Consider the following 112,745-nt stretch of genomic DNA (forward strand, 5'->3'; position numbering starts at 1 on the left):
GTTGTATCTGGGCGTGGACAACGAGCCCGCCGAACTCGGCGAGGTGTTGCGCTTCCTGGCGGTCGAGCTGGGACTCCCGGAGCCTCGTCTCGAAGCGGGGGCTGCCTCGGCCGGCGAGCCCGGGCGGACAGGCAGCGGCGAGCCGTCCCGCGGCGGAAACAAGCGTGTCAGCAGCGCGCTGCTGCGCTCCACCGGCTTCGAGTTCGAGTATCCAAGCTTCCGCGAGGGCTACCGAGCGATCCTCGCCGGCGTCGGCGAGCGGCACCCGTGATGCCGTTTGCTCGCTGACCACTAATTTTCACACTCGACTCCTCCAAGGGGCAGCATGGATTTTCAGCACATCATCGAGACGGTCGGCCGGTTCATGGACTTCGCCGGCGTGGCCATCATGGTCATCGGCGCCCTGGTGTCCATCCCGATGGCCCTGAGGGGATTTCAACCGCGGCAGCTGCCGGCCGGGTCCGAACCGCTCTCGGTCTACCGGTCCTACCGGCAACTGCTGGGCCGCTCCATCCTGCTGGGCCTCGAACTGTTGGTGGCCGCCGACATCATCCGAACCGTCGCCGTCACGCCGACCTTCGAGAGCGTCGGCGTGCTGGCCATCATCGTGCTGATCCGAACCTTCCTGAGCTTCTCGCTCGAGCTCGAAATCACTGGGCGCTGGCCCTGGCAAAAGCAACCGGCGGCCGCCCAGACGGCCTCGACGGCCGGCTGACCCAATGGGTAATGATCCTTGGCCGGAGGCGGGCGGTTGGCCAGAGGCGCCCGAGCTGCCGCGGCCGGTCATCATGGACCAGCGCTGGACGGACGCCGTATTCCTGCACTGGCGCATTCCGCTGGCCGTGGCGGCTGCGTTCATGCCCGACGGCGTGGAGCCGGACGAGTGCGACGGCTCGGCCTGGGTGGGACTCATCGGCTTCCGCATGCAGGGCGCCGGCCTGGGCCACGGACCCGGCATTCCCTACTTCGGCAGCTTCAACGAGATCAACGTGCGGCTCTACTCCAGGGAACCGGACGGTACGCGGGGCGTTGTTTTCCTGACCCTGGATGCTTCCCGGCTGGCGGTGGTCCTGGCAGCACGCGCGGCGGGGATCCCCTACGTGTGGTCCCGGGACCGTTTCAGAGCTGCCAGCCCGAACGACCCCTCGACGGGCTATTCCGTCCGTCGCTTTCGGGGCGGAGCCCGGAGCGAGTTCGCGGCGGTCCCGGAGCTGGACACCGAAGCAGCCGATCCCTTGTCAGTCCACCTCACGGCACGATTTGGCCTGCACAGCCCGTTCCGCGGCAAAACACTCTACATTCCCAATACCCATGCGCCTTGGCCGCTCTACCGGGCTCGGGTGACGGTGTTGCAGGATCAACTCGTCGCAGCCGCCGGCATCACCGTTACAGGACCGCCTGAATCCGTGTTGTTCTCCCCCGGCGTGCGGACGCAGTTTGGCCGGCCGAGGGCGCTGGCCGGCGGGAGCTGAGCCCGTGGCCGTTCTGTTGCGGATAGTTGCTCGGTGCGCCTTCGACTGCGGCCAATAATGTCGTAGGTCTCTGATGAACTTGGTTCATGGGAATCAGCGCAGCTCTCATCGCTCGTCCGCCCGGCTGGCCGGGCGGCAATGCGGGCGGGGTTCCGTGGATGGACATCATTGCCCGGCAGTTGCGGGAGTTGTGTACGACGGCGGCGCGGGACGCGGCGCTGCTCGGATTCCGGGGCGCGGCGGAGTTCGCCGGCCGGGTCGAGGAGATCTCCCGGGCGGTGGAGTATCTGCAGGTGGTTGCCGCTGAAGCCGTGGACCGGACCCGCAAAGAAGCCGCCGCCGATGCGCTCCCGGCCGCCGGCGACGGGTACCGCAAGACCGGGGACTTCCTGCGCGCCCGGCTCCAAATCAGCGCCGCCGAGGCCCACCGCCGGCTCTGCCTCGCCGGGACCGTGCTGCCCCGCACCGGGATCACCGGGCAGGTCCTTCCGCCCCTGCGCGAGGAACTCGCCGCGGCCGTGGCCGCCGGCGCGGTGCCCTCCCGGTCGGCGACCATCATCAGCCAGGCACTGGACCGGGTCCGTCCGGTGTGCGACCCGGACACCGCCGCCCGGATGGAACACGCCCTGACGGCCACCGCGGCGGAGCACGACCCGGACTTCCTGGCCCGGATCGCCCGCCGCTGGGTGGACGCGATCGACCAGGACGGCGCCGAACCCAGTGAGGAGCTCCTGCGCCAGTTACAGGGCGCGTTCATCCGCAAGCCCCGCCACGGCCTGCAGCACCTGGAAATCTTCGCCACCACCGAACAGTTCGAACACCTCCTCACCGTGATGAACACCGCTACCAACCCCCGCGCCGGCACCCCGGCAAACGACTCCGGTGACTCGGCAACCGGGCGTGCGGGCAGCGAACCCGGCGGAGAGGCGGCCGCCGGAGAAACAGTGCTCGACCGGCGGTCCCGGCCGCAGAAATCCCTCGACGGGCTGGTCGGCGCCTGCAAAGTCGCCCTCGCCTCCGGCGGACTGCCCGCCACCGGAGGCCTCCGCCCCCAGGTCATGGTCACCATCGACTACCGCGACCTCCTCGACCGCCTCCGAGGCCTCCAACGTGACACCGACGCCGACGGACGCAGCCCCGGAGCGGGACCGCTCGGGTTCGCCGGCACCGGCACGATGGCGTTCACCGGACCCGTCACCGCCGCGACCATCCGCAAAATCGCCTGCGACGCCGACACATCCCCGTCCTCCTCGGCACCGACGGCAGGGTCCTCGACATCGGCCGCACCACCCGGCTCTTCCCGCCCCACCTCCGCAAAGCCATCACGGCCCGCGACCAAGGCTGCGCCTTCCCCGGCTGCACCATCCCCGCACCCTGGTGCGAAGCCCACCACATCACCTACTGGTCCCAAGGCGGCACCACATCCGCAGACAACGGAACCCTCCTCTGCTCCCACCATCACCACCTGACCCACAAAGAACAATGGACCATCCAACCCCGCAACGGCATCCCCTGGTTCATCCCACCACCCCACCTCGACCCCACCCAGATACCCCGAAGAAACCACTACTTCAGATGCTGAACGCGGGCATCAACATACTGGTGGCTTTATCAGCCGAAATCGGCCCGGCTCTGGACTCAGAATGTCACTGAGTTCTCGAAGGAGCATGCTCAGTCGTTCGCGATCAGGCCTTATCAAAGCTGCTGAACCGTGGTGTGATAGCGACCAGATGGCCTTAGTTAAAGATTCAGAGGAGACTTCCCATGACGCGGGACAGAAGCTTTACGTCTCTTAGGACCAGCCGCTCCGGCTCGGCGCATGCTCTGGCGATCATTTCTGCGTTCGTCGCGGCTCTCTGCTGGTGGATAGGGCTGAGCGGGTATGTCGTGGTCGGCGGTCCCGCCAGCAGAGGGGTAGGACTGCTTGTCTTTATCGCAGTACCTGCGGTGGCGACACTGGGAACTTACTTCGTGGCACGCCGTACCAGACGCACTGTTGGGGGAGCAGCGTTTGCGGTTCCTCTGCCGACCGGGCCCGGATACTCACACCCCGCCCGCCATCGTGCAGCTGTGGCGTCGGGCGCGGTGACCCGTCCACGAAATCCCTCGAAATCTGGCTCCCGCGTGCCGAATCATTTGGAGGCTCGTGGTGCCCTCGTCGTCGCAGTTTTCGCGGCGGCCCTTTTGTGGTGGATTGGGCTCACGGGCTTCCTCGCGGTCGGCGGCGCGGCCAGTGGCGCAGCTGGGGCAGGAACCTTCCTCGCCCTCCCGGCCGCCGCAACCGTCGGAACATACCTGGCCGCCCGCCGTCGTCGCGGGGTTCCAGGGTCGCCCTAGGGTCGCGTGCGCTGGAACTCAGTGACAGACGTCGTCGGACCCATGAACTGCCGCTTCGGTGCGTAGCCAATGGCCTTCATCGCGTTGCGCGCGCTGGTTTTCGTGGTGATTTCCACAACCCAGACAGTGTCGTACTTGAGGATTCGATTTCTTGCCGTCTTCACGTCGTATCGTCGGTCGAAGATGCGTCCCCACTGGGCGGCCGGTCGGGCCATGGTGGGATCATTCAGGCCTTGGAAGTCGTCGGGGTAGGCCTTGAACGCCATGTCCCGGTCGTTGCTAATCACGAAGGCGTCGCCGGGCTGGGCAGACTTGTGGATGGTTTGGGCGATGAAACGGAAGTCGTCGCCCTCAATGCGTCCGTATTCGGTCCGCTGTCCCACATATGACGGCAGCGAGATCGCCAGCGCAGCTGCCAATGCGACGGCCAGCCAGCCCTGGTGGAGACGACGTCCCAGCGGCCTGGCCAAGAGCGGCGCGGCGGCCAGCATGGGAAGGCTTGCCAGCTCGAACGAAACATACCGCGGCAGGTAATAGCCTCGGCCCATGATCGCCGATCCGATAATTACCAATGCCGGCGGCAGCACGAGCCACGGCAAAGCCAGCTTTATTGCAAAGTGCTTCCGGGCCAGAATTGCGCCGGCAAGGGCAGCGACCCAGACAAGCGAGGCCAGGCCGTACATCGAAAAATCCTCGCCCGGTGTCGGTTTGGGGCTGGAGACCAAGTTCGCCGTGGAGTAATAAGCGTCGCTGAAAAACTGGACGAAGGCGACCTCATAGGGGGTGGACTCGCCGATCGGAGGCACCCAGGCTATTTGGAATTGTTGCCTGGAGGCGATGGCGGCGACAATGGCTGCCGGCGCCAGCCAACCGATCGAGGCCAGTGCCATGCCTCGCCATTGTTTGCGGAGACGGCCGTCGACGAGCAGGGTGACCCCGTGGGCCGCCACCACCAGCACGGCGTAAAACGACAGGCTGACGGTCAGCAGGCCGGTGAGGCCGTACCAGAGCCAGCGCAATTTGGACGGGGATGCGCGGATCAGCACCAGCAGGTAGCTTGCCAGCACCGCGCCCAGCACGGTCATGGCGTACGAGCGGGCATCCGTGGCCACGTATTGCACCCTGGGCAGGATTACGAAAATGAACGCAGCGCTCACGCCATAGGCGGTCCCTCCCAGCCTGCGGCCGAGAGCCATCAGCAGTCCGGCGGCCACCGCCACCGCGATCAGGCTGGGTGTGCGCAGGGACAATTCGGAAAGCCCAATTATTCTGGTCCAGCCATACATCAGCATGTAGTAGACACCGTGAACCGCATCCACTTTTCCCAGCATGGTCAAAAGCTCGGGAAAGTCCCGGTTGACCGCGCTCACGGTGGCTGCCTCGTCAGTCCAGAAGCTCGGGACGGACACCCCAACCATTGAATAGAGAAAGGCAAGCAATCCCACGATTACTGGGACGCGGCTGGTTCTATTCACCAAATAATCTAAGCATGGATGCGGACCGGCAATTGTTGTCCCGCCGGAGCCCGCTAGAGCCCGCCTCGAGTCGCCCTGGCGTTACCGCCCTGCTGCGTACCCTTGGGCGCCCCGCGGATTGGCGGCAGCCTGCAGCACTCCCGTCGCAGGATCCCGCACGACGGCGGACAGCCGGCCGAGGGTCCAGCCGCCGGCCACGGTCACAACATGGCCTCGGCGCTTGAGCCCCTCGATCACGTCCTCACCCAGCCGCTCTTCGACCACCGCGCCGCCGGGTTCCCAGGTGCGCGGCCAGAACGAACCGGGCATCGACGTCGTATGGAACGTCGGCGCGTCGATGGCCTGCTGCGGGGAGTAGCCGCCCACGATTGTCCGCAGCAGGTAAGGCAGTTGCCACTGGTCCTGCTGGTCTCCGCCGGGCGAGCCCAGCGCGGTCACCGCCCGGCCGCCGCGGAGCACCAGCGTCGGCGTCAAGGTGGTGCGGGGCCGCTTGCCCGGCGTGAGGGTGGACGGTGTGCAGGGCTCCAGCCAGGTCATCTGCAGGCGGGTGCCGAGGCAGAAGCCCAGCTCCGGAATCGCTGGCGAGGACTGCAGCCAGCCCCCGGACGGTGTAGCCGAAACCATGTTGCCCCAGCGGTCCACGACGTCGATGTGGCAAGTGTCGCCGCGGGTCTCCCCGCTCGGCGCAACGGTCGGCTCACCCACGCCCAGTGCCGCCGGAGCGGACACGGCGCCGCTGCGAACCAGGGCCGGCGGCGTGTACTCGGTCCGCAGTTGCGGCACGTAGGGCTCGCGCCCGGGGACCTTCCCCGGCCGGAAGTCGTGTGACGCCTGCTCGGTGATGAGCTCCCGGCGGCTTGCGCAGTAGTCCTCGGACAACAGGTACTCCAGCGGCACGTCCGTGTCTCCGTAGTACGCCTCGCGGTCAGCCAGCGCGAGCTTCTGGGCCTCCAGGATCGTGTGCGCCCCGAGCTCGGTGGATGGATCAAGGTATTGGTCTTCGAACCCGTCGAGGATGGCCAGGGTCTGCAGTAGCGCCGGCCCCTGCCCCCACGGCCCGGTCTTGGCGATTGTGTGCCCGCGGAACTCCACGGTGGCGGCCACGTCGTAGCCGGCCTCGAAACCGGCCAGGTCGGACAACGCCAGGACGCCCCGGTGGTCCGTCCCGGATGAGTGCCGGTGCGGGGTCTGCACGGAGTCGGCCATGGCGCGGGCGACGAATCCTTCGCGCCATTCCCGCCGGGCCGCGTCGATGCGCGCCTCCCGGGAGCCGCCAGGGCCCAGCGCCGTGCCGGCTTCGATGAGCCTTTCCAGCGTCCGGGCGTAAGCCGGATTGCGCACCACTTCGCCTTCGGCCGGGATTCTGCCGCCGGGCATCCAGAGCGCCGCCGAACTGGGCCAGTGCTCCTGGAACAGCTCCGCCACCGTGGCAATCGTGAAGCCGACGCGGCCCAGCAGCGGATGACCGTCGCGCGCGTAGCCGATCGCGAAGTCCAGCACCGCTTCCAGCTCCCAGCTGCCGTGGTCGCGCAACAACAGGAACCAGGCGTCGACGGCGGCGGGCACCGCGGCGGCCAGCGCCCCCGAGCCCGGCACGAGGTCCAGTCCTTCGGACCGGTAGTGCTCCACCGTGGCCGCGGCCGGCGCTGGCCCCTGGCCCATCAGCACCACCGGCGTCCCGGGGTCCGACGCCGTCACAAAGACGCCGGTCATGTCCCCGCCGGGGCCGTTGAGGTGGGGCTCCACGACGTGCAGCACGAACGCGCCGGCTGTGGCGGCGTCGAACGCGTTACCTCCGCGTTCGAGCACCGCCTGCGCCGCCGCCGTCGCGATCCAATGCGTGGATGCACTCATCCCGAAGGTGCCCTGCAGGGTGGGCCGGGTGGTGAACTGCTCAGGAGCGGTAAAGATCATGGATCAGCCGAACAGCGCCGCCACGCGGGTCAGGGTCTCGTAGACCCCGTAAGCCAGCGGCACGCCGACGAGGGCCCACGCCACCGCCAGTTTGCCGGTGGACGCTTTGACTGCGACCTGTGCGCCGGGGTTGTGTGCTGTGCTCATCTCAGGCCTCCATGGCGGGTTCGGCCGACCGCTCGCGGTCCGGTCGTGGTTCGTGGAATCGTGCGTCGACCGGCTTGACCAGGAGGTTGGCCACAAAGCCGACCACCAGAAGCGCGACCATGGTCAGCAGTGCCGGCTGGTACGACGCGGCGTTCAGCTGGCCGGGCTTGCCCTGGGCGTCGAGGAACGCATTGACGATCAGCGGTCCGGCGACGCCGGCAGCGGACCAGGCGGTCAGCAGCCGGCCGTGGATGGCGCCGACCTGGAAGGTGCCGAAGAGGTCCCGCAGGTAGGCCGGAGCCGTGGCAAAGCCGCCGCCGTAGAAGGAAATGATGAAGAACGCGAGCGCCACGTAGAGGAAGGTGGTGGAGGAACCGGCCAGTGCCAGCACCGTGTAGAGCACCGCGCCGACGCCGAGGTAGACCATGTAGATACGCTTGCGGCCGGTCAGGTCGGAGGTGGCGGACCAGGCGAAGCGTCCGGCCATGTTGCCGATGGAGAGCAGCCCAACGAAGCCGGCGGCGACACCGGCGCTGACCAGGGACGCGCCGTCGGACTTCCGGAAGAAGTCCTGGATCATCGGCGCGGCCTGCTCCAGGATGCCGATGCCGGCGGTGACGTTGCAGAACAGGGCAATCCAGACCAGCCAGAACTGCTTGGTCTTGACGGCGTTCTTAGCCGAGACGTTGTCCGTGGTGACCAGCTTGGACGCCTTGACCTTGGCGGGGTCGAAGCCGGCAGGCTTCCAGCCATCGGCAGGGACCTTGATGGTGAAGGCGCCGAAGAGCATGTACGCGAGGTAGACGACGGCGAGGGTCAGGAAGAGCTTGCCGACCGAGTCGCCGCTGGCCACCCAGCCCTGCGCACCCGAGTTCGGGTCGTATGCCTTGAGCAGGGCGGTGGAGACAGGGCTGGCGATCAGCGCGCCGCCGCCGAAGCCCATGATGGCCATGCCGGTGGCGAGTCCGGGCCGGTCCGGGAACCACTTGATCAGGGTGGACACCGGCGAGATGTAGCCGATGCCCAGGCCGATGCCGCCGACCACGCCGTAGCCAAGGTAGACGAGCCACAGCTGGTGCGTGAAGATGCCGAGGGAGCCGATCAGGAAGCCGCTGGCCCAGAACATGGCCGAGGTGAACATCGCCTTGCGAGGGCCGTTTTTGTCCACCCAGGTGCCCATGATCGCGGCGGACAGGCCGAGCATCACGATTGCGATCGAGAAGATCACGCCGATCTCGGTCAGGCTGGCGCCGAAGTGCTTGACCAGGGCGGTTTTGTAAACACTCGTCGCGTACGCCTGGCCGATGCACAGGTGGACGGCGAGCGCCGCGGGCGGCACGAGCCACCGGTTGAACCCCGGCGGGGCGATGGTTCGTTCACGGTCCAGCCAACCCATTACTGCTCCCCTTGCTTGTCTGACGACGTCGATGTCCCAGTGATCTAGAGGCTAAAGCCCTAAATGAGGGCAGTTGCCTCCGGCAATCATGGTGCAAATCGTCAGCAAACGTACCATCCGAGCGCCGAGCGGTAGGGAATCCGCGCTGAACGGTAAACGGCGAGTCGGTCTAGTTTCCGAGTCCGGCCCTGCGCAGCGCCTCAGCCATCGCCGTGTTGGCCGGTGCAGGCTTGGGTGCGGCCTTGGCTGCTGCTTTGGGTGCTGCCTTTGGTGCTGCTGCTGCCTTGGGTGCTGTCTGACCGGCCCCGGCCTGGCTGGCCCCGGGTCGCTTCCCTCCCGGGCGCGGCTGCTGGGACGCAGGCCGTCCGGCAGGGGCCGGCCGCCCACCGGACCCCGTACGCCCTGCCGCCGCCCCCGGTTCGTCGTCGAGCCTCAGCGTCAGCGAGATGCGCTTCCGTTCCGGGTCCGCCTCCAGCACCTTGACCCGAACCACCTGGCCGGACTTCACCACCTCGCGCGGGTCGGAGACGAACCGGTTGGCGAGCGCGGAGACATGCACCAGCCCGTCCTGGTGCACGCCGACGTCAACGAACGCACCGAACGCGGCAACATTCGTGACCGTGCCCTCCAGCACCATGCCCGGTTTGAGGTCGGAGATCTTCTCAATACCTTCCAGGAACGTCGCCGCTGCGAATTCGGGCCGCGGGTCCCGTCCGGGTTTTTCCAGCTCGGCGATGATGTCCCGGACGGTCGGCAGGCCGAACGAGCCGTCCACGAAGTCCTGCGGGTTCAGCGTGGCCAGGGCGCCGCCGGCATCGGCCGCGGCCTTGATCTTGCGCGCCAGCGGGTAGGCCTCCGGATGCACGCTGGAGGCGTCCAACGGCTCCGCTCCCCCGCTTATCCGCAGGAAGCCCGCGCACTGTTCAAAAGCCTTCGCGCCCAGCCGGGGCACCTTCTTCAGCTCGCTGCGCTTGGCGAACGGGCCGTGTTCGTTCCGGTACGCCACGATGTTCTCGCTCAGCAGCGGACCAACGCCGGCAACCCGGCTCAGCAGCGCGGGTGAGGCGGTATTGACGTCCACCCCCACGGCGTTGACGCAGTCCTCGACCACGGCGTCGAGGCTGCGGTCCAGCTTCGCTGCGGTCACGTCGTGCTGGTACTGTCCGACGCCGATCGACTTCGGCTCGATCTTCACCAGTTCCGCGAGCGGATCCTGCAGCCGCCGGGCAATCGAGACCGCGCCGCGCAGCGAGACATCCATGCCGGGCAGTTCGGCCGCGGCAAGCGCCGACGCCGAGTACACGGACGCTCCGGCTTCGGAGACCACGAGCTTCTGCGGGGCGCGGCCAGCCTCCGCGCCGAGCTGTTTGATCAGCTCCCCCGCGAGCTTGTCCGTCTCCCTAGATGCCGTGCCGTTGCCGATCGCCACCAGTTCAACGCCGTGCTTCCGGGCCAACGCCACGAGCGTGCGCAGAGCCTCGTCCCATTTCCGTACCGGAGCGTGCGGGTAGACCGTGTCCGTCGCGACCACCTTGCCGGTTCCGTCGACGACGGCGACCTTCACGCCTGTGCGCAGCCCGGGGTCCAAGCCCAAGGTGGCACGGTTGCCGGCCGGGGCAGCGAGCAGCACGTCCCGGAGGTTGGCCGCAAACACCCGCACGGCCTCGTCCTCCGCCGCGGCGAACATCCGGCTGCGCAGATCCCCGCTCAGGCGGCTGAGGACCCGGGAACGCCAGGCCTGCTGCGCGGTCTGAAGCAGCCACGCGTCGGCGAGCCGGCCTCGGTCGGCGACCCCGAGGAACCGGGCCACGGCGGCCTCATACCGGCCGCGGGCGGCGGCCAGGGCGGCGTCGTCGTTCGGTTCCGCCTCACTGAGATCCAGCTCCAGCACACCGTCCTTTTCGCCGCGCAGCAGCGCGAGGACCCGGTGCGAGGGCATCCCGGAAGGGGCCTGGGAGAACTCGAAGTAGTCCTTGAACTTCTGCCCCTCGGCTTCCTTGCCCTTCTTGACGCGGGAAACCATCCGGCCCTGCGTCCAGAGCCGCTCACGCAGCGTGGCGGCCAGGTCAGCGTCCTGGGCGACGCGCTCGACCAGGATGGACCGGGCTCCGGCCAACGCCGCGGCGGCGTCCCCGATGGCATGTTCGGCGTTGAGGTAGCGGGCAGCTTCGCGGTCCGGGTCCAGTTCCGGGCGCTGCAGCAGCGTGTCCGCGAGGCGCTCGAGGCCGGCCTCGCGGGCGATCTGGGCCTTGGTGCGCCGTTTCGACTTGAACGGCAGGTAGATGTCTTCCAACCGCGACTTGGTGTCCGCAGCGACGACGGCGGCCTGCAGTTCCGGGGTCAGCGCCCCCTGCGCGGCGATCGCTTCAAGGACGGTCCGGCGGCGGTCCTCCAGCTCGCGGAGGTAGCGCAGCCGCTCCTCAAGGGTTCGGAGCTGGGTGTCGTCCAGCGTCCCGGTGGCTTCCTTGCGGTAGCGGGCGATGAAGGGGACCGTGGATCCGGCGTCGAGCAACTCCACGGCGGCTCTCACCTGCCAGGGCTTCACGCCGAGCTCGGCGGCGATCTGGGTCTCGACTGGGGAGGTTACGGCGGGGTGCTGCGGGAGTTGGCTCACCCCTCCCATTTTGCCTTACCGGCTCAGGCGCCGGGCGTTCCCGCTGCGGCAGCAGGCTCCTGTACGTCCTGCACAACCTCGTTGCGGCGCAGGAACCATGGCTTGAACGGCGGGTCAAAGCGGGCGAACCGGGGCGGCCCCACTGCGGTTAGTCCCGCGAGGGTCAGCGCCGCCTGCAGCCCGTCGTTGCGCCGTGCAAAGGCTGCCGCCGAGCTGTTTCCGGAGAAACGCAGGACGGCGGCCAGCGAGCCCGGTACCGCCCTGATTTTGACGTCCGGGTTCGTTGGAACCGGTGCCGTCTCAGCGGTCACACCGTCGGGCAGAACGAAGGCAACCACAAAGTCGGCGGGCGCATCGCTTCCCGGCATCGCCCCGCTTTGGATCACCGGAGCCGTCATGGCCAGCTTCTGCGAGGCGCCGCTGCCCTGGCTTCCAGGGTCTTGGGTTTCACTTCCTTGGATCACCGGAGCGGTCATCGCCAGCTTCTGACTGGCGGTGTTACTGCCGGCGATGTAGTTGAAGAGGTGCCGGAAGGCAGCGTTGCCGGCGCGGTCAAAGGTCGCGCGTACGCGTACCTCGGCCACGACGTAGGCAGGATAGCGGCGCAGTTCGAAGTGCGGGTAGCTGCGAACCAGCTCATAGGGTTGCTGTTCGGTCATGGTCTTCACGACCTTACGCCGCTCCGACGTCCGCGGCCAGAGGTCACTTTCTTCTGGTCGCCCGTACCGTTCCAGTGTTCGACGCTTTCGTGTCAGAGGGTTTTGGTAGCTTGGCAGAAGAGACATCCACCAGCCAGCACAACGGGGGCGCAGTGTTTTTTCTTGAACCGGAAGTACCGGGCGCGGCGCCGGACCTGGTCTACTCCGCGAGCGACCTCGTGGTGGCCGTCGGCTGCGAGTACCAGTTGCTCCGAAAGCTCGACGAGAAGCTCGGCCGCACTCCCAAGGCCGATTTCGGCACCGACGAGATGCTCCAGCACGCGGCTGTGCTGGGGGATGTCCACGAGCGCAAGGTCCTCGACGGTTTCGTGGACCAGTTCGGCGATTGGGACCCGGTCCGCGGGCGCGGTGTGTACGACGTCGTTCCCGCCCCGGCAATGGACCGCGCCACCTTGGTTGCCAAGCACCGCGAGTCCATCGAGGCGCTCCGTGCCGGGGCCGACGTCGTCTTCCAGGCCGCCTTTTTCGACGGACAGTTCCACGGCCGCTCCGACTTCCTGGTGCGGCAGGCCGACGGCGGCTACGCGGTGTTCGACACGAAGCTTGCCCGCCACGCCAAGGTGACCGCACTGCTGCAGCTCGCCGCCTACGGCGACCAGCTGCTCAAGGCCGGCATCCCGGTGGATCCGTCGGTGACGCTGGTCCTCGGCGCCACGGAGCAGGTGGCCGACGGCGGCTTCGACTACGTCCGGAGCCACCACAAACTCGCCGAAGTCCTGCCGGTTTTCCGAGAGCGGCGGGAACGCTTCCTCGCCGTGACGGCCGGGCACATCGCGCAGGCCGACGCCGTCCGCTGGGGCGCCGACGGCATCAGCGCTTGCGGCCGCTGCGACTACTGCCAGGAACAGGTGAAGGCCACGGACGATCTGCTCCTGGTGGCACGGATGAACGCGGTGCAGCGCAAGAACCTGCATGAACTGGGCATTCACACCGTCAAGGAGCTGGCGCAGGCGACGCTCGCCAAGCCGACGCCCGCGCTCTCGCGGCTTCAGGAGCAGGCCCGGATGCAAAGCGGCATCGGCGCTGCGGACGGCGAGGTCCAGTACCGCAAGGACGGCGAGCTGCATACCTTGCGTTACGGCGTCTTGCCGGAGAACACCCTGGCGGAACTGCCCCCGCCCAGCGCGGGCGACATCTTCTTCGACTTCGAGGGCGACCCGCTGTGGCAGGAGAGCGCCTCCGGGGTATGGGGACTCGAGTACCTCTTCGGCGTGATCGAGGCGCCGACCGGGCCTGGGATTCCGGGGGTTTTCCGGCCGTTCTGGGCGCACAGCCGGCCTGCGGAGAAAAAGGCCTTCCTAGACTTCCTGGACTATGTGGAGAAGCGCCGGCGCGACTACCCCGATATGCACGTCTACCACTACGCCGCCTATGAGAAGACGGCCCTCCGCAAGCTCTCGGTGCTGCATGTGGCCGGCGAGGACATTGTGGACGAGTGGCTGCGCGCGGGCCTGTTGATTGACCTGTACCAGACGGTCCGGAACAGCATCCGCATCTCCGAAAATTCGTACAGCATCAAGAAGCTCGAACCGCTGTACATGGGCACGAACCTCCGCTCCGGCGACGTGAAGGACGCCGGCGCCTCCGTAGTGGCGTACGCCCACTACTGCGAGGCGCGCGACGCCGGCCGGGACGAGGACGCCGCGAGGATCCTGGCCGGCATCTCCGATTACAACGAATACGACTGCCTCTCGACGTTGGAGCTGCGGAACTGGCTGCTCCAGCGGGCCAAGGAACGCGGGATCGGGCCCGGCGGCGGCGCTCCGGACGGCGGGTCGGGTTCAGGCGGGGACGACGGCGGGCCCGGCGGCGGGTCCGGGTCGGGCGGTCCGGGTTCAGGCGGGCCCGGCGGCGGGTCCGGGTCAGGCGGTCCGGGACCCGACGCAGGCTCCCCAGCCGCAGCGGCCGCACCTGCCCCGGCAGAGCTGGCGCTGCTGGCTTATGCCGAACCCGGGAGCGGCCTGCCCGAGGAGGACCGAAAGGCCGTCGCGATGCTGGCTGCGGCGGTGAGCTATCACCGCCGGGAGCGTAAGTCCTTCTGGTGGGCGCACTTCGACCGATGTGAGTACGGACCGGACACGCACGAGCGGGACCGGAATGTTTTCCTCGTTGATACCGCCGAAATTCTGGGCGACTGGCAACAAGAGGGCCGGAAGCTGCCCGAGCGGCAGATCCGGCTGACCGGCACCGTGAGCCCAGGCTCGGACCTGCGCGAAGGCAGCAAATGGTTCCGCATGTACGGTCATCCGCTTCCCGGCGGCCTGGAGGGCACCGGCAAGAGCAGCTCCGGCCGGAACGGCTGGTTCGGTACGGAGGTGCTGGAACTTGGCCACGAGGACGGCAAGGACACCGTCGTCATCCGGGACCGGCTGCACCGCAACGTAGCGCCCCACGACGAGGTGCCCATCGCGCTGACCGAGGACCAGCCGCTCGCCACCAAGAGCCTGGAGCAGTCGCTGGAGTCGCTCGCTGAACTGGTGGCCGACGGCTTGCGGTCCGGTTCCATCCCCCGCCACCCCGCCCTCGACCTTGTCCGGCGTTTGCCGCCGCGGCTGACCGGCGGCGCGCCGCTGCCGCAGCCGGGCGATGGTCCGGACCGCTTCGTCGATGCCATCACGACGGCGGTCCTGGGACTCGACCACTCCTACCTGGCCGTGCAGGGTCCCCCGGGCACCGGGAAGACCTATGTGGGCTCCCATGTCATCGCCCGGCTCGTAGCCCGCGGCTGGAAGGTGGGGGTGGTCGGCCAGTCCCATGCCGTCGTGGAGAACCTGCTGACCACGGCGGTCACCAAGGCCGGGGTCAAACCGGACCTGGTGGCGAAGGACGTGAAGCACGAGAATCCCTTGCCGTGGCAGGCTCGGACCGGCAAGGACGTTGCGGCCCTGCTCGGCTCGCCCGGCGGGGCACTGGTCGGCGGTACGGCGTGGACCATGACCGGCGCCAACGTCCCGGCCGGCTCCCTGGATCTGCTGGTGATCGACGAGGCCGGCCAATTCTCGCTGGCCAACACGCTCGCGGTCGCCCGGTCCAGCACGCGGCTGCTGCTTCTTGGGGACCCGCAGCAACTCCCCCAGGTCAGCCAAGGCAGGCATCCCGAACCGGTCGACGAATCGGCCCTAGGCTGGATCTCCGCCGGACATGCCACGCTCCCGGCGGAGCTTGGCTATTTCCTGGCCGACTCGTGGCGGATGAACTCCGAGCTGTGCGTGGCTGTTTCCGAACTGTCGTACGAGGGCCGGCTTCGGTCAGCTCCGTCGGCCGACCGGAGGCGCCTGGATGGCGTCCCGGCTGGAATCGAGACGGTGATGGTTCCGCACGGAGGCAACACGACGTCGTCCCCCGAGGAGGCCGCCGAGGTCGTCCGGCAGGTGCGACGCCATCTGGGTCTGCTGTGGCACACCGAGGAGGGGTCGCGTCCCCTCACTGCTGCGGACGTCCTCGTGGTGGCTGCCTACAACGCCCAGGTGAACCTCATCCGCGAAGCCCTGGACCGGGCTGGCTTGCCCGGCGTCAGGGTTGGGACCGTGGACAAGTTCCAGGGACAGGAAGCCGCTGTGGTGATCGTGTCCATGGCGTGTTCGGCGGTAGCCGAGGCGCCGCGGGGCATGGAATTCCTGCTCTCCCGGAACCGGATCAATGTGGCAGTATCTCGCGGGAAATGGCGCGCGGTCATCGTCCGCGCTCCGGAGCTGACCGACTACCTGCCTGCCCATCCGGAAGGCCTGGAACAGCTGGGCGGCTTCATCGGCCTCTGCCAGAGGTCCGTGTCCGCGGTTTCCTAGGGGACATGCCCGACCTTCGCGTGGCCCTCCGGACATGCCCATCGCGTTCAAACTGCGCCACCGGACATGCCCATCCTTAAACGCCAACAGTGGACAGAATGGGATTCTGTCCACTGTTGGCGTGATCTGTTGGGCAGGTCCGGCCGTGACTAGGCCGGCCATCCGCTCCTAGTTCTGGTAGACCGGGTAGTCGGTGTAGCCCTCGGCGCCGTCAGCGTAGAACGTCGACGCGTCGGGTTCGTTGACGGGGAGGCCTTCGCGCCAGCGACGGACCAGATCCGGGTTGGCGATGGCGGGACGTCCCACGACCACCGCGTCGGCGTATCCGTCCGAGACCAAGGCCTTGGCCTCGTCGCGAGTGGTGACGACGCCGAAGCCGGTGTTCAGCAGGAAGGTTCCATCGAAGCGCTTGCGAAGTTCCTGAACCAGCTCGCTCGTAGGCTCCTTGTGAAGCACGCTGAGGTAAGCCAGCTTCAGCGGCGCCAGGGCGTCCACCAGGTAGCCGTAGGTTTCACGCACGTCAGCGGCGTCCAACTCCAGGGCACCCTGCACGTTGTGCTCGGGCGAGATGCGGATGCCGACGCGGTCCGCGCCGATGGCATCGACGACAGCCTGGACGACTTCGATGACGAACCGGGCGCGGTTTTCGGGTGAACCGCCGTAGATGTCGTCTCGCTGGTTCGCGGCCGGGGTCAGGAATTCGTGCAGCAGGTAGCCATTGGCAGAGTGAAGTTCGACGCCGTCGAAGTCAGCCTCGACCGCGCTGCGGGAGGCCCGAACGAAGTCTTCCCGGATTGCGGGCAGCTCGTCTGTGGTCAGGGCGCGGGGAACCGGGAAGGCCTGCTTGCCTTCGTAGGTGCGGGTCTCGCCGTCGATGGCGATGGCGCTCGGCGCGACAACTTCGTGTCCACCGGTGGTGTCCTCATGCGTGACGCGTCCCGCGTGCATGACCTGGGCGAAGATCCTGCCGCCCTCGGCGTGTACGGCGGCGGTTACGTCGGCCCAGCCCTTGAGCTGTTCCTCAGTGACCAAGCCGGGCTGGCCCGGGAAGCCCCGTCCGGCTGGGCTGGGGTAGGTGCCTTCGCTGACAATCAGGCCGAGCGAGGCGCGTTGCCGGTAGTGCTCGACGACGAGCGGTCCGGGGACGCCTTCCTTGCCTGACCGGAGTCGGGTGAGTGGCGCCATCACGAGTCGGTTGGGAAGTTCCAGCTGGCCGAGTGTCATTTGGGAAAACAGCATGCGCGGTTCCTTTCGCGGTGGATTGTGTCCACTGGCAACAGCAATCCAGCGTCTGCAACTATTCCGGTTGAGACTCGAATCACGCGCTTGTTCAAGGCGCGGGCGGTGGCGCGCCCGGGCAACCCTGACCTTCTGGATTCTGCAGACAGTCGTCGGCATAGTTGCGTGTGATGGAGCGCCAGACGCTGATTGTCTGCGGCGGGGAGCTGAACTGTCCTTGACCCGGGATCGGCAATGGTGGTCCTCCATTGACGGAGTAGGTCCCTTGAAAGTACGTGCTCAGCGCAACCGAGAAGTCGCCGGTGCGGGTGTAGATATGGCTGGTGGCGGTCTTTTCGCCCCAACGGTCCTGCGGCAGTGGCCCGCCGGCCGAGTTCTGTGGGCCCAGCGTAGTGCCGTCACCATAGTTCCAGGCGTACTGAACGGGTTTGGCGTCGACGTGGACATCCTGGGCCAAGATCTTGATGTCGAACTGCTGCTCGGCTGCTTCGGCGAAGAAATTCGTCTCGGCGCCCCGCAGCGTATGAGGGCTGGGCTGCGCTGTTACGCGGCCGGCAACGATCGGCAGTTTCTGGAACTCTGTTTGGATCATGGCGGCGATGCGGGGCAACAACTCTTCGGGTCGCGCATCAAACAGGCACGTCGGCCCGGAATGGTAACTCCAGACCGGCTTAGGTACGCCGGCGGGAGCCTTGAACCAGGTGACGGGAATTCCGTCCTTGCCGCCGGGCCCGTTCTTGCATTCCAACACGGTCGCCAGGCAGTCAGCGTCGAAGTCGCCACCGCCAAGATGGCATTGGAGTTCGTACTTGTACTGGAAGGGATCGGCAGAAGAAGATCCCGGAGCGACACGCTGGAACTCCCCTGTGGACGGGTCAAAAGACCATGCGCCCCCGACGTTGACGGACCCTGGTCCCCAAGTTCCCTTGACTGGCGGCTCGGGGCTACCCCCGTCGGATCTGGCTGCGGGTCCGGAGAAAATGAGGAGCACAGAAAGAGTGGCGCCGAGCAGATTCCGGGCTCTCACTGCTAACCCACGATCGGCTGTATGTTGTTTACGAACCAGGATCCGTTCTTGAAAACGGCAAGCATCAGATTTCCGGAATCATCGGGTTTAGGGTCTTTACTACTCAAGGTGCCGTTTGGGTTGTAGTACGACATACCTTCTTGCGATATCTGCATGGCCACTTGATAGTTTCCATCTTGAGCCACGCGGAAGGTCGTCGAGACGGCGGGGGTCGTGACTCGGCCGCCAACGAGCCAACGACCGTCACTATTCCACCCGGTAATTACTTCTTTGGCATGAGCGCACGATTCGCAGCCCGTACTCGTGACAGCAGTGAGCCGCGACGTATCCCCGGTCTCGTAGCCATAACTGAGGAGCTGGAACCAATACCTCGCGAACGCTTCCAGCCCCGCCTTCGTCTTCGTCTTCGCCACGGCCGGCAACACCGGCACCGGGACGTTCTGCGCCCTGCCCTTGGCATCTGCGGGCTTGTAGCTGGCGGTCGGCGCCGGGGTCGCGGTGGCAGTGGCGGTGGGTGAAGTCGAGGGGCTGATCGACGCACCACTCGGAGAGGCACTCGGTGCCGCCTGGCTGCCGGTGCAAGCCGTCCCGATGAGGGCAACAGCGGTAAAGAGAGCGGCCGCGGCGGCGAGCCGACGGTTGGCGATTGGAGTGCGAGATGTCATGTTCAGCTAATCCCCCGATAGAAATCAAGACGCCTGAATCCAAACAATGCCTAAGGGTAACTGACACCGCACTCTCGCCGTAAGGGTTATCCACAGGGGCTCTATTCACTCCTGAAGCACGCGTCCCTAGGGAATCAGAGGCCCCACATGGCGCGCCGCCAGGGCAACATCCCCGGCCGCTAAACACCCTCACAATTCCTAATGCAAGCAGGGCGCCGCAGAAATCTTCCGCAACGCCCTGCCGCACCCCGGATTTTAGAATCGGCCGGGAGTCTTAGAACCGGTCCGCAATCCAGAACCCGGCCCACAGTCCTACTTCTTGCTATCGACCCCCAGGCCAGAGCCGCTGCAGCTCGCCATCGCGCCCTGGCCGCTGCCGGAGTTCTTTGAGATCGACTTGCCGTCAAACAGGATTTCGCAGCCGACCTTTGCCTCGGCATTGGAGTAATCCCCGGTGACAACCAAGGAGACGAAATCGGAGTTCTTCACGGCCTGCTCCTTTTTCCAGGCAGCGCTGACCTTTTCCGTGGACGTTCCGCCGCTGGTCCAGTAGCTGACCGAGGCCTTGCCGTTGGTGGTCACCACGTACTGGATCTTGTGCTCCGAGTTGAGCGCCTGGTCGGCCGACGAGACAGCAGCGGACAACACCGCCATCCAGATGGCCGCAATGACAATGCTGACGACGCCAAGCACGAGGCCCGCAATGGCGGCCCCCTTCTTGGCGAACTTGCGGGTGGCACCGATGATCCCGAACACAACCGCCAGCGGCCCCAGGACGAAGGCGACGACGCCCATCACCGGGATGAACGAGAAGACCACGGCCACAATGCCGAGAACCAGCGCGGTTACGCCCCAGCCGTTGCCCCGGGGAGCAACGGGAGCGCCGGCCATTGCCGGAACGGTGGAGGCGGGCGCGTCCGCGGGTGCAGTGCCGTGTGAATTGAAAGTACTCATGATTCCCCATACTCATGGCCAGGCGACGCCTGGCAGTTCGAAGTGTCCGGGCCCAAGCGCCCCCATGGCGCGGAGGGGCATCCCTTCCTGCGGCGCATATACCCTGACGGGCGGCCGCTGGCTGCGATGCAAACCGGACACGATGAACGTTAGGCAGGGGGTCTGACAATTTAGCGGCGGGAACGGGGCTGCGAACCCGGCAATCAATTCCGCAAGCCTCTGGCGTTTTTCTACACGGCACAGAACAATGAGCCCATGATGTTCGAACACGCAGACAACAGCCCGATTTTGACCCTGTCCCCGGATGAAACCTGGAAACTCATCGAAGGAACACAACACGGCAGGCTCGTCGTCACCGTGGCTGGGGAACCGGACATTTTCCCCGTGAACTACGCCGTCAGTAACCGCAAGCTCTACTTGCGCACGGCACCCGGCAACAAGCTCGCCGAGCTGACCATCAACTCCAAGGTGCTTTTCGAGACCGATGGCATCCTGTCCGAGGAGGCGTGGTCGGTGGTGGTTCGCGGGACAGCACGTGTTCTGGAGCAGTCTGCGGACATCGCAGCCGCCGAGGCGCTGGGGCTCAAACCCTGGGTGCCGACGCTGAAGGACTTCTACGTCGAAATCGAACCGACGGCGGTCAGCGGCCGGCACTTCCAGTTCGGCGAGCACCCGGAACGGGAGATTTAGGGCCAAATCCCCCAAAATCTGCCGCCGCCTAGACTTAAACCATGACGGACAGTCTCACCCCGGAGCGGCGCAGCTGGAACATGTCCCGCATCAGGGGTAAGAACACCAAACCCGAATTGCTGGTCCGGAGGATGCTGCACGCCAAGGGTTACCGCTACCGCTTGCACGGGACAGCCCGCGGCGGCAGGCTGCCTGGAAATCCCGATCTCGTGTTCGCGAGCCGCCATAAGGTCATCTTCGTCAACGGCTGCTTCTGGCATTTCCACGACTGCAGGGTGGGACAGCATGCGCCCAAATCCAACGCGGACTTCTGGGAAACCAAGCGCACCCGCACCCGGAACCGCGACGCCGAACAGCGCCGCGCGCTCGAAAGTTCCGGCTGGGAGGTGCTCACCGTTTGGGAGTGCGAACTCAAAGACCTCTCAGCCCTCGAGCAGCAACTCGACAGTTTCCTCAGCCGCTAGGCCTGGTGGTGGTCAATGAGCCACCCGGCCATCTCACGCGCCCGGCCCGCGGCAGCCCGGTCTCCCCCGGCCGCTGCGACAATCGAGCCTTTCATCAGGATGTACCAGGACCGGGCAAAACCCTCGGCGTCCCTCAGGTCCGCCTCCTCCGCGAGCTCCTGCACATGGCCGCGGATCTTGTCGAGGTAATCAATGCTTGCCCGGCCCAGCGGATGGGTCGGACCCATCTCGAGCAGAATGTTCACAAAGGAGCAGGCTTCAAAGTCGTCCCGCGCGAACCAATCGGCGAAGACCTCGAAGATGGCCAGCAACTGTTCCACCGGGGTGCGCCCCCGGCGTCGGGCCTCGGAAAGGATGGTGGCTACCGTCCACTGCCGGTCGCGTCGCTCCAGGAAAGCCAGTACCAGCTCGTCCTTTGAGCCGAAGTGCCGGTAGAAGCTGGCCTTCGCCACACCCGAGCGGCTGATGAGCTCATTGATGCCCACATCCCGCACGCCGCGACGCGAAAACAATTCGTACGCAACGTCCAAAATGCGCTCACGGATCCCGGTAATCTCAGCAGCACCGGCGTTGATGTCACCGCCGGACGCAGGAACGCCACCGCCGCCCGCACCTGGGGGCGGAGACGCAGCCTGGGAATTGGTTGAAACAGACATCGAAATTATCTTACCGCTACACGAGACAGACTGGTCTCCCTGAGCTAAGATCGAGACTCGGGGACTAGGACTCTATTGGTCAGTACGTGGGGATACTACTAACTCCGCAGGAGAGCACCATGCCACACTTGTTGTTGTCTACCGAGACGCGCACGCGGCACGCCGCCCGCAGCCCCGAAACGCATGAGGATCTGGAGCCGTTGCGCCGTCAGGTATCCGCCATCATCGATGCGATTCTCTCGGAAACCGAGCCGGGCGAGGCTCCGGTACGGGAGCAACTCCGTAGGCACGTGGCCAACAATCCCGGGGAGCCGGAAAAAGCGCTCCTCAACCACCTGCTGTCAGTCTCCACGGTCCTGCAGGACGACACCGCCTAGATAACCTCGCCGTCAGCGGCTGATCGTCGCCTGCCGGACCACTTCGCCCCACGACTGCTGCGCCAGGTCAGCGACGGACGCCAAGATTTCCGAGGGTGCCAGGGACAGATCAAGCGGGAATTCCACCACATCGATATCGGTGTTGAGGATCCGCCGCAGCTTGATCTCCCCCGCGCCAGGGTAAACCAGCCACGCCGTGGGCACCCTCAGCGAGGTGCAGTACGCGAGCATCCGGTAGTGGTCGCCGGAGAGCGAAGCGCCTGCGTCGGCGGCCGCCTTGTACTTGGCGTCGTACACCATAACGGGCCGGCCGCCCAGCAGGTGCACCGCGCCCGGTTGCACCGTGATCCGGTCCGAATCCCGGACCGCCTCATTCAGCAGGGAGTTGTAGCGCAAGCGCATCTCCCCCGGGTACGCGGCCATGGCCTCGCGCAGCGCCGTGCCGACAAAGTCCTCGAAGACCTTGGACATGTCCACCACGAACGACGCCGAGTGCTGCTTGCCGTCCCCGGCCTCGGCCGAGGCGTTGCGCAGGATGACCTCCGCGAGCCGCAACGCCGCGTGGTACCGCGTGTTCATCCGGTTGGCCCGCCACTGCGGCAGCGGGGCGCCGGACTGCAGCCGCATCACGGCGTCGAGCTTGCACTTCAGCCGACGCAGCCGGCTGAGCACGTCGGCCCGAACCCCCGGCACCTGCGACATCCGTTCGAGGGCCGCGCGCAGGATACGGTTTTCCGGGATGTCCTCGGTGAATTCATCGTAGGAGACCTCGAGCGGGACCAGCAGCCCGGGGCGGCGGGAGATCTGGTCCGAGATCCGGATCCGGCCCTTGACGGTGCGGAGCGACTCGTCAACGTTCAGGTAGCCCTGCAGCACGCCGCGGCTGAGGGCGCGGTCGGCGAGCTGGGCCAGGGACTCGGCCAGGGCACTCCAGAGGTCACTGTCCTCGACGGCGGCCACATCGTCGTCCCGGAAACCCTGGTTCTCCGCGTAACCGAGCAGGAACAGGAGCCGGCGCAGACCCAGCCGCTCCTTAGGCCGTACTTCGAGCTGCACCGAGGGGGTGCGGACGGAGCCCACCGTGCCGACCGGTTCGATCCGGAACAGGCCCATACCCAGTGGTGAGGCCTTGGCCAGGCCGCTGCCATTGATGTACGCGGCGCTGCCGGCGTCGATCCGTTCCACCACTCCCCCGGACAACTCATCCAGGACGATGTGCTGGACGGCGCTGCCTGGGGCAACGCTAGGCGCGCGCAAGGCGGGCCATCAGTTGCTCAAGGCCGAACCGTTCCTCCAGCTGGGCCCGGTTGAGCTGGCCGTGGTAGTGCTCCTCCAGCAGCGGCATCAGCTCGTACTTCCAGATCCGGCGCAAACCGGTGGGCGTCTGGGCGGCCTTCTTCATGAAGTAGGACGGACCAATCATCAGGTCCCGGTCCCACTCGTCGATGGCGTTGTTGAGCTCATCGAGCAGCAGCGCCGGCGTCGTGTCCAGGTCGCGGGCCTGCAGGAAGCGCAGCAACGATCCCTTGACCGGCTCGGTCTTGGGGTGCAGTTCAATGAAGGAGAACCGGCGGCGGATGGCCGCGTCCATCATCGCGATGGAGCGGTCGGCGGTGTTCATGGTGCCGATGATGTACAGGTTGTCCGGCAGTGAGAACGGCTCGGTCGGGCTGTACTGCAGGTAGATCCGGTCGTCGCGGTACTCCAGCAGGAAGTACAGCTCGCCGAAGACCTTCGCCAGGTTGGCCCGGTTCATCTCGTCGATGATCAGGAAGTACGGCTTGCCCTCGTTGCCCGGCTTGGCGGCTTCCTCGGCCAGCCGGCGCAGCGGCCCGGCCACGAGCTTGAACGACACTTGGCCTTCGTCGGTTTTGTCCGGCCGGTAGCCTTCGAAGAAGTCCTCGTAGGCGTAGGAAGGGTGGAACTGAACCAGTTTGACCCGCTCGTCGCTGGTGTCCCCGGCCAGTTCGGCGGCCAGGTGCTTGGCGAGGTAGGTCTTACCGGTGCCGGGCGGGCCGTAAAGCACCAACTGGCGGTTTTCCTCCAGCAATTCGGCGATTTCCTGCAGCGGTTCGAGGTCCATGTGCAGGGATGCGGCGAATTCCGCCGTCAGCGGGCGGAACCCCTCGCACGGTTCGACGGGGGTGTCCGGCTCCGCGCCGTCGCCGGCGTCGGCCTCGGCTTCGGCCGGGAGCAGGGTCTCGAGCGCTTGGATCACCCGGGTGACGTCCACGATCAGGCCGGAACTGGCCAGCTGGCGCTGCACATGGCGGGGCAGCTCCGTCATCGAGTGGACCTCGTCGAACCAGCGGACCTTGCGGCGCAGCCGGCGGTTGTCATCATGGTGTTCGGGTTCGCCCAGCACTACGCCCACGCGGACGCTGCCAGAGTTCTGGTACAGCGTGAGGTCGCCTGGCTTCATGACGGTCAGGAAGGCGAAGACTGCGGTCTTGGTGTCCTCGCGTTCCACATAGCTGAGGTGCTTGTAGTCCTCGTCCACGGCGTGCTGGACCAGGCCCGCGGTCACGCCCGGATCGAGCAGGCGGAGGTGTTCGACGTCGAGCGTCACCGCTTCCTCGTCCTGCCAGGCGGCGAGGACCTCGGCGTTGTCGTGGTGGCTGCGCAACAGCCAGGCGCGGCGGCCAGGGTCGCCCACCTTCCGCCACTGGCTGACCAGCTGGCGGGAATACCAGTCGATCCGCTGGCCGGCCTGTTCATCGAGGTGCAGCCGGATCCGGTGGATGTCCGCGGAGACCTCCGCGTCCGAGTCCCCCTTGGCCCCGCCGACCAGGGAAGCGAAGGCGTCGCGGATTTCCTGGCGTTCGACGTCGGCCACGACGGGTTCGAAGTACGCCGGCCAGACCAGGAATTCGATGCTGCGCCGGATGGCGGGCTGGTCCTCGGGGGTGCCAATGGTGAGTTCGTGGAAGGCCAGCGGATCCTTGATTGCGGCCTGGACGACGCCGGCCGGGCGCTGGGCGACATGCCGGACAAAGCGGCAGAGCCATTTGAGGTGGTCCCAGATGGTCCAGTTGAACTCTGCGGTGCGGTCCCGGATGACGCCGTGGTCCGTCATGCCCGCATAGAGTTCGTCGGGGAGCTCCAGCGGCGGCTCCAGCCAGGACGCGGCCTCGGCGACACGGGCCCGCTTGACCTTGAGCGACTTCACTTCATGGGCCAGCGGCAGCGACTGCAGGAACAAGAGCTCCACGGCCAGCTGCTTCGCCCCGCGGGTGGCGCCCTCCAGGTTTTCGCGGAGGTTGGTCATCATTGGCGCCTTGGGGTCCGGAATGCCCCGTTCCAGACGCTCCAGCAATTCCGAAGCCGCCGCGACCGACCAGGTCCTGGTCCGGCCATCCAGCGGCGACGCTTTGCCGAGCAGTCCCGGGCCAAGCACAAACCACGCCGCGTCTTCGATCTCTTTGGAGATGCCGAGGGCGCGGTGCATGGCGGGCTTTTTGTTGGGGGTCATGCCTTCAATTTACAGGCTTAAGCTGAACGTCCGCATCAAGGCGGTTCCCCACAGCGGAACTTAACTACCGGTGAGTAGCTTCCCTGGCTGCGGCCGATGGCGGGAGTTGAACGGCCGCCGGGGGCTACTTGGCGGCCGGGCGGCGTTTGACGCCGAAGGTGAAATAGGTGCCCGGTCCGACGAAGTTGATCAGGGTGGCTGCCCGCCACAACGCCTTGCTACCGCGGATCTCCTCCGCGGGGCGGCGCGAGATGTCGCGCTGGGCGGCGACCAGTAAGGAAAGCTGGACCACGGCGGCCGTGATGGTGCCGAATTTGGCCATCGGCGAGAGCTCTTTCCAGGTCTTCTTCCGCGCCTTCATCTTGCTTCGCTTGGCCATGATCCGTGCTCCTAGCTGTGATTATGCAGGCTTCCCGCGGGCGTGTTCAGTCTAGGACCGATCCCGCAGCTGAGATAGGGCCTAGTGGGTCTGGCGGGCCGCCACGAAGGGGGCGAGCTTTGCCTTCTGCTCCGTGGTCAGCCGCAGCACACGACCGGTGCCCTCGTCCACGAACGCGAGGTGGCTGCTCGCCTTGACGCAATCCTCGCCGGTGACGGGGTCCTTGACCACGTAATGGATGTCGAAACTGGCCCCCTTGACCGCGCCCACCCACAGTTGCACCACGGCGGGAACATTCCGGTATTCGAGGGTGCGGACGTAGCGGATCTTGTGCTCGACGACCAGCGCCAGCGTGCCCTCCGGGACGTCGTTGAATAGCGACACCTCGGGTTCAATCCCGGGCAGGCCCGCGCCCCGCGGCGGACCGAAGGCCGCGATCCGGGCCTCCTCCAGGATCCGAACGATTTGGACGTTGTTGATGTGGCCGTAGGCGTCCATGTCGCCCCAGCGCATCGGCACTTGGACCTCGAGAACCCGCGGTTCCACGTTGCCCGGGGCCGTCCCGACTCCGGCCCCTGCCACGACCCCGGTTTCGGCCCCGGTTCCGGCGGCCCCGGCGCTCAGCTTCGCACCGCCGTCGGCTCTTCCACGAGCGATTCCTCGGCGTCCTCGCCCGCGAACTGGGACATGTAGAGCCGGTAGTAGGCGCCGCGGAGTTCCAGCAGCTCCGCATGGCGGCCCTGTTCGACGATCCGTCCGGCTTCCATCACCAGGATGGTGTCCGCGTCCCGGATGGTGGAGAGGCGGTGGGCGATCACGAAGCTGGTCCGCTCGGTGCGCAATGCGGCCATGGCCTTCTGGACCAGGACCTCGGTGCGGGTGTCCACCGAGCTGGTGGCCTCGTCCAGGATCAGCAGCGAGGGGTTGGCCACGAAGGCCCGGGCAATGGTGATCAGCTGCTTCTCGCCGGCGCTGACGTTGTTCCCTTCCTCGTCGATGACCGTGTTGTAGCCTTCCGGGAGCGCCCGGACGAACCGGTCCACGAAGGTGGCCTTCGCGGCGGCCATGATCTGCTCTTCCGTGGCGTCCAGCTTGCCGTACCGGATGTTCTCGTAGATGGTGCCGCCGAACAGCCACGCGTCCTGCAGGACCATGCCCACCTTGGAGCGCAGCTCCGCGCGGCTGAGCTTGGTGACGTCGACGCCGTCGAGCGTGATGCTCCCGGCGTTCAGCTCGTAGAAGCGCATCACGAGGTTCACCAGGGTGGTCTTGCCCGCGCCGGTGGGACCGACGATCGCCACGGTGTGCCCGGGCTCGGCGGTGAAGGACAGGTCCTCGATCAGCGGCTTGTCCGGGGTGTAGCTGAAGGTCACGTGCTTGAATTCGACGTGCCCGTCCGTCTTGGCGGGGAGGTGCTCGACGGCGGTTTCGGCGTCCTGTTCGTCGGCGTCGAGGAACTCGAAGACCCGCTCGGCGGAGGCCACGCCGGACTGCAGCATGTTGGCCATACCGGCCATCTGCCCCAGCGGCTGGGTGAACTCGCGCGAGTACTGGATGAACGCCGTCGCGTCGCCCAGGCTCATCCCGCCCGAGGCCACCCGCAGGCCACCGACGACGGCGATCCCCACGTAGCTGAGGTAGGAGACGAACTGCATGACCGGCATGATCATCCCGGACACGAATTGGGCGCCGAAGCTGGCCCGGTAGAGCTCTTCGTTCCGCTCGTCGAAGCGGGCCAGCATGTCGGCGTCGCGGCCAAAGACGCGGACCAGGTCATGGCCGGAGAAGGATTCCTCGATCTGGCCGTTGAGCTCGCCGGTGTTCTTCCACTGCGCGGCGAAGAGCTTCTGGCTGCGGGCGCCGATGATGCCGGCGGCCACGCCGGAGAGCGGCAGGGCGATGAGGGCGATCAGGGCCAGCTGCCAGGACACGATGAACATCATGATCACAATGCCCAGCACGGTCAGGGCGGAGTTGACCAGCTGCGCGAAGGCCTGCTGCAGTGCCTGCTGGATGTTGTCGACGTCGTTGGTGACACGGGAGAGGGTGTCGCCGCGCTGGCGGGTGTCGAAGTAGTTCAGCGGAAGCTTGTTGAGTTTCTTCTCGGTGTCGTCGCGCAGCCGGCGGACCACCCGCATGACCAGCACGTTCAGGACGTAGCCCTGCAGCCAGAGGAAAATGTTGGCGACGAAGTACATCACCAGGACCACGCTGATCAGGAAGGCCAGTTTCTGGAAGTCGATGCCCACGCCGGGGACGACGTCCATCCTGGCCAGCATGTCCGCGAAGTTGTCCTGGCCCTGGGAGCGGAGCCCGGCGATGAACTGGTCCTTGGTGGCGCCGGCCGGCAGCTGTTTGCCGACCACACCGCCGAAGATCACGTCCATGGCCTGGCCCAGGATGCGGGGGGCAATCACGTTGAGGACGACGGCGACCGTCACCATCGCGAGCACGGCGGCGATGCCGGCGCGCTCGGGTTTCAGCAGCCCCATCAGCCGTTTCGCCGAGGGCCAGAAGTGTTGTGCCTTCTTCGCCGGGACCGCACCGAACATGCCGCCGTCGGCCTCGCCGGGGGTGAATTCCTCCTCGTAGAAGTCTTCGTCCGCGGCCTCAGGGGCAACGGCGGTGGCTTCGGAGACGGTTTCGGCGGGCTTCTCGAGGCCAACCTTTTCGTTGGTGCTCATGCGATGGCCTCCGCAGTCAGCTGGGATTCGACGATTTCCTGGTAGGTGCTGGAGCTTGCGAGGAGTTCTTCATGGGTCCCGCGGTCCACGATCCGGCCGTTGTCCAGGACGAGGATCTGGTCCGCGTCCGCGATGGTCGAGACGCGCTGGCCCACGATGATGACCGTGGCGTCCGCGGTCTTGGCCTTGAGCGCCTTCCGCAGCCTGGCGTCGGTGGCGACATCCAGGGCGGAGAACGAATCGTCGAACAGGAAGACCTTGGGTTCGGTGACGAGGGCGCGGGCGATGCAAAGCCGCTGCCGCTGGCCGCCGGAGACGTTCGTGCCACCCTGGGAAATCCGGGCGCCGAGGCCGTTCTTCTTTTCGCGGACGAAGTCGGCCGCCTGGGCCACGGTGAGGGCGTCCCAGAGTTCCGCGTCCGTGGCTTCGGACTTGCCGAAGCGCAGGTTGTGTTCGATCGTGCCGGAGAACAGGTAGGGCCGCTGAGGCACCATCGCGACGCGCCCGGTGATCTCCGCGCGGTCCAGCTGGGTGACGGGGACGCCGTCGAGCAGCACTTCGCCGGAGGCGGCGTCGAAGAGCCGCGGCAGCAGCGCCAGCAGGGTGGTCTTGCCGGCACCCGTGGAGCCGATGATCGCAACCGTCTGGCCGGGCTCGGCGGTGAAGCTGATGTCGCTGAGCACCGGCGCCTCGGCGCCCGGGTAGGCGAAGGAGACATTCCGGAACTCCACGCGGCCGGCCTTGGCGGCCGGCGCCACCGGGGCGAGCGGTTCGTGGATGGAGGGTTCGACGTCGAGCACCTCGCCGATGCGGTCCGCGCACACCGAGGCGCGCGGGATCATCATCGCCATGAACGTGCCCATCATGACGGCCATCAGGATCTGCAGCAGGTACTGCAGGAACGCCGTCAGCGAACCCACCTGCATCTCTCCGGCATCCACGCGTTGGCCGCCGAACCACAAAACGGCGGCGGTGGAGACGTGCAGGATCATGCCGATCGCCGGGAACATCAGCACGAACAAGGCGCCGATCTTGAGCGAGACGTCGGTGAGTTCCTTGTTGGCCGCCCCGAAGCGCTGCGTTTCGTGCGGCTCACGGACGAAGGCACGGACCACGCGGATGCCGATGATCTGCTCGCGCAGGATGCCGTTCAGCCGGTCAATCTTGGTTTGCATGGAGCGGAAAAGCGGCATCAGGCGGACCACGAGGTACCCCACCACAACCACCAGCAGCGGGACCGAGACCCAGACCAGCCAGGACAGGTTGAGGTCCTCACGCAGCGCCATGACGATGCCGCCGATGCACATGATGGGCGTGGCCACCATGAAGTTCAGCCCCATCAGCATGAGCATCTGGACCTGCTGGACATCGTTGGTGCCGCGGGTGATCAGCGTTGGGGCGCCGAAGACGTTCACGTCACGGGCGGAGAAGCTGCTGACCTTGCGGAAGACGCCGCGGCGCAGGTCCCGGCCGAAGGCCATCGCGGCCTTGGAACCGAAGTACACGCCCGCGATCGCCGTGACCACCTGGACCAGCGCTACCCCGAGCATCAGCCCGCCGGTGCGCCAGATGTAGTCTGTGTCGCCGCGGGAGACGCCCTCGTCGATGATCTGGGCGTTCAGGCTGGGGAGGTACAGGGCCGCAATGGTGGAGGCCAGCTGGAAGATGACGACGGCCGCAATATACGGCAGATACGGCTTGGAATAGCGCCGTATGAGGGTGACAAGCATGCCCACGGGTCCTTAGGAATTCATGAAGCGCAGAGGAGGAAAACAGGAGTTGATCAAAGTATTAGCGGATGGGGCCGACAGCCTCAGCTGTCCCACTCTACGAAATCCCCCGCCGGGGTGAAACCTCCGGCTTCGGATATCGGCCAATCGTTGTACATAAGTTTTTTGTTGGCCACCGTCAGGCTCCCGGGGAGGCCAAAAACGGCCCCGCTGCTCCCCTGCCGGGGAGCCGCGGGGCCGTCGTCGCTGGCGCGTCTACTCGCCGCGGTGCCGGCCGTGCGTGGCGATGTAGTCGGCCGCCGCGCGCTGCAGCTTGCGTTCCTTGGCGAGCTGGCGCCGCAGGGTGGTGAGCTGCTCGGCCACCCGGGCCTGCTCGGTGGCGATGGCGCGCTGTTCCGCCGCCTGCTCGTGGACGGCACGCAGGGCCTCCGCGAGCTGCACCTGCTGCTCGGCCAGCAGGTGCTGGGTCTGGAGCAGCAGCGGCACGACGTCGGCCTCGTCGGCGCGGGCCTCCGCCACCATGGTCCGGGCCCGCAGCCGGGCGCCTTCGCGCTCGGCCCTGGCTTCGCCGTCGCCGTTCTGGCGGTTCTCCTGGCCCAGCCGCGCGGCATCCGGGAAACGGGACCCGTTGGCGCGCTGCCGGCTCAGGACCTCGATGAACTCGCGGTCCAGGTCGACGATTCCGGTGGCGGGATCTTCTGTTCCGTCAGCGGCACCAACACGATCCGCAGCCGCCGCGTGGGCTGCCGCTCCGGCAGCAGTTTCGACGCCTGCGGCGGTTCCGGAACCGGTGACGGCGGCGGACGCGGCAGCCTCCGGCCGAATGTCCACCGTGCGGCGCAGCGGCTTTTCCTTGATGAACAGGATGGCCACAAGCGCCACCAGGCCGATGATGGCCGAGATCAGGAAGACCTCTGCAATCGCGTCACCGTAAGCGGCCCGCATGATGTCGCGGATCGGTGCCGGCATGTCCTTGAGGTCCATGCTGGCCCCGGCAGATCCCGCCGGGACCTTGATTCCGGCGGCGGCGAGGCCCTCGAGGGCGAGATCCTTGACCCGGTTGCCCAGCACGGCGCCGAGGACCGAGACGCCGATGGCGCCGCCGACGGAGCGGAAGAAGGCAACCGAGGCGCTGGCCGTGCCGATGTCCTTGGCCTGGACCGTGTTCTGGACGGCGAGGACGAGGTTCTGCATCAGCAGGCCCAGGCCGATGCCGAGGATGGCGGTGTAAATGCCGGTCAACCAGAGCTCGGTGGTGTGGTCCATAGTGCCGGCGAGGCCGAGGCCGCCGATCAGCAGGATTGCGCCCGCGATCAGGTAGCGCTTCCATTTGCCGGTACGGCTGATCAGCTGGCCGGAGAGCACCGAACCGATCAGGTTGCCCGCGATCATGGGAAGCGTGAGCAGGCCTGCTTCGGTCGGGGTGGCGCCGCGGGCCACCTGGAAGTACTGGCCCAGGAAGGTGGAGGAGCCGAACATGCCGACGCCGACAGCCACAGAGGCGAGGATAGCCAGGGCGGTGGTGCGCTCGGAGATGATCTTGAGCGGGATGATGGGCTGTGCCACCTTGGATTCCACCAGTACCAGCAGGCCCAGGAGCACGATGCCGCCGCCCACCATGGCAACCGTCTGCCAGGACCACCAGTCGTAGTAGTCGGGGTTGCCGGCGAAGGAAACCCAGATCAGCAGCAGGCTGACGCCGGAGGTCAGCAGGATGGAGCCGAGCCAGTCGATCTTGGCCGGGCGCTTGACGTGCTGGATCTTCAGCGTGACCTGCAGCAGGATCAGGGCGACGACGGCCAGCGGGACGCAGACGAAGAAGGTCCAGCGCCAGCCGAGCGGGCTGTCCACGATGAAGCCGCCGAGCAGCGGGCCGCCGGCGGTGCCGACAGCCATGACGCCACCCATGTAGCCGGAGTATTTGCCACGGTCACGCGGCGGGATCATCGAGCCGATGATCGCCTGGGCCAGCGCGGTGAGGCCGCCCATCGCGATGCCCTGGATGACGCGGGCGGTAAGCAGCAGCGGGATGGTCTCGGACAAACCGGCCATGACGGAGCCGGCCACGAAGATCACGATGCTGAGCTGGACGAGGACCTTCTTGTTGAAGAGGTCAGCGAGCTTGCCCCAGATGGGGGTGGTGGCTGCGTTGGCCAGCAGGGCGGCCGTGATCACCCAGGCGAAGTCCGTCTGGGTGCCCTTGAGCTCGGACATGATGGTGGGCAGCGCGTTGGCAACGATGGTGCTGCTCAGGATGGCGGTGAAGAACGCCGCCAGCAGGCCGGTCAGCGCTTCCATGATCTGCCGGTGGCTCATGGCCACCTGCGGCTCGGAATGGTGCTGGGCGGGTTGCGTCGGCGGGGTGGGGGCCGGGGATGGCCCGGCGGCGGCAGCGTGGCTGGCCATAGAATTACTCCTCAACAAAGTTGGTCGTGTCGGTGGATCCGGCCGTCTTTGCCCGGGCTGAAGTCCTGAGGGATTCAGCTAGTTTTTTCAGGGTGCGCGAGGTCTCTTCGACGTCGTCCTCGCTCCAGTCCTGCAGGAAGCCCTGCAGGGTCGCGGCGCGCTGCGCCTCGATGGAACGCAGCTTCTCAGTCCCGGCCGGCGAGAGCGCAATGAGCTGCGCGCGGCCGTCCTCGGGGTCCGGCCGGCGGACCACGTAGCCCTGCTCGAGCAGTTCCGAGAGGTGCCGGCTGAGCACGGGAGCGCTGACGCCGAGCCGTTCCGCAAGCTGCGTGGCACGGGTTTCGCCCTCCCCCACGAAGCGCAGCACGCCTTGAAGCGCGACGCCGGTATCGTCGCCGCGGAGGTTTGCCGCCGCGACGCACCGGACGGCGCGCTGAAGATCGAAGATTTGGTGGACCAGCTTGGCTGCAGTGGTCGATGCAACTGACATGTTTTGAAAGCCCCTTACTTACTTGCCCGAAGCAACAATACTATAAATTGATTGCTTTGGGAAACTAAGAAGCGATCCCTGTGGGGGCACCGCACACAAAAGGCCCCGGATCCGGGTGGATCCAGGGCCTGTTGAGTACCTCCGCGGGTTTAGACGTCCAGGTGCGTCGGGGCGAACATCTTGAGCAGCGTTTCGACGACGACGACGTTCGGCCCGTCGGCCTCGAAGCCCGCCTTCAACGCCTCCCCCACGTCCTCGGGCGCTACCCGGACGGCCGGGACGCCGAATGCCTCGGCCAGTTTGACGAAGTCGGGACGGGCCAGCTCGGTGGCTGTGGCCTTGCCGAAGGCGCCCACCATGTATTCGCGCAGGATCCCGTAGCCGCCGTCGTCGACGATCAGCCAGGTGACCGGGACGTTGTGCTGCTTGGCGGTGGCCAGTTCCGAGATCGAGTACATGGCCGAGCCGTCGCCGGAGACCGCGAGCACGCGGGACGAACCGCCCGGCGTCCCCGTGGTTTCCAGGCCCACAGCGCCGCCGATGGCTGCCGGGAAGCCGAAGCCCAGGCCGCCGGCGCCCTGGGCGGAGTGGAACTGGCCCTCGCGGGCGTCCCAGCAGCTCCAGGCCCAGTAGGCGGAGATGGTCATGTCCCAGAAGGTCTGCATTTGCGCGGGAACGGCTTCGCGGATGTCCGCCATGAACTTCAGTTCCTTGGCGAGGTCCTGGGATTCCAGCCGGGCCTTGACCTTGGCCAGGGTGTCCTTGACCAGCTCCTGGGGTGAGCTGCCGTGCCAGTCCGGGCGGGCATCGGTCGGCGAGGCAGCCAGGGCCTCGTCGAGCGCGGCAAGCGCCTGGCCGGCGTCGGCCCGGATGCCCAGGCCGGGTCGGTTGGACTCGAGGACGCGGGGTTCGGCGTCGATCTGGATGATCCGGCCCCGGGGTTCGAAGGTGAAGTAGTTGGAGGTGACTTCGCCGAGCGAGGAGCCGATCACGATCAGCACGTCGGCGTCCTCGAGCAGCTCCGTCATGTACTGGTCCTCGATCCAGGACTGGAGCGAGAGTTCATGATTCCAGGGGAAAGAGCCGTTGCCGCCGGGGGTACAGATCACCGGCGCGTGCAGCTTTTCCGCGATGGACAGCAGCGACTTCTCCGCGTGGCCGCGTCGGGTGCCGCCGCCGGCGATGATGGCCGGGCGCTTCGCCTCCGCGAGCCACTTCACGGCTTCGCGGACCAGCTCCACCCGGGGCGGGTTGTCCGCGGCTTCGGCGAGCGCATCCTCCACCGGCGGCACCATGATCGGGTCCAGCAGGACGTTCTGCGGGATTTCGATCCACACCGGCCCCTGCGGCGAGGAGATGGCCTCGGTCCAGGCATCCTGGATGGCCGAGGGGATGCCGGACGCGTGCTGGATCAGCCGCTGGCTCTTGGTGACGTTGGCGGCCGAGGCCTTCTGGTCATCGAGCTGGTGCAGCATGCCTTTGCGGCGCGCGCCGAGTCCTTCGAGCGGAATCTGGCTCGCCACGACCACCATCGGCACACCGGTGGCGTAGGCCTCCTGCAGCCCGGCCAGGGAGGTCAAGGCGCCGGGACCGGTGGAGAGGAAGAGAACGCCGACCTCACCGGTGGCGCGGGAATAGCCGTCCGCGGCGAAGGCCGAGTTGTTTTCCACCCGCGAGGAGACGAAGTGCAGGTTTCCCCGGCCCATGGCGTCGAAGAGTCCGAGCGCGTGCTGGCCTGGGATGCCGAAGACGGTCTTAGCTCCGAGCGCCTCGAGGGTTTCGACGACGAGGTCGCCGCCGTTGCGCACGCCGGTCACTGGGCTGCCCCGGCCTCGACCGGGGTGGCCGCCGATGCGGTGAAGCCGGCCGGCCGGCGGGTCTCGCGGCCGAGGGCCTGCGCCGCGTAGCCGTTCGGAGCGCCGCTCCGGTCGCCCTCGAGCGCGCTGTCCGCCATCAGGGTGACTAGTTCGTAGGCGACGTGGCTGGCGGCGACGCCGGTGATCTCGGCGTGATCGTACGCCGGGGAAACCTCGACGACGTCGGCCCCCACCAGGTTCATGCCGCGGAAGCCGCGGATGATTTCGAGCAGTTCGCGGCTAGTGATGCCGCCGGCCTCCGGGGTTCCGGTGCCGGGCGCGTGGGCGGGATCGAGGACGTCGATGTCCACGGAGATGTAGAGCGGACGGTTGCCGATCCGGTCGCGGACCTTGGCGACGGTTTCCAGCACGCCCTGGTAGTAGACGTCGGCGGAGGTGACGATGCCGAAGCCGAAGCGGTGGTCGTCGTCGAGGTCCTTCTTGCCGTAGAGCGGGCCGCGGGTGCCGATGTGGCTGATGGCCTCGGTGTCCAGGATGCCTTCCTCGACGGCGCGGCGGAAGGGGGTGCCGTGGGTGTACTCGGCACCGAAGTAGGTATCCCAGGTGTCCAGGTGCGCGTCGAAGTGGAGCATGGCGACGGGCTGGCCGGCGCGTTCGGCGGCGGCGCGCAGCAGGGGCAGCGCGATGGTGTGGTCTCCGCCCAGGGTCAGCAGCTTCCCGCCGGATGCGGTCAGGTCCAGCGCGTTCTGCTGGATGGTCTCGATCGCCTCGTTGATGTTGAACGGGTTGACGGCCATGTCCCCGGCGTCGGCGACCTGGATGTTCTCGAAGGGGCTCACGTCCCAGGCCGGGTTGTACGGGCGCAGCAACCGGCTGGCCTCGCGCACATGGTTGGCGCCGAAGCGCGCGCCGGGGCGGTAGGACACACCGGAGTCGAAGGGCACGCCGACCACCGTAACGTCGGCTTTGGCCACCTGGTCCAGCCGGGGCAGGCGGGCGAAGGTGGCGGCGCCGGCGTAGCGCGGGATGCGGGAGGAATCGATGGGGCCTAGGTTGCCATTGGCCTCGATGCGCAGCTCTTCCAAGGGAGGAGTCTCCTTCAAAGGTTTGTCCGACGGGTGTGACTGCCATCATACACTCGGAGTTGCCCGTCGCGCATCAGTTGTTTACAAACTACCGCGCGCTTCCACTGCCCTATTCCCCCCGGGCCGGGCGTTCCTCCCCAGTTACTCGCGGCTGCAGCCCCCGCCGCCCGGCCCGGCCCGCCGGGTTCCGCGGATTCCAGCCGCCCGGGGACGCCGGCCCGGTCGGTAACCGGGCGGGAACGCACATGGCCGGCGTCGCGGTGCCCTCGAAGTTGTCCAGATAGCCACATTTCCCCGTTCCACCCGGGGAGGCGGCGGCCTGCACTGGTCCTATGGATCCCTTGGCCTACCTGGCCCAGCTGGGCGGCGTCGCCCGGACCGGCCAGTTCTTGTCCGCCGGCTACAGCCGCCGGGATGTTGCCCGTCTCGCCCGGGTCGCCGGCCAGCCGCGGCGGGGCCTCTTTGCCCTGCCGAACTGCAGGCCCGAGTTCCTGGCCGCACTGCAGCACAATGCCCGAGTCAGCTGCGCCAGCGCCGCCAGCCACTATGGCCTGTGGCTGCGGGATGCTCCGGCCCAACACCACCTGGCGTGCAACCACGGTCACGGCGGCGGCTTCGTCCGGCACCGGACGGTACGATTCGAGGGGCCGGCAGAGCTCCCCGTGGCCGCTGTCGAAGATGTGGTGCTGCATGCCTTGGGCTGCCTCGCTCCCCCGGCGTCCACCGCCATCGCGACGTCGGCCATTCGGCTGCTTGGTGTCCCGCTGGAGCTCTTGCACGCCGAACTCACCGCAGACCGGTCCGGGACGGCCCGGCAGGCACTGCGGCAGCTGGATCTGCGGGCCGAGTCCGTTGTTGAAGTGGACGCCCAACACCTCTTCAGGACCAACGGCATCGGCTACGAGGCCCAGGTCTACCTGCCCGGCATCGGCCGGGTCGACTTCCTGCTCGAGGGGTTCTTGATCGTCGAGGTGGACGGTTTCGCGTTCCACTCAAGTCGCGAGGCGCTTCGCCGTGACCTTGGCCGGAACAATGCCTCGACACTCAGTGGTTTCGCCGTACTCCGGTATATGCCGGAGGACATCTGGTTCGAGCCGGAGCGCGTCCTGGCCGAGATCCGGGCGGTGCTGGCGGGGCCGCGGCACGTCCGGTAGGCCCGGAGTCAGGAGCTGCCGGACACTCCCGCCCAGTTGCTGGGCCGGCCGCGGCGGGACGTCCGCGGAATCCCGGGACCCCCGGGGCAGCAACCGCCGCGCTGCAAGTGGTAACTGGGCGGAAAGGCCCGGGGGCAAAGCGAAGTTAGCGGCTGGCGGCGGGAACCAGCACCCAGAGCACCTCGACGGGGTCGTCGGTGGGGTTGATCCAGGTGTGCGGCTCCCGGCCGGGGAAGGTGACGGTGTCGCCGGTTCCCAGCTCGAACTCCTCGTTGGTGAGGAGAAGCCGGATGCTGCCCTTGACCACGTGGAGCACGTCGACGTCGCAGTCAACGGCGTACAGTTCCGATTCGCCGCGCCCGCGGGGCTCGATCACGGCCTGGATGATCTGCACCCGGCGCTCGGAACGGGCGGTCAGCAAGCGTTCCACGATCCCTTCGCCGCCCAGCGAGATCCGGGGGCCCTCGCCCTTCTTGGTCAGGTGGGTTTCCGGGGCGGCAAACAGCTCGCCGATCGAGATCGAGAGGACCTGGCACAGCGTCACCAGCGAACTCACCGACGGCGAGGTGAGATCCCGCTCGACCCTGCTGAGGAAGCCCTTGGTCAGGCCGGTGGCATCGGCGACCTGCTCGATGGTGAGCCGCTGGGATTGCCGGGCGGCACGGATCCTGGAACCGATGGCAACGGGAACGTTGCTCGGTTCTACGGGTAGAGCCTTCATAAGGGAACCTTTCACGGCCGTCCGCGCGGCCCCATCATTGGAGCCAATCCTAGCCGCAGACCGGTGCCGGAAAGCCCTGAGGGACACGCCGCAGTCATATGTTGACTGTTACCGCGGTCACACCATATCTTTGGCAACAAGCGTTGCCTATAAGGCAATCATACGCGCGGACTATCCGCAGCCCGCCGCAATCCACCGCCAAGCAGCAACGGGCGCCGGCCGCAGTGCCGCGGACCGGTGATCACCCCTGCTTCGAACCGCTCCAAGGAGCCCTCAATGGACGCAAGTTTCGTCAACATCGCCATCGTGGTGGTGTATCTCATTGCCATGCTGGCCTTCGGCTGGTGGGGCAAATCCCGCACCAAGAACAACAGCGACTTCCTCGTGGCCGGCCGCCGGCTGGGCCCGTTCCTCTACACCGGCACCATGGCCGCCGTCGTCCTGGGCGGAGCCTCGACGGTGGGCGGCGTGGGCCTGGGCTACAAGTTCGGCATCTCCGGCATGTGGCTCGTGGTGGCGATCGGCGCCGGGGTGCTGCTGCTGAGCCTGCTTTTCGCCAGCACCATCCAGAAGCTCAAGATCTACACGGTCTCCCAGATGCTGACCCTGCGCTACGGCAGCCGGGCCACCCAGACCTCGGGGATCGTCATGCTGGCCTACACGCTGATGCTCTGCGCCACATCCACCGGCGCCTACGCCACGATCTTCGTGGTCCTGTTCGGCTGGGACCGTGCACTCGCCATTGCCGTCGGCGGCGCCATCGTGCTGGTGTACTCGACCATCGGCGGCATGTGGTCCATCACGCTGGCCGACCAGGTCCAGTTCGTCATCAAGACGGTGGGCATCTTCCTGCTGATGCTGCCCTTCACGCTCAACGCTGCGGGCGGCCTCGACGGAATCCGCAGCCGCGTTGACGCCAGCTTCTTCCAGATCGATGGCATCGGGGTCCAGACGATCATCACCTACTTCGTCGTCTACACCCTGGGCCTGCTGATCGGCCAGGACATCTGGCAGCGCGTGTTCACCGCGAAGACCCCCGCCGTCGCCCGCTGGGGCGGTTCGACGGCGGGCATCTACTGCATCCTCTACGGCGCCGCCGGCGCACTGATCGGCCTCGGCGCCCGCGTGGCCCTGCCGAACATCGACGTGAAGGCACTGGGCAAGGACGTCGTCTACGCGGAGGTCGCCACCAACCTGCTGCCGATCGGCATCGGCGGCCTGGTGCTCGCAGCGGCCGTTGCCGCCATGATGTCCACGGCCTCGGGCGCCCTGATCGCGGCCGCCACGGTGGCCCGCGCCGACGTCGTGCCCTTCGTGGCCAGCTGGTTCGGCAAGAACATCAACACCGATGACACCGACAACCCGGAACACGACGTCAAGGCCAACCGCCTGTGGGTGCTGGGCCTGGGCGTCGTGGCGATCGTGATCGCCATCATCACCAAGGACGTTGTCGCGGCGCTCACCATCGCCTACGACATCCTCGTGGGCGGCCTGCTGGTCGCAATCCTCGGCGGCCTGGTGTGGAAGCGCGGCACCGGCGTCGCCGCGGCCGCATCGATGGCGGTCGGGTCCGTCCTGACCCTCGGCACCATGATCGTGCTGGAGATCAACGCCGAGGTGCCGCTCGATGGCATCTACGCCAACGAACCGATCTACTACGGCCTGCTGGCCTCCGCGGTGGTCTACGTCGCCGTGTCACTGCTGACCAAGCCGACGGATCCCGCGGTGATGGAGAACTGGCACGAGCGTGTGGCCGGCGGAGCAACGGAAGAGCCGGAACAGGTTCCGGCGCTGAGCCACTAGCCCAGGCACGGCCCGGGTCCGCGCACGGGCTTGGGCACAGCCCGGCAGGACCGGGCCAATGACGGACGACGGCGGTGCCTCCCACACGGGGAGGCACCGCCGTCGTGCTGTCCGGACTATTGAGGAAGCTTGCCGAAGGCCGCGGCGCCTAGCCTTCCTCCTCGGGCTCGCGGAACTCGTCCGCATCGGCCGGCACGATCGGCTGCTCATCACCGAGGAAGTCTTCCGCGTCGAGCGGGACGAGCCGGTCGGCCTCTTCGAGCAACTCCTCGTCCACGGTCTCCGCATCCCCCACTGGGGCGTCCTCGGCGAAGTCGTAGGCAGGATCAGACTCGACGGAGTCCCTGGCCGGCTGGGCGGCCTGTGATCCGGTGTTGTCCATGGTGCGACCTCCGTGCGCTCGGGCTGCGGCAGGGTTCCTTAGACAGCCGCACCCGCACGCTGACGCCCGGTGCGCGGCCGGACGGGCCTGCCGCGGAAACCCGCCCTGACCCTTATTCGAACATCGCGGGCGGTGGGGGTCAAGGGCCGTCCTGCCCGGCCGACACCGGGCACTAAGGGTGCTTACTTTACGGCGTACCGAAACTTTCCACTGAGGATTGCCAGCCGAAAATCCGCGGAATTACAGGGTACGCTGGAGTCGCAATGGGGCCGGTCCATGCCCCATCAAGCCCAGGAGTTTACGTGTCTCAGCACGCCCCATCTGACCCAAACCATTCTGCCCAGAGCCCCGCCGCGGGCTCTTCGGCGAGCCCGGCAGCCGTTACGTCGGCCGGGCCCACGGTGAGTACTGCCACCCCGGCCGACATCAAGCGTTGGCGCCAATACCTCGCCGACGAACGCGCCGAGGCCTCTGTCTACCGCGACCTCGCACAGAACCGCAGCGGCGAGGAACGCGAGATCCTGCTCGCGCTGGCCGAAGCGGAAGGCCGCCACGAGGCGCACTGGCTGCAGCTCCTTGGCGAACACGCAGGCCGGCCGCGCCCAGCCTCGCTCCGCAGCCAGTTCCTCGGTTTCCTGGCCCGGCACTTCGGCTCCGTGTTTGTCCTGGCCCTCGCGCAGCGCGCCGAGAGCCGCTCCCCGTACGCGAACGATCCCAACGCCACGCCGGCCATGGTCGCCGACGAACAGATCCACGAAGAAGTGGTCCGCGGCCTCGCCACCCGCGGCCGGAACCGGCTCGCCGGGAGCTTCCGCGCCGCGGTGTTCGGCGCCAACGACGGGCTGGTCAGCAACCTGTCCCTCGTGATGGGCATGGCTGCCTCCGGCGTCGCCAGCTCGGTGGTCCTGCTCAGCGGTGTAGCCGGGCTACTGGCCGGAGCCCTGTCGATGGGAGCCGGCGAGTTCATCTCCGTGCGGTCCCAGCGTGAGCTGCTGGCCGCGACGCGCCCCACCCAGATCACCCTCGCGGCGGCGCCCTCGCTGGACATCGAACACAACGAACTCCTGCTGGTCTACCTGGCCCGCGGGATGTCCCGCGAAGCCGCCGAGCACCGCGTTTCCGAACGGATGGGGCTGCTGGACTGCGACTGCGATCCAAGCCTTTCCCTGCGCCCGGAACTCCCGGAGACCGAGGACCAGCACGAGGCCGTAGGCACAGCCTGGAGCGCCGCGGCGTCGAGCTTCTGCTTCTTCGCCTCCGGCGCGATCGTGCCGATCATCCCGTTCCTGCTGGGCATGACCGGGATCGGCGCCCTCGCCGTGTCGGCAGCCCTGGTGGGCCTCGCGCTGCTGCTGACCGGCGGCGTCGTGGGCCTGCTCTCCGGCACCTCCCCGGCCAGCCGCGCGTTCCGCCAGCTCGCGATCGGCATTGGCGCCGCCGCCGTTACCTATCTTCTTGGCATGGTGTTCGGCGCGGTGGTCGCCTAGTGGACGATTCCGGGTTCCGGGACCGCGGCCCGCGGCACAGCCGTGCCCGCAGTGCCGCCCGGGTCATCCGGAACCTCGCGGCCGTCATCCTGATCGCGGGAGCCGCCTTCCTGGCGGCCGGGCTGGTGTACGGCGACCCGCGTTTTGTTGGGCTGTTCGAGTTCAACGGCGGGGCCAACGCCCAGCCGGCCCACGCGCCGGCGAACCACCCGACGGCCAGCCAGGCGGGACGAAAAGCCGGAATGCCCGCAGACGGATCAATGGCGGTGCCCCCGCCCGGATTCGAAGAACAGGATCAGCCCCTGGGCGAACCGCGGACCCCGCCGTCGGCCAGCAAGTCCTACAAGTTCCTCGCCACCAACGCCGACGGCAGCCCGGTGGGCTACTCCCCCTGCCGTCCCCTGCACTACGTGGTCAATGCCGCTCTGGCCCCCAAGGGTGCCGGCGCCCTGGTGGAAAACGCGATCAAAACCATCTCTGAAGCGACCGGAATCAAGTTCGTCAACGACGGCTCCACCACCGAGGCCCCGAGTCAGAGCCGCGCTCCCTATCAAAAGGACAGATACGGCGAGCGCTGGGCTCCCCTGCTGATCGCCTGGACCACCCCGGGGCAGGCTCCGCAGCTCAAGGGTGCCGTGATCGGCACCGGCGGCAGCACCCACTTCAGTTTCGGCGACGGCCCCAAGAGCTTCGTCACGGGCAGCCTGGAACTGGACGCGCCGCAGATCACCGAGGACCTGAACCGCGGGGACAGCTCGGCCTACGCCACTGCCGTGATCTTGCACGAACTGGGCCACGTGATGGGCCTGGAACACGTGGACGACCCCACGCAGCTGATGTACCCCGAGATCGGCGCGCCGGATGGACTGGCCGCCGGGGATCTGAACGGCCTGTACCAGCTGGGCCACGCGTCCTGCCGCAAGGATCTCTAGGGCCTTGCGGGGCTGCAGGTGCCGCAGGTCCTAGCGTTCGAGCACGGCGAGGGCTTCCTCGACCGTGTCCACCAGGAAGATCCGGTTTTCCATCCGCCGGCCCGCGGCGAGGCTCTGCAGCAGGGGCCACGCGGGGTATCTGCGCAGCCAGTGCTCCTTGCCCACCAGCACCATCGGTGTGATGGTCTCCGGGGCGCCGTAGTAGTTTTCGCACGCGTCCTGGAAGATTTCCTGCACGGTACCGCCCGAGCCCGGCAGGAAGATGACTCCCCCGTTGCACAGCTCAAGCAGCACGGCCTCCCGGATGGCGTTGGCGAAGTACTTGGCGATGTGGGTGGCAAAGAAGTTGGGCGGCTCGTGGCCGTAGAACCAGGTGGGAATGCCCAAGGACGGGGTACCGCCGGGATGGAGTTCGACGACGGCGGCCGCGGCCCGCGCCCACGCGGACACCGAGGGCCGGAAGCCAGGGACGACGGCGAGGTCTGTCAGCGCCTGCTGGAAATCCGCTTCGTCCGCCGCGCTAAGGTAGGCGCCTAGGTTGGCCGCTTCCATGGCGCCCGGGCCGCCGCCAGTGGCGACCACCCTGCCGTTGCGCGCCAGCAGGCGGCCCAGCAGTGCCGCCTCGGTGAAGCCGGCCGAACCGCGGCTGGCGGCGTGGCCGCCCATCACGCCGACCATGGTTCGGCCAAGGCAAAGCTCCGAGCGGGTCAGTTCGTCCAGTGCATCCCCGATGGAGTGGTCATGCAGCGCCGCCGCGAGGGTGGCGTCCAGCCGGTGCCTCTGGCCGGGGCGGATGCTCCACTGGTAGACCCGGGCGTCCAGGGTGTCCTCGTAGCGGGTCTGTTCCACCCCCGCGTAGAGCTCCTGCGGGGTGTAGAGCTGGCCGCGGTAGGGGTTGAACGGTACCTTTTCCAGCTTGGGAAAGATCAGGGCGCCGCGGTCGCGCAGCGAATCCTCCACGCCGTCGTCGAAGGTGCAGCCCAAGAAAATGGCACCCTGCGAGTCGAGTGACTCCAGCGCTTCCCGGCGGCCACGCAGATCCAGCGACTGCACGTGCCAGCCGTGCATGGACCGTGCGCCGTCAGCGACCAGCCGGTCGAAACTGTCGACGCTTTCGACCTCCAGGGTGCGCGGACTCGGGTGCAGGCTGCGGGCGGCGCTCATCCGGGGGCCTAGTGGAGGTGGCCCGGGGCGGGACCGGAACCCGCTGCGGCCTCCGAGGTCATGTACGCGTCGAGCTTGGCTAGGGTCTGTTCGATGTTGGCCGGGTGGCGGCGGGGGTAGCCGGCCAAGCGGAGCAGGATCCTGGCCGGTACGGCACGGGCGTCCCACTGCTCGGTGACCAGGGTGCCCGGGTTGCCGTTGGCGTCAGCGATGGGGTTCAGCAGGTAGCGCCAGATGTGGCCGCCAAAGTGCCGCCACGCGATCCGCCGGCCCTCCTCGAACTCGCAGACGGTGTTGAGGATCTTGTAGTCCATCTTGATGTTCATTTCCATGCCGAACTTCGCGCCAAGGGCGAGGCGTTCCGGGCCACGCGGCTGGGCGCCCTTCACGGTGCCCGAACCGTCAATCACGCTGTGCAGGGCCGGGGTGGCGAGCACCTCGAAGATGGCTTCCGGGGCGGCCGCGATGAAACGGCTGCGGGACACAAGGTATCTGTTGCTCATCCGGCAATCCTAGCCCTGCGCTGCGATGCCGAACTTGTGGTGCAAAATGAGTCATGCAGATTCCAGCCCAGCCCTTCAGCGGCCGCCCCCGCATCGGCCTTCCGGTCCGGCTCAGCAGTTCCTTGGGCCCCGATCCGCGGGTGGCCGAGGCCAACGCGCTCTTCGACTACATCGTTGACCTGGTCCGCGACGGCGGCGGCGAGCCGGTACTGCTGACCGGCGCCGGGGCCCTCGACGGGCTCGACGGCGTCGTTCTTCCCGGCGGCGGCGACCTGGACCCCCGGCTGTATGGTGAAACGGACGGCGGGACGTGCTACGACATCCACCACGGGCAGGACGAGCTGGATCTCGCGGTGGCCCGGGGGTCGATCGACGCCGGACTGCCGGTGCTCGGCATCTGCCGCGGGCACCAACTGCTGAATGTGCTCTACGGCGGGACCCTGGTCCAGGACATGGCTACGGGTTCCGTGGCGCACCGTGAACCGCAGCCCGTCCACGGCGCGGGACCCTGGGCCTGGCACGAGGTCCGGATCACCGGGGGCTCGAAAGTGGCCGGGCTGTACGGCAGCACCGGTTCCGCCGGGGAATCCGGTGCTGCAGCCGCGGTCACGGTCAAGATTGCTTCCGGCCACCACCAGGCCGTGGCCCGCGTGGCCGAAGGGCTCGTCGTGACCGCGCTGGCCGACGACGGAACGGTGGAAGCCCTGGAAGATCCGCAGCGCTGGGTGGCCTCGGTGCAGTGGCACCCGGAGGCCCTGGAGCTCCCCGCCGAGGAGCGGCAGGCCCCGTTCCGGTCCTTTGTGGAGCTCTGCCGGAGCCACGCGGCAATGCGCTAGTGCGCTAGCTAGAGCCGCTGCAACTGCGCGTCGTGCGCGTCCTCGGCGTCGGTGGCCGCCGGAGCGTCGACCGCCGGTGCGGGCCGTCCGGCGTCGTCCATTCCTGCAGTCTTGGCACCCTTCTTGGCGGCAACGGCGGCGAAGGCCATCACCAGCAGGCCCAGCAGGGTGATGCCGGCGCCCGCCCAGATCGGCGAGGTGTAGCCGAGGCCGGCGGTGATGGTCACGCCGCCCATCCATGCACCCAGCGCGTTGCCGACGTTGAAGGCCCCGATGTTGGCGCCGGAGGCCAGGGTGGGCGCGCTGTCGGCGTACTTCATCACGCGCATCTGCAGCCCGGGCACGGTGGCGAAGCCGAAGCCTCCCAGCAGCACCATGGAGGCGATGGTCATCGGCTGGTTGGCGGAGGTGAGGGCGAAGGCGACCAGCACCACGACGAGGGCGGCCAGCACCACCAGCAGCGTGCGGTCCACGTTCCGGTCCGCGGCCTTACCCCCGAGGGTGTTGCCGATGAAGAGGCCGACGCCGAAGAGGATCAGCAGCCACGGCACGGTGGCCGCGGAGAAGCCGGTGACCTCGGTCAAGGTGAAGGCGACGTAGGTGAAGGCGCCGAACATGCCGCCGTAGCCGAGGATGGTCACGGCGATGGAGAGCCAGACCTGGCCGGAGCGGAACGCACGGAGCTCACCCCGGAGTCCGCCAGAGGCAGAACCAGCGTCGCTCTCCCCTGATCCCGTTTTCGGTACAAGGGTAAGGATTCCCACCAGGGCCAGCACGCCGATGCCGGTGATGGCCCAAAAGGTGGAGCGCCAACCGGCGGCCTGGCCGAGCATGGTGCCGAACGGCACGCCCAGGACGTTTGCCGCCGTCAGCCCGGTGAACATGATGGCGATGGCGCCCGCCTTCTTGGTGGGGGCAACCATGCTGGCGGCCACCACAGCACCGATTCCGAAGAACGCGCCGTGGGCAAGGGCTGCAATGATCCGGCCGACCATCATCAGGGCATAGTCCGGGGCGATTGCGGAGACCAGGTTGCCGGCGATGAACAGGACCATAAGCACCGCGAGGACAGGTTTGCGTTCGAAGCGCGTCACCGCGGCCGTCAGGAGCAGCGCTCCCACGACGACGGCGAGCGCGTAGCCGGAGATCAGCCATCCGGCGGTGGCTTCGGTGACGTGGAAGTCTGCCGCCACTTGCGGCAGCAGGCCCATGATGACGAACTCGGTGAGTCCGATTCCGAACCCGCCGAGGGCGAGTGCTATCAGGCCGATAGGCATGGATGAGCTCCTTCAAAACTGTACGGAGGGAATTGCGAAGCGTAAGCTATTAGTTGCAGACGCGTTCTTTATTGTTGCACACGCAACTATAGCGCGCAAGCAACTACTTTGTGGGCTGCCCGCCATCCGCCGTTCGGAAGGCGGCCGCCCGAGCTGGAAGGGAGCACAACAGATGGGCATCAAGGACGACGCTGTCGAGGTCCGGGCGCAAGGCTGGCGGACCCTCGCGGCGCTGCACGGGCTGATCGAGGCGGAGCTGGAACGCTCACTGCAGGCCGAAGCGCAGCTCTCGGTGGTTGAGTACACCGTGCTGGACGCGTTGAGCCGCCAGGACGGCTGGCACATGCGGATGCAGCAGCTTGCCCGCGCCACGGCCCTGAGCCCCAGCGCCACCACGCGGCTGGTCAACCGGCTCGAGGAACGCGGCCTGTTGACCCGGATCCTTTGCGCGGACGACCGCCGCGGGATCTACACCGAACTCACGCCCAGCGGGATCGAGCTGCTGGAGCAGGCACGGCCGGTTCACGACCACACCCTGGAGCGGGCCCTGGCCCAGGCCCAGGAGGTTCCGGAGCTCGCCGCACTGGTGGACGCGCTCCCCCGCCTGCACGCTGGGGTCTAAAGCCGGCTAAACCCTTGCCCGCCGGCCGGCTCGAGGCGTACCGTTAAACAACCAAGAGGTTGATCAACCAATCAGTTGAATAGTGAATACTGCTGGTTGCGTACCTCGATTGGTTGGAGAATACGGAGCTTCACCCATGGCCGACGACGACGAGCACCTCGACTCCGCCTTCCTGGCGCTGGCCGATCCCGTCCGCCGCCACATCATCGCCCGGCTCAGCCGCGGCCCGGCCACGGTTAACGAATTGGCGGAACCCTTCGCGATCACCAAGCAGGCGGTTTCGAAGCACATCCAGGTCCTCGAGCAGGCGGGGCTGGTCACGCGCACGCGGGACGCCCAGCGCCGGCCCGTCCACCTGAACCCCGCACGGTTGGAGGCGCTCACCGCTTGGATCGACCGGTACCGGCTGGTCCGCGAGGAGCAGTTCCGCAGCCTCGAAGCCGTGCTCCAATCCCAGGCCGCTGCGAGCGGCACCCAGGCAAAGGACTCATCATGAGCAACGCCCTGAAAATCACCGTTCCGGAAGGCTTGCCGTTCATCGACTTTGAGCGGGAGTTCGACTTTCCCGTGGCCGACGTCTTTCGCGCCCACAAGGAACCCGAGCTGGTCGTCCAGTGGCTCGGCCCCCGCCGGCTCGCGATGGAAGTGGACTACTACGATTTCCGCACCGGCGGCAGCTACCGTTACACGCACACCGGGCCCGACGGCGTCGCGCACCTCTTCAGCGGGGTCTTCCACACCGTCCGGGACAACGACTTCGCCGTCCAGACCTTCGAATACGGCGGATACCCGGACGTGGTCAGCATCGAGTACCTCACCTTCCGGGACCTGGGCGGCGGCCGCACCCGGCTGAGCGCGCATGCGGTCTACCCCAGCCTGGCCGCCCGCGACGGCATGGCTCAGTCCGGGATGGAAGGCGGCCTCACCGAAGCCTACGAGCGGCTCGAGGAACTGCTCGCCGGTGCGGGGGCCTGAAGGGCTTCATCCAGCACCCGGCCGAGGTTTCCGGCGTCGTGCGCAAAGCGGCCCAGGAAAAGCCCGTCCGCCGCTGCCAGCTCCGGCAGCAGCCCCGGCCCCGCGCTGCCGCCGTAAATGATGGGGCAGGCGGCCGCGCCGAGGCCTTCGCGGATGCGCCCGATCACCGCGTTGACGTACCCGGGGTCGGCGGGCTGGTCGGCGCCGATTGCCCAGACCGGTTCGTAGGCCAGGACGAGTCCGGGCGTCAGCGATTCGTCGCCTCCGGTCGCGGAGCGGACCTGCTCCAGGCAGAAGTCCGCAGCTTCCTCCGGGGCGAGCCTGCCGGGCTCGCCGATGCACAGCAGCGGCGTCAGCCCGGCGTCGACGGCGGCCCGGACCTTGCGGGCCACGACGCCGCTGTCCTCGCCGAACTGTGCCCGGCGCTCCGCGTGGCCGATCTCCACCAGCGAGACGCCAAGTTCCGCCAGCATCCCGGGGCTCACCTCCCCGGTTAGCGGCCCGTCACCCCAGGCGCAGTTCTGGGCACCAAGGAGCACCGGCGAGCCGGCCAGGATGTTCCCCGCCTCGGCCAGGACCGGGAAGGACGGGATGACGAACACCCGCACGTCCCGGTCCGCGGCCAGGGCGGGACGGCTGTCCACCACGGCGCGCACCTCCGACAGCCAGCGCAGGCTTTGCTGGTAGCCCAGGTACATCTTGGTGCTGACACCGATGTACAGGGGCGTGGCGCTGGCGCCGGAGGTGCGGCTCATGGGTCTCCTTCGGGTGGGGCGGCCGGCTACGGGACCGGACTTAGTCCAGCAGTTCGTCTGCCTTGTTCCGGAACCGCTTGGTGGCGAACATCATCGCCGCCGCCACGAAGGGCAGGACGCCCAGGGCGTAGACGCCCATCGAGCCGGTGGGCGACTGCGTGGCCTCGTTGACCGCGGTGCGCAGGATCGGGGCGACGAAGCCGCCCAGGTTGCCCAGCGAGTTGATCAGGCCGATGCCCGCCGCCGCAGCGGAACCGGCGAGGAACGCCGTCGGGTAGGACCAGACCACGGGGCCGACGGCCAGGAAGCTGCAGACTGCCAGGGTAATGAAGATCATGCCCAGCACCGGCTGGTGGTTGGTGCCGGCCCAGGCCGAACCGAAGATGCACAGGCCGGTGGAGATGAACAGCGCGGTGCCGAACTTGCGCCGTTTGGCCACGGTGTTGGCAGCCTTGCCGATGAAGTAGCAGGAGAAGATGCCGAAGAACCAAGGCACGGCGATCAGCAGGCCGACCGCAAGGCCCACCTTCTGTCCGGTCAGGGAGGAGACCTGCTGCGGCAGGAAGAACGTCACGCCGTAGACGGCGATCTGCAGGCAGAAGTAGATCGCGGTGAAGTACCAGACCCGGCCGTTGCGCATCGCGGCGAGGATGCCGCGGGGGCCGGTTTCATCCTTGATGTTGTCCTCCAGCGCCATGACTTCCTTGAGCGCAAACTTCTCTTCGCCGCTGAGGAACTTGGCCTTCTCCGGACCGTTGATCAGGAAGAAGAACGCCGCGATACCGGCCAGGACAGCGAGCAGGCCCTCGACGAAGAACATCACCTGCCAGCCACGCAGGCCCGGCACCTGGTCGCCGATGTTGATCAGCCAGCCGGAGAGCGGGTTGCCGATCATCTGGGAGAACGGCTGGGCCAGGTAGAAGATGGCGAACATCTGCACGCGCACCTTGTTCGGGAACCACTCGGCGAGATACATGATGACGCCCGGGAAGAGCCCGGCCTCGGTCACGCCGAGGAGGAACCGCAGGATCACGAACGAGGTCTCGCCCTGCACGAAGGCGAAGCACGCGGAGACGATGCCCCAGGTGATCGCGATGCGCGCCAGCCAGATCTTGGCCCCGACCTTCTTCAACAGCAGGTTGCTGGGAATCTCGAAGATGGCGTAGCCGATGAAGAAGATGCCGGCGCCAAGGGCGAAGGCTCCGGCGGACACGCCTTTGTCCGCGCCCAGGGCCGCTTCGGCGAAGCCGACATTGGTCCGGTCCAGGAACGAGACGACGTACAGAATGACCAGCATCGGCATCAGCCGGCGGGCCGCCTTGGAAATCGCGGACTTCAGGACCGGACGGGCCAGAAGCTCCTTGGATGTTGCGGTTGTTACGGACACAGCACTCTCCTTCGAGTGATGAGGTGGGGTGGTTCCCCCGCGGGCCGGCGGCCCGCGGTTTGGTGCATGCTCCCGGGATCGGGGGCCGTCAGTGCATGTACAGGCCGCCGTCGACGTTGAGCGTCTGGCCGGATATGTAGCCCGCATCCTCGCCGATCAGGAAGTGGATGGCCGCGGCGATGTCGCGGGTGCTGCCCACCCGGTTCACCACCAGGTCCTTGACGAGCTCTTCCTTGCGGTCCTCGCTGAGGGTGCCGCCCATGATGTCGGTGTCGATCGGGCCCGGTGAGATGGCGTTGACGGTGATGTCGTACTCGCCCAGTTCGCGGGCCGTGGCGCGGGTCAGGCCGATCACGCCGGCCTTCGCCACCGAGTACGGGGTCTTGCTGAAGGTGCCGCCGCCGCGCTGGGCGGAGACCGAGGAGATGTTGACGATCCGGCCCAGCCGGTTCTTCACCATCGATTCGGCGGCCCGGCGGGTGGCGTAGTGCACCCCGTTCATGTTGATGTTGAGCACCCGGTCCCATTCGGCGGCGTCCAGTTCGAGGTACGGCACCGGTGAGCTGACGCCGGCGACGTTGGCCAGGGCGACGAGTTGCGGCAGTTCGGCCTCGATCTCGTCGATCGCGGCGCGGACCGAGGCCTCGTCGCCGATGTTGGCTCCGGCGCCGTGGGCTTTGATGCCGTGCTTTTCGGCCAGGTCCTTGGCCAGGGCTTTGCTGGCAGCATCGTCCAGGTCGATCACGCCGATGTTCCAGCCGCGCTCGGCGAGGTAGTCCGCGGTGGCCCGGCCGATGCCGCGCTCGGAGACGGCGCCGGTCACGATTACGGTGCGGTCTGCGGGGAAGGTGGTCATGGAAGTCTCCTTGGGATTGTTCAGTGAGGGCAGGGCTTAGCCGAGGGGCGCAGGGCCGAGTTCCTCGATCAGCTTCTGCATCGCGACGTAGGCCTTGTTCCGGTATGCCACCAGGGCGGCGGTCCGGTCCGCGGGAACGTTGAGGAAGCCCGAGCCGGTCTTGGTGCCGAGCTGGCCGGCGTCGACCTTTTCCTGCAGGATCTGCGGGGTGGCAAAGCGCTCCGGGAAGCCGGTTTGCAGCGACTTGTAGCAGAAGGCGTACACGTCCAGCCCGGCCATGTCCGCGATTGCGAACGGGCCGAAGAAGGGCAGCCGGAAGCCGAACGTGGTGCGGACCATGGTGTCCACGTCCTCGGCCGTGGCGATGCCTTCCTCGACCACCTGCGCGGCCTCGTGGAAGAGGGCGTACTGCAGGCGGTTGAGCACGAAGCCGGTGACGTCCTTGACGGTCGCGGTTTCCTTGCGGGTCTCCCCCACGATGGCACGGGCGGTTTCGACGGTGGCCTCGGCGGTGCCGGCGTGCGGGATAACTTCCACGCCGGGGATGAACGGGGCGGGGTTGGAGAAGTGGACGCCCAGGAATCGTTCCGGGTTCGCCACAGCCTCGGCCAGCTTCGCGATGGAAATGGTGGAGGTGTTGGAGCCGATGATGGCGTCCGGTCGCGCGGCGGCGCTGATCCGGCCCAGGGTGGCGTGCTTGATCTCCAGGACCTCGGGCACGGCTTCTTCGATGTATTCGGCGTCGGCGACGGCCTCTTCGATGTCTTTCGCGGCCCAGAGGTTTTCCTTGAGCTTCTCGGCCGAGCCAGCCGGGAACAGCCCGGCCGCGACGAACTCGTCGGCTTCCTTGAGCAGCCGCTCGTAGTTGCTTTGGGCGATCTCGGCGGAGACGTCGGCGAGGGCGACGCGGGCGCCGGCGAGGGCCAGGACCTGCGCGATGCCGCCGCCCATGTAGCCGGAACCGACGACGGCGATGTTACGAGTGGTCATTTGATTTCAAGTCCTTCCGAGGCACCTTCATAGGAGTGGATTGCGTCCACCTTCGCCGCGGATGCGGAGGTGTCATCAAAGCGGTGGCCCAGCCATTCGCCGACCAGCTTCTTGGCCAGTTCCAGGCCGATCACGCGCTGGCCCATGGTCAGCACCTGCGCGTTGTTGGACAGCACGGAGCGCTCCACGGAGTAGCTGTCGTGCGCGGTGACGGCGCGGATGCCGGGAACTTTGTTGGCAGAGATGGCCACGCCCAGCCCGGTCCCGCAGATCAGCAGGGCACGGTCGGCCTCGCCGGCGGCAACCTTCCGGGCAGCCGCGACGGCCAGGTGCGGGTAGGCGGTGGTGTCGTCGGGTCCGACGCCGACGTCCTCCACCGAGGCGACGCGCGGATCCGCCTCGAGCAGTTCCCGCAGTGCGTTCTTGTATTCGACGCCGGCTTCGTCGTTGCCGACGACGATCCGCCAGCCGGGCTGGGCCTCGGCGCTGGTGGCTTGGGTGGTCTTTGTCATGTGCTGCTCCTTAGCTGCGTTCGATCGAGGCGGCGTAGTCGGCCACGCGGCCGGCGATCAGGCCGAAAGATACGGCGCCGGGGTCCGGGTGGCCCAGGCTCTTCTCGGCCAGCGGGCGGGCCCGGCCTTTCTTGGGGCTGAGCGCCGCCGTGGCCTCGGCAGCCTGGGCGGCCGCGTCGGCCGCGGTCCGCAGGCTGCGGGCCACGCCGTCGCCGTCGCCGATCGCGCGGTTGAAAACGTCGGCGAAGGGAAGCAAGGCGTCCACCATCGTCTTGTCACCGGCTTCGGCCTTGCCGAGGGTGATGATGGCGTCCCGGAGGGCGTCGACGGCGGCGGCTGCGTCCGAAGGGGTGTACGTATCCTTGCTGCCCAGGGCACGTCCGACGGCGGTGACCGCTGCTCCCCAGAGGGCTCCCGAGGTGCCTCCGGCGCGCTCGGCCCACTGCTCGCCGGCCGCTGCCAGGACTTCTTCCAGCCCGGCTCCGGCTGCGTGCGATTGTTCCGCCGCGGCGACGGCGGCGTCCACGCCGCGGCGCATGCCGATGCCGTGGTCCCCGTCGCCGGCAATAGCGTCGAGTTTGCCGAGGGCTTCCTCGTGCTCGACGACGACCGACTGGGCCACCTTCAGCACGCCGACCGCAGTGGCGGCCAGCGTGGTCGACGCCGCCGTGGCAGCCAGGACCGGCGCCGCGTCGGCGTCGGCCTGCGAGGAGACGGTCCGGGCCCGGCGCGGAGCGAGGTTGCCCTTGCGGAAGGCGGGGGTGTCTGCGGGGGCGGACCAGAACTTCTCCAGCTCCGGATCCAGCCAGAACAGCGTCAAGGACAGCCCGGACATGTCCAGGCTGGTGACCAGCTCGCCGCATTCCGGCTCCACGATCTCCAGGCCGGCGGCGGTCAGCAGGCCTTCGATCTTGCCGAACAGCACGAACAGCTCGTCGTATTTGACCGTGCCCAGGCCGTTGAGGATCGGCACGACCCGGCGTCCCGCAGCCTCCGGCTTGTCCTTGAGCAGTCCTTCCACCAGCAGCGCTGCCAGTTCGCTGGCCGTCGGCAGCGGCTGCTCGGAGATCCCCGGTTCGCCGTGGATGCCGAGGCCCACGGACATCATGCCCTCGGGCACCGTGAACAGCGGTTCCGCGGCGCCCGGCAGGGTGCAGCCGGCGAAGGCGACGCCCAGGGACCGGGTGTGATGGTTTGCCTTGATGGCCAGCCGCTCCACCTCGTCCAGGTCCAGTCCGGCCTCGGCGGCGGCGCCGGCGACCTTGAAGACGGTCAGGTCCCCGGCGATGCCGCGGCGCTTGCCGATCTCGGCCAGCGGGGCGCTGGCGATGTCGTCGGTGACCAGTACGGTGCGGGTCTCGATGCCCTCGGCGTTGAGCTTGTCCTGCGCCTGGCCGAAGTGCAGCACGTCCCCGGCGTAGTTGCCGTAGCTCAGCAGCACCCCGCCGCCGGTCTCCGCGGCCTTGGCCACGCGGTAAACCTGACCGGCGGACGGCGAGGCGAACATGTTGCCGCAGGCGCTGCCGGCAGCCAGTCCGGCGCCGACCAGGCCGGCGAAGGCCGGGTAGTGCCCCGACCCCCCGCCGATTACCAGGGCGACCTGGCCGGCCGGAGTCTCGGTGGAACGGACCACCCCGCCGTCCACCCGTGCCACGTACTGGCGGTGGGCGGCGGCAAAGCCGTCGAGGGCGTCGTCCGCGAAGCTCGCGGGATCGTCAAATATCTTGGTCATGATTCCTCGTTGAACCGGTTGGGACGGCGGCTTTGCGAGCCGCCGTCGTCCTAGACTGCGGGGACGGCCGCCGGGAGCTGCCGGCCCTGGGCTACCAGGGACGTGCCGAGGGCGTATCCGTCGCGCTTGGGCAGGACCTGGCGGCGCAGGTAGTCCTGGTTGGCGGCGGTGACGCTGAGTCCGTCGCCGCCGTAGTGCTCGGTGCAGATGATCCCCTGGAAGCCGACCGAGATGGCGAACTGGAAGGCCTCGCGGTAGCTGATGAGGCCGGATTCCATCGGTGCGGGCATGGCGACGTACTGGTCCTTGGCGCGGTTTTCGTCCCGGATGTAGTTCTTCACGTGCCAGTAGTTGGCGTAGGGCAGCGTCTTGTGGACCATCTCGCGCCAGTCCTCGATGGGACGGTGCAGGCGGATCAGGTTGCCGATATCCGGGTTCAGCCCGACGTTCGGCAGGTCGATGTCCTGGACCAGCTGCACCGAGGAGTCGGCGGTCCCGAGGTAGGTGTCCTCGTACATTTCGAGGGAAACCAGGAGGCCGAGTTCTGCGGCGTGCCGGCCGACTTCGCGGATGCGGGTGACGGCCTTGTTCCAGGTCTCCTTGTCCCCCACCGGATCCTTGTGGCCCTCCACGGTCCAGAACCAGAGCTGTTCGCGCTGGGCCGGGGTCAGGGCCTGGTGCAGGCCGATCGAAACGACTTCGCAGCCCAGCTGCGCGGCGGCGTCGAGGGTGCGGTGGGTGTAGGCCAGGTTGTCTTCCCAGTTGGCCTCATCGATCACGCTGCGGCGGATCGCGGAGATGGCCGGCAGGCCGACGCCGGCGTGGCGGGCGGCCGCCGTGAGTTCGTCCAGCCGGGCAGTGCTGAGATCACCCGGGCGTACCCAGCTGTCGGTCAGGTCGGCGTTGGCAAAGCCCGCATCGGCGACTTCCTCGAACACCTGCTGCCACTCGGCGGCAGGGGCATCCTGGACGGAGGTTCCGTCCGGGCGGACACCCGGGAACTGCAACAGGGCCGCGGTGATGGGCCAGTTTTCGGCGGTGTACGACATCGTCACTCCAAATCTTGAATCACATTTCCTATAGGATTCACCCGATAGGAAAGCTTGTCAAGGGTTTTTCAAGGAGTGGGCGCCTGGCTGCCGAGCCGGCCGCCTGGTCTGGGCTTGGCTGCCTGCCTAGCTGAGCACTTCCCTGTCGTGCTGCGAGCGCTGTTTGACGCCTTCGATGTGCGCGATCATCATCCGGCGCGCGAGGTCGGCGTCGCCGGCCTCAAAGGCCCGGAGGATCTCGGTGTGTTCGGCGATCGCGAAGTCCGCGTCGGTAACGCCGAGGCCGCCGAAGAAGCGGAAGCGCTGCACCTGGCCGCCGAGTGCGTTGTAGGCGGAAAGCAGGAACTGGTTGTTGGCGTGCTCGGCGATGAGCCGGTGGAACCGTTCGTCGGCCTCCCAGTAGGAGCGGAACTCGGCGAAGGACGGCCCCCGCGGGGCGGCTTTGAGGTCATCGATGGCTTGCCCCAACTGGGCGGTGAGATCGGCGTCGGCGTGGCTGCAGGCCATGAAGGCGTTGGCCGGTTCGATCACCAGGCGCGCGTCCATCAGGTCCGCCAGTTCGGAGGCGGTAAAGAGCGGCGCTACCCGGTAGCCGCGCAGGGCCATGCGCCGCACCATGCCGGTGGACTCGAGCCGGGCCAGGGCCTCCCGTACAGGCGTCGGCGAAACGTCCAGTTCCCGGGCCATCCCGTCGATGCTGACCGGAGTTCCGGCCTGCAGCCGGCCGTCCATCAACGCGACGAGAATCGCGTCGTAGACGTGGTCGGCCAGGACCTGCCTGTTAACGCCGCGGGGGCCCGGTTCCTTGATTGCCATACTGAAATCCTATAGCCGCCCCGCGACGATGGGCGTCCCGGCGAACGGCACAGCTCCCCGTTCGCCGGGCGCCGTTGGCTGGCTTTTACGCTCAAGGACGACACTGCTGGCGCCGGGGCATTTGCACACTGCGGCACGAGGGACCATCTTAGAAAGCATGCTTATATTGTCCTGATCGAGGCGCGGGCTCCCCTGCGGCTTTGTGCCGCCGTGCTTTGCGGGAGCTGGTGCCGGGGTGGTGGAAGACATGGAAGGTGGAAGAAGATGCCCACATGGGTGCAAGCCCTGTTATGGGGAACCGTAGCGGGCGCGGCCCTCGTCCTGGGGTCGGCCATTGCCTGGAAGTGGACCATCGCTCCGAAAGTCGTCTCCAGCATCATGTCCTTCGGCGCCGGAGTCCTGATCTCCGCCCTCTCGTTTGACCTGGTCGATGAGGCGGAACGCGGCGGCGGGCTCTGGCCGACCGTGGCCGGCTTCCTTGCCGGAGCGTTGGTCTATGTCGGGGCGAACGCCCTGCTGGCCCGGCGGGGAGCCAAACACAGGAAACGCTCCGGCGGAAAGCAGCCCTCTGAAAAGGACAAGCCGGGCAGCGGCACAGCCATCGCGATCGGAGCCCTGCTGGACGGCATTCCCGAATCCGTCGTCCTGGGGCTTGGTCTCGTCTCGGGCGGATCCGTCAGCGCGGCGGTGCTCGCGGCCGTGTTCATCTCCAACGTTCCGGAGGGGCTCTCCAGCACCGCGGGGATGAAAAAATCCGGCCGCAGTGCGGGCTACGTCTTCGGCGTGTGGGGCGGGATTGCCCTCATTTCCGGGCTGGCGTCGCTGATTGGCTATGCCAGCCTGCAGAACGCCCCGGCTGAAATGGTCGCTTTCATCACCGCCATTGCCGCCGGCGCGATCCTGGCCATGCTTGCCGACACCATGATCCCGGAGGCTTTCGAGGAACACCATGTCCTGACGGGCCTGATTGCTGCTGTCGGCTTCCTGGCGGCCTTCACCATCAGCCAGGCCGGGGGCTGAAAGAAGCCCCCGGCCCTTGGCCGCCGCTGGTCAGCGCTGGAGTCCGCGCAGCACCTCGATCACGGACGAATCGTCCCGCCGGCCCAGGCCCGCCCGCCGGCCGCTCAGGTAGAGCTGTTCGGCCGCGGCGGCGAGCGGAGCAGGGTAGGTGCTGTCCCGCGCCGCTTCCACCACCAGCCCCATGTCCTTGACGAAAATGTCCAGCGCGCTGCGGACCTCGGTGTTCTCCGGGTCAACCATGCGGGATCCCCGGTCATCGAACATGAACGACGCCGCCGCACCGGAGCGCAGCACCTCCCAGGTCTGCTTCGGGTCCAGGCCGAGCGCCTCGGCGAACGCCAGGGCCTCCCCCGCCACGGCGATGTGTACGCCGCAAAGCAGCTGGTTGACCAGCTTGACCTTCTGCCCGTCGCCCACGTTTGGGCCCACTACGGGAGCGGAGCTTGCCATCGCGTCCAGCAGCGGCCGCACCGCAGCCAGTGCCCGTTCGGAGCCGCTGACCATCATCAGCAGCTCGCCGGTGGCAGCACGCTTGGTGCCGCCGGAGACCGGCGCGTCGACCAGTTCGACGTCGAACGGCGCCAGCCGCTCTGCCAGGGACACCACGGCGGCCGGCCCAACGGTGGCCATCAGCAGGACCACAGTGCCCGGGCGCAGGGCCGCTGCCAGTTCGTCGGGGCCGAAGAGCACGGCGTCGGCCTGGGCCGGCGTCGCCACCATCAGGGCGACGGCGTCGGCCTCTGCCACGGCTTCCTTGGCTGTGGCTGCCGGCACGAGGCCGGGAACCGCGAGCGACTGCGCCCGTCCTTCGGCGACGTCAAAGGCCGCGACCTCGTGTCCGGCTTCGGCGAGGACCACCGCCATGGGTCCGCCCATTGCGCCCAGTCCGATCCATCCGACCTTGGTCATGGCGTTACTTCCTTTCCTGGTGCCGCGGACGTGGTGCCACGGAACAGTTCGATGGTGTCGGCGAGCGCGTTCTCGTCGCCGACATTGCCCGCGAAAACGACGTACGGCATGCCCTGCACGCCGGGGGCGGCTTCGTCGGGCCGGAGCACCGAGACCATGCCCGGGAAAAGCTGGCCCAGCACGGTGGCGCGCCTGATGCCGAGGCCGCGGACGGCGACGTCGTGCGATGTGATGCCGCCCTTGGCGATCACCCAGGCCGGGTTGGCGGCCAGGGCAGCCTGGACCACCTCGATCAGGGCGGCGGAGACGCTGCGGGCGATCTCGAGGCTTGCGGCGGCGTCCGCGCCCTTGAGCAACGACCGCGAGGTGTAGAGCAGGACATCGGAGTCGGCGAGGGCGCTGACCACCCGGGCCGCGGTGTCCGCGATGTGCGCGCCGCGGGTGGCAGGGTTGACGAGTTCTGCGACGGACAGTTCGACCTCGGTGACCCCGCCCCGGGCCTGCGCCGCTGCGACCTGGCGTGCCGTCTGGCCCACGTGGGAGCCCACGACGGCGAGCCCGTGGCCGGCCGGGCGTCCGGCGGGCCAGATGTCCTGCGCCTGCAGGACGGGCTTGGGGTCCAGCCCTGCGAGCGCGCGGACAAATGACGGTCCGGTGCGGTGCAGGAAGACTTTGCCCTCGCGCTGGACCTGCTGCAGGCCCAGGACGACGATTTCCAGGTCGGCGAACTCGGTAGCGTTGACGATGATGAGCTGCAGCCCGCTGGCAGAACGCAGGATCTCGGCAACCCGGTCCTCGCCGCCGGTCCGGATGTCCTCGAGGCTGATGCTGAGCACCTGCTCCGGCGTGACGGTGCCGCCGCTCTTTTCCGCGACGAAATACTTCAGGTCGGACGACTGGTACCCGAACGTCGCGTCCTTGGCGAACTCGGTGTCTCCGGCGGGGACGGGTTCCCCGCCGACGATGGCCCAGTGCACGTCCCCGGCGGTGAAACGTCCGGCCTCAAAGTAGGACGGCGCCAGCAGGACGCCGTCGAAGCCGTGCCCGGTGACCTCGCGCCGGACGGCGTCGAGGGTGCGGATTTCGGCCATCACGTGGCCGCGGAGCGTCGAGTCGCTGCGGCTGACCAGGTCCAGGGGTGCGCCGAGCCGCTGCTCGAGCTCGAAGAGGGCCCTGCCGGCGGCCTGGTTCAGGGCGACGGCGTCGGCCTCGTCGAGGCTGCGGGTGTTGGTCAGGATGAAGCAGGTCGATTCGGGCTGCGCCAGGGCCGCGGCGTATTCGTCTGCCTCAAGCACGGTGACGACGGAGACGCCGTGCACGGACTGCGAGCCGGTCGGATCGTCGTCGAGCACTGCGGTCCGCCGGCCGGTCGCGGCGCGGTAGTCGCGGATCCGTTGCCGGGCATCGGGCAGACGGACGGGCTCGGGGAAGGCTGCAGCGGGGGCGGCGTGTGCGCCCGGCTGTGCCGGCTGGTGTCCGTCGGAGTGGGTTTCGTGGGTCATGCTGTGGTCCTTCCGGGTGCCGTGCGGCCGAAGCCGCACGGCACGTCGTGAAGCATGCGGGGTCAGGAGACCTGCAGGCCGCCGTTGATGTCGTAGGTCGCGGCGGTGATGTAACCGGCGTCCTCGCTGAGCAGGAAGGCCATCAGGGCAGCGACTTCGTCGCGGGTGCCGACCCGGCCCATCATGATGCCCTCGGACATGGCGGCCTTGCGCTCTTCAGTCAGCGTGCCGCCCATGATGTCGGTGTCGATCGGGCCCGGTGCCACGGCGTTCACGGTGATGCCGAACTCGCCGACTTCGCGGGCCAGGGCACGGGTGAAGCCGAGGATCCCGGCCTTGGAGGCGCTGTATGCGACCTTGGAGAACGTTCCGCCGCCGCGCTGGGCGGAGATCGAGGAGACGCTGACAATCCGGCCGAGGCGTCGTTCGATCATGCCCTTCAGGACCCGCTGCGAAACGATGAAGGTGCCGCGCATGTTGATCGCGAAGACCTTGTCCCATTCGGCGACGGACGTTTCCATGAACGGAGTCGGTGAGCTGATGCCGGCCAGGTTGGCCAGGCCGACGATCGGCGGCAGCGTCTGCTCGACCTCGGTGATGGCCCGGTCCACGGAGGCTTCGTCCGAGACGTCGGCCCCCACGCCGATCGCCTTGACGGCCCGGTTGGAGCCGATCTCGGCTGCGGCGGCCTGGGCGTCCTCGGCGTTGATGTCCAGGATCGCGATCGACCAGCCGTCGCGGGCCAGTCGGTCTGCCGTGGCGCGACCAATGCCGCGGGCGGAGGCGGCGCCGGTGAGGACGACCGTGCGTTCGGCGGGGAAGGTGGTGTTTTCAGTCATGGGTGGTTCCTAGTGGCTTTCAGTGACGGAATGGGCCGCGGCGGCAGAGACGCCTTCCGGGCGGTTGCGGGCGTAGAGGTAGGTGGCGACGGCGGTGATCGCGAGGCAGGCGGCCAGGAAGACCAGTCCGCTCTGGCTGTTGCCCGTAGCGTCCTTGAGGATTCCGACGATGTACGGGGCGACGAAGCCGCCCAGGTTGCCGAGCGAGTTCACCATGGCGAGTCCGGCCGCGGCTGCCGCGCCGGTCAAAGCCGCCGAAGGCATCGCCAGGAACGGCGCAATGGCCGAGTAGATGCCCATCGCTGCGAGCGTCAGGAAGACCATGGCGAGGACCGCGTTGACCGGAAGCAGATAGCCTGCGCCGAGCAGGCCGACGGCGGCAAGCACCATGCTGGCGCTGGCGTGCCAGACCCGGTTGCCCGTACGGTCCGAGCGCTTGCTCCAGAAGTAGACGAACACGGCCGCGATGGCGTAGGGAATGAAGACGATGAAGCCAACCTGGACGGTATCGAACTTGCCCAGCGCCTTGACGATGGTCGGCAGCCAGAGGCCCAGGCCGTAGATGCCGCAGACCAGGCCGAAGTACAGGGCCGAGTACGCGAGGGTGCGCGGATCCTTCAGGCCGGCCAGGAAGTTGTGCTTGCCGGACTTCTGCTTGTCGGCCAGTTCCTTGCTCATGGTCGTGGAGAGCCACTCGCGTTCCTCGGGCTTGAGCCACTTGGCGTGCTCCGGCCGGTCGGTCATGACGAACGGGGTGATGATGCCCAGCACAATCGCCGGGATGCCTTCGATGATGTACAGCCACTGCCAGCCGTGCAGGCCGGCAACGCCCTCCAGACCCAGGAGCATGCCCGACACCGGCGCGCCGAGGGCGTTGGAGATCGGCTGGGCCAGGATGAAGATACCCAGGACGGTCACGCGCTGCGCGGCCGGGAACCAGAGGGTCAGGTAGAACAGGATGGCCGGGAAGAAGCCGGCTTCCGCCGCGCCGAGCAGGAAACGGACGATGTAGAAGCTGGTCTCGCCGTTGACCAAGAACATGGCAGTGGCGAAGATACCCCAGCTGATGAGGATGCGGGCGATCCACTTACGGGCGCCGTAGCGGTACATGCCGCCGTTGCTGGGGATCTCCAGCAGGGCGTAGCCGATAAAGAAGATGCCGGCGCCGAGGCCGTAGGCGGCTTCGGTAAGGCCGATGTCGCCCTGCATGCCGAGCTTGGCGAAGCCGACGTTGTTGCGGTCCAAGTAGGCGACGAAGTACAGCAGGACAATCAGGGGCATGAGCCGGCGGCGGACTTTGCGGAGGGTGGTCTGGCCGAGTTCGCTCAGGGCCGGGGCTGCGGTCAGGGAGGTCATCGCGGGCCTCCACCGGTAATCAGGGTGCCCAGGGCAGGGACGTGCGCGCGCATAGAGACTCCTTTGGCTTGCGGCATTCCGAGGTGATTGGGATGTCAGATGTCTGATATCTATCTGAGATTCTAGTCACACGGCTATGCGGCGTCAACAGGATTCGTAAAAATGCAGCGATGGAACGACGCCCCCGCGCAGCCGCCGGCTGGGGTGGGCCGGCTGCGGGTCAGCTGGCCGCGGCGCCGCGGCTGGAGACCGCGAGGTAGCGTTCGTAGTCCTCGAAGGTCTGCGTGATGTGCGCGTCCATCGCCGAGCGTGCCGCCGCCGGTTCGCCGGCCGCAATAGCGGCCAGGACCAGCTTGTGGTGGTGGATGGCGTGCCGCTGCACGTCCGGGAACGCCGAGGTCTCGCGCCGCATGGCGTAAAGCAGGGTCGAGAGCTGGCCAAGCAGGGCTGGCACGAACGGGTTGCCGGATGCCCGCAGCACGGTGTCGTGGAAGGAAATGTCGGCCAGGGTCAGCGCGTCGACGTCGCCGGAATGGTGCGCGGCCTCCATCAGCTCAACGCTTTCGGTCATGGCGGCGAGGTCGGCCGGGCTGTGGCGTGAGGCGGCGAGTTCGGCGGCGCCGGTCTCGACCATGCGCCTGACTTCGAGCAGGCGGAGGGCTACCTGGTCCGAGGCGACGCCGCGGGAGGCAGCCCGCATGATCGCGTCCAGGCCGGTCCAGCGCTCGGGCGGATTCACGAAGGTGCCGAGGCCCCGCTTGACGTAGACGACGTCCTGGGCCTTGAGCACCTTCATTGCTTCACGTGCGGTCAGGCGGCTGACGCCCGATTCCTTCGCGATGTCCGCTTCCGGCGGCAGTGCCTCGTCGGCCTTGATCTGGCCGCTGAGGATGTACTCGAGGACTTTGTCCACTACGACGTCGACCAGCGTCCGTCGCGCATCTGCCATCGTGATCCCCTGCCTGCGCACCCACGGGCGCGCTTTGCCTTTTCCCAACATTACTAGACGCACGACGCCGGTCCCTGCCGCCGTCGTACCTTAACGAAGAAACGCGGGGCCCCTCCGCGCCCATCCCGGTGAGGGGACGGGCCGGAGGTGACCCCGCATTGCCTTGGTGCTGGGGACCTAGAGTGCCGCGTAAACTTCGCGCAGCAGCTTGGCGGTCTCGGACGGCGTCTTGCCGACCTTGACGCCGGCAGCCTCGAGGGCTTCCTTCTTGGCCTGGGCGGTGCCCGCGGAGCCCGAGACGATGGCGCCGGCGTGGCCCATGGTCTTGCCTTCCGGGGCGGTGAAGCCAGCCACGTAGCCGACGACCGGCTTGGTGACGTGGGCCTTGATGTAGTCAGCCGCACGCTCTTCGGCGTCGCCGCCGATTTCGCCGATCATGACGATCGCCTTGGTCTCCGGGTCAGCTTCGAAGGCTTCGAGCGCGTCGATGTGGGTGGTGCCGATAACCGGGTCGCCGCCGATGCCGATGGCGGTGGAGAAGCCCAGGTCGCGCAGTTCGTACATCATCTGGTAGGTCAGGGTGCCCGACTTGGAGACGAGGCCGATGGGGCCATTGCCGGTGATGTTCGCCGGGGTGATGCCGACGAGAGCCTCGCCCGGCGTGATGATGCCGGGGCAGTTCGGCCCGATGATGCGGGTGACCTGCTTGCCATCGGCGTCGACCTTGGACTGGGCCAGGGCCCAGAACTCGGCCGAATCCTGGACCGGCACGCCTTCGGTGATGACGACGACCAGGCCGATGCCTGCCTCGATGGCCTCGACGACGGCGTCCTTGGTGAAGGCCGGCGGTACGAAGACGATGGAGACGTCAGCCCCGGTCTCGGCCATGGCTTCCTTGACGGTGCCGAAGACGGTGATCTCGTTGTCGCCGTGCAGGACGGTGGTGCCGGCCTTGCGGGCGTTCACGCCGCCCACAATGTTGGTGCCGGCCTTGAGCATGAGGGCGGTGTGCTTGGTGCCTTCGCCGCCGGTGATGCCCTGGACGATGACCTTGGAGTCCTTGTTCAGATAAATAGACATAGTCGTGTCCCTTTACTTCGCTGCGTTGGCGAGCTCGGCAGCCTTGTCGGCGCCCTCGTCCATGGTGGCGGCCAGGGTAACCAGCGGGTGGTTGGCCTCGGCCAGGATGCGGCGGCCTTCCTCGACGTTGTTGCCGTCGAGGCGGACGACCAGCGGCTTGTTGGCCGAGTGGCCCAGCTCGGCCAGTGCGCCAACGATGCCCTTGGCGACAGCGTCACAGGCGGTGATGCCGCCGAAGACGTTGACGAAGACGGACTTGACCTGCTCGTCGCCCAGGATGACGTCGAGGCCGGCCGCCATGACCTCGGCGGAAGCTCCACCGCCGATGTCCAGGAAGTTGGCGGGCTTGACGTTGCCGTGGTTCTCGCCGGCGTAGGCGACGACGTCGAGCGTGGACATAACCAGGCCTGCACCGTTACCGATGATGCCAACTTCGCCGTCGAGCTTGACGTAGTTGAGGTCCTGGGCCTTGGCCTTGGCCTCGAGCGGGTCCGCGGCGTCCTTGTCTTCAAGGGCGGAGTGCTTCGGGTGGCGGAAGTCGGCGTTCTCGTCGAGGGTGACCTTGCCGTCCAGGGCAACGATGTCCCCGGCGCCGGTCTTGACCAGCGGGTTGACCTCCACGAGGGTGGCGTCTTCCTTCTTGAAGACGTCCCAGAGCTTGAGGATGACGGCGGCGACCTTGCCGCGCAGTTCCTCAGCGAAGCCTGCGGCGGCGACGATCTCGTCGGCCTTGGCCTGGTCGATGCCGACGGCGGGATCGATGGCGACCTTGGCCAAAGCTTCCGGACGCTCGACGGCGAGCTGCTCGATTTCCATGCCGCCTTCAACCGAGCACATGGCCAGGTAGTTGCGGTTGGCCCGGTCCAGCAGGACGGAGAAGTAGTATTCTTCGGCGATGTCGGCACCCTGGGCAATCATCACCTTGTTGACGGTGTGACCCTTGATGTCCATGCCGAGGATGTTGGTGGCGTGCTCGAGCGCCTCGTCAGCGGTCTTGGCGACCTTAACGCCGCCGGCCTTGCCGCGGCCACCGACCTTAACCTGTGCCTTGACGACAGTTACGCCGCCGATCTTCTCGGCAGCTGCCTTTGCTTCTTCAGGGGTGTGCGCCACGATGCCAGCAAGCACGGGTACACCGTGCGCCTCGAACATATCGCGCGCCTGATATTCAAACAGGTCCACGGTTTAGTGTCCTTCTACGTCGAAGTAGTTTCTGTACAGCCGGACCCCGCGTATTCGCGGTTACCGGGCTGCGGAATAAACGCACCCTGCGACAAGCTTGGAAACGAGCCACACGGCGCAATGCTCCTTTTGGAACTCTAGTCCTTCGCGGGGACCAGCCCGACCCAGAGTACCGCTTATGTGAGTAAGGACACTATTCTATTGAGCGTAGAAAAACCGCTAGATTACGGGGTTTTTGAGGCTTGCGACGGCGTCGGGGAGGCCGGTTTGGAGCCCGGAAGGATCAGCTCGTAACGGTCGCGCGAAACGAAGAACGCGACCCCGGCGGACACGTTTCCGCAGGCGACACCGCCGTTGTAGGCAGAGCAGCACAGGCCGTTGCGCTCGACGTTCTTGCCGTCTTCAAGGACCGGAAGCTGGGAGATCGGGCCGTTGGGCGTGCCCTTGGGACCGAATTCCGCTTCCTGCTGTGTGACGCCGGAGCGGCATTCGCCGTAGACCGCGGCGTCCGGGGTCAGCAGGGCCGTGCCGCCCAGGTAACCGAGGCCGGTGCCGGAGCAGTCGTCGCGGATGTCCTTCGCCTCGGGTTTCGGGTAGGCGGCAAGCTCACAGTGGGCCACGGGCACCGTTGCGAACTTGCCCGTCCCGCTGCCGCCGAAGCCGTTTTCTTCATAGGGCAGGTTGACGTGGCCGCCCCGGGCCGAGGTCAGCGAGCAGACGATGTTACGGTCCGCCGTGACAAAGCTCAGGTAGTCCTGGCCGGCACTCAAGGCCGCCGGGTCCGTCAGGGGCGCCTGCTTGAGCTGCTCCAAGGCCGGCAGCGGGGCCGGCGGGACGTAATCGGGGTCCTTCTGCGTGACGCTGCACGCCGTGGCCGTCAGGGTTAGGAACGCAGCCAGGATCCCCAAAGATGTCCGTCGCATGCGCTCCATTATGCCCGGCAGCTCTATACCGGGCCGCTACATACCCGGCCACGGGCTGCGGCCGGCTGATCCGCCGGGCAGGCGCCCCGCCGGGTCACGCGTCGATCTTGGTGAGCGGGGCGTAGCGCAGCAGGAGCCGCTTCTCGCCGACGCCAAACTTCACCTTCGCCACCGTCTTGTCTCCTGCGCCTTCGACGGCCAGCACGGTGCCGTTGCCGAAGCTGGTGTGGTTGACCTTGTCCCCCACGCTGACGGCGACGATCTCCTTCTGCGGCTGGACCCGGTTCTTGGCGATGGCGGCCGGGACGTCGGCGTTGAAGCCTGCCGCGGCGTCCGCGCCGGTGCCGCGGGCGGGGCCGGCGCCCCAGAAGGATCCGCCGTAGCGGCTGGAGCCGATCGAGCCACCGCTCCCCCAGCTGCTGGCCTGGCGGGTGGACCCTTCGCGTTTCCACTCGACAAGTTCGGCCGGAATTTCTTCGATGAACTGGCTGGCCGGGTTGTACTGGCTCTGGCCCCACATGCTGCGGACCTCGGACCGGGTCAGGTACAGCCGTTTCCGGGCGCGGGTCAGGCCAACGTAGGCGAGCCGGCGTTCCTCCGCGAGCTCCTTGGGGTCCGTGGCGGAGCGCTGGTGCGGGAACAGCCCGTGTTCCATGCCGGTCAGGAAGACCACCGGAAACTCCAGGCCCTTGGCGGTGTGCAGCGTCATCAGGGTGACGACGCCCAGCCGCTTCGCTTCGGCGACGGCAGCGGCCAGTTCGTCGGCGGTTCCCGCCGGGGCGTCCGGGATCTGGTCGGCGTCGGCCACCAGGGAAACCTGCTCCAGGAACGCGCCGAGGGAGCCTTCCGGATTGTCGCGTTCATATTCGCGCACGACGGCGACCAGTTCGGCGAGGTTTTCGACCCGGGACTCGTCCTGCGGGTCGGTGCTGGAGCGCAGGGTGGCGAGGTAGCCGGTCTGTTCCAGCACGGCTTCGAGCGCGGCGGCCGCACCAGAGCCGGAGGCGACCTCGGCCAGATCGTCGAGCAGCTTCACAAAGCCCAGCACGGCGTTCACCGAGCGGGTGGCCATGCCCGGTGCTTCGTCGGCGCGGCGGGCGGCGGCCATGAAGGAGGTACGGTCGCGCTGTGCGAGCGAGGCGATGGCTCCCTCGGCCCGGTCGCCGATGCCGCGCTTGGGCTCGTTGAGGATGCGGCGGAGGTTGACGTCGTCGTCCGGGTTGACCAGCACGCGCAGGTACGCGAGGGCGTCCTTGATTTCCTTGCGCTCGTAGAAGCGGGTGCCGCCGACCACCTTGTAGGGCAGCCCGACGCGCACCAGGACATCTTCGATGGACCGGGACTGGGCGTTGGTGCGGTAGAAGATCGCGACGTCGCCGGGGCGCAGGTTTCCCTCATCCTGCAGCCGGTCGATTTCCTTGGCAATGAACTGCGCCTCGTCGTGCTCGTTCTCGCCCACGTAGCCGACGATCTTTTCGCCGTCTCCCTCGGCCGTCCAGAGCCGCTTCTCGGGCCGGTTGGGGTTCCGGGAGATTACCGAGTTGGCGGCGCTCAGGATGGTCTGGGTGGAGCGGTAGTTCTGCTCCAGCTTGATGGTGCGGGCATCCGGGTAGTCCTTTTCGAACTCCACGATGTTGCGGATGTCCGCGCCGCGGAATGCGTAGATGGACTGGTCGGAGTCGCCGACGACGGTGAGTTCCGCCGCGCCGGGGCCCTCGCCGACGATCTCGCGGACCAGGGCGTACTGGGCGTGGTTGGTGTCCTGGTATTCGTCCACGAGGACGTGCCGGAAGCGGCGCCGGTACGAGTCGGCGAGCGCCGGGAAGGCCCGGAACATGTAGACGGTCTCGGCGATCAGGTCGTCGAAGTCCATCGCGTTGGCCTGGCGGAGCCGCTGCGTGTAGCCCTTGAAGACCTCGGCGACGGCCTGCTCGAAGGGGTCGCTGTGGTTGGCGCTGGAGGAGTAGCTGTCCGCGTCGATCAGTTCGTTCTTGAGCGCGGAGATCTTGTGCTGGATGGCCTTGGGCGCGAAGCGCTTCGGGTCCAGGTCCAGGTTCTTGGCCACGAGCGTGATCAGGCGCAGCGAGTCGGCGGAGTCGTAGATGGAGAAGTTGGAGTTCAGTCCAACGTTGGCCGCCTCGCGCCGCAGGATCCGGACGCAGGAGGAGTGGAAAGTGGAGATCCACATGGTCTTGGCGCGGCCGCCGACCAGGAGCTCGATCCGCTCGCGCATCTCAGCGGCGGCCTTGTTGGTGAAGGTGATAGCCAGGATTTCGCCGTGGTGCGCCCGCTTGGTGGCAATCAGGTAGGCGATGCGGTTGCTGAGCACGCGGGTCTTCCCGGAGCCTGCGCCAGCCACGATCAGCAGTGCGCCCCCAGCATGCTTGACGGCTTCCTCCTGCTGCGGGTTCAGTCCCTGGAGCAGCTCGTCCGCGTTGGGCAGCTGGGGCCGGTCCCAGTCCTCGCCGTGCCCGTGGTGGTTTGCAGCGTTGTTTCCGCCGTTGGGCCCGAAGTTTGGCCCGCCGTCGGCACCGAAGGCAGCTGACTTCAGGCCCGGCATTCCGGTGCCGGCCCCCGGGTTTCCGGATGATTTAGCGGGCGCGCCCGGATTCGAGGCAGCTTGGAAGGGTCCGTCGGCGTAGGGGTCAAACAACATATCCATGGTGTTAACAAGTCTAGGCGGTGCCACTGACGGCACGGTCCGCGCCGCCCGGTCCACCTCCGGACATGCCCCTCTCCTGCGCCCAGCCACGACTCCGGCAGACGTTGCGCGGGTGCGCCTACCCCACGGAGCCTGACTCAAGTGCCGCCCGGAGCTGCCGCACCGCCGTCGTTCCGCCGGCGACGTGCCACTCAAGTCCGTTGACGCGGACGACGTCGGTGGCGCCGCCGGCGGCGAGCACGATCGCCTTGCCCGGCAGCCAGTCCCACTCCGGGGAGCTGTGCTGGAACCAGCAGTCCAGTTCGCCGTCGGCCACCCGGCCGAGGTCGCACGAGCCCGAACCGAACATCCGGAGCGCCGCGGCGGAGGTCGCCGCGGCGTGCCAGGGCATGGCGCACATCGGATCGGCCAGCCAGGTGGGGTGAATGTACGTGGCGGCGCCGAGCTCCGCCAGCGGCGTCTCGGCGCGGCCACGGCCGCCCGCATCGCGGGGCAGAAAACTGGTCAGCTGCTCACCGTTGAGGGTTGCCGTGCGCTCGGTGCCGCCAAGCCAGAGCTTGTCCTCCTCCGGCTGGAAAATGGCGCCGAGCAGCGGGCCTGAGGAATCCTTGAGCGCGATCGCGGAGCACCAGTAGCTGGAACCGTGCAGGAAGTTATAGGTGCCGTCCACCGGGTCGATCACCCAGGTCCGGCCGCTGCTGCCCTGCACGGAGGCGCCCTCCTCGCCGAGGATGCCGTCGTCGGGCCGGCAGCGCTGGAGCTGTTCGAGGACGTAGGCTTCGGCGGCGTGGTCCGCAGCGGTCACGACGTCGGAAACGGACGTCTTCCGCTTGCCCTCCAGGCCAGCCTGCCGCATGAGCAGGGCCAGGGTGCCGGCCTCCCGTACCAGGGCCTCGGCAAGCTGGTAATCATCCAGTTCGGGGCTGAGTTCCGCGGTGCTGTGCCGGCCGAGCCGGTGCCTGACGAGTTCGTTACTGCCTGATTCGCTCACGCGTTCAGCCTATCGGGCGCCGCGAGGTGCTGAACAGGCAGGCCGGGTGCGCGGGGACCCGGTCCGGATCCGGCCGACACGGCTCCGGCGAGGGGCGATAATGGAGCCATGGCCAAGACACCCGCCCAGCGGATCAAGAAGCACGGCGCGAGCGCGGCCGTTCCCCAGCACCATCTGCCCTCGGTGATCAATCCCAGCACCACCCGGACCCCGCAGAAGGCGCAGAGCAACAGCAACCTGATCCTGATCGCGGGCGTCGTGGCGAGCCTGTTCCTGTTCTGGTACCTGCACCTGCTGACCCTGAACCAGCTCACGCAGCTCAGCGGCGGACTCCCGATGCCCGATTCGCTTGTCGGCGGCTTCGACCGGGGCTTCGTGGAGCAGTTGCGCTCGGCCTTGGACACCGATGCCCGCGGCCAGCTCAACTACGTGCACAAGACTGCAGGGACGCTGTTTCCGCTGATCTTCGGCTTCACCTGGTTGCTGCTGATCGGCACCAACGTGGCCAGGAAACCGCTCCGTTGGGCACTATGGGCAGTGCCGCTGCTCTTTGCCGGTGTGCGGCTATGGGGCAACGCGGCCATTGACACCATGATGTCTGCGGCCACGCTCGACGGCGGTCAGGTTGCCCTGGCGTCGGCCCTCACGGTGGCCGGCTGGGTCCTGCTGGTACTGAGCCTGGTGGCTGGCGGAGCCGCAGTGTTCCTGGGCCGCAAACCCTCCGCCGGCCGGGCTGACGCGTCAGGTGCCAAACCGGCATAGGGTTCGGATTCTGCTGGAGACGTCTGCCGCACGTGCGGGGTTAGCCTCGCCGGCGGAGATGCCCACTTCTGGCCGCAGCCGATGGGCACATTCCCTGTATGTCCAAGGCTCAGCGCCGGCGAAGGGCATGCTCAGGAGGGGGAGTCAGCTCCGGTCGAAGCCTGTGACGCGAAGCAGCCAGGACCATAGCGTGTCCCGGCCCACTTCGTTCCTGAGGAAGTCCCGCGCCTGCTCGGCTCGGTGGAATGCGCCGGCAGCATCAAAATGTCCGATTGACTTGAGAAGGCACTCTCGAGCCAGCAACTTTTCTCCTGTGGCGGCGTAAGCCCTACCGAGAAGCAAACATGCCTCACCTGACCGCTGAGGCGTTACGAGGTCATCAAGGCGGCAGACATCTTCCAGAAGGTCGATGGCGGCTCGAGAATCTCCGGCCAAAAGCGTCCAGTGCGCCCGATTAAGTTTGAGGAGCATATGGTCGTTCACGGTCCCGCCAATAACATCGGTGGCCAATTCGGCCCGCTCGATACAACGGAGGGTGTCGACGTCAGCGATATTTGCCGCAAGGCGCATGGCAGCAGACGCCTTGTTGAATTTGGCCCACACGTCAAGATTCTGGGTGGGCGAAAAAGTCGCAGCCGCCAGTTCGTGGTAGTGGAGGCCGTCTTGGATTCTGTCGAAAAGGAAGGCTACATTGCCAATGACCCAATAGGACTTGCCAGCAAGCTGGTCGTCGACGTCGTCAGAAATAACCTCCGCGAGAAGTTTGCTCTCGTTCCACGCTTCGGCGAGTTTTCCGCCGTCGGCCAGTCCAGAGATCAAAGCCTGTCGGGCCTGGATGTTTATCTCGACATCCAATTCGTCGGTTGTCAGGTCCACCGCCACGAGCGCGGATTTCGTCGCTTCTTCCAGCAGGCCAGCGCCTTGCCGCGCTTTAGCCAGCAAGATGTGTGTACGTGCTCGGTCCTGCGACCCCGGGAGCGGCGCCGCTCCCGATACCAGGTCGGTGGCAAGATTCGCGCACTCTTCAAAACGCTCAGCGTCTAGGAGGTTTTCGGCTTGGAGAAACGTCATGTTCCACCAGGAAGTGGGATCTCCATCATGCAAGGCGATCTCGGCCGCCCGTTGTGCGCTGCTGGCTGCCTCGGCGAAGGCATGGTTGCTGCGATGCTCGTGCGCCCGGAGCTCAGCTTCTGCGTACGACGGCGAAACAAAGTGCATGAATCAATTATCGGTTGCCGCAGCAGTCATTTGTGACCACGGCGCGCACAGGTTCCCGAGACCAAACGCAAGAGCACCGCACGAATAGCACAGGGTTCCGCCAATCCGCACAAATCGTTATCGGACGGCGTGTTGATAACCCCCTATACTGAGCTCGTATCACATGAGTCACATCAGCCCCTCACGTATCAGGAGTCTTAAATGAAGAAAACTCTCGCCACCCTTCTCGTCGCTGGTGCCTTGGCTGCCGCGGGCCTCTCCGCTGCGTCCGCAGTCTCCGCCGACGGTGGAAACTCGGGACACAGCTCGGTCGTAGCCATTGACTGGTGGCCGAACTCCACCCCGAAGAACTAACGGCGTCAGCAACCGCAAAGGGCGGGAATCGGAGTTATCTCCGGTTCCCGCCCTTTGTTCTTGCCTGGGACGAGTTCAACCGCCGTCGTTCCTCGACAAACAACTACTGCGAAATCGAGCTGTCCTGGCTGATGAGTGTCTCGATGGCCTCGGCGGGCGCTGGCCGCCCGAAGTAGTAACCCTGGCCGCTGCCGCAGCCCAGCCGGACCAGTTCCTCAGCCTGCTCGGCGGTTTCGATTCCTTCCGCCACCGCTTTGAGCCCGCAGGCGTGGATCAAATGCAGCACGGCCTCGACAAAGCCGCCCTGCTCCTCGTCCGTTCCCAGCCCGTCGATCAGGCTCTTGTCGATCTTGACCACGTTCACCGGGAGCCGGCGCAGGTAGCTGATGGACGAATATCCCGTCCCGAAATCGTCGATTTCGAGCTGCACGCCCAGCTGCCGCAGCCCGCTCAGGGAGTACTTGTCCACGTCGCCGCCGGTGACGGCCATGGACTCGGTCAGTTCGATGATGAGGTTCGCGGCATCCACGCCCGTCTCGCGGAGGATGTCCCGGACATGCTCAATGAGCTCGAGGTTCTGCAGTTCGGTGGTGGAGATGTTGACCCGGACGGAGAACTCGCTGTCCAATGCCAGCCGGTCCTGCCAGTCCCGGAGCTGCCGGACCGCGTTGCGAAGCACCCAGTGCCCCAGCTCCACGATCATCCCGGTTTCCTCCGCCAGCGGGATGAACTGGTCCGGCATCAGGAGCCCGCGTTCGGGGTGGTTCCAGCGGACCAGCGCCTCGACGCCTTCGATCCGCCCGGTGGCGAGCTCCACAACCGGCTGGTAATGCAGGGTCAGCTGATCCTCGAGGATCGCCTCACGCATCTCCGTGACCATGAGGCTCTGCAGCCTGCGGGCATACAACAGCGCGGGTTCGAAGACCTTGATCCCGCTATGCGGCTGCGCCTTCGCCGCGTACATGGCCGTATCGGCCTCCATCACCAGATCGTCTGCGGACTGGCCCGGCTCGGCCACGCGGACGCCGATGCTGGTGCCGCAGGTGACTCGCAGGTCCCCGATCTCTAGGCTCTCGCTGAGCGCCTTGAGGATTCTGTTGGCGACCCGCCGGGCCCGCACCAGGTTGGATTTGGGAAGCATGACGGCGAATTCGTCCCCGCCCAGCCTCGCCACGGTATCGGTCACCCGGACCGCGTCCTGAAGCCGCCGGGCGATCACGCGCAGGACGTCGTCCCCCGCGCTGTGGCCAAGGGTGTCGTTGATGCCCTTGAAGGAATCAAGGTCGAGAATAAGCAGGGCCGGCGGCATCTCGCCGCGCGACGTCTCCGCCAGCGCGTGGCTGAGCACCGAGTTCAGCGCCGTCCGGTTCGCCAGCTGGGTCAGCGGATCGGTCAACGCCATCCGCTCCAGCTCAACCTGGGCCTGGCGCAGCATGGCGGTGCGGCTCTCGACCCGTTCCTCAAGCTCCTGGTAAATGGTCTGCAGGTCGTCGGCCATCAGGTTGATGCCCGCGATGACAGCCGCGACGTCGTCTCGGGCACCGGAGTGCGGGATCCGGGTACTTAGGTCGCCGCTCGCGATTCGGACAATGCCCTCGACAAGCGCATGGAGCCGGGGGTCTGGAACATCACTTTTCACTCGTATAAGGCCTTAACCACTCGAGGGCAACCGTGCGGGAAAGAAAAAACTCCGCCGGGATTGTTTCGGTTCTTGAGCGCAGGAGGTAATGCGCAATGACGCGGTCCACGGGGCTCTCCCCTACCAGCGCAAACGCCGACGCCGCAATGGAACTGGCGTAAACCTGGCGGGCTTCCACGCTGACCCCGACGACGCCGGAGATGACCAGGAGCACCGGAACCCTCTCGCCGCCGGCGAGCATGCGGACCGTCTCACCGGCCGCGCGCGCTTCCGGGCCCTCGATCTCCCGGTTCGGCGGCAGCTCGACTTCAATGATCCCGCCCTCGAGCAGCCGGACGCCAATGACCGGCTCGCCGGGCGCTTCCTCGGGGATTTGCCCCTCCGGCGCAACGGGGGCTTCGACTGTCATCGGGCAGCGACCCGACGGCCCGCGACCCGGCGTGAAGGAGCACTGTTGTGGTCGCCGAAGACAGTCGCAGCCAGGCGCGGCGCGAATAACTGTTCAGACATGTGCCCCCACAGACTTCAAGTCGGCAATTCGGCGTGCGCTGTACCCAATCTCCCGCACGAGGCACCGGAGCGTTCCGGCCAATGCCCTCATGATAGTGCAACCCTGCGCACAAATGAGGCGTAAGACACCCCTTCGACACAGAATCGCCTCGGCTGCCTAGGCTAGGCGCACTTCCCTTCGGGTCCGGGCCCGCCGCCGCCCAGCCGGCGGAGTCGGTCACGTCCTGTTGCCGCCGGCTGCGGCCACGCGCGCTCGCTTCCGGGCCACGAGCTCCTGCCGGACGCGTTGCGCGACGACCAGCCCCAGTGCCGCCATGCCGATGGTGATGGGGTACCCCATGAGCCGTTCCAGCGTGCCCGGTTCCGGAACCCGCATCCCCGTCACGCCGCCGGTGATCAGCGCGGCCAGCGAAACGGCGCCGCAGGCCAAGATGAACCAGCCCAGCGGCGTCTGCTTGCGCCACAGCCAGCCCACCACCAGGAGGGCCAGGCCGCCGGCGGCGAAGTACATGACCGCGCCGGCCACATGCCAGCCGGAACCGGCGTCCTCCGGGACCAGGCCCACGATCACCGTCCCGGCACCCGCGGTCAGGCTCAGCGAGCGGGCGGCAAACGCCGCGACCGACGGCGAGCGCCGCCCGGGCGCCACTGCCAGCCGCACTCCGGCCCGGGCCGCAATACCGATCACGGCCGAGCTCAGCAGCAGCGCCCCGACCATCATGCCGATCCCCTGCACCACGAACGACGCATTCATCAGCAGGTGCGCCGGCGAGCAAACGTCCCGGCCGGAAAACTCGCCGCAGCCAAGGGCGCCGAGGTCGCTGATGTAGCCGGTGCGGCGGCTGTACGGCTCCGGCCCCGCCCAGGCACCGATCACCGCCGCTTCGACGACGAAATACTGCAGCACGCTCAATTTCGCGAGCGCGCCCAGATAGAACCGCGTGGAAGCCACGTCCGGGAAGTAGAGGAGCTCCCGGGAAACCGTCGGGGCAGAGGCTGTCATGCCAAGAGCGTAGTACGCGTCCCCACCTTGTATGCTTGTATCCGTGCCCGGACGGGCCGGCCGACGGCCGACCGACTGCACGCCCGCCCTCGTAGCTCAGTGGATAGAGCACGGCTCTCCTAAAGCCGGTGTCGTTGGTTCGATTCCAATCGAGGGCACTTGAACTCCCAGACCCCGGGCGACGGCCCGGACTTTGCCCCGCGCGTTGACCGGAGCCGTGACCAGCACCAGGACCTCCGCGCCTACCTGCTGGGCAACTGGACCGTGGCCCGCACCATGCTGGACCGGGCCACCGGCAGCCGCGGCACTTTCACCGGCGTCGTCCGCTTCACTGAAACCGACGACGGCGGCCTCTGCTTCCGCGAAAAAGGCACCGTGCAGTGGAACCCGGCCGGCGGCACGCCGTTTCATGGTCCGGCCAGCCGCGAGTATCTCCTCAAACCATCGGCATCGCCGGAGACGATGGACATGTTCTTCCCCGACGGCCGCGCGTTCCATCGGATGGGCTTCGGCGTCCGGGACCACCGGGACCAGCACTGGTGCGATCCGGACACCTACCGGGTTGACTACACCCGACTGGGCCCGGATGAGTTCCGCTACCGCTGGGACGTCACAGGCCCGGCCAAGGACCTCCTGCTCGAATCCGTGCTCACCAGAACGGGCGTGAATCCCCGCATCGTGGTGTCCGCCGTCTGCGTTTTTGACGACGCCGGCCGGCTCCTGACGGTCCGCAAACGCGGCACCGACAAGTTCATGCATCCCGGCGGCAAACCCGAAGCCGGCGAAACCGCGGCACAGGCGGCCTCCCGCGAACTCGAGGAGGAAGTCGGCATCATCGTGGCGCCCGAAGACCTTGCGCCCTTCGGAATCTGGCTGGCCGAGGCCGCCAACGAGGCGGCCACGCAGATTGAAGCCACGGTGTTCACCGCGCCCACCCTGGGTGGCGCAGCAGGCAGCTGGACCGCGCGCCCGTCGGCCGAGATCGCCGAAATCCGCTGGCTGGACCTGGCCGCCGCGCTGCCGGACGACCTGGCGCCCCTCCTCACAGACCACGTGCTTCCCGCCCTCGGCGCGAAGCCGGAGCGGAAGGGCTAGAGTTCCGGCACCGACTCCGCCGCTACCGCGGTGGCCTCGGCGAACTGGGTCCGGTACAGCTCCGCGTAGCGTCCCTCGGCGGCGAGCAGTTCGTTGTGCGTGCCGCGCTCCACGATCCGGCCGTCCTCGACCACCAGGATGGCGTCGGCGGCGCGGATGGTGGAGAGCCGGTGGGCAATCACGACGGCGGTGCGGCCTTCGAGGGCCGCGCCGAGCGCCTCCTGCACCGCTGCCTCGTTGGTGGAGTCCAGCGCGGCCGTGGCCTCATCGAGGATCACAACGCGCGGCTGGGCGATGAGCAGGCGGGCGATGGTGAGCCGCTGCCGTTCGCCGCCCGAGAGCCGGTAGCCGCGCTCCCCCACCACGGTGTCCAGGCCGTCCGGCAGGGAGCGGATCATGTCCTCGAGCCGGGCCTGGCGCAGCACGTCCCACATCAGCTCTTCGCTGGCGCCGGGACGGGCCAGGCGCAGGTTGGAGGCGATGCTCTCGTGGAAGAGGTGACCGTCCTGCGTGACCATGCCCAGCGTCTGGCGCATCGAATCGAAGGTGAGGTCCCGGACGTCCACGGCGGTGCCGGGTTCGATGCCGCCGAAGCGGACGGCGCCGGAGTCGACGTCGTACAGCCGGGAGAGCAACTGGGCGATGGTGGACTTGCCGGCGCCCGAGGACCCGACCAGGGCCACGGTCTGCCCGGGCTCCACCCGGAAGCTGATCCCGTGCAGCACTTCCTCGCCGCCGCGGGTATCCAGTGTGGAGACGTCCTCGAGCGAGGCCAGCGACACCTTGTCAGCCGAAGGGTAGGAGAAGCGGACGTCGTCGAATTCCACCGCGAGCGGCCCGCGCGGCGATTCCACCGCGTCCGGCTTTTGCTGGATCAGCGGCTTGAGGTCCAGGATCTCGAACACGCGCTCAAAGCTGACCAGCGCGCTCATGATTTCCACCCGCGCGTTGGAGAGCGCGGTGAGCGGCGCGTAGAGGCGGGTGAGCAGCAGCGCCAGCACGACGACGTCGCCCGCGGCGAGCTGGCCGCCGAGGGCCAGCCAGCCGCCGAGTCCGTACACCAGGGCCAGGGCCAGCGCGGAGACGAGGGTCAGCGCGGTCACGAAGGTGAACTGGAGCATCGCGGTGCGGACGCCGATGTCCCGCACCCGGCCGGCGCGGAGTGCAAACTCGTGGGATTCCTCGTTCGGCCGGCCGAAGAGCTTCACCAAAGTGGCGCCGGGGGCGGAAAAACGTTCCGTCATCTGGGTGCCCATGGCGGCGTTGTGCTCGGCTGCCTCGCGGCGCAGTTCGGCCAGCTTGGAGCCCATCCGGCGGGCCGGAATGAGGAAGATCGGCAGCAGGATCATGGCCAGCACGGTCACCAGCCAGGACTTGTTCAGCATCACCACAAGGGTGAGGACCAGCGCCACCACGTTGCTGACGACGCCGGAGAGCGTGCCGGCGAAGGCCGACTGCGCGCCGATCACGTCATTGTTGAGCCGGCTGACCAGTGCCCCGGTGCGGGTCCGGGTGAAGAACGCGATGGGCATCTTCTGCACGTGGTCAAAGACCTTGGTCCGCAGGTCGACAATCACGCCCTCGCCGATGGTGGAGGACAGCCAGCGGGTGACCAGGCCCAGGCCAGCCTCGGCCACCGCCACGATGGCGATCAGCACGGCCAGCCAGATCACGGTTCCGGCGGCCGCCTTCGCGATGATCGCGTCCACCACCTGGCCGGCGAGCACCGGCGTGGCGACGGCGAGGACCGCCATCACGATGGACAGCAGCACGAAGGCGATCAGCTGGCCGCGGTGCGGGCGGGCAAAGCCGAACACGCGCTTGAGGAGCTCCTTGGAGAACGGCTTGGACCCACTGGAGGCGCGGGTGATGTTGTAAAGGGAGCTCCAGGCAACCCGGTCCATGCTCATGAGTTGGTACCTTTCGGGGCGCTCGCGCCCAGCAGTTCGGTGACGACGCCGTCGACGACGTTCCAGCGCACGTCCAGGCGCACGTTTTCCAGCAGCCGTCGGTCATGTGTAACGAGCAACAGGGCGCCGTCGTAGTTTTCGAGCGCCTCTTCGAGCTGCTCGATCGCGGGAAGATCCAAGTGGTTGGTCGGCTCGTCGAGGACCAGCAGGTTCACGCCGCGGGCCTGCAGGAGTGCCAGCGCGGCCCGGGTCCGTTCGCCGGGTGAAAGTGAATCAACGGGCCGGGAGGTGTGGTCGGCTTTGAGCCCGAACTTGGCCAGGAGGGTCCGGACCTCCGCCGGGGTTTGGTCCGTCAGCACCGCCTCGACCGCGTCCGCGAGTTTGAGGTGGCCGGCCAGCAGCCCGCGGGCCTGGTCGATTTCACCGACCGCCACGGAGGCGCCCATCGAGGCGTCCCCGGCATCGGGCCGCTGCACGCCCAGCAGCAGCCGCAGCAGGGTTGACTTGCCCGCCCCGTTGGGTCCGGTGATGCCGATCCGCTCGCCGGCGTTGAGCTGGAGGTTTACCGGCCCCAGGGTGAAGTCACCCTGCCGGGCCACAGCGTCCCGCAGCGTCGCAACGACAGCGCTGGACCTTGGTGCCGCCCCGATGCTGAACTGCAGCTGCCATTCCTTCCGGGGCTCTTCGACTTCCTCGAGCCGGGCGATCCGCGACTCCATCTGCCGGACCTTCTGGCCCTGCTTCTCCGAGGACTCGGTGTTCGCCGCCCGCCGGATCTTGTCATTGTCCGGGCTTTTCTTCATCGCATTGCGGACACCCTGCGAACTCCACTCGCGCTGCGTGCGGGCGCGGGAGACAAGGTCCGCCTTGGTGGAGGCGAACTCTTCGTAGCGTTCCCGGGCATGCCGGCGGGCGACGGCGCGTTCTTCCAGGTACGCCTCGTAGCCGCCGTCGTAAACAGCGACGGCGTTCTGGGCCAGATCCAGTTCCACCACCGTGGTCACGCAGCGGGCCAGGAACTCCCGGTCGTGCGAGACCAGGACGACGCCGCCCCGCAGGCCCTGCACGAAGGACTCCAGCTTGGCCAGGCCGCCCAGGTCAAGGTCATTGGTGGGCTCGTCCAGGAGCACGATGTCGAAGCGGCTCAGCAGCAGGGCCGCGAGCGCCACCCGGGCGGCCTGTCCGCCGGAGAGCCCGGTCATCGCGGCGTCGGGTCCCACTTCGAGGCCCAGGTCCGCGAGCACCGGCGGAATCCGCTCCTCCAGGTCCGCGGCGCCGGACGCCATCCAGCGGTCGAACGCCACCGAGTACGCGTCCTCCGAGCCCGGAGCACCGCCGCCCAGCGCCTCCGCGGTGGACTCCATGTCCGCCGTCGCCTGGCCACAACCGGTCCGCCGGGCGATGTAACCGGCCACCGTCTCGCCGTCGATCCGTTCATGCTCCTGCGGCAGCCAGCCGACGAACGCGTCCGCCGGGGCGAGGCTTACCGTGCCCTCCTGCGGCTGGTCGACGCCGGCCAAGAGCCGCAGCAGCGTGGACTTGCCGGCTCCGTTGGCGCCCACGACGCCGACGACGTCGCCCGGCGCGACGGTGAGGGAGAGTTTGGAGAAGAGGGTCCGGTGGTCGTGACCACCGGAAAGGTCCTTGGCAACAAGGGTTGCAGTCATTAGTCCATTCTCTCACCGCGGCCCAAAACGGCCTGCCGCGGGCAGCCGTCCGGGGCCGAAAAATCCGTTCGAATCCGCCCACATTCCGCCGGGCATAGAAGAACCCGCTGGTCCGGACTTGGGGGGTGTACGGACCAGCGGGTTCGAGCATCTAGCATAGTTGAATTGGGTTCCCCGGCAAAATCGCCAGCGTCTCGGACCCTCGTGAGTGAAGACGCGCAGCGGAAGCACGTGCGGACACATTGGAAGAGGAAACGCCCATGATCAGTGCCCTGCAATGGTTCGTCCTGGCTGTCTGTGCCCTGATCACCCTCCTCCGAATGCCAGCGGCGCTGCGCGGGGAAAACCGCTCACTTTTCGGCATCTTCCTGCTCGTCACGGTGGGCATGCTCCTGAGCATTCAGTGGAGCTACACACTGATCGACGGTTTCCTGGGTTCCAACAACTACGCCAACCTGCTGCTCCGGTATGTGGTTTACGCGACCGTCCTGCTGGCCGGGTACAAGATTGTCAAGGGCTTTGAAAACACCCACAGCCTCCGCTTACTCCTCGGACCCGTGGGCCTGGCGGCGCTGGCAACCATCTGTATCGCCACCGCTGTGCCGTTCCTGATGGCGAATACCGCCGGCACCTCGGTGGGACTGTCCACGCTGCCGGACCAGAGCGGCCCTAACCGCCAGCTGATCGCCCTCTATACGACGGCCGGCCGGCTCTACCCGGCATACGTAGCGGCCTGCCTCCTGCCGGCGACCATCAAGGTCCTTCGATCCCGGCTGCCGCGTCTCGTCCGCGGCGGAGCGGCACTCCTGACGACCGGATCCGCCGCCATGATCCTTCTGCCCATCAGCGACCTCCTGCCCCAGCGCCTGGCCTTCATCCAATACATCATCAGCCTGGCTGGGGTGCTCGGACTGATGGTGGGCCTGTCACTGATTTGGCTGGGAAGGGTGGCCGCGCGACGCGGTTCGCGAAACTGCCCGCCCGTGGCCGACGCGCAACCCGTGCCGGGTCGAGAGAACATCGCGGCTAAAGAATTATGATGATGTGAGGGCCGCGGCATCGCACTCCTCCCGCGGGGTCGCGGCCAAGCAGCGAACTTTGACCCAGCCCGCGCCCGACCGAACCTGCAGAAAGTCATAGATGCCCGTACCCGCCAAAGCGTTCCAACTCTGGCTTCATGGCGTTGCCCCGACCGCGAGCACGGCTGACATCTGCAGGGTCTCCGGCGTCAAGCGGACCACGCTGGCCCAGCAATTGGTGCGCGGCAAGGTAGCCGAAAGCACGGTAGTGAGCATCAGCCGGGCGCTGGGCATCAACCCTGCAGACGCCCTGGCCTCGTTTGAGAACTACGCGGATCTCACCCTGCTGGCGCAGGCTCCCACGGCGGCCGAACTCGTCAGCCAGGTCGCCACCATGGACCTGCTGCGGGCCGTCATCTCCCGCTCCGCCGATCAGGAACAAGGTGAGCGGCAGCCCCACGCCCTCAGCCCGGCGCCGCATGCCACCTCGGTCCGGAACTGGGTTGATGCCATCGACGACGGCGAACTCCGCCACCGGGTCTCCGCCGCCACCGGCGTCGCGCCACAGAACTATTCCGCCCAATTGACGGCCAACCGGCTCTCGCCCGAACTTGCCGTCGCCACCTCGCGGGCGGCCGGCGTGGGCCTCGCCGGCGGTCTTGTGGCGACAGGGCTGATCACCGAGGTTGAAGCCGGCTGGCCAACGGATGCCCGGCAGGCTGCCCTGGATGCGCTGTCCGACGGCGAACTGGTTGCCTTGGCCGGAGAGCGGCTGCAGACCCTCGGCAAGGTGCTTCGCCGCCAGGAACAGGAACGGGCGCAAACCGAGAAGATCTGGGAGAACCTGGGATGATCGCCGCGACCTTAGCGAAGCGCCTGCCGCGACCCCGGTCCGCCGGAGCAAAGCAATGATCGCGGTCCTGCAGTGGCTTGCCCTGGCGATCTGCGGGGCGGTGGCCCTCGCCCGTATCCCCGACGCGGTCGCGGGCCGCAACCGTTCGATTTTCGGCGCCTTCTTCCTCTCCGCCTGCGCGATCCTGCTCAGCATCGACGGGCCGTATCTGGCCGTCGACTCCTGGCTCGGGGGTGCCAACTACGCCAACCTGATTTTGAGGTTCCTTACCTACGGGGCAGTGGCCTTGGCCGGCTACCGGACGGCGAAAGCGTTCGATGACGGGAAGGGTGTCCGCCGTGTCTCAGGGCCGTTCGGGCTCGCCGTGCTCGGCGCTATCGCGGTGGCCACCGCCGTCTGCTTCGTCTTGGCTGACACCGAAGGCTCCTCCACCGGACTCAACGGACTTCCCCTGCGGAGCGCCGCGAATGCCGAACTGATCGGGCTGTATGGGACGGCCGGAAGGGTCTACCCCGCGTTCGTCGCGGCCTGCCTGCTGCCGGCCACGGTTCGTGCCGTGAGCCGCCGCTTGCCCGCCGCGCTCCGGGTCGGAGCCGCGCTCTTGTCCCTGGGATGCGCGGCGCTGATTGCCGCCGCCGTGTTTCCCTTCGTCGTGCCGGGCACAAGCGGTGTGCAGGCAAAGATCAACTTCACCGCGGTAATCGGCCTGAGCCTCGGACTGACGGTGATCTGGCTGTCGCGGGTGGCGGCCAGTCGCCGCCGGCCGGGGACGGCGGCGGGAAAGATTCCAGGCCCCGGGGGAACCTCGACGGGGCCCTCGACGACGGCCCCGCGATAGCCGCGACGTAGCCAAGGGAGAGCACGCAAGGGCCCCGACGCCAGGGACAGCACAGCCAGAATGAATAGGAGGTGGACATGCTCCAATGGGGCACGCTGATCATCTGCAGCCTGGTTCTGTTGCTGCGTCTGCCGGATGCCCTGCGCGGACGTAACAGGGCTGTTTTCGGGATCCTGTTCCTGGCCACCTTGTGCAGCCTGCTCAGCATCGAGGGACCCTACGCCGCGATCGATGGTGCGCTGGGAGGCTTTAACCTCACCAATCTGGCCCTGCGCTTCATCGTGTTCGGGATGGTATTCCTGGTGGGGCAGCGGCTGGCCAAGGGGCTGGGGGCTACCCGCGCCAGGGACCTGATCACCGGCCGCGCCGGCCGCTGGGGCATGGCAGCCGCCTGCCTGGCGGTGGCGGTGACGTTCCTCCTGATGGACACCCGGGGGTCATCGGCCGGGCTCCAGGATCTGACGGACAGCGGCCGAAACGCGCTCCTTGCCCCGCTCTACGCGGCGGCCGGACGCAGCTATCCGGCCTTTGTTTCACTTGTCCTGCTGCCTCCCTTGCTGGCGACCATCAGGGCGGCGCTGCCACGGCTGGTCCGGGCCGGTGCCGTCGTTACCCTGGTGGGGGCGGCGGCCGCGGTCTTAAGCATCCCGGCCTCCTTTACGCCGGAGGCTTGGTTCGGGGCCCGGCTAGTCGTAAACTACGCAGCGGTCCTCGGCTACGTTCTGGGGTTGCTCATGTTCTGGTTTTCCGGGCAAATCTCCCGGCCGCCGGATAACGCTCCTGCAACGTTCCGTAAAAAGTAGCCCCACTCGTTCACAAAATCATTAGAGCGTGAGAGAATCATAAATGTGTGAAAACGCCAGCCGGCTTCGTGAATGGGGATTCAGTTCTTACGGGGCCAGGTGAAACGTCCAAGCGCCATTGGGGGGATGAGTGGTAGCGGTCCGTAAGGACCGCTCCCACTCAGCCTGTTTAAGCGGCGTGTTTAACCGGCCAATGCGGCTGCGCAGGCCGCCGCTTCATCTCCTCCTGCACCATCAGCCTGGCACCATCAGCGCCGGAACCTCAGGGTGAGCAGCTGGAAGGGCCGAAGCGTGAGCTCGGCAGCCCCGTCCCGGACCGTCACGCCGGGAGCGTCCACCACGCGTTCCAACAGGTCCACCGCTTGGACATTCGTGGCTCCGAAATTCGCCGACACCACTCCGAAGGAGCGCTGACCGAGGGACTCGTAGAGGCGGACAACCACGTCGCCTGAACCGTCCTCCGCCAGCTTGACCGCCTCGACCACGATGGCGGGATTGGAGACCGTGAACAGCGGCTCCACGCCGTGCCCTCCCCTAACCACGCGCGGGGCGAGGTTGGTGCGGTAGCCCTCCTCGACTGCGTCGGCGATGCTGGCGCCGGGCCGGACGGTGACGGTGAGTTCATGCGGGCCGCGGTCCGCGTTCGGGTCCGGGAACTTGGGTGCCCGCAGCAGCGAGACCCGGACGGTGGTGGTGGTGCCGCCGTCGTCCTGGCGGATATTGCGGGTGACGTCGTGGCCGTAGCTGGCGGCATTCGAGACCGCCACGCCGTAGCCGGGCTCGGCCACATGGATCCAGCGGTGCGCACAGATTTCGAACTTTGCGGCCTCCCACGAGGTATTGAGGTGGGTAGGCCGGAACACGTGGCCGAATTGCGTCTCCGCGGCGGATCGGTCGGCCCGGACGTCGAAGGCGAAGCCGAGCTTGAGCAGCTTCTCGCGTTCCTGCCAGTCCACCGCCGTGGAGATCTCCAGCGACGCCGAGCCCGGCTCCAGCCGGATCCGCTGGGTCACGGCGGAGGTCCCGGCCAGCCGCTCCACCACGACGACGGCGGCACCGCCGTCGCGTTCCAGCGCTACGGAGCGGGCCTCGGTCAGCGCCGTGACGTTGCGGCGATAAAACGCGTCGATGTCCCAGGCATCCCATTCGTTCGGGGTGTCCCGGTGCAGTTCCAGCAGGTTGCCAAACTCCCCCGGCGCGATCGCTTCGCGCCCGGCGGCGTAGTCCCGCAGCGAGACCAGCAGGCCGTCGGCGTTCACCGCGGCGCGGATGATTCCGTTATCCAGCAGGTAGCCGCCCTGGGCCTCCGCCGACTCCACTGGGGCGGCCGCAGGCGCTGGCGTGGCTGCGCCGAGCGCCGGGACGCCCTCGCGCGGATGAGGGGCGGCGTTGAGCAGGAACTCCTGCTCGCCCTCCCCCAGCACGGCGCCGGCCGCGGCTGCGATGATCGCTTCCAGCTGGCGGGCGACGGCGTCGTAGTTCCGCTCCGCGTCCTGATGCACCCAGGCGATCGAACTGCCGGGCAGGATGTCGTGGAACTGCTGCAGCAGGACCAGCCGCCAGAGCCGCTTGAGCTCGGCTGCCGGGTAGTCCGCGCCGGTCCGGACCGCCGCGGTGGCGCACCAGAGCTCCGCCTCCCGGAGGAGGTGCTCGCTGCGCCGGTTTCCCCGCTTGGTGTTTGCCTGGCTGGTGTACGTGCCGCGGTGGAGTTCCAGGTACATCTCGCCCACCCAGACCGGGAGTGCCTGGTATTCCGCCTCGGCGCCGGCGAAGAACTCCGCGGCCGAGCCGAGCCGGACCTTGGGCGACCCCTCCAGGTCCGCGTTGCGCCGCGCAGCCGCCAGCATTTCCCGGGTGGGGCCGCCGCCGCCGTCGCCGTAGCCAAACGGGAGCAGCGACATCGTGCCGCGGCCGTGGTCCCGGTAGTTGCGCTCGGCGTGCGCCAGCTCCCGGGCGCTGATTTCGGAGCTGTAGGTGTCCACCGGCGGGAAGTGCGTGAACAGCCGGGTACCGTCGATCCCTTCCCAGTGGAAGGTATGGTGCGGCATCCGGTTGACCTGGTTCCAGGAAATCTTCTGCGTCAGGAACCACTTGCTGCCGGCGGCCTTGACGATCTGCGGCATTGCTGCGGAATAACCGAAGGTGTCCGGCAGCCAGGCTTCCTGGCATTCGACGTCGAACTCCGCGAGGAAGAAGCTCTTGCCCTCCAGGAACTGGCGCGCCATGGCTTCGCCGCCGGGCATGTTGCTGTCCGATTCGACCCACATCCCGCCCACCGGGACGAATTGGCCGGTCTTGACCTTTTCCCGGATGCGCGCGAAGAGCTCCGGGTAGTACTCCTTCATCCAGGCCAGCTGCTGCGCCGAGGAGCAGGAAAAGACGAATTCAGGATCCTCGTCCATCAGCGCAACGACGTTGGAGAAGGTCCGCGCGCACTTGCGGATGGTTTCCCGGACGGGCCACAGCCATGCGGAGTCGATGTGCGCGTGGCCGGTGGCGACCAGCTGGTGGGCGGAGGCGTAGGCCGGTCGGGCCAGCACTTCGGCGAGGGCGGCGCGGCCGGCGGCGGCGGTTCCGGGGACGTCGTCCGGATCCATGACGTCCAGCATCCGCTCCAGTGCCCGGAGGATCTCGTGCCTTCGGGGCAACTCCATGGGCAATTCGTGCATGAGGCCGCGGAGCGCATCGATGTCCTGCTGCAACTCCCAGACCGCCTGGTTGAGCTCGGCGATCACGATCGGGCCCAGCCGGTACTGTGCCTCGGAGCCGGCGGTGGCCTTGTCCCCGTAGGGGGTGGCCGCGAAGGTCCAGCCCTGCGACAGGTCGGGATTCGCCGCTGCCTCGACGTAGAAGTCCACGCTCATGCCGCTGCCGAGCAGCTTCAGGGGGATGTACTGGTTCCGGGGCGAGATCGCCTTGATCACCGACCCGTCGGCGCGCCAGGCAGTGCCCTCGCACTGGAATCCGGGCAGATCACTGTTGAAGCCCAGATCGACCAGGATTTCGACGGCGGTATCCGCGCCGCTGCCCCAGGAATCGGGGACATCACCCTGGAGGCGGAGCCACTTGGTGCTCCACGGCTGCCCCCACGGCGCCCCCTGCTCCTGCGGGCCGAATGTCTGCCGCAGCGCCTCTTGCACGGTGACTGGTTCACCGGGAGCGTCCCAGCTGCTCAAGGTGAGCGGGACGCGGCGCGGGTACACGGCCGGGATGACGCGTTCGCGTAGAAAGCGGTCCAGCCGGACTTCCGTGAGACGGCGGTCGTCGTGCAATGTGATCCTCTTAGCGCTGGTTCCGGTGTGGCAACGTCGTGGTCGACCTTGTGTCCAGTCGATGGATAAAATCTACGACGGCCGCCTCAGTAAAGCCAACGCAGGTTATGCGTGTGCGTCGCTGGCAGATGACTGCCGCAGGGCCACGCGTTCGTGGCCGGCGTACACGTTCAAGGTGGTGCCGCGGCTGAAACCGGCGAGGGTCATTCCGCTGGCTTCCGCGAGTTCCACGGCCAGGCTGGAGGGCGCGCTGACGGCGGCCAGCACCGGGATCCCGGCCAGCGAGGCCTTTTGCACCAGCTCGAAGGACGCCCGGCCCGATACCTGGAGCACGGTCCCGCGCAGGGGCAGCAGGCCTTCCCGCAGCGCCCAGCCCACCACCTTGTCCACCGCGTTGTGCCGGCCTACGTCCTCCCGCAGGCAGAGCAGTTCAGCCGAGCCGTCGTCGGAAATCCGGAAAAGTCCCGCTGCGTGCACGCCGCCGGTGACATCGAAAACGGCCTGGGCTTCGCGGAGCCGGTCCGGCAGCGAAGCCAGCGTCTCCACCGGCACGGTCAGCGGGTCCGCCACGGGGCTGAAGTGGGAGGACTTACGCACGGCGTCGATCGAGTCGGTTCCGCAGATCCCGCAGGAGCTGGAGGTGAAGAAGTTGCGTCCTGTGTCCGGCCGGACGACGTCGGGGCGCAGCTGGGCCTCAACGACGTTGAAGGTCTGGACCCCATCCTCGTCCTCGCCGGCGCAGAAGCGCAGCGAGACGAGCTGCTCCGCCGTCCAGATGACCCCTTCCGAGACCAGGAATCCGGCGACGAGGTCGAAGTCGTTGCCGGGGGTCCGCATCGTGACGGAGAAGGACAGATTACCCAGCCGGATCTCGAGCGGTTCCTCGACCGCCAGCACGTCTTCCCGGTGCCGGACCGGGAACTCCAAGGCCTGCGCCGAGCCGTCCAGAACAAATTTGTGCACCTTGCGGCGCTGTGTCACGCGGCCCATCGGATACTCCTCATAAACATTGCGTTCGGATCCTGCCGCGTGGCGCGGCAAGTCCCTGAATCCATCATGGCCCCGGTTCGCGGGTCAGCCAAGCAGCCCGCTCCAGTCAACCGGACCGTCCGCAGCCGGCTTCCTGGCGGCGCGCTTGGTGGCCGGCTTTGCGGCGGGCTTGGCGGCGGCCGGTTCCGGCAGGGCGGCTCCCCACGGCAAGGCGAACGCCGGCACCAACTCCCCCAGCTGCACGCCGTGCGGCGGGACCACCAGAATGCCGTCGGCCGCCGCCAGACCGCGCATCATGCCCGGGCCGGTGTGCTGCGCCGGCGATGCCATGCCGTACACCATGCGGAACGGCATCAGCCGGGTGCGGCCGGGGTCGGGCTCGATCATGGTCCCGCACGGCACCTCGGTCACCGGAGGCGCCGTCCTGTGGTCCAGCGCTGCCAGCAGCGGGGCGCCGATCGTGGACAGCGCCATCATGGCGGCGAGCGGGTTGCCGGGCAACCCGATGACGAAGCGCCCGTCCGGCAGTTCTGCCAGGACCGCGGGGTGGCCTGGCCGCATCGCGATGCCGTCGATCAGCAGCCTGCCGCCCAATTCCGCGACCGTCCGTCTCAGGTGGTCGGTGCCGGAGCGCCCGGTACCGCCGGTGGTGATGACGACGTCGGCCGGTAGCGTCTCCTCGGACGGTTCCGCGCCGTCTCCGGCGCCGGAGAGGGTGTCGTTGCCGGCATCCGGCGCCTCGGTATCTTCGAGTGCGGCGAGCCAGTCGGCGTCGTCGTCCCCGATCTTGGTCTCTCCCGCACAAATCCCGCCGAGCATTTCCACGACGGCGGCAAGTTGCGGGCCGAAGGTGTCCCGCACCTCTCCCGGCGCGGGTACACCGGTGCTGACGACTTCGGCGCCGGTGAACACCAGCCGGACGACGGCCTTGCCGAGGACCGGCAGGGCGTCGTGCCCGGCGAGGGCGGCCAGGGCGAGGTGTGCCGGGTTGAGCACGGCGCCCGCCTGGATCAGCAGTTCGCCGGCGGCCGCCTCCTCAGCGGCCTTGCGGATGTGGTCGCCATTGCGGGGTTCGCCGGGTTTGGCGCCGCCGCCGAGTTTGAGGACCGGAAGCCCGTCCTCGTCCGGGGCGATGACGCCGCTCTCGCTGCGGAGCACGGCCTTGGCACCCGGCGGAATCAGGCCGCCGGTGACAATCGGACTCGCCTGGTGCGGGGCCAACCGCTGGCCCGGTTCGGCGAGGATCCAGGGCCCGCTGCCGCTGACCGCCCAGCCGTCCATCGCGGAGGACGCGTAGTGCGGCATGTCGTGCAGGGCCGTCACATCCTCGGCCAGGGTCCTACCCAGGGCGTGGCGCAGCGGCACAGGCGCTGAGGGGATGGGCGCGGCGCAGTCGAAGGCCAGTTGCCGGGCTTCCTGCCAACTGTGCGCCAGATGCCGGTGCGGTGCCTCCGGGGCATCGCTCGCATTGGTTCCGGCGTCGGTTTCGGCGTCCGCGGCTTCGGTTTCAGCGTCGGCGGCGACGGTTTCAGCGTCGGCGTCGGCGCCGGGGCTGCCGTGAGGGGGTTCCGGGGTCATGCCCCGGAGGCCTCGGCTGCGGCGTAGTCCTTGGCGAGTTTCCGGGCGACGCCCATGGCGGCCTGCATCGAGACATCGTCCGGCGCCTGCCCGGTTCCGGACGCCAGGCCGGCTGCAAAGCCGGCGATGAAAGTGGTCAGCGGCGCGGCGGGGCGGACGACCGAATGGGCCGCCACACCGGCCAGGCCCAGCACCTCGTTGATGTCGATCTCGACATCTTCGAGCTCAAGTGCCTGGAGCAGCGCACGGCACCAGTCTTCAAGCGTTTCATCCTGGCTCTTCACCGTTTGCCTCCAAAGTTAGGTTGGGCTGCAGCGCCCCGGACGGTCCCTGGCCGGGAGTCGACGCCCCCAAAGCGGCGGCGTCGTCCCAAGTATCCACGTCATCCGTGGAGCCGGGCGGAGCCGGAACCTCCCGCAGCTCAAGACTAGCAAGGAGGGAGAACACCGAGCCGCCCTCAAGCGCGTTCCGCCGGGCCGCGTCGGCGACGGCGCGTTCTAGCGCGGCCGTGCCATATAGCCCCACGAGTGGCTGCGTTCGGCCTTCCGCCGAGACGGCGACGACCCCGTCCCTGGGACCGGCCTCGTCACTGCCCGGCGCTCCGGCGGGCAAGTCGGCGGGGAATTCTGCGGGCAAGTCGGCCGTCGCGTCGAGCAGGGCGCGGACGGCGGCCGCGACGCGGGGCATGTCGCAGGCCAGCACGAGAGTCAGGGGTGCCGGGCGCCCGACATCGGGCTCGCCCCGGCCTGCCGCGGCAGCCAAGGTGGAGAGGCCGGCCGCAATCGCGGCGGCGGGACCGGCGAAGGGCGGTTCCTCGCGGCAGGCCAGCACGTCCGGCGGGAGGCTACCGGCGGCGGGGCCGACGACGACTATCCGGCGGGCTCCGCGGGCAGCCTGCAGCGACCGCTCGAGCAGGGTGGCGCCGTCGACCGCCAGCAGGGCCTTGGGCACACCGCCCAGCCTGGCCGACCGGCCCCCGGCGAGAACAATAGCGTCGAATTCCACCAACCCAGCCTAGCCCTACCGTCACCGGATAGAGCCGGCCCGCGGCGTCAGCAGCCTTTGTCAGTGCGCCTTTTCGGGGAGCAGGAACGGGTCCCAGGCGGGCGTTGGCTTCTCCAGTTCCTTGATCTGCCAGATCGTGCCCTTGGGCGGGCCCGGAACGAAGCCGAGCTTCCAGCCCATTTCGGCGGGGGTATGGTCCCCCTTGGCGTTGTTGCAGCGCAGGCAGGCGGCCACCAGGTTCTCCCATGAATCCGCGCCGCCCCGAGACTTGGGGTGGACATGGTCGATGGTGTGGGCCGCCTTGCCGCAGTACGCGCAGCGGTGGTTGTCCCGGCGCAGGACTCCCCTACGGCTGACTGCCGTCAGGGTGTTGTAGCGCGGCCTGATGTACCGGTTCAGCAGGATCACGGTTGGCCGGCCGAGGATATCCTGCGGACCCACCACGGGATCGTCCCCTTCGGCCACCACGCTGGCCTTACCGGTCAATACAAGCACCAGCGCCCGGCGGAAGGTGACTACCGCCAGCGGTTCATATCCAGCATTCAGAACGAGAGTGCGCATCCGCATACCTCTTCACGGCCGCACCCGCCAGGGGCACGAGGGCCGGCTGCCCTGTGCATGGTCGGGCTATGGATCGACACCACAAGAGTAAACACCGGAGGCCCGGATTGCCGAATTTTTCTTTGACGGGACTCTCGGCTCGCGATGCGGTTGCCGGCTACGCATGACAAAGGACCCCTGCCGCAGGGGCAGGGGTCCTTCGCAAAGCTTCAGGCGTTAGAGGCGCCTAAGTCCTAGCCGCCGACGCGGATGAAGACCGGGCCGGAGCCGACGTTGACGCTGTACAGCGCGGTGGTGCCGCCGTTCCAGCCGCCGTGGACGGCCATGCCGTTGCCGACGTAGACGGCGATGTGGGCCATGCCCATGCCACCGTTCTGGTAGTAGGCGAGGTCACCCGGCTGAGCCTCTGCGGCACTCACGGTGCGTCCCAGGGACAGGTAACCTGCCGGCCAGCCGTGGTAGTGGATGCCCACTGCGGCCAGCGCGTTGGTGGCCAGCATGGTGCAGTCCTGGGAGACACCGATCTGAGCGTAAGCAGCAGCAGCGATGGAGGCGCCCATGCCGCTGACGGCGGCGGGAGCCTTGGTGGCCAGCGATGCGGTGGCCGCGGTGCCGGTGCCGGTAGCGGCGGTGCCGGCTTCCTGGACGTTGACGACGGGCTGGGCAGCCTCGGCGACCGGGGCAGGTGCGGTCTTTACAGCAGGCTTCTCGTAGGAGATCGCGATGCTGGAGGCCGCGGAGATCGTGGCCGGTGCGTTGGACTGTACCTCCATGGCCGAAGCGGAAGCCGATTCACGCTGAACGTTGGTGTCGGCAGCGTTGGCTGCGATACCGCTGGTCAGGACCAGGCCGGAGGCAGCAGCGATAACCGCGGCCTGGCGACCCATGCCACCGGCGTTGTCGCCGACGGCCTTAGCAATGACAGCCAGCGAGTTGGTCTTGGTGACCTCCGCGCGGTGGCGTGCAATGGTTGCACGAGTAGTCATCTAGTTCTCTCTTTCGTGATCCTTGGGTCCGCGCTGCTTGCAGGCGGGACTGAGGACGCTCCGGCATCTTGGGGGTACGCCGGATCGCCCCGAAACGGGTTTCTTAGCGAAGGGTGTACTGCGAAGACGCGCCAAAAGCGGGAACTGCGTTGTGTGAACCAGTCCGGGCGCCGGCAAGGGCAACGCGGAGCATGGAGTTCAGCGGGCTCAACTGAGCCTCGCCAGCGCGAGAACGCGCAGCATTGTGGCGTGAAGACACGAAAGTAGCCTCTCCCAATGCCTACGAGGTGAGCTGTCGGATTCGGATGGGAGTCACCCGGCCGCGCTGCTTCCTGGGAAGCTTTGCGACTTAACCCCTAGGTCTTCTTGCGAAGACCAAAATTGGTTCCCCCGCCCCTGCCAGACGATGTCATGCGAACGGACCTTGAGCGGTGGCAGAGTTAGGCAATCCACTCAAGAGCGCCAACTTCGGAGAAGTTGGCGTGCTTCATACGGTACAACAGTTGGGACTCAATGTCACATTCAGATCACGGCGTGTCACAGAAATGCGAGCTGTCCCTCGGCTTGGCTAAAGCCAGCCGAGCGGGTCAACAACTTCTCCATTGACCATCACCTCGAAGTGGAGGTGGCAGCCGGTGGAGGCGCCGGTGGTCCCGCTCATCGCCACCACATCACCACGGGAGACCTGCTGGCCCACGTGGACATCGGACGACGACAAGTGGTTATACGTGGTCTCCAGGCCGTTGCCATGGTCGATCACGACCCGGTTGCCGCCCCCATAGGGATGCCAGCCGGAGAAAGTTACGGTGCCGCTCGCAGCGGCATGCACGGGGGTGCCGCACTGGGCTGCGTAATCCTGCCCGCGGTGGAATTCTCCGAGGGCTCCCGTGATGGGACTGACCCGGTAGCCGAACGGCGAGGCAGTGACCATGACGTCCAGGGGAGCCCCGAGGCTGCCCGCGGATGCCGCCCGGGTGATGCTGCCGACGGACTGGGCGCTCAGCAACTGCTTGAGCTTAATGTCCGGGTCACCCTTCGTGGTGACGGCCGTGCGGTTGAAGTTGATTTCGGCAGCCGGAGCTTTGACCTCGGGCTGCGCCGCCGCGGAAACGGATCCCGACCGGGCGGGGTCGGAGGCCATTACCGGGCCGGTGGCAGGGACTGTAACTGTCAGGACCAGACCCGTGGCAGCCAAGGCGATGCCGGCCTTCTGCCCGACGCCGCTGACGGCGGCGAAGTCTGACACCTGACGGAGCGGGCTGCGCCGGCCGCGGCGCTCATCGCGGCGCGCGTCGCGCGGGCGCTCGTCAAGGAAGACGGCGGCCGGGCGCGGCTCCGGAGCGGGACCGGTCGCACGACGGCGGCCCCTGACGGTCTGGGTGGTCAAGAAGGGTTCCTCTCTGGATAGCCTGCGAAGTTAGCTGTCGGATTCGGGTCAGAGAGATCAAAGACCCGGTCCGCCGGTGCAGGCATCCAGGCACAGGGGCATCCAAGAATGCTCCCGATTGAGTTTGCCTGCCGCTAGCGGACTTCACCCCAAGGCTGCCGAATTATGCAGCCGGTTGTGGTTCCCCCGCCTCTGCCAGAAGGTGAATCGCCTACTGATCCGCTGGCAGAGCTCGGCTTCGGATCAGATAACGCTTTAGTATCAGTGCTAGTCATCAACTATAGGGGATTAAGGCAGACGGTGATAATTCCGTGATCTCCCTTGTGGACAACTCCCCGGCTATTTCGGGGCAGGATACGACGCCAGGTTACCCGAGGGTAACGAAGACGTGCGCGGCAACCTCGGGCGGCAGTTCGAGCGCCCCTTCAATGTCCGGCACCCGAACCGAAATGTACTCGCCCACGCGCTCCAGCGACACCCTGGCGCCGGGGCGGATTCCGCCCTCGTCCAGCTGGAGCAACAGCTCCGGCTCAACCTGGATCGGCTCGGCCAAGCGGTTGACGGTGATCCGGGAGTCCGCGCCGTACCCGGCCATCGCCTCCAGCAGGTTTACCACTCCGCCGCGTTCCGGCGTCGGGAGCCCGCCCAGTTCGGCGAGTCCGGGGATCGGGTTCCCGTAGGGGGAAACGGTCGGATGGTCCAGCATTTCGAAGATGCGGCGCTCCACCCGTTCGCTCATGACATGCTCCCAGCGGCACGCTTCCTCGTGGACGTAGGCCCAATCCAGTCCGATCACGTCGGCGAGCAGCCGCTCGGCCAGGCGGTGCTTGCGCATGACTTCGATGGCACGCTTGCGGCCCGTGTCGGTCAGTTCGAGGTGCCGGTCCCCGGAAACAACCACGAGGCCGTCCCGTTCCATCCGCCCGACAGTCTGGGAGACGGTGGGGCCGGAGTGGCGGAGGCGTTCGGCAATTCGGGCGCGGAGGGCGACGATGTTCTCTTCTTCAAGTTCCAGGATGGTCCGAAGATACATCTCAGTGGTATCGATCAGATCCGTCATTCAGCTCAGCTCCTCGAGCGCCGTCCTTGCGTCATTCCCACCGTACAACGTGCGGGAAGCGCCCCGGCGAGATCCGCCGTACGTCACCGCATAGCCTAGCCTATTTTGAATTTGTCCGAATAATCTGCCTGTCTTCGGGCTGACCCGTGCGAGCTGCCGCCCGCACCTTTGGCGGGCTCCCGCAGGGCACCCGCCGGACTCCCCCACCGGCGTCTCAATGACCGGACTGTGACGGCCGCAGTTCCCGCCCGGATGGCGCCGTCGGGCAGAATAAATAGCGGGTCCCGGCCACGCCCGGCAGGGGCCCGTCCGAGCCACGCCACGCACCCAGCCGAAAATTGGAGCCACTGTGAGCGACACCAGCATCACCATCCCTGCGAACCTCCTGCCGAAGGACGGGCGGTTTGGCGCCGGCCCGTCGAAGGTCCGGCCCGAGCAGATGGCGGCCCTGTCCGCGGCGTCGGCGACGCTGCTGGGAACCTCGCACCGCCAGGCACCGGTCAAGAACCTCGTGGGGTCGGTCCGTACCGGCCTGAGTGACTTCTTCCGCGCCCCCGAAGGCTACGAGGTCATCCTCGGCGTCGGCGGTTCCACGGCGTTCTGGGACATCGCCAGCTTCGGCCTGGTGGAGAACAAGGCGCAGCACCTCTCCTTCGGCGAGTTCGGCTCCAAGTTCGCCGCGGCCACCAACAAGGCCCCGTTCCTCGCCGAGTCCTCGATCATCAAGTCCGAGCCGGGCACCCGCCCCGAGGCTCAGGCCGAGGCGGGCGTCGACGTGTACGCCTGGCCGCAGAACGAGACCTCCACCGGTGTCGCCGCACCGGTCCAGCGCGTGGCAGGGGCCGATGCAGGCTCCCTCGTCCTGGTGGACGCCACCTCCGCGGCCGGCGGCCTGGACGTGGACGTCACCGAAGCCGACGTCTACTACTTTGCTCCGCAGAAGAACTTCGCCTCCGACGGCGGCCTGTGGCTGGGGCTGTTCTCCCCGGCAGCCCTGGAGCGCGCTGCCCGGATCAAGGCCAGCGGCCGCTGGATTCCGGACTTCCTGGACCTCCAGACCGCGATCGACAACTCGCGCCTGAACCAGACCTACAACACCCCGGCGCTGGCGACCCTCGTAACGCTGGATGCGCAGGTGCAGTGGCTCAACGCCAACGGCGGCCTCGACTTCGCCGCCGCACGCACCGCCGATTCAGCCGGACGCATCTACCGCTGGGCCGAGGCCTCCGAGTACGCCACACCGTTCGTGGCCCGGGCCGAGGACCGGTCCAACGTGATCGCGACCATCGACTTCGACGAGTCAATTGACGCCTCGGCCATCGCCAAGGTCCTGCGCGCCAACGGCATCGTGGACACCGAGCCTTACCGGAAGCTGGGACGGAACCAGCTGCGGATCGCCACCTTCGTGGCGATTGATCCGGACGACGTCTCCGCACTGCTCGAGTGCATCGACTTCGTGGTGGGCGAACTCAAAAAGTAGGGCCGCCCCTCGCGAAAGCTTTAGCCGTCGACGGCGCCGTTCGGGTTTTCCGCCCGGGCGGCGCCGTCCGGCTTCCCGTCCCTAACCGCGCCGGTTGCCGCACCGCCCGGGACAACCCGGAAATAACGCAGCCCCCGCGCACGCCGGTTGAAGGCGATCCGCAGCTGCTTTGCCCGGATGATCCAGACCATGCCGATCACGGCCGCGATAAGCCCGGACGCCGCCGCCACGCCCATCGACCAGCGGGCGCCGGCTACGTTGGCCACCCACCCGACCAATGGCGCGCCGATGGGGGTGCCGCCCATGAAGATCGCCATGTACAGGGCCATCACCCTGCCGCGCATCACAGGGTCCGTGGTGGTCTGGACGTAGCCGTTGGCGCTGGTCATCATGGTGATCGCGAACAGGCCGACCGGCACCAGCGCGACGCCGAACCAGAAGTAATCCGGGGCCAGGGCGGCGAGGCCGGAGGTCAGCCCGAAGGCGCCGGCCGCGCCGAAGATCACCCGCATCCGCGGCTTGTTCCGTCCGGCGGAGAGCAGTGCGCCGGCAACCGAACCAATCGCCATGATCGAGTTCATCAGGCCGAAGGCGCCGGCGTCGAGGCCGAATTCCGTGCCGACCATGGCGGCGATGAAGAGGACGAAGTTCAGCCCCAGGGTGCCCACGATGAAGACGGCCACCAGCACCACCACGATGTCCGGCCGGAAGCGGACGTAGCGCAGTCCCTCGCGGATCCTGCCCTTGCCGGCGGGGGCCTTGGGCAGCTGCCGGAGCGAAGCGGCCGGGATCCTGGCCAGGCTCAGGAGCAGCGCCACGAAGGTGAGCGTGTTAATCAGGAAGACCCAGCCGGGCCCGATGGCCACGGTCAGCAGGCCCGCGACGGCGGGTCCGATCATCCGTGCGACATTGAAGGAGGCACTGTTGAGGGCGACGGCGTTGGGCAGGTAGTCGTCGCGCACCAGCTCGGAAACGAAGGTCTGGCGTACCGGCGCGTCCACGGCGGACACGACGCCCAGCAGCAGCGCGAAGACGTAGACGTGCCAGAGCTGCGCCGCTCCGGACAGGACCAGGGCGCCGAGCGCCGCGCTCAGCAGGGCCATGGAGGACTGGGTCATCACCAGCAGTTGCCTGCGGTTGAAGCGGTCGGCAACCAGCCCGGCGACGGGTGCGAGGAAAAGCTGCGGGCCCAGCTGCAGGGCCATGGTGATGCCCATCGCGCCGGCGTCCTGGTCGCTCAGGTGGTCAAAGACGAGCCAGTCCTGCGCGGTGCGCTGCATCCAGGTTCCGATATTGGAGATCAGGGCCCCAATGAACCAGATGCGGTAGTTCAGGATGTGCAGCGATTTGAAGGTGGACCTCATGTCCCGACCTTCCACTGCATGCTCCCGAACGGCGCCAAACCGTTAGTCGGCCTCGACGGCGGACTCGCCCTGGACCGTACCGTCGGCGTCGGCGGGCTCTGCCTGCGTGTCCGCGGAACCTGCCCCGGCTGGCTCATGCGCCGGGGCCCCGGCAGCGGGAGTTTCGGCGGCGTCGTCCTGTTGCGCGTCCTCGGGCCGAACCCGTTCGGCCCACGGCACCCATTCCGGGGCCAGGATGGAGTCCTCGGAGGGCAGCAGCCCCAGCTCATCGACTGTCACGGTCTTGGAGCGCGAGTTCCGCGTCAGCACCGCGTACCACTGCCAGCCGCCGTAGCCGGGCAGCTTGGACTCGAAGAGGTGCGTAACCAGGCGGTCGCCTTCACTCTTGGCGCCCAGATGGCGGCCAATCTGTTCTGCCGGCGCGATCCCTTCCACAGCCGAGCGCGCGACGTCGACGGACGCGGCCAGGAAAGCATCGGGCTTGCCGACGCGCCAGACCGGCACGCCGTAGCGGGGCTTGGATCCTGCTTTGGCGCCGACGGCCTTGGCGGCCGCACCGGCCGCCGGGGCGTTCTGTTCAGGTTCCGGAGTCATCGCAGGGCCTTACGCGTCCAGCTCGTCGGCGACCTTACGCAGCGCGACGGCGATCGCCTTGGCCTTGTTGCCTTCCGGGTACTTGCCCGCGGACAGCGTTCCGGAGAGGTTGTCCAGCACGCTGACGAGGTCCTGCACCAGCGGCGCGAGGTCCTTCGCGCTGGGCCGCTTGGCCTTGGCTATCGAAGGGGTCTTGTCCAGCACCCGCAGGCCCAGGGCCTGGGCTCCCTTGCGGCCGTCGGCCACGCCGAACTCCACCCGGGTTCCGGCCTTCAGCTCCGTGACACCCTCGGGCAGCGCCGACTTAGGCAGGAAGACTTCCTGGCCGTCTTCGCCTGCGAGGAATCCGAAGCCTTTTTCCTTGTCATACCACTTGACCTTGCCGGTGGGCACGTAATCAACCTTCTTCGTTCTGCGGGGACGCGGCCGGCGGTCACCGCATCCGCATGGATATGCGGGTTCAGGGTGTGACTGCCCGGACCGTGTTGGTCTGTTCCTCTAAGGTTATCCTGCCTTGGCTACTTTGACGGCTTGAGGCGCGGGCGAAGCCGGGCTGTTAGCGTTGGCTCCATGACTGCACAGCGCTTCCGGCGGCCCCTCTTGATTCTTGCTGCCGCCGTTGCCGCACTCTCGCTGGCGGCTGTCGGAGCCGTCATGGCCATGGCCTTCAACAACGTGGTGGCACCGGCCTGGATCACGTCCACCGCGCTCTACGGGCTGCCGGTGGCGTTCCTGCTCATGGTCGCCCTGGTGGTTGACGCCGTCGTCGCCCGACGCCGGACGCCCGGGCACGGCGAAAGGTAACGTTGGACTGATGTCCCTCATCCGCGCGCTCAGCAAGGAACTGCAGGCACGCAGCGACGACTCGTTGCGGGCCCTGTTCTCCGCGCGGCCGGACCTGATGACCCCCTCGGTGCCGGATTTCTCCGCCCTCGCCGCCCGGGCCAGCGGCCGGGTCAGCGTGCAGCGGGCACTGGAACGCTTGAACCGTCCGCAGATGCAGGTGCTCGAAACCCTGCACCTGTGCACCAACACGGACACCGGGCACAGCGCGTCCGCCGCAACGCTCAAGCGGCTGATCAACGGCTCCACCGTCGCGGCACTCGATCGGCTGCTCCACTCCCTGCAGGAACTGGCGCTCGTGCACCGGGCCGAACCCCCGCACGGCGTGGGCCAGGCCGCGAGCCGGCAGCGCCACTACCTTCCGGTCGGCAGCCTCAAGGACGTCATCGGCATCTACCCCGCCGGCCTGGGGCGCAGCTACACCGAGCTCGTCCGGCTCCAGCCCGCCTTCGCGCAGCGCGTGGTGCAACTTGTCGGCGAACTGCACCGCACCGGCGCCGACATCTCCCCCGCCAGCACCCCGATGGAGGCCGCGCTGTCCCTGCAGCACTGGACCGCGTCGCCGGAGGCCCTGCAGGAGCTCCTCGCCACCGCCCCGGACCGCACCGCGGCGCTGCTCGCGCGTTTCGGAAACTGGGCCATGGGCGCAGTGCCCCAGGCTCAGCGCCGCGCCTCCGTGCTGAACGAAGGCTCCGACGTCGGGCCCGTCGACTGGCTGCTGGCCCGAGGGCTGCTGGTGCCCCTGGACGCAGCCCATGTGGAGCTCCCGCACAGCGTGGGCGTGGCGCTCCGCGGCGGGTTCGTCATCGAGCACTTCGCGCTCAGTCCGCCGGTACCGCAGCTGGGGCACACCAGCGCATCGCTGCGCCGCAACGCCGCGCTGGGCGCCATTGCCGAAACGCTGCGGCTGACCGGCGAACTGCTGTACGCCGTGCGCGAGCAGCCGCTCGCCACCTTGCGCAGCGGCGGCGTGGGCATCCGGGAAATGAAACGCCTCGCGGACGCCCTGCGGATCGACGTCCATGAGGCCGGCGTCCTCGCCGAACTGTGCGCCCTCTCCGGGCTGCTCCGCCTGGACGTGGACAGCTCCGTCTGGACCCAGGCACCGCAGCTGGAATGGTTGACCCTGCCCCGGCAGGAGCAGTGGCTGTGGCTGGTCAACGCCTGGCTTGCCAGCGAACGGATCCCGTCCCTGGTCGGGCAGCCGGTCAGCGGGGTCGCCACCGCGCAGGCGCACCGCGGCCCCGCGGGCAGCAGCGTCAATGCCCTCTCCGCGGAGGCCCAGCGGCCGGACGCCCCCGTGGTCCGGAAACGGATCCTGGAAATCCTCAACGAGCTCACCGAGGAGGCCGCCGCGGCCGACGGAGAAGCGCCCGTGCTGGACGCCGGCGCCGTGCTGGAACGGGCAGAATGGTCGCAGCCGCGGATGGCGCGCCGGTTCAGTTCGCTCATTCAGGGCGTTCTCGCCGAAGCCGAGATGCTGGGCCTGATCGGATCCGGCGCCCTTAGCCAAATCGGTGCGGCGATCGCCGTCGAGCAGCCGGACGAAGCCCTGACCATCCTCGGCGAGCACCTGCCTGCGGCGCTGAACCACGTGCTGCTCCAGGCGGACCTGACCGCCGTCGCCCCCGGCTACCTGGACCCGGAGTTAAGCGAGAAACTCCTGACAATGGCGGACGCGGAAGGCCAGGGGCCGGCCACGATCTACCGTTTTTCGGTCGCCTCGGTCCGGCGCGCCCTGGACAGCGGGCAGGACGCCGGCGCGCTGCTGGACTTCCTGCGCGAGCACTCGGCCACCGCCGTCCCCCAGCCGCTGGAGTACCTCATTGAAGACACCGCCGCCCGCCATGCCCGGCTCCGGGTGGGCACGGCCGCGAGCTTCATCCAGAGCGAGGACGAGACAGCCCTGCTGGAACTGCTCAACAACCCCGCGGCGTCCGGGCTGGGCCTGGTCCGGATCGCGCCGACCGTGCTGATCTCGCACGCCGCGCCCCGGGAAGCCGCCGCGCTGCTGCGCGGGCTCGGCCTCTCCCCCGCGGTGGAGGAATCCGGTTCCGCCGCCATCCGGCTCCGCCGCAACACCGCCGTACCGGGCAGCGTCCGGCCGGTCTACACCGCGCCGCGCACCGCGCCCGCCGACGCCGACGTCGACGCCCAGCTCGCGGTGCTGCGCGACGGCGGTTCCTCCGCCCACGCCGCCCCCGGCGGACACGGAACAGCCGCGGAGGCCGCCGGCGAGACGGCGACACAGCTCGGCCTGGAGACCCTGCAGAAGGCCATCCGGCTCAAGCAGCGGGTGGTGATGAACATCGTGGACGGGCTGGGGAATGCCACCCGCGAAACCGTTGTTCCGGTAGCAGTGAATGGCGGTCGTGTGCGCGTGTTCGATCCGGCCAAGGAAACCGAACGGGTTCTGTCCATCCACCGGATCATTGATGTTGAAGGCACAGAGGAACTGCTCCAGTGAATGACGGACCGCTGATCGTCCAGAGTGACAAGACCATCCTGCTTGAGGTGGACCACGAACAGGCCACCGAGGCGCGTCATGCCATCGCGGCGTTCGCCGAGTTGGAGCGCGCTCCGGAGCATGTCCACAGCTACCGCCTCACGCCGCTGGGACTGTGGAACGCCCGGGCGGCTGGGCTGGACGCCGAACAAGTCCTGGACACACTGCTCAAGTACTCCCGGTTCCCGGTCCCGCATTCGCTGCTGATCGACATCGAAGAGACTATGTCCCGCTACGGCCGGCTTCGGCTGGAGAAAGATCCGCAGCACGGCCTCGTGATGCGTACGTCCGACTATCCGGTCCTCGAGGAAGTCAGCCGCGCCAAGAAGATCGCCCCGCTGCTGGGGCCGCGCATCGATGGCGAGACCGTGGTGGTGCATTCGTCCCAGCGTGGCCAGCTCAAGCAGCTGCTGCTCAAGATCGGCTGGCCCGCGGAGGACTTCGCCGGCTACGTGGACGGCACGCCGCACCCCATCATGCTCAACGAGTCCGGCTGGAAACTCCGGCCCTACCAGCAGCTGGCGACGGAGAACTTCTGGGCCGGCGGCAGCGGCGTCGTCGTGCTCCCCTGCGGGGCCGGCAAAACCCTGGTGGGTGCCGCCGCGATGGCCACCAGTTCCACCACCACGCTGATCCTGGTAACCAACACGGTCTCCGCGCGGCAGTGGAAGGACGAGCTGCTCAAGCGGACCTCCCTCACCGAGGAGGAAATCGGCGAATACTCCGGCTCCGTCAAGGAGGTCCGCCCGGTCACGATCGCCACCTACCAGGTGCTCACCACCAAGCGCGGCGGGCTGTACCCGCACCTGGAACTGGTGGACGGCAACGACTGGGGCCTCATCATCTACGACGAGGTGCACTTGCTGCCGGCGCCGATCTTCCGGATGACCGCGGACCTGCAGGCGCGCCGCCGCCTCGGGCTGACCGCCACCCTGGTCCGCGAGGACGGCCGGGAAGGCGAGGTGTTCAGCCTGATCGGACCCAAACGCTATGACGCCCCGTGGAAGGACATCGAGGCGCAGGGCTACATCGCGCCGGCCGACTGCGTGGAGGTCCGGATCGACCTGCCCCGGGACGAACGGGTGGCCTACGCGATGGCCGAGGACGCGGACAAGTACCGGCTCTGCGCCACGTCCGAGACCAAGACCGGGATCGTGGAGCGGCTCGTGGCCGAACATGCCGGCGAGCAGCTGCTCGTGATCGGGCAGTACATCGACCAGCTGGACGAGATCGGCGAGCGCCTCCAGGCACCCGTGATCAAGGGCGACACCTCGGTCAAGGAGCGCCAGCGGCTCTTCGACGCGTTCCGCGCCGGTGAAGTCCAGACCCTCGTCGTGTCCAAGGTCGCCAACTTCTCCATCGATCTGCCGGAGGCCTCGGTGGCAATCCAGGTTTCCGGTTCCTTCGGCTCACGCCAGGAGGAGGCCCAGCGGCTGGGACGGCTGCTGCGGCCCAAGCAGGACGGCCGCGCCGCGCGCTTCTACTCGCTCGTGGCGAGGGACACCCTGGACCAGGACTTCGCGGCCAAGCGGCAGCGCTTCCTGGCCGAGCAGGGCTACGCGTACCGGATCATGGACGCCAAGGACGTCGGCGCCGGCAACTAGCGGACGCCCATCCAACACCCATCCGCCTTCCAGAAAACTCACAGAGTCTGGGAGCATCATGGGAACCATGAAAAAGAACGGTCCCGAAGCCAAGCTGCTCGTCGTCGATGATGAACCCAACATCCGCGAGCTGCTTTCTACCTCGCTGCGCTTCGCAGGGTTCGAGGTCGTCTCCGCCGGCACCGGCCGCGATGCCCTCGCCGCCGCGGAACTCCACTCCCCGGACCTCGCCGTCCTCGACGTGATGCTGCCGGACATGGACGGGTTCACCGTCACCCGCCGGCTGCGCGCGGCGGGCAAGCACTTCCCCGTGCTGTTCCTGACCGCCAAGGACGACACCGAGGACAAGGTCACCGGCCTCACCGTCGGCGGCGACGACTACGTCACCAAACCGTTCAGCCTCGACGAGGTGGTGGCCCGCATCCGCGCCGTGCTGCGCCGCACCCAGCCGCTGCAGGACGACGACGCCGTCATCCGCGTCGACGACCTGGAGCTCGACGACGACGCCCACGAGGTTCGCCGCGGCGGCACGGTGATCGAGCTCTCCCCCACCGAGTTCAAGCTGCTGCGCTACCTCATGCTCAACCCGAACCGGGTGCTTTCCAAGGCGCAGATCCTGGACCACGTCTGGGAGTATGACTTCAACGGGGACGCGTCGATTGTGGAGTCCTATATCTCCTACCTCCGCCGCAAGGTGGACATCGACCCCACGGCGCCGGCCCTGATCCAGACGAAGCGGGGCGTCGGCTACGTGCTGCGGACGGCTGAGAAGCGCTGACCTTGTTGCACCGATGGAAGGCGGCATCGCTGCGGTCGCAGCTGGTCGCCATCATGATGGCCCTGATGCTCGTGGCCCTCACCGCCACGGGCGCCGGCACGCTGGCCCTGCTGCACAGTTACCTGCAGGGCCAGGTCGATGACAAGCTCAAGGCCGCCGTCGGATCGGCCCGCCAGCAGCAGTCCTTCAGGGAGCTCCAGGACCAGAATCCGAACGTGCCCACCGACTACTCGCTGATGCTGTTCAGCCCCGGCCAGTCCGCGTACGTGTTCGGCGGCAGCAAGGGATCGCGTCCGGCCATCAGCAGCATCTCGCCCCAGGAAGCCCACGACCGCGGCGAAGTTCCGTTCCAGGTCCGCGGTACCGACGGCCGGAACTGGCGGGTGGTCGCCGTCAATGTCCTCGACGGGAACCAGCGCGCCGCCGTCGTCGTGATCGGGCTGTCCCTGTACCCGGTGGACTCGGTGATGGAGCACGCCGTCCTCGTGGTGGTCGGCGTGGGGCTGCTGACGCTGGTGCTGGCCTTCTTCATCGCGACCTGGACCGTCACCCGGTCCTTCCGTCCCTTGGCGCGGGTGGAAAAGACCGCTGCTGCGATCGCCGCGGGCGACCTCTCGCGGCGTGTGGAAGTTGAGAATCCCGACACCGAGGTGGGCCGGCTGAGCCGGTCCCTCAACGCCATGCTGGCGCACATCGAGTCGGCCTTTGCCGCCCGGATGGCCTCCGAGGAAAGGATGCGCCGCTTCGCCGCCGACGCGTCGCACGAGCTTCGCACCCCGCTGGTCACCATCCGCGGTTTCTCGGAGCTCTACCGGCACGGCGCCCTGGCCACGCCCGAGGACGTTGCCACCGCCATGGGCCGGATCGAGAGCGAGGCCAAGCGGATGGGGGCCATGGTGGAGGACCTGCTGCTGCTGGCCCGGATCGATGAGCAGCGCCCGCTGCAGCAGAAGCCGGTGGACCTTTTGCTGCTGGCCCATGACGCCGTTGTTGATACCCAGGCGAGCGACCGCGGGCGGGTGATCTCTCTTCGGGGCCTCGACGGCGGTGCGGGCGCCACGGCTCCGGTGATGGGCGACGAGGCGAAGCTGCGCCAAGTGGTGGGAAACCTGGTCGGCAACGCGCTGCGCTACACCCCCGACGGGACCCCCATCGAGCTCGCCGTGGGGGTACGGACCGACGACGACGGCACGCGCCGCTCCGTGATCGAGGTCCGGGACCACGGACCCGGCGTCCCCGAGGACGAGGCGGCCCGGATCTTTGAACGCTTTTACCGTGCGGACACCTCCCGGACCAGGGAAACCGGCGGCAGTGGCCTCGGACTGGCAATCGTGGCGGCCATCGTCGGTTCGCACTCGGGCTCGGTGCGGGTCGAGCCGACCGAAGGCGGCGGCGCCACGCTGGTGGTCAGCCTCCCGTTCCTGGCGGAATCGGAGCCCCCCGAGGCGGAGGCGGCGGAACCCGCGGAAGCCGAGGTGCCGGCGGCGGAGGTGCCGACTGCGGAGACAACGGCGGTGGAATTGCCGGCAGTGGGGGTGCCGGGCCACCGGACCGGCACCGGGGCCGCTACCGAGCCGGGGCCGGTCACCGGACCGGAACTCGGAAACGACCCAGGAGTTGACGCTGGGGATGGCCCCAGAGGTGGCCTTGGAGATGGCCCGGGAAACGGAACAACCGGCACGGTGCGCGGCTAGCGTTTTCCACATAGCCAGCCTGCCCGCTGGGGCGTCTTCTTGGGCCTACCTAGGCTGAAAGCGTCCGGAAGATCCGGTCACCCCCACCCGGGCAGCCGGGGATCCTGGTCCCCCGCCACAACGTCGGGAACCCCGGCTGCCTGCCGCACCCTCGAAAGGCCCTCCCGTGAGCATCATTTCCGTCGATACCGAACTGCTCCAGCTCAAGTCCGCCAACGTCCAGGCCACGGTCGAAAGGATCAGCGCGGACGTGCAGGCCATGAGACACGGGCTGGACGAGCTGCAGGCCAGCTGGCGCGGATCGGCCGCAAGCAATTTCCATGCCCTGCTCGCAGAGTGGACCCTGACCCAGGGCAAGGTCGAGGCGTCCCTCGCCTCGATCAACCTCGCGCTCAAATCCGCCGCCGCCAGCTACGCCCAGGCGGAACTGAGCAACACCCAGCGCTTCAGCTAAGGCCAAAAACTGCCCGCAGCCGTGTGCGCCTCTTAGGCCTCAGCGGTGCACTGGTGGAAGCGGAGCCGCCATTGGACTCCATCCAGGACCCACAAGGAGCTGCGCAACGCCGTCCCGCTGCGGGTGTGGCTGCGGTAGGTGAGCAGCACGGCGTCCGCGCTGAGGCGGTCGGCGGCCAGAAGCTCCAGCTCGGCGGGCACACCGGGGTCATCTTCGAGAGCCATCATCATCTCGTCCCGGGTCCAGAGCCGACCCGAACTCCCGATCTCGGTGAAGTCGGGGTGAAGCAACACCCCTGTGCGGCCCAGGTCCGAGCGCGTCTCCGGGAGCAGCAGCTCCCGCTCCAGCGCCTCGACGATGGCCTCCGGGGTCTGCTCCGGTCCGCCTGCCGCAGCACGTGATTCCTCCTCCAGCTCGCTGAAGAGGTCCGGCTCGGCGTAGAGGGAGGATTCGCCGAACAGCGTGGGCTCGGCGATCAATTGCTGCGTTCCCGTTTGAGCGTCTGACGACTGTCCAGATGTTGCCCGGGCGCCGTGCATGGCCGCAGCCGAAGCCCCCTGCGCGGCGGGGGCGGTCTGTGCTTCGGGGGCGGCAGCGTCCCCCTCCCGGACGAATCCGGGGCCCTGCCGGGCAGCGACGCCCTGCTGGTAGGCGGTGGCAGCGGCCCGGGCGCGGTCATCCGCTGCCTCGTTGAGGTCATGGCCGGCGTGCCCTCGGACCCACTCGAAGGTGTACTTGCGTCCGGTAAGCGCCTGGTCGATTTCCTTGAGCAGCTCGACGTTGAGCACAGGCTTGCCGTCGGACTTCCGCCAGCCCTTCCGCTTCCAGCCTGGCATCCATTTGGTCACCGAGTTGATGACGTACTGGCTGTCGCACAGGATGTGCAGGTCCTCGCCCGGTAGGTGCGCCGTGGCCCGGAAGAGGTCCAGGACAGCCATCAACTCCCCCTGGTTATTGGTCCCGTGCGGCCACCCGCCGGCACGCCAGCAGTCGTCGTTCACGTACCAGGCCCATCCGGCCGGACCGGGATTTCCTAAAGCCGAACCGTCGGCCGCTGCTGTAATCGTCACTGCACTATCCTGCCAGACCCCTGCCACCCAACGCTCCCTCACATCCGGCGCCTACCTACCCAACGCTCCCTCACATCCGGCGCCCAATCCCCCAACGCTCCCTCACATCCGGCGCCTACCTACCCAACGCTCCCTCAGATCCGGCGCCCAATCCCCCAACGCTCCCTCAGATCCGGCGCATTCCTACCCAACCATCACTCAGACCCGGCGCCGGCGCCTACCTACCCAATGCTTCCCGCCCCCGGAGCTCGACTAAGGAAGCGTCCACCAAACCCCCGCCACAGCTGAGGGAGCGTCCGGCCAAACCCCGCCACAGCTGAGGGAGCGTCCAACCAACCCCCGCCACAACTGAGGGAACGTCCAGCCAACCCCCGCCACAACTGAGGGAGCATCCACCAAACCCCCACCACAACTGAGGGAGCGTCCGGCCAAAAAGCCCACAACCTGAGGGAGGGTCTCAGGGCACGGTTAAACGCCGACGGCGGCCCCACCATTGGTGGGACCGCCGTCGTCGAACTGGCCGTCGCTGACGCGGAACCGTCAGCCCAGGCGTTCAGGGCTTGGTAGCCAGGGGGTTAGAAACCGCCCATGCCGCCCATGCCGCCCATTTCGTCGCCGCCGCCCATCGGGGCACCGGCCTTTTCGGGCTTGTCGGCCACAACGGCCTCGGTGGTGAGGAACAGACCGGCGATGGAAGCCGCGTTCTGCAGGGCAGAGCGGGTGACCTTGACCGGGTCGTTGATACCGGCAGCGAGCAGGTCGACGTACTCGCCGCTTGCCGCGTTCAGGCCGTGGCCGGCGGGCAGGCCGCGGACCTTGTCGACCACAACGCCCGGCTCGAGGCCGGCGTTGAAGGCGATCTGCTTCAGCGGGGCGTCGATGGCTACGCGGACGATGTTCGCGCCGGTTGCCTCGTCACCTTCGAGCTGCAGGTTGGCAAACGCCTTGGCGCCGGCCTGGATCAGGGCCACGCCACCGCCGGCGACGATGCCCTCTTCGACAGCAGCCTTGGCGTTGCGGACGGCGTCCTCAATGCGGTGCTTGCGTTCCTTGAGCTCAACCTCGGTTGCGGCACCGGCCTTGATGACTGCAACGCCGCCGGCCAGCTTGGCCAGGCGCTCCTGCAGCTTCTCGCGGTCGTAGTCCGAATCGGAGTTCTCGATCTCGGCGCGGATCTGGGAAACACGGCCGGCGATCTGGTCGGCGTCGCCGGCACCTTCGACGATGGTGGTCTCGTCCTTGGTGACAACGACCTTGCGTGCCTTGCCCAGCAGTTCGAGGCCGGCGGTCTCAAGCTTGAGGCCGACTTCCTCGGAGATGACCTGGCCACCGGTGAGGATGGCGATGTCGGCCAGCTGCGCCTTGCGGCGGTCGCCGAAGCCCGGAGCCTTGACGGCGACGGACTTGAAGGTGCCGCGGATCTTGTTGACGATCAGGGTGGCCAGAGCCTCGCCCTCGATGTCCTCGGCGATGATCAGCAGCGGCTTGTTGGACTGCATGACCTTTTCGAGGACTGCAACCAGTTCCTTGACGTTGGAGATCTTGGAGTTGACGATCAGGATGTACGGATCCTCGAGGACCGTTTCCTGGCGCTCGGCGTCGGTGACGAAGTAGGCCGAGATGTAGCCCTTGTCGAAACGCATGCCCTCGGTGAGCTCCAGCTCGAGGCCGAAGGTGTTCGACTCCTCGACGGTGATGACGCCTTCCTTGCCGACCTTGTCCAAGGCTTCAGCAATCAGTGCGCCAATTTCGTTGTCACCGGCGGAGATGGACGCGGTGGCGGCGATCTCTTCCTTGGTTTCGATTTCCTTGGCGGAGGCGAGGAGCTCGCGGGTGACCGCGTCGACGGCCTTTTCGATGCCGCGCTTGAGGGAGAGCGGGTCAGCGCCGGCCGCAACGTTGCGCAGGCCTTCCTTGACGAGGGCCTGGGCCAGCACGGTTGCCGTGGTGGTGCCGTCACCGGCGACGTCGTCAGTCTTCTTGGCAACTTCCTTGACCAGCTCGGCGCCGATCTTCTCGTAAGGGTCGTCCAGTTCGATCTCCTTGGCGATGGAAACACCATCGTTGGTGATCGTGGGGGCGCCCCACTTCTTTTCGAGGACGACGTTGCGTCCACGCGGGCCGAGGGTGACCTTGACGGCGTCGGCGAGGATGTTCAGGCCCCGCTCAAGACCGCGGCGTGCCTCTTCATCAAATGCAATGATCTTGGCCATAACGGCAGTAGTCCTTTCGGGACAGTCGTTAAGAATGAACCTTGAGCTGCGGTGCCCGCGACGGACGATTCCTGCCCGGCAGCCTCTGTACGCCGCCGGGCCAGGGATCTCACCCCAGCCAGGTATTTCTCTCGCTCCCACTCAGCCCGCCACCACAACGCAACCGGCCGAACCGGACGTCGTGTTAGCAGTCAATACGCGGGAGTGCTAACTCCATAATTAGCACTCCCCCGGGGAGAGTGCAAGCAGTGGTGACGCCGGGGTCGGCCATCGGCGGCCGCTCTTCGCTACCAGCGATCAGGAGCCGGTACTGCGGGCGGTTTCGCTGCCTGTCAGCTCGGCGTTGTTGTCCGGCCCATAGGTATAGAGCATGTACGCGGCAGCGGTGACGTCGCCGTTGCCATCGAAGTTGATCGGACCCGAGGCGCCGTCGTAGTCAGGGCGCTTGCCGGCCCGGAGGGCGGTTACGCATTCCTGGTAGGACTTGCAGACCGCTGCTTCCCCGGAATTACCGGCGGCATCGCTGCCTGACGCAGTTCCGCCCGAGACAGCAACCAGCTTTGAGGCGATGGAGGTCCCGGCGTCGTCCTCCGCGGCGGCTGCGGCGAGTGCGGCAAGGTTGACGGCGTCGTACGTCTCCGCGGCGAACGCCATGTCCTTCAGGCCAGGGTCCACGGCCACGAGTTCGGCCTGGAAGTGCGCGGAAGGGAACGTGCCGGGCAGGACCCCGCGGGCGCCGTCCAGGGCTTTGGAGCCGAGGCCGGCCCCGTACTGGTTGACCGCTCCGTCGCTGAGGATGAGCTTCTTTCCGGCCAGGCCCGCATTGTTGAGCTCGGCGATGGCGCCTTGGGCGCCGTCCCGGGCTACCAGCACGACCGCGTCCGGGGCGGCTGCTTTGGCGGCCGCTGCCGCCTGTTGCGCCTGGCCCGCCTTGAACTCGGCGTCGACCGCTGTGCCCAGGCCGGCGGCCTTTGCGGCGGCCGAGACTGCGACGGAGACGTCTTGGCCGTAGCTGCCTTCCTCGTGGACCACGGCCAGGGTCTTGGCGCCGCCGTCCTTGGCCAGCTTGACCAGGACCGAAGCCTGCGCGATGTCGGCGGCGGCGGTGCGGAAGTAGTAGCCGCCGCTCTTGTACTTGCTGAGCCCCGACGCGGTGTTCGCCGGGGAAATGACGGCGACCTTGGCGCCTGCGAGGACGTCGATGGCGGCCGCGGCGCGGCTTGAGTCGGTGGGCCCGATCACGACGTCGGCCTTGGCCGCCACCAGGGCTTTGGCCTGCGCCGCGGTGTCCGTGCCGACGGACTGCGGGAGCAGCTCCACCGGTTTGCCCTTGTGGCCGCCCGCCGCATTGATTTCCTTGACCGCCAGTTTTGCCGCCGCCAGCTGGGGCGCGTTAAGGAATGCCTGGCTTCCGGTGTTGTCTAGGATCAGGCCGATCCGCAATGTGCCGTCGCCGCTTGCTTCCGCTGTGTCCACCCGGGCATTGCCCGCGGGTCCGGCGCAGGCGCCCAACGCCACGGCTGCTGCTAACCCGGCCGCCGCGGCACGGCTGAACCGCCGGAACCGAAGCCGGCGGTCAGGGCTCGTCGGGGCAATGGCCACAGAGGAGACTGCCACTAGGCGGGCCGGACGCTTTCGGCCTGCGGGCCCTTTTCGCCTTCGCCGACTTCCAGCTCCACCCGCTGGCCCTCGGCCAGTGCGCGGTAGCCCTCGCCCGCGATCGCGGACCAGTGCACGAAAACGTCGGCCCCCGAGCTGTCGACGGTAATGAAGCCGTAGCCCTTCTCGGCGTTAAACCACTTGACGGTCCCCAATGCCATGTTCTCCACACTTTCTAGCTAGCTTGCCAACGGCCCACCCCGATGTGCGCCGCGGTATGCGAAACGGGTATGCGAAACGAAGTCCGCAGTCACTCTACCCACAGCCTTCCACCAGCGCCCGGACGGGGTCCCGGCCATGCCGGGAATAGTTATTCAGGCGTAACCGAAGCCGTCGGCCGGCCCGGCGCTACTGGAAACCGGGGCCCAGGACGACGACCAGCGGCATTTGGAAGTCCGCCGAATCCACCAGAGTGCCAATTCCGAGGAGCGAGCCCAGCGCTTCGGCGTTCGCCTTCTGCGCCGGGCCGTTGTAGAAGACCACGGAGGTCTGCTGGGGGGCGCCGCCCCAGTTGCCGACCGGGCCCTGGACCCATCCAGCGCCGGTGAGCCTTGATCCGACGCGGCCGGCCAGGCCCGCCGTCGTCGTTCCGTTGTAGACCGCCACCGGCTGCGTCTTGTCAATCTTCTTGTCCCCGGCCTGGTCCGCGGCGGCGCTCGGCGTGGCTGAGGGGGACGGCGTGGAGCCCGCCGGGGCGAGGCTGCCGGTCGGGCGGCTGCTGGGGGACGGCTTTGAGCCGTCCCCGGAGGAAGCTGCCTGCGACGCCGCGGCGTTGCTGCTGGCCTGGTCGGCGGACATGGACGAGCCGCCGGCCGGACCAAAGCCCAGTTTCGGGAGCAGGAGGAACGCGACGAGGCCTACGGCGAGGGCTGCGCCTCCCGAGGCGAGGATGGGACCCAGGCGGCGGGCACCGGGTGCCGCGACTGTCCGGTGGACACCTTGGCGCGTGGAGGCCTCCGGGACCCGATCAAATTCATCCCGAGCGTATTTGGTCATGGTAAAACGACGTCCTTGCTGATTTCTGGCTGATGGCCCGACGCCGGAATCCGCGCGGATTTCCGCGCCTCCGGCCGGACCACACGCGCTTTACTTACGCGTCCGAGCCCAAACGGCGTGCAGTGCGGGCACGTTGTCGTGACGTACGTAGTCTACGCAATCTCTTGACCAGCATGGGATCGTGGGCCAAGGCCGCCTCGGTGTCGATCAGCGCGTTGAGGATTTGGTAGTAATGCGTCGCGGAGAGGTCAAAGAGCTCCCGGATGGCTTGTTCCTTGGCGCCGGCGTACTTCCACCACTGCCGTTCCAAGGCAAGCATCTGCTGCTCGCGGCTGCTCAACGGCGAGCCCTCGGAGACTGCCGTAAGCGCGGCGTCGGCGCCATCCGCGGGCAGGTACTCGGGTGCTGCTTCGGCCACTGCACACTCCCTGGCTCGTTCCGATAGGTCTCCCCCACATGTTACGGCCGAATAACAGGCTTGTCATTTGGCGGGCCGGGCAGCGGGCCGGGCAGGGTCCCGGGTCCCGGGTCCCTGCGAGAATGAAGCCGTGCCTGATTCATTTAATTCCGATGCGCTCTTCGAACTGGACCCCGCCGCCGGCGAAGCAGTGGACCTCGCGGCAATGGCGCGCCTTCCCTTGCGCGAACTCGTGGCACCGGACTGGGCCGAGGCGCTGGCGCCGGTCGAGGAACAGCTGCGCTCGGTCCTCGAGTTCCTCGCCGCGGAGACCTCCGGCGGACACGAGGTGCTGCCGGCGCCGTCGAACATCCTGCGGGCCTTCCGGCAACCGCTCTCCGACGTCCGCGTCCTGATAGTGGGCCAGGATCCCTATCCCACGCCTGGCCACGCCGTCGGCCTGTCCTTCGCGGTGGACGGCGGCACCCGGCCGCTCCCCCGCAGCCTCGCCAATATCTACAAGGAGCTCGACGCCGACCTCGGGCTGCCGCCACGCGTACACGGTGACCTCAGCCGCTGGGCGGAGCAGGGGGTGCTGTTGCTCAACCGCGTCCTCAGCGTCCGGGCCGGAGCTGCCGGTTCACACCGGAGCAAGGGCTGGGAACCCGTGACGGAGGCCGCGATCCGGGCCATCGCGGAGCGGCAGGACGCCGACGGCAGCCCGGTCCCGCTCGTGGTGATCCTCTGGGGCAAGGACGCGGAAGGCGTGCGGCCGCTGCTTGGCTCGTCCGCCGTGATCGCCAGCGCCCACCCGAGCCCGCTCTCGGCCTCGCGCGGATTCTTTGGCTCGCGCCCGTTCAGCCGCACCAACGAGCTGCTCGCCACACAAGGCGACGGGACGGTGGACTGGGAACTGCCGCCGCTGCCCTGACCGGCTTCTTGGCTAGGCTTAGCACCATGACATCTGTCCCCGCTGCCACCTCGGCGAACCGGAACTCCCGGCCCCAGACCAACCTCACCGTCCTGCGCCGGGAACAGCTCTCGCCGCACATGGTCCGCATCGTCGCCGGCGGCCCCGGTTTCGCCGCCTACGTCAACAATGATTACGTGGACCGGTACGTCAAAATCGCGTTCCCGCAGCCGGGCATTGATTATCCGCAACCGCTGGACTTGTGGGCCATCCGGGAGTCGCGCCCGCGTGAGCAGTGGCCGCACACCCGGAC

General features: G+C 67.6%; 100 protein-coding genes, 1 tRNA gene, 2 pseudogenes and 2 riboswitches (2 of these 105 cut by a window edge). Of the genes and pseudogenes, 35 read left to right on the plus strand and 68 right to left on the minus strand.

All coding sequences use genetic code 11. The annotated features are described in order from the left end of the window. The 4 genes and pseudogenes from AC1DNC_RS14865 to AC1DNC_RS14880 form a co-directional block, all read left to right on the plus strand. A protein-coding gene (locus AC1DNC_RS14865; protein WP_476863301.1) for an SDR family oxidoreductase crosses the window boundary here: on the plus strand, positions 1-271 show its 3' portion. It extends 629 nt beyond the left edge of the window; the window shows 271 of its 900 coding nt (coding positions 630-900); its start codon lies off the left edge, out of view; it ends in the stop codon at positions 269-271. A 54-nt stretch (positions 272-325) separates the two neighbouring features. Next, positions 326-715, plus strand: a complete 390-nt coding sequence (locus AC1DNC_RS14870) for a DUF1622 domain-containing protein (RefSeq protein WP_476863302.1) — start codon at positions 326-328, stop codon at positions 713-715. Positions 716-719: 4 nt separating this feature from the next. Continuing rightward, positions 720-1,472, plus strand: coding sequence for a YqjF family protein (locus tag AC1DNC_RS14875; RefSeq protein ID WP_476863303.1), 753 nt, complete (start codon positions 720-722; stop codon positions 1,470-1,472). A gap of 86 nt (positions 1,473-1,558) precedes the next feature. Further along, positions 1,559-3,054 (plus strand): annotated as a pseudogene (locus tag AC1DNC_RS14880) (HNH endonuclease signature motif containing protein). 751 nt (positions 3,055-3,805) lie between these two features. On the opposite strand, the gene AC1DNC_RS14885 reads toward AC1DNC_RS14880, so the two are convergent. The 6 genes from AC1DNC_RS14885 to AC1DNC_RS14910 all read right to left on the minus strand — a co-directional run bounded on the left by AC1DNC_RS14885 (position 3,806) and on the right by AC1DNC_RS14910 (position 12,014). Next, the gene (locus tag AC1DNC_RS14885) at positions 3,806-5,179 is read right to left on the minus strand and encodes a glycosyltransferase family 39 protein (RefSeq protein ID WP_476863304.1); all 1,374 of its coding nucleotides are present in this window, start codon (positions 5,177-5,179) and stop codon (positions 3,806-3,808) included. Between the two features lie 186 nt (positions 5,180-5,365). Beyond that, positions 5,366-7,198 carry a gamma-glutamyltransferase family protein gene (locus AC1DNC_RS14890; protein WP_476863305.1) on the minus strand — a complete coding sequence of 611 codons (1,833 nt, stop codon included), beginning with the start codon at positions 7,196-7,198 and terminating at the stop codon, positions 5,366-5,368. Between the two features lie 3 nt (positions 7,199-7,201). Further along, positions 7,202-7,345 (minus strand): MFS transporter small subunit, encoded by a 144-nt coding sequence (locus AC1DNC_RS14895; RefSeq protein ID WP_476863306.1) that lies wholly within the window; start codon positions 7,343-7,345, stop codon positions 7,202-7,204. Between the two features lies 1 nt (position 7,346). After that, positions 7,347-8,741, minus strand: a complete 1,395-nt coding sequence (locus AC1DNC_RS14900) for an OFA family MFS transporter (RefSeq protein ID WP_476863307.1) — start codon at positions 8,739-8,741, stop codon at positions 7,347-7,349. A 169-nt stretch (positions 8,742-8,910) separates the two neighbouring features. Continuing rightward, the gene (locus AC1DNC_RS14905) at positions 8,911-11,355 is read right to left on the minus strand and encodes a Tex family protein (RefSeq protein ID WP_476863308.1); all 2,445 of its coding nucleotides are present in this window, start codon (positions 11,353-11,355) and stop codon (positions 8,911-8,913) included. A gap of 23 nt (positions 11,356-11,378) precedes the next feature. Beyond that, positions 11,379-12,014: an SOUL family heme-binding protein gene (locus AC1DNC_RS14910; protein WP_476863309.1), complete on the minus strand. Its 636-nt coding sequence runs from the start codon at positions 12,012-12,014 to the stop codon at positions 11,379-11,381. 152 nt (positions 12,015-12,166) lie between these two features. On the opposite strand from AC1DNC_RS14910, the gene AC1DNC_RS14915 reads away from it, so the two are divergent. Then, the gene (locus tag AC1DNC_RS14915) at positions 12,167-15,859 is read left to right on the plus strand and encodes a TM0106 family RecB-like putative nuclease (protein WP_476863310.1); all 3,693 of its coding nucleotides are present in this window, start codon (positions 12,167-12,169) and stop codon (positions 15,857-15,859) included. A gap of 168 nt (positions 15,860-16,027) precedes the next feature. Here the strand turns inward: AC1DNC_RS14915 and AC1DNC_RS14920 are convergent, their stop codons facing one another. From AC1DNC_RS14920 to AC1DNC_RS14935, 4 genes are all read right to left on the minus strand, one after another. Beyond that, entirely contained in the window at positions 16,028-17,098 is a 1,071-nt protein-coding gene (locus tag AC1DNC_RS14920) for an alkene reductase (protein WP_476863311.1), read from the minus strand. A 91-nt stretch (positions 17,099-17,189) separates the two neighbouring features. Further along, complete coding sequence (locus AC1DNC_RS14925; protein WP_476863312.1) at positions 17,190-17,849, minus strand: PKD domain-containing protein; 660 nt, start codon at positions 17,847-17,849, stop codon at positions 17,190-17,192. A 278-nt stretch (positions 17,850-18,127) separates the two neighbouring features. Then, positions 18,128-18,790, minus strand: a complete 663-nt coding sequence (locus tag AC1DNC_RS14930; protein ID WP_476863313.1) for a DUF6318 family protein — start codon at positions 18,788-18,790, stop codon at positions 18,128-18,130. A gap of 312 nt (positions 18,791-19,102) precedes the next feature. Next, on the minus strand, positions 19,103-19,744 hold the full coding sequence (locus AC1DNC_RS14935) for a type IV secretion system protein (protein ID WP_476863314.1): 642 nt from the start codon (positions 19,742-19,744) through the stop codon (positions 19,103-19,105). A 255-nt stretch (positions 19,745-19,999) separates the two neighbouring features. On the opposite strand from AC1DNC_RS14935, the gene AC1DNC_RS14940 reads away from it, so the two are divergent. Together AC1DNC_RS14940 and AC1DNC_RS14945 are read left to right on the plus strand one after the other, a co-directional pair. Then, on the plus strand, positions 20,000-20,434 hold the full coding sequence (locus AC1DNC_RS14940; RefSeq protein WP_476863315.1) for a pyridoxamine 5'-phosphate oxidase family protein: 435 nt from the start codon (positions 20,000-20,002) through the stop codon (positions 20,432-20,434). A 41-nt stretch (positions 20,435-20,475) separates the two neighbouring features. Continuing rightward, positions 20,476-20,898 carry a very short patch repair endonuclease gene (locus tag AC1DNC_RS14945; protein ID WP_476863316.1) on the plus strand — a complete coding sequence of 141 codons (423 nt, stop codon included), beginning with the start codon at positions 20,476-20,478 and terminating at the stop codon, positions 20,896-20,898. On the opposite strand, the gene AC1DNC_RS14950 is transcribed toward AC1DNC_RS14945, so the two are convergent. Then, positions 20,895-21,554 (minus strand): TetR/AcrR family transcriptional regulator, encoded by a 660-nt coding sequence (locus tag AC1DNC_RS14950; protein ID WP_476863317.1) that lies wholly within the window; start codon positions 21,552-21,554, stop codon positions 20,895-20,897. The genes AC1DNC_RS14945 and AC1DNC_RS14950 overlap by 4 nt on opposite strands. A gap of 119 nt (positions 21,555-21,673) precedes the next feature. Here AC1DNC_RS14950 and AC1DNC_RS14955 point away from each other — a divergent pair, with 119 nt between their 5' ends. Next, positions 21,674-21,931, plus strand: coding sequence for a hypothetical protein (locus AC1DNC_RS14955; protein ID WP_476863318.1), 258 nt, complete (start codon positions 21,674-21,676; stop codon positions 21,929-21,931). A gap of 12 nt (positions 21,932-21,943) precedes the next feature. Here the strand turns inward: AC1DNC_RS14955 and AC1DNC_RS14960 are convergent, their stop codons facing one another. The 10 genes from AC1DNC_RS14960 to speB all read right to left on the minus strand — a co-directional run bounded on the left by AC1DNC_RS14960 (position 21,944) and on the right by speB (position 35,994). Further along, positions 21,944-23,188 carry a 5-methylcytosine restriction system specificity protein McrC gene (locus tag AC1DNC_RS14960; protein ID WP_476863319.1) on the minus strand — a complete coding sequence of 415 codons (1,245 nt, stop codon included), beginning with the start codon at positions 23,186-23,188 and terminating at the stop codon, positions 21,944-21,946. Beyond that, on the minus strand, positions 23,175-25,403 hold the full coding sequence (locus AC1DNC_RS14965; protein WP_476863320.1) for an McrB family protein: 2,229 nt from the start codon (positions 25,401-25,403) through the stop codon (positions 23,175-23,177). Before AC1DNC_RS14965 ends, AC1DNC_RS14960 begins: the two co-directional genes overlap by 14 nt. A 124-nt stretch (positions 25,404-25,527) precedes the next feature. Further along, positions 25,528-25,782: a hypothetical protein gene (locus AC1DNC_RS14970; RefSeq protein WP_476863321.1), complete on the minus strand. Its 255-nt coding sequence runs from the start codon at positions 25,780-25,782 to the stop codon at positions 25,528-25,530. An 81-nt stretch (positions 25,783-25,863) separates the two neighbouring features. Beyond that, the gene (locus tag AC1DNC_RS14975; protein ID WP_476863400.1) at positions 25,864-26,295 is read right to left on the minus strand and encodes an acyl-CoA thioesterase; all 432 of its coding nucleotides are present in this window, start codon (positions 26,293-26,295) and stop codon (positions 25,864-25,866) included. A 107-nt stretch (positions 26,296-26,402) separates the two neighbouring features. Continuing rightward, on the minus strand, positions 26,403-28,334 hold the full coding sequence (locus AC1DNC_RS14980; protein WP_476863401.1) for an ABC transporter ATP-binding protein: 1,932 nt from the start codon (positions 28,332-28,334) through the stop codon (positions 26,403-26,405). Positions 28,335-28,462: 128 nt separating this feature from the next. Next, a complete protein-coding gene (locus AC1DNC_RS14985) occupies positions 28,463-30,196 on the minus strand; it encodes an ABC transporter ATP-binding protein (protein ID WP_476863322.1) in 1,734 nt (577 codons plus the stop codon). A 255-nt stretch (positions 30,197-30,451) separates the two neighbouring features. Beyond that, positions 30,452-32,512, minus strand: coding sequence for an MDR family MFS transporter (locus AC1DNC_RS14990; RefSeq protein WP_476863402.1), 2,061 nt, complete (start codon positions 32,510-32,512; stop codon positions 30,452-30,454). Positions 32,513-32,606: 94 nt separating this feature from the next. Further along, entirely contained in the window at positions 32,607-33,092 is a 486-nt protein-coding gene (locus AC1DNC_RS14995; RefSeq protein WP_476863323.1) for a MarR family winged helix-turn-helix transcriptional regulator, read from the minus strand. A gap of 149 nt (positions 33,093-33,241) precedes the next feature. Next, complete coding sequence (locus tag AC1DNC_RS15000; protein ID WP_476863324.1) at positions 33,242-34,909, minus strand: thiamine pyrophosphate-binding protein; 1,668 nt, start codon at positions 34,907-34,909, stop codon at positions 33,242-33,244. After that, positions 34,906-35,994 carry an agmatinase gene (gene speB, locus AC1DNC_RS15005; protein WP_476863325.1) on the minus strand — a complete coding sequence of 363 codons (1,089 nt, stop codon included), beginning with the start codon at positions 35,992-35,994 and terminating at the stop codon, positions 34,906-34,908. The genes AC1DNC_RS15000 and speB overlap by 4 nt, the downstream gene beginning before the upstream one ends. Before the next feature lie 332 nt (positions 35,995-36,326). Here speB and AC1DNC_RS15010 point away from each other — a divergent pair, with 332 nt between their 5' ends. After that, positions 36,327-37,148: a DUF559 domain-containing protein gene (locus AC1DNC_RS15010; RefSeq protein ID WP_476863326.1), complete on the plus strand. Its 822-nt coding sequence runs from the start codon at positions 36,327-36,329 to the stop codon at positions 37,146-37,148. A 145-nt stretch (positions 37,149-37,293) separates the two neighbouring features. Here AC1DNC_RS15010 and AC1DNC_RS15015 read toward each other — a convergent pair whose 3' ends face one another. Next, the gene (locus AC1DNC_RS15015; RefSeq protein WP_476863327.1) at positions 37,294-37,869 is read right to left on the minus strand and encodes a helix-turn-helix domain-containing protein; all 576 of its coding nucleotides are present in this window, start codon (positions 37,867-37,869) and stop codon (positions 37,294-37,296) included. A gap of 276 nt (positions 37,870-38,145) precedes the next feature. Here AC1DNC_RS15015 and AC1DNC_RS15020 point away from each other — a divergent pair, with 276 nt between their 5' ends. Then, positions 38,146-39,672, plus strand: coding sequence for a sodium:solute symporter family protein (locus AC1DNC_RS15020; protein ID WP_476863328.1), 1,527 nt, complete (start codon positions 38,146-38,148; stop codon positions 39,670-39,672). Positions 39,673-39,820: 148 nt separating this feature from the next. Here the strand turns inward: AC1DNC_RS15020 and AC1DNC_RS15025 are convergent, their stop codons facing one another. Next, positions 39,821-40,054: a hypothetical protein gene (locus AC1DNC_RS15025; RefSeq protein ID WP_476863329.1), complete on the minus strand. Its 234-nt coding sequence runs from the start codon at positions 40,052-40,054 to the stop codon at positions 39,821-39,823. A gap of 302 nt (positions 40,055-40,356) precedes the next feature. On the opposite strand from AC1DNC_RS15025, the gene AC1DNC_RS15030 reads away from it, so the two are divergent. Then, positions 40,357-41,541: a VIT1/CCC1 transporter family protein gene (locus AC1DNC_RS15030; RefSeq protein WP_476863330.1), complete on the plus strand. Its 1,185-nt coding sequence runs from the start codon at positions 40,357-40,359 to the stop codon at positions 41,539-41,541. Continuing rightward, the gene (locus AC1DNC_RS15035) at positions 41,541-42,473 is read left to right on the plus strand and encodes a matrixin family metalloprotease (RefSeq protein ID WP_476863331.1); all 933 of its coding nucleotides are present in this window, start codon (positions 41,541-41,543) and stop codon (positions 42,471-42,473) included. The genes AC1DNC_RS15030 and AC1DNC_RS15035 overlap by 1 nt, the downstream gene beginning before the upstream one ends. Positions 42,474-42,503: 30 nt before the next feature. Here AC1DNC_RS15035 and AC1DNC_RS15040 read toward each other — a convergent pair whose 3' ends face one another. Beyond that, entirely contained in the window at positions 42,504-43,637 is a 1,134-nt protein-coding gene (locus AC1DNC_RS15040) for an LOG family protein (RefSeq protein WP_476863332.1), read from the minus strand. 8 nt (positions 43,638-43,645) lie between these two features. Continuing rightward, complete coding sequence (locus tag AC1DNC_RS15045; protein WP_476863333.1) at positions 43,646-44,140, minus strand: SRPBCC family protein; 495 nt, start codon at positions 44,138-44,140, stop codon at positions 43,646-43,648. A gap of 53 nt (positions 44,141-44,193) precedes the next feature. On the opposite strand from AC1DNC_RS15045, the gene AC1DNC_RS15050 reads away from it, so the two are divergent. Beyond that, a complete protein-coding gene (locus AC1DNC_RS15050; protein ID WP_476863334.1) occupies positions 44,194-44,976 on the plus strand; it encodes a gamma-glutamyl-gamma-aminobutyrate hydrolase family protein in 783 nt (260 codons plus the stop codon). A gap of 8 nt (positions 44,977-44,984) precedes the next feature. Here the strand turns inward: AC1DNC_RS15050 and AC1DNC_RS15055 are convergent, their stop codons facing one another. Further along, a complete protein-coding gene (locus tag AC1DNC_RS15055) occupies positions 44,985-46,253 on the minus strand; it encodes an MFS transporter (protein ID WP_476863335.1) in 1,269 nt (422 codons plus the stop codon). Positions 46,254-46,425: 172 nt separating this feature from the next. Between AC1DNC_RS15055 and AC1DNC_RS15060 the strand changes: the two genes are divergently transcribed. From AC1DNC_RS15060 to AC1DNC_RS15070, 3 genes are all read left to right on the plus strand, one after another. Next, a complete protein-coding gene (locus AC1DNC_RS15060) occupies positions 46,426-46,875 on the plus strand; it encodes a MarR family winged helix-turn-helix transcriptional regulator (protein ID WP_476863336.1) in 450 nt (149 codons plus the stop codon). A 136-nt stretch (positions 46,876-47,011) separates the two neighbouring features. Further along, positions 47,012-47,371: an ArsR/SmtB family transcription factor gene (locus AC1DNC_RS15065; RefSeq protein ID WP_476863337.1), complete on the plus strand. Its 360-nt coding sequence runs from the start codon at positions 47,012-47,014 to the stop codon at positions 47,369-47,371. Continuing rightward, positions 47,368-47,850 carry an SRPBCC family protein gene (locus AC1DNC_RS15070; protein ID WP_476863338.1) on the plus strand — a complete coding sequence of 161 codons (483 nt, stop codon included), beginning with the start codon at positions 47,368-47,370 and terminating at the stop codon, positions 47,848-47,850. The genes AC1DNC_RS15065 and AC1DNC_RS15070 overlap by 4 nt, the downstream gene beginning before the upstream one ends. On the opposite strand, the gene AC1DNC_RS15075 is transcribed toward AC1DNC_RS15070, so the two are convergent. From AC1DNC_RS15075 to AC1DNC_RS15110, 8 genes are all read right to left on the minus strand, one after another. Next, positions 47,808-48,605, minus strand: coding sequence for a triose-phosphate isomerase family protein (locus tag AC1DNC_RS15075; protein ID WP_476863339.1), 798 nt, complete (start codon positions 48,603-48,605; stop codon positions 47,808-47,810). The two genes, AC1DNC_RS15070 and AC1DNC_RS15075, sit on opposite strands and share 43 nt — an antisense overlap. 40 nt (positions 48,606-48,645) lie before the next feature. After that, positions 48,646-49,992, minus strand: a complete 1,347-nt coding sequence (locus tag AC1DNC_RS15080; RefSeq protein ID WP_476863340.1) for an MFS transporter — start codon at positions 49,990-49,992, stop codon at positions 48,646-48,648. 88 nt (positions 49,993-50,080) lie between these two features. Then, complete coding sequence (locus tag AC1DNC_RS15085) at positions 50,081-50,848, minus strand: SDR family NAD(P)-dependent oxidoreductase (RefSeq protein WP_476863341.1); 768 nt, start codon at positions 50,846-50,848, stop codon at positions 50,081-50,083. A gap of 36 nt (positions 50,849-50,884) precedes the next feature. Next, positions 50,885-51,838, minus strand: a complete 954-nt coding sequence (locus tag AC1DNC_RS15090; protein WP_476863342.1) for a 3-hydroxyacyl-CoA dehydrogenase family protein — start codon at positions 51,836-51,838, stop codon at positions 50,885-50,887. Further along, positions 51,835-52,350, minus strand: a complete 516-nt coding sequence (locus AC1DNC_RS15095) for a ribose-5-phosphate isomerase (RefSeq protein WP_476863343.1) — start codon at positions 52,348-52,350, stop codon at positions 51,835-51,837. Before AC1DNC_RS15095 ends, AC1DNC_RS15090 begins: the two co-directional genes overlap by 4 nt. Positions 52,351-52,360: 10 nt before the next feature. Further along, the gene (gene dhaL, locus AC1DNC_RS15100; RefSeq protein ID WP_476863344.1) at positions 52,361-54,082 is read right to left on the minus strand and encodes a dihydroxyacetone kinase subunit DhaL; all 1,722 of its coding nucleotides are present in this window, start codon (positions 54,080-54,082) and stop codon (positions 52,361-52,363) included. 50 nt (positions 54,083-54,132) lie between these two features. Beyond that, entirely contained in the window at positions 54,133-55,131 is a 999-nt protein-coding gene (locus tag AC1DNC_RS15105) for a sugar phosphate isomerase/epimerase family protein (protein ID WP_476863345.1), read from the minus strand. Positions 55,132-55,257: 126 nt separating this feature from the next. Then, a complete protein-coding gene (locus tag AC1DNC_RS15110) occupies positions 55,258-55,947 on the minus strand; it encodes a GntR family transcriptional regulator (protein WP_476863346.1) in 690 nt (229 codons plus the stop codon). Positions 55,948-56,211: 264 nt separating this feature from the next. Here AC1DNC_RS15110 and AC1DNC_RS15115 point away from each other — a divergent pair, with 264 nt between their 5' ends. Next, positions 56,212-56,967, plus strand: a complete 756-nt coding sequence (locus AC1DNC_RS15115; RefSeq protein ID WP_476863347.1) for a ZIP family metal transporter — start codon at positions 56,212-56,214, stop codon at positions 56,965-56,967. A 30-nt stretch (positions 56,968-56,997) separates the two neighbouring features. On the opposite strand, the gene AC1DNC_RS15120 is transcribed toward AC1DNC_RS15115, so the two are convergent. The 10 genes from AC1DNC_RS15120 to AC1DNC_RS15165 all read right to left on the minus strand — a co-directional run bounded on the left by AC1DNC_RS15120 (position 56,998) and on the right by AC1DNC_RS15165 (position 69,360). Then, a complete protein-coding gene (locus tag AC1DNC_RS15120; protein WP_476863348.1) occupies positions 56,998-57,876 on the minus strand; it encodes an NAD(P)-dependent oxidoreductase in 879 nt (292 codons plus the stop codon). After that, positions 57,873-59,378: a four-carbon acid sugar kinase family protein gene (locus AC1DNC_RS15125; RefSeq protein WP_476863349.1), complete on the minus strand. Its 1,506-nt coding sequence runs from the start codon at positions 59,376-59,378 to the stop codon at positions 57,873-57,875. The genes AC1DNC_RS15120 and AC1DNC_RS15125 overlap by 4 nt, the downstream gene beginning before the upstream one ends. 62 nt (positions 59,379-59,440) lie before the next feature. Further along, positions 59,441-60,217: an SDR family NAD(P)-dependent oxidoreductase gene (locus AC1DNC_RS15130; RefSeq protein WP_476863350.1), complete on the minus strand. Its 777-nt coding sequence runs from the start codon at positions 60,215-60,217 to the stop codon at positions 59,441-59,443. A 9-nt stretch (positions 60,218-60,226) separates the two neighbouring features. Then, positions 60,227-61,573 carry an MFS transporter gene (locus AC1DNC_RS15135; RefSeq protein WP_476863351.1) on the minus strand — a complete coding sequence of 449 codons (1,347 nt, stop codon included), beginning with the start codon at positions 61,571-61,573 and terminating at the stop codon, positions 60,227-60,229. 220 nt (positions 61,574-61,793) lie between these two features. Continuing rightward, positions 61,794-62,522 carry a FadR/GntR family transcriptional regulator gene (locus AC1DNC_RS15140; RefSeq protein ID WP_476863352.1) on the minus strand — a complete coding sequence of 243 codons (729 nt, stop codon included), beginning with the start codon at positions 62,520-62,522 and terminating at the stop codon, positions 61,794-61,796. A gap of 177 nt (positions 62,523-62,699) precedes the next feature. Further along, entirely contained in the window at positions 62,700-63,602 is a 903-nt protein-coding gene (gene sucD, locus AC1DNC_RS15145; RefSeq protein ID WP_476863353.1) for a succinate--CoA ligase subunit alpha, read from the minus strand. A 12-nt stretch (positions 63,603-63,614) separates the two neighbouring features. After that, entirely contained in the window at positions 63,615-64,784 is a 1,170-nt protein-coding gene (gene sucC / locus AC1DNC_RS15150) for an ADP-forming succinate--CoA ligase subunit beta (RefSeq protein ID WP_476863354.1), read from the minus strand. 224 nt (positions 64,785-65,008) lie between these two features. Beyond that, positions 65,009-65,716, minus strand: a complete 708-nt coding sequence (locus AC1DNC_RS15155; protein ID WP_476863355.1) for a hypothetical protein — start codon at positions 65,714-65,716, stop codon at positions 65,009-65,011. An 85-nt stretch (positions 65,717-65,801) separates the two neighbouring features. Continuing rightward, positions 65,802-68,363 carry a DNA helicase PcrA gene (pcrA, locus tag AC1DNC_RS15160; RefSeq protein ID WP_476863403.1) on the minus strand — a complete coding sequence of 854 codons (2,562 nt, stop codon included), beginning with the start codon at positions 68,361-68,363 and terminating at the stop codon, positions 65,802-65,804. 124 nt (positions 68,364-68,487) lie between these two features. Beyond that, positions 68,488-69,360, minus strand: coding sequence for an inositol monophosphatase family protein (locus AC1DNC_RS15165; RefSeq protein ID WP_476863356.1), 873 nt, complete (start codon positions 69,358-69,360; stop codon positions 68,488-68,490). Between the two features lie 108 nt (positions 69,361-69,468). On the opposite strand from AC1DNC_RS15165, the gene AC1DNC_RS15170 reads away from it, so the two are divergent. Further along, positions 69,469-70,122 (plus strand): hypothetical protein, encoded by a 654-nt coding sequence (locus AC1DNC_RS15170; protein ID WP_476863357.1) that lies wholly within the window; start codon positions 69,469-69,471, stop codon positions 70,120-70,122. 144 nt (positions 70,123-70,266) lie between these two features. Here AC1DNC_RS15170 and AC1DNC_RS15175 read toward each other — a convergent pair whose 3' ends face one another. Next, positions 70,267-71,340: a hypothetical protein gene (locus AC1DNC_RS15175; RefSeq protein WP_476863358.1), complete on the minus strand. Its 1,074-nt coding sequence runs from the start codon at positions 71,338-71,340 to the stop codon at positions 70,267-70,269. 201 nt (positions 71,341-71,541) lie between these two features. Here AC1DNC_RS15175 and AC1DNC_RS15180 point away from each other — a divergent pair, with 201 nt between their 5' ends. Beyond that, positions 71,542-71,694 (plus strand): hypothetical protein, encoded by a 153-nt coding sequence (locus AC1DNC_RS15180; RefSeq protein ID WP_476863359.1) that lies wholly within the window; start codon positions 71,542-71,544, stop codon positions 71,692-71,694. A gap of 103 nt (positions 71,695-71,797) precedes the next feature. Here the strand turns inward: AC1DNC_RS15180 and AC1DNC_RS15185 are convergent, their stop codons facing one another. From AC1DNC_RS15185 to AC1DNC_RS15195, 3 genes are all read right to left on the minus strand, one after another. Continuing rightward, entirely contained in the window at positions 71,798-73,333 is a 1,536-nt protein-coding gene (locus AC1DNC_RS15185; RefSeq protein ID WP_476863360.1) for a putative bifunctional diguanylate cyclase/phosphodiesterase, read from the minus strand. Continuing rightward, positions 73,323-73,742: a DUF7793 family protein gene (locus AC1DNC_RS15190; protein ID WP_476863361.1), complete on the minus strand. Its 420-nt coding sequence runs from the start codon at positions 73,740-73,742 to the stop codon at positions 73,323-73,325. Before AC1DNC_RS15190 ends, AC1DNC_RS15185 begins: the two co-directional genes overlap by 11 nt. A 318-nt stretch (positions 73,743-74,060) precedes the next feature. Further along, a complete protein-coding gene (locus tag AC1DNC_RS15195; protein ID WP_476863362.1) occupies positions 74,061-74,846 on the minus strand; it encodes a DUF998 domain-containing protein in 786 nt (261 codons plus the stop codon). Between the two features lie 85 nt (positions 74,847-74,931). Here AC1DNC_RS15195 and AC1DNC_RS15200 point away from each other — a divergent pair. The 3 genes and pseudogenes from AC1DNC_RS15200 (at position 74,932) to AC1DNC_RS15210 (ending at position 75,941) form a co-directional block, all read left to right on the plus strand. Continuing rightward, positions 74,932-75,004: transfer RNA gene (locus AC1DNC_RS15200), tRNA-Arg, on the plus strand. 88 nt (positions 75,005-75,092) lie between these two features. Beyond that, positions 75,093-75,503 (plus strand): annotated as a pseudogene (locus AC1DNC_RS15205) (DUF6314 family protein); the annotation flags it as partial. 6 nt (positions 75,504-75,509) lie between these two features. Beyond that, entirely contained in the window at positions 75,510-75,941 is a 432-nt protein-coding gene (locus tag AC1DNC_RS15210) for an NUDIX hydrolase (protein ID WP_476863404.1), read from the plus strand. Here the strand turns inward: AC1DNC_RS15210 and AC1DNC_RS15215 are convergent. Together AC1DNC_RS15215 and AC1DNC_RS15220 are read right to left on the minus strand one after the other, a co-directional pair. Next, complete coding sequence (locus tag AC1DNC_RS15215; RefSeq protein ID WP_476863363.1) at positions 75,938-77,851, minus strand: ABC transporter ATP-binding protein; 1,914 nt, start codon at positions 77,849-77,851, stop codon at positions 75,938-75,940. The two genes, AC1DNC_RS15210 and AC1DNC_RS15215, sit on opposite strands and share 4 nt — an antisense overlap. Further along, positions 77,848-79,518 carry an ABC-F family ATP-binding cassette domain-containing protein gene (locus AC1DNC_RS15220; protein WP_476863364.1) on the minus strand — a complete coding sequence of 557 codons (1,671 nt, stop codon included), beginning with the start codon at positions 79,516-79,518 and terminating at the stop codon, positions 77,848-77,850. The genes AC1DNC_RS15215 and AC1DNC_RS15220 overlap by 4 nt, the downstream gene beginning before the upstream one ends. Before the next feature lie 260 nt (positions 79,519-79,778). Between AC1DNC_RS15220 and AC1DNC_RS15225 the strand changes: the two genes are divergently transcribed. The 4 genes from AC1DNC_RS15225 to AC1DNC_RS15240 all read left to right on the plus strand — a co-directional run bounded on the left by AC1DNC_RS15225 (position 79,779) and on the right by AC1DNC_RS15240 (position 83,031). Next, positions 79,779-80,558, plus strand: coding sequence for a hypothetical protein (locus tag AC1DNC_RS15225; RefSeq protein ID WP_476863365.1), 780 nt, complete (start codon positions 79,779-79,781; stop codon positions 80,556-80,558). Positions 80,559-80,658: 100 nt separating this feature from the next. After that, positions 80,659-81,390, plus strand: coding sequence for a hypothetical protein (locus AC1DNC_RS15230; protein ID WP_476863366.1), 732 nt, complete (start codon positions 80,659-80,661; stop codon positions 81,388-81,390). Positions 81,391-81,445: 55 nt separating this feature from the next. Then, positions 81,446-82,228, plus strand: coding sequence for a hypothetical protein (locus tag AC1DNC_RS15235; protein WP_476863367.1), 783 nt, complete (start codon positions 81,446-81,448; stop codon positions 82,226-82,228). 77 nt (positions 82,229-82,305) lie between these two features. Next, a complete protein-coding gene (locus AC1DNC_RS15240) occupies positions 82,306-83,031 on the plus strand; it encodes a hypothetical protein (RefSeq protein WP_476863368.1) in 726 nt (241 codons plus the stop codon). A gap of 248 nt (positions 83,032-83,279) precedes the next feature. On the opposite strand, the gene AC1DNC_RS15245 is transcribed toward AC1DNC_RS15240, so the two are convergent. The 9 genes from AC1DNC_RS15245 to AC1DNC_RS15285 all read right to left on the minus strand — a co-directional run bounded on the left by AC1DNC_RS15245 (position 83,280) and on the right by AC1DNC_RS15285 (position 93,870). Beyond that, the gene (locus tag AC1DNC_RS15245) at positions 83,280-86,303 is read right to left on the minus strand and encodes an alpha-mannosidase (protein WP_476863369.1); all 3,024 of its coding nucleotides are present in this window, start codon (positions 86,301-86,303) and stop codon (positions 83,280-83,282) included. Positions 86,304-86,408: 105 nt separating this feature from the next. After that, a complete protein-coding gene (gene fdhD / locus AC1DNC_RS15250; protein WP_476863370.1) occupies positions 86,409-87,293 on the minus strand; it encodes a formate dehydrogenase accessory sulfurtransferase FdhD in 885 nt (294 codons plus the stop codon). An 84-nt stretch (positions 87,294-87,377) separates the two neighbouring features. Continuing rightward, positions 87,378-88,871, minus strand: coding sequence for a molybdopterin-binding protein (locus AC1DNC_RS15255; RefSeq protein ID WP_476863371.1), 1,494 nt, complete (start codon positions 88,869-88,871; stop codon positions 87,378-87,380). After that, positions 88,868-89,155, minus strand: a complete 288-nt coding sequence (locus AC1DNC_RS15260; RefSeq protein ID WP_476863372.1) for a DUF6457 domain-containing protein — start codon at positions 89,153-89,155, stop codon at positions 88,868-88,870. Before AC1DNC_RS15260 ends, AC1DNC_RS15255 begins: the two co-directional genes overlap by 4 nt. Then, entirely contained in the window at positions 89,139-89,876 is a 738-nt protein-coding gene (gene mobA / locus AC1DNC_RS15265; RefSeq protein WP_476863373.1) for a molybdenum cofactor guanylyltransferase, read from the minus strand. Before mobA ends, AC1DNC_RS15260 begins: the two co-directional genes overlap by 17 nt. 60 nt (positions 89,877-89,936) lie before the next feature. After that, on the minus strand, positions 89,937-90,437 hold the full coding sequence (locus AC1DNC_RS15270; RefSeq protein ID WP_441418266.1) for an HNH endonuclease: 501 nt from the start codon (positions 90,435-90,437) through the stop codon (positions 89,937-89,939). A gap of 233 nt (positions 90,438-90,670) precedes the next feature. Continuing rightward, positions 90,671-91,423 carry an NlpC/P60 family protein gene (locus AC1DNC_RS15275; protein WP_476863374.1) on the minus strand — a complete coding sequence of 251 codons (753 nt, stop codon included), beginning with the start codon at positions 91,421-91,423 and terminating at the stop codon, positions 90,671-90,673. A gap of 263 nt (positions 91,424-91,686) precedes the next feature. Continuing rightward, a riboswitch (cyclic di-AMP (ydaO/yuaA leader) is annotated at positions 91,687-91,845 on the minus strand. A 146-nt stretch (positions 91,846-91,991) separates the two neighbouring features. After that, positions 91,992-92,810: a M23 family metallopeptidase gene (locus AC1DNC_RS15280; RefSeq protein WP_476863375.1), complete on the minus strand. Its 819-nt coding sequence runs from the start codon at positions 92,808-92,810 to the stop codon at positions 91,992-91,994. A 4-nt stretch (positions 92,811-92,814) separates the two neighbouring features. After that, positions 92,815-93,056: riboswitch (cyclic di-AMP (ydaO/yuaA leader) on the minus strand. Between the two features lie 121 nt (positions 93,057-93,177). Further along, positions 93,178-93,870, minus strand: a complete 693-nt coding sequence (locus tag AC1DNC_RS15285; protein WP_476863376.1) for an iron-dependent transcriptional repressor DtxR — start codon at positions 93,868-93,870, stop codon at positions 93,178-93,180. A 349-nt stretch (positions 93,871-94,219) separates the two neighbouring features. On the opposite strand from AC1DNC_RS15285, the gene serC reads away from it, so the two are divergent. Beyond that, positions 94,220-95,350, plus strand: a complete 1,131-nt coding sequence (gene serC / locus AC1DNC_RS15290) for a phosphoserine transaminase (RefSeq protein ID WP_476863377.1) — start codon at positions 94,220-94,222, stop codon at positions 95,348-95,350. A gap of 20 nt (positions 95,351-95,370) precedes the next feature. Here serC and AC1DNC_RS15295 read toward each other — a convergent pair whose 3' ends face one another. Genes AC1DNC_RS15295 through AC1DNC_RS15305 form a run of 3 tightly spaced genes read right to left on the minus strand, consistent with a single transcriptional unit; the run spans position 95,371 to position 97,701 of the window. Next, positions 95,371-96,714 carry an MFS transporter gene (locus AC1DNC_RS15295; RefSeq protein WP_476863378.1) on the minus strand — a complete coding sequence of 448 codons (1,344 nt, stop codon included), beginning with the start codon at positions 96,712-96,714 and terminating at the stop codon, positions 95,371-95,373. A gap of 42 nt (positions 96,715-96,756) precedes the next feature. Then, positions 96,757-97,308 (minus strand): DUF3027 domain-containing protein, encoded by a 552-nt coding sequence (locus AC1DNC_RS15300; RefSeq protein WP_476863379.1) that lies wholly within the window; start codon positions 97,306-97,308, stop codon positions 96,757-96,759. A 9-nt stretch (positions 97,309-97,317) separates the two neighbouring features. Further along, the gene (locus AC1DNC_RS15305; RefSeq protein WP_175322024.1) at positions 97,318-97,701 is read right to left on the minus strand and encodes a cold shock domain-containing protein; all 384 of its coding nucleotides are present in this window, start codon (positions 97,699-97,701) and stop codon (positions 97,318-97,320) included. A gap of 177 nt (positions 97,702-97,878) precedes the next feature. On the opposite strand from AC1DNC_RS15305, the gene AC1DNC_RS15310 reads away from it, so the two are divergent. The 6 genes from AC1DNC_RS15310 (at position 97,879) to AC1DNC_RS15335 (ending at position 105,187) form a co-directional block, all read left to right on the plus strand. Further along, positions 97,879-98,112 carry a hypothetical protein gene (locus AC1DNC_RS15310; protein WP_476863380.1) on the plus strand — a complete coding sequence of 78 codons (234 nt, stop codon included), beginning with the start codon at positions 97,879-97,881 and terminating at the stop codon, positions 98,110-98,112. Positions 98,113-98,122: 10 nt separating this feature from the next. Beyond that, the gene (locus AC1DNC_RS15315; RefSeq protein ID WP_476863381.1) at positions 98,123-100,618 is read left to right on the plus strand and encodes a helicase-associated domain-containing protein; all 2,496 of its coding nucleotides are present in this window, start codon (positions 98,123-98,125) and stop codon (positions 100,616-100,618) included. Then, positions 100,615-102,261 (plus strand): DNA repair helicase XPB, encoded by a 1,647-nt coding sequence (locus AC1DNC_RS15320; protein ID WP_476863382.1) that lies wholly within the window; start codon positions 100,615-100,617, stop codon positions 102,259-102,261. The genes AC1DNC_RS15315 and AC1DNC_RS15320 overlap by 4 nt, the downstream gene beginning before the upstream one ends. A 67-nt stretch (positions 102,262-102,328) precedes the next feature. Further along, positions 102,329-103,039 carry a response regulator transcription factor gene (locus AC1DNC_RS15325; protein WP_476863405.1) on the plus strand — a complete coding sequence of 237 codons (711 nt, stop codon included), beginning with the start codon at positions 102,329-102,331 and terminating at the stop codon, positions 103,037-103,039. Positions 103,040-103,041: 2 nt separating this feature from the next. Then, on the plus strand, positions 103,042-104,733 hold the full coding sequence (locus AC1DNC_RS15330) for a sensor histidine kinase (protein WP_476863383.1): 1,692 nt from the start codon (positions 103,042-103,044) through the stop codon (positions 104,731-104,733). 166 nt (positions 104,734-104,899) lie between these two features. Next, on the plus strand, positions 104,900-105,187 hold the full coding sequence (locus AC1DNC_RS15335; protein ID WP_476863384.1) for a WXG100 family type VII secretion target: 288 nt from the start codon (positions 104,900-104,902) through the stop codon (positions 105,185-105,187). 32 nt (positions 105,188-105,219) lie between these two features. Here the strand turns inward: AC1DNC_RS15335 and AC1DNC_RS15340 are convergent, their stop codons facing one another. From AC1DNC_RS15340 to AC1DNC_RS15365, 6 genes are all read right to left on the minus strand, one after another. After that, a complete protein-coding gene (locus AC1DNC_RS15340) occupies positions 105,220-106,257 on the minus strand; it encodes an RNase H family protein (RefSeq protein ID WP_476863385.1) in 1,038 nt (345 codons plus the stop codon). A 575-nt stretch (positions 106,258-106,832) separates the two neighbouring features. After that, positions 106,833-108,470 carry a chaperonin GroEL gene (gene groL / locus AC1DNC_RS15345; protein WP_476863386.1) on the minus strand — a complete coding sequence of 546 codons (1,638 nt, stop codon included), beginning with the start codon at positions 108,468-108,470 and terminating at the stop codon, positions 106,833-106,835. A gap of 297 nt (positions 108,471-108,767) precedes the next feature. After that, positions 108,768-109,946: an ABC transporter substrate-binding protein gene (locus tag AC1DNC_RS15350; RefSeq protein ID WP_476863387.1), complete on the minus strand. Its 1,179-nt coding sequence runs from the start codon at positions 109,944-109,946 to the stop codon at positions 108,768-108,770. 140 nt (positions 109,947-110,086) lie between these two features. After that, the gene (locus AC1DNC_RS15355) at positions 110,087-110,290 is read right to left on the minus strand and encodes a cold-shock protein (RefSeq protein WP_175322015.1); all 204 of its coding nucleotides are present in this window, start codon (positions 110,288-110,290) and stop codon (positions 110,087-110,089) included. Between the two features lie 187 nt (positions 110,291-110,477). Further along, positions 110,478-111,125: a LytR C-terminal domain-containing protein gene (locus AC1DNC_RS15360; protein ID WP_476863388.1), complete on the minus strand. Its 648-nt coding sequence runs from the start codon at positions 111,123-111,125 to the stop codon at positions 110,478-110,480. Positions 111,126-111,219: 94 nt separating this feature from the next. Beyond that, the gene (locus tag AC1DNC_RS15365; RefSeq protein WP_476863389.1) at positions 111,220-111,543 is read right to left on the minus strand and encodes a DUF3263 domain-containing protein; all 324 of its coding nucleotides are present in this window, start codon (positions 111,541-111,543) and stop codon (positions 111,220-111,222) included. Positions 111,544-111,748: 205 nt separating this feature from the next. Here AC1DNC_RS15365 and AC1DNC_RS15370 point away from each other — a divergent pair, with 205 nt between their 5' ends. Next, positions 111,749-112,453 (plus strand): uracil-DNA glycosylase, encoded by a 705-nt coding sequence (locus tag AC1DNC_RS15370; protein ID WP_476863406.1) that lies wholly within the window; start codon positions 111,749-111,751, stop codon positions 112,451-112,453. 26 nt (positions 112,454-112,479) lie between these two features. Further along, positions 112,480-112,745 carry the 5' portion of a siderophore-interacting protein gene (locus AC1DNC_RS15375; protein ID WP_476863390.1) on the plus strand. It continues 574 nt past the right edge of the window, so 266 of the gene's 840 nt are visible here — the first part of the coding sequence; it begins with the start codon at positions 112,480-112,482; the stop codon falls past the right edge of the window.

It is taken from the genome of Arthrobacter sp. 01N442 (assembly GCF_056399345.1).

Excerpts from the sequence above, each read along its gene's own strand:
- AC1DNC_RS15015 (WP_476863327.1), bottom strand. The coding sequence starts at position 37,869 with ATGAAGGCTCTACCCGTAGAACCGAGCAACGTTCCCGTTGCCATCGGT.
- AC1DNC_RS15325 (WP_476863405.1), top strand. The coding sequence starts at position 102,329 with ATGAAAAAGAACGGTCCCGAAGCCAAGCTGCTCGTCGTCGATGATGAA.
- AC1DNC_RS15105 (WP_476863345.1), bottom strand. The coding sequence starts at position 55,131 with ATGTCGTACACCGCCGAAAACTGGCCCATCACCGCGGCCCTGTTGCAG.
- AC1DNC_RS15310 (WP_476863380.1), top strand. The coding sequence starts at position 97,879 with ATGACTGCACAGCGCTTCCGGCGGCCCCTCTTGATTCTTGCTGCCGCC.
- AC1DNC_RS15170 (WP_476863357.1), top strand. The coding sequence starts at position 69,469 with ATGGCCAAGACACCCGCCCAGCGGATCAAGAAGCACGGCGCGAGCGCG.
- AC1DNC_RS15230 (WP_476863366.1), top strand. The coding sequence starts at position 80,659 with ATGCCCGTACCCGCCAAAGCGTTCCAACTCTGGCTTCATGGCGTTGCC.
- AC1DNC_RS14975 (WP_476863400.1), bottom strand. The coding sequence starts at position 26,295 with ATGCGCTGGGGCGACATGGACGCCTACGGCCACATCAACAACGTCCAA.
- AC1DNC_RS14955 (WP_476863318.1), top strand. The coding sequence starts at position 21,674 with ATGCCACACTTGTTGTTGTCTACCGAGACGCGCACGCGGCACGCCGCC.
- AC1DNC_RS15315 (WP_476863381.1), top strand. The coding sequence starts at position 98,123 with ATGTCCCTCATCCGCGCGCTCAGCAAGGAACTGCAGGCACGCAGCGAC.
- AC1DNC_RS15010 (WP_476863326.1), top strand. The coding sequence starts at position 36,327 with ATGGATCCCTTGGCCTACCTGGCCCAGCTGGGCGGCGTCGCCCGGACC.
- AC1DNC_RS15275 (WP_476863374.1), bottom strand. The coding sequence starts at position 91,423 with ATGACTACTCGTGCAACCATTGCACGCCACCGCGCGGAGGTCACCAAG.
- AC1DNC_RS15175 (WP_476863358.1), bottom strand. The coding sequence starts at position 71,340 with ATGCACTTTGTTTCGCCGTCGTACGCAGAAGCTGAGCTCCGGGCGCAC.
- AC1DNC_RS15240 (WP_476863368.1), top strand. The coding sequence starts at position 82,306 with ATGCTCCAATGGGGCACGCTGATCATCTGCAGCCTGGTTCTGTTGCTG.
- AC1DNC_RS15285 (WP_476863376.1), bottom strand. The coding sequence starts at position 93,870 with ATGACGGATCTGATCGATACCACTGAGATGTATCTTCGGACCATCCTG.
- AC1DNC_RS15255 (WP_476863371.1), bottom strand. The coding sequence starts at position 88,871 with ATGACCCCGGAACCCCCTCACGGCAGCCCCGGCGCCGACGCCGACGCT.
- AC1DNC_RS14895 (WP_476863306.1), bottom strand. The coding sequence starts at position 7,345 with ATGAGCACAGCACACAACCCCGGCGCACAGGTCGCAGTCAAAGCGTCC.
- AC1DNC_RS14910 (WP_476863309.1), bottom strand. The coding sequence starts at position 12,014 with ATGACCGAACAGCAACCCTATGAGCTGGTTCGCAGCTACCCGCACTTC.
- AC1DNC_RS15225 (WP_476863365.1), top strand. The coding sequence starts at position 79,779 with ATGATCAGTGCCCTGCAATGGTTCGTCCTGGCTGTCTGTGCCCTGATC.
- AC1DNC_RS15070 (WP_476863338.1), top strand. The coding sequence starts at position 47,368 with ATGAGCAACGCCCTGAAAATCACCGTTCCGGAAGGCTTGCCGTTCATC.
- AC1DNC_RS15085 (WP_476863341.1), bottom strand. The coding sequence starts at position 50,848 with ATGACCACCTTCCCCGCAGACCGCACCGTAATCGTGACCGGCGCCGTC.
- AC1DNC_RS14985 (WP_476863322.1), bottom strand. The coding sequence starts at position 30,196 with ATGCTTGTCACCCTCATACGGCGCTATTCCAAGCCGTATCTGCCGTAT.
- dhaL (WP_476863344.1), bottom strand. The coding sequence starts at position 54,082 with ATGACCAAGATATTTGACGATCCCGCGAGCTTCGCGGACGACGCCCTC.
- AC1DNC_RS14920 (WP_476863311.1), bottom strand. The coding sequence starts at position 17,098 with ATGCTGTTTTCCCAAATGACACTCGGCCAGCTGGAACTTCCCAACCGA.
- AC1DNC_RS15090 (WP_476863342.1), bottom strand. The coding sequence starts at position 51,838 with ATGACCACTCGTAACATCGCCGTCGTCGGTTCCGGCTACATGGGCGGC.
- AC1DNC_RS15135 (WP_476863351.1), bottom strand. The coding sequence starts at position 61,573 with ATGACCTCCCTGACCGCAGCCCCGGCCCTGAGCGAACTCGGCCAGACC.
- AC1DNC_RS15270 (WP_441418266.1), bottom strand. The coding sequence starts at position 90,437 with ATGCGCACTCTCGTTCTGAATGCTGGATATGAACCGCTGGCGGTAGTC.
- groL (WP_476863386.1), bottom strand. The coding sequence starts at position 108,470 with ATGGCCAAGATCATTGCATTTGATGAAGAGGCACGCCGCGGTCTTGAG.
- AC1DNC_RS14965 (WP_476863320.1), bottom strand. The coding sequence starts at position 25,403 with ATGACCCCCAACAAAAAGCCCGCCATGCACCGCGCCCTCGGCATCTCC.
- AC1DNC_RS14940 (WP_476863315.1), top strand. The coding sequence starts at position 20,000 with ATGATGTTCGAACACGCAGACAACAGCCCGATTTTGACCCTGTCCCCG.
- AC1DNC_RS14875 (WP_476863303.1), top strand. The coding sequence starts at position 720 with ATGGGTAATGATCCTTGGCCGGAGGCGGGCGGTTGGCCAGAGGCGCCC.
- AC1DNC_RS14900 (WP_476863307.1), bottom strand. The coding sequence starts at position 8,741 with ATGGGTTGGCTGGACCGTGAACGAACCATCGCCCCGCCGGGGTTCAAC.
- AC1DNC_RS15045 (WP_476863333.1), bottom strand. The coding sequence starts at position 44,140 with ATGAGCAACAGATACCTTGTGTCCCGCAGCCGTTTCATCGCGGCCGCC.
- pcrA (WP_476863403.1), bottom strand. The coding sequence starts at position 68,363 with ATGTTGTTTGACCCCTACGCCGACGGACCCTTCCAAGCTGCCTCGAAT.
- AC1DNC_RS15130 (WP_476863350.1), bottom strand. The coding sequence starts at position 60,217 with ATGACTGAAAACACCACCTTCCCCGCCGAACGCACGGTCGTCCTCACC.
- AC1DNC_RS14945 (WP_476863316.1), top strand. The coding sequence starts at position 20,476 with ATGACGGACAGTCTCACCCCGGAGCGGCGCAGCTGGAACATGTCCCGC.
- AC1DNC_RS15050 (WP_476863334.1), top strand. The coding sequence starts at position 44,194 with ATGCAGATTCCAGCCCAGCCCTTCAGCGGCCGCCCCCGCATCGGCCTT.
- AC1DNC_RS15115 (WP_476863347.1), top strand. The coding sequence starts at position 56,212 with ATGCCCACATGGGTGCAAGCCCTGTTATGGGGAACCGTAGCGGGCGCG.
- fdhD (WP_476863370.1), bottom strand. The coding sequence starts at position 87,293 with ATGGGCCGCGTGACACAGCGCCGCAAGGTGCACAAATTTGTTCTGGAC.
- AC1DNC_RS15060 (WP_476863336.1), top strand. The coding sequence starts at position 46,426 with ATGGGCATCAAGGACGACGCTGTCGAGGTCCGGGCGCAAGGCTGGCGG.
- AC1DNC_RS15300 (WP_476863379.1), bottom strand. The coding sequence starts at position 97,308 with ATGACTCCGGAACCTGAACAGAACGCCCCGGCGGCCGGTGCGGCCGCC.
- AC1DNC_RS14935 (WP_476863314.1), bottom strand. The coding sequence starts at position 19,744 with ATGAGTACTTTCAATTCACACGGCACTGCACCCGCGGACGCGCCCGCC.
- AC1DNC_RS15370 (WP_476863406.1), top strand. The coding sequence starts at position 111,749 with ATGGCGCGCCTTCCCTTGCGCGAACTCGTGGCACCGGACTGGGCCGAG.
- AC1DNC_RS15125 (WP_476863349.1), bottom strand. The coding sequence starts at position 59,378 with ATGACCCACGAAACCCACTCCGACGGACACCAGCCGGCACAGCCGGGC.
- AC1DNC_RS15220 (WP_476863364.1), bottom strand. The coding sequence starts at position 79,518 with ATGACTGCAACCCTTGTTGCCAAGGACCTTTCCGGTGGTCACGACCAC.
- AC1DNC_RS15065 (WP_476863337.1), top strand. The coding sequence starts at position 47,012 with ATGGCCGACGACGACGAGCACCTCGACTCCGCCTTCCTGGCGCTGGCC.
- AC1DNC_RS14870 (WP_476863302.1), top strand. The coding sequence starts at position 326 with ATGGATTTTCAGCACATCATCGAGACGGTCGGCCGGTTCATGGACTTC.
- AC1DNC_RS15295 (WP_476863378.1), bottom strand. The coding sequence starts at position 96,714 with ATGAGGTCCACCTTCAAATCGCTGCACATCCTGAACTACCGCATCTGG.
- AC1DNC_RS14950 (WP_476863317.1), bottom strand. The coding sequence starts at position 21,554 with ATGTCTGTTTCAACCAATTCCCAGGCTGCGTCTCCGCCCCCAGGTGCG.
- AC1DNC_RS14890 (WP_476863305.1), bottom strand. The coding sequence starts at position 7,198 with ATGATCTTTACCGCTCCTGAGCAGTTCACCACCCGGCCCACCCTGCAG.
- AC1DNC_RS15110 (WP_476863346.1), bottom strand. The coding sequence starts at position 55,947 with ATGGCAATCAAGGAACCGGGCCCCCGCGGCGTTAACAGGCAGGTCCTG.
- AC1DNC_RS15155 (WP_476863355.1), bottom strand. The coding sequence starts at position 65,716 with ATGGAGCGCATGCGACGGACATCTTTGGGGATCCTGGCTGCGTTCCTA.
- AC1DNC_RS15235 (WP_476863367.1), top strand. The coding sequence starts at position 81,446 with ATGATCGCGGTCCTGCAGTGGCTTGCCCTGGCGATCTGCGGGGCGGTG.
- AC1DNC_RS14995 (WP_476863323.1), bottom strand. The coding sequence starts at position 33,092 with ATGTCAGTTGCATCGACCACTGCAGCCAAGCTGGTCCACCAAATCTTC.
- AC1DNC_RS15180 (WP_476863359.1), top strand. The coding sequence starts at position 71,542 with ATGAAGAAAACTCTCGCCACCCTTCTCGTCGCTGGTGCCTTGGCTGCC.
- AC1DNC_RS15355 (WP_175322015.1), bottom strand. The coding sequence starts at position 110,290 with ATGGCATTGGGGACCGTCAAGTGGTTTAACGCCGAGAAGGGCTACGGC.
- AC1DNC_RS15020 (WP_476863328.1), top strand. The coding sequence starts at position 38,146 with ATGGACGCAAGTTTCGTCAACATCGCCATCGTGGTGGTGTATCTCATT.
- AC1DNC_RS14980 (WP_476863401.1), bottom strand. The coding sequence starts at position 28,334 with ATGTTCGGTGCGGTCCCGGCGAAGAAGGCACAACACTTCTGGCCCTCG.
- AC1DNC_RS15025 (WP_476863329.1), bottom strand. The coding sequence starts at position 40,054 with ATGGACAACACCGGATCACAGGCCGCCCAGCCGGCCAGGGACTCCGTC.
- AC1DNC_RS15075 (WP_476863339.1), bottom strand. The coding sequence starts at position 48,605 with ATGAGCCGCACCTCCGGCGCCAGCGCCACGCCCCTGTACATCGGTGTC.
- AC1DNC_RS15215 (WP_476863363.1), bottom strand. The coding sequence starts at position 77,851 with ATGAGCATGGACCGGGTTGCCTGGAGCTCCCTTTACAACATCACCCGC.
- AC1DNC_RS15190 (WP_476863361.1), bottom strand. The coding sequence starts at position 73,742 with ATGACAGTCGAAGCCCCCGTTGCGCCGGAGGGGCAAATCCCCGAGGAA.
- AC1DNC_RS14990 (WP_476863402.1), bottom strand. The coding sequence starts at position 32,512 with ATGAGCCACCGGCAGATCATGGAAGCGCTGACCGGCCTGCTGGCGGCG.
- sucD (WP_476863353.1), bottom strand. The coding sequence starts at position 63,602 with ATGTCTATTTATCTGAACAAGGACTCCAAGGTCATCGTCCAGGGCATC.
- AC1DNC_RS15140 (WP_476863352.1), bottom strand. The coding sequence starts at position 62,522 with ATGGCAGATGCGCGACGGACGCTGGTCGACGTCGTAGTGGACAAAGTC.
- AC1DNC_RS15095 (WP_476863343.1), bottom strand. The coding sequence starts at position 52,350 with ATGACAAAGACCACCCAAGCCACCAGCGCCGAGGCCCAGCCCGGCTGG.
- AC1DNC_RS14970 (WP_476863321.1), bottom strand. The coding sequence starts at position 25,782 with ATGGCCAAGCGAAGCAAGATGAAGGCGCGGAAGAAGACCTGGAAAGAG.
- AC1DNC_RS14930 (WP_476863313.1), bottom strand. The coding sequence starts at position 18,790 with ATGACATCTCGCACTCCAATCGCCAACCGTCGGCTCGCCGCCGCGGCC.
- AC1DNC_RS15055 (WP_476863335.1), bottom strand. The coding sequence starts at position 46,253 with ATGCCTATCGGCCTGATAGCACTCGCCCTCGGCGGGTTCGGAATCGGA.
- AC1DNC_RS15040 (WP_476863332.1), bottom strand. The coding sequence starts at position 43,637 with ATGAGCGCCGCCCGCAGCCTGCACCCGAGTCCGCGCACCCTGGAGGTC.
- AC1DNC_RS15195 (WP_476863362.1), bottom strand. The coding sequence starts at position 74,846 with ATGACAGCCTCTGCCCCGACGGTTTCCCGGGAGCTCCTCTACTTCCCG.
- AC1DNC_RS15120 (WP_476863348.1), bottom strand. The coding sequence starts at position 57,876 with ATGACCAAGGTCGGATGGATCGGACTGGGCGCAATGGGCGGACCCATG.
- AC1DNC_RS15360 (WP_476863388.1), bottom strand. The coding sequence starts at position 111,125 with ATGACCAAATACGCTCGGGATGAATTTGATCGGGTCCCGGAGGCCTCC.